This is a genomic window from Flavobacterium tagetis, from assembly GCF_016735615.1.
GTDB classification, from domain to species: domain Bacteria; phylum Bacteroidota; class Bacteroidia; order Flavobacteriales; family Flavobacteriaceae; genus Flavobacterium; species Flavobacterium tagetis.
On the sequence record NZ_JAERSF010000002.1, the window covers coordinates 865,071 to 980,413 of the forward strand.

Consider the following 115,343-nt stretch of genomic DNA (forward strand, 5'->3'; position numbering starts at 1 on the left):
AGCGAAAGACCAATTTTTGCATATTAATTAATATAAGTCTTAAAGTTTTAAAGTCGAAAGTCAAAAGTCTTATTTTGACTTTCGATTTTTGCGTTTATAACTCATAACTTTTAACTCATAACTCATAATTTAAGAAATGGGCGTATTAAGATTACAATTGCCAACCGACCCAAGATGGGTAAATATTGTTGAGAAAAACATCGAAGAAATCTTAACAGATCATGCTTGGTGCGAGCAGAAAGCAGCGACCAATGCCATTACAATTATCACAAACAATCCAGAACATCAGGATTTGGTTCAGGATTTATTAGCTTTAGTAAAAGAAGAAGTTGATCATTTTGAGCAAGTGCATAATATCATTATCAAAAGAGGACTAAAATTAGGACGTGAGCGTAAAGATGAATACGTAAACGAACTATACCAGTATATGAAAAGAAGCGGAGACGGAAGCCGTGTTTCTGGTCTTGTAGAAAGACTTCTTTTCTCAGCTATGATCGAAGCTAGAAGTTGTGAACGTTTTAAAGTGCTTTCTGAAAATATTCAAGATGAAGAATTGGCTGTTTTCTATAGAGAATTAATGGAAAGCGAAGCAGGGCATTACACAACTTTCATTACATATGCTCGTAAATACGGAGTTGGAATCGATGTTGAAAAACGTTGGAGAGAATGGTTAGAATTTGAAGAATCTATCATTACCAATTACGGAAAAAACGAAACTATTCACGGGTAAGTTTTGATTTTGTTTGTTTTTGTTTCAGGTTTCAAGTTTCAAGTTTGTCACGTTGAGCGAAGTCGAAACGCGTTCTTGTTAGAAACTTTGTGAATCATCGTGATATTTTTGTGATTCTCTGCGGAATTTAATTTTGCCTTTGTCAGGTTGAGCGGAGTCGAAGCCTATCCAAAGTAAAGAAAGAAAAAAAATCCGTTTTTATCTGCGTTTTCACGAAGTGAATCCGTTTCATCTGCGTTCAATTTTTTAAGTTTTTATAATCTAAAATCTGAAGTCTACAATCTAAAATTTCCTATATTTGAGAGTAACCAAAATCTCGAACTATGAGAATAGAAATGGACCTGAAATTAGGATTTAAAGATGTAATGTTTAGACCTAAAAGATCAACGCTTAAAAGCAGATCTGAAGTTTCCTTAGAACAAAATTTCAAATTTTTGCATAGCACTTCAAATTGGACAGGAATTCCAATTATGGCGGCAAACATGGATACAGTTGGAACTTTTGAAATAGCAAAGGTTTTGGCCAAAGAAAAGCTTTTTACAGCCATTCATAAACATTACACTTTAGAAGAATGGAATATATTTCTTCAAAATTCAACTCCAGATATTTACGATTATATTGCAGTAAGCACAGGAACTGGCAAAGAAGATTTTGATAAAATTGGAAAAATAATTACTGCAAATCCGTTACTGAAATTTATCTGTATTGATGTTGCCAATGGTTATTCTGAACATTTTGTTCAGTTTTTAAAGAAAACTAGAAAGCAATATCCTGAAAAAATCATTATTGCTGGAAATGTAGTTACGGGAGAAATGACCGAAGAACTTTTATTAGCAGGAGCTGATATTGTAAAAGTTGGAATTGGACCAGGTTCTGTTTGTACTACACGAGTGAAAACAGGAGTAGGGTATCCGCAATTATCTGCAATTATAGAATGTGCCGATGCCGCTCATGGTTTAGGTGGACATATTATAAGCGACGGAGGATGCACAACTCCCGGCGATGTTGCCAAAGCTTTTGGTGCCGGAGCCGATTTTGTTATGCTAGGCGGAATGCTTGCAGGACATACAGAAAGCGGCGGTGAATTAATCGAAGTAAAAGGCGAAAAATTCAAACAGTTTTACGGAATGAGTTCGAAAACTGCAATGGACAAGCATTCTGGAGGCGTTGCAGAATACAGAGCGAGCGAAGGAAAAACGGTTCAAGTTCCGTTTAAAGGTGACGTGATTCACACCGTTTTGGATATTTTAGGAGGAATAAGAAGCACTTGCACTTATGTTGGAGCTTCAAGATTAAAAGAATTGACTAAACGAACGACTTTTATCCGCGTAAGCGAACAAGAAAATCAAGTTTTTACTAAATAAATATGATTAAAATTACAGAAGCATTTGTTGAAGATATTGCTAAAATTCAAGAAATCGCACATATAACATGGCCTATTACTTATGGCGAAATTCTAACTGCGGAACAATTAGAGTACATGTTAAATCTAATTTATTCTAATGAAGCATTATCAAAGCAAATTCAGAATAAAGAACAGTTGTTTTATTTAATTTCAGATTCAGAATCGGTTATTGGTTTTATCGGAATTGAACACAATTATAAAGGAGAAGCTATTACTAAAATCCATAAAATTTATCTTCTGCCAGAAACACAAGGGAAAGGTTATGGGAAAATAGTTTTTGAAGAAATTAAGAAAATGGCTTTGGAAAGTAACTCAACCGAACTTTTATTGAACGTAAATCGCTTTAATACCGCTTTAAATTTCTATAAAAAACTTGGTTTCGAAATTAAAGAAACCGTTGATATCGAAATAGGAAATGGATATTTAATGGAAGATTACGTAATGGGAAAAGGTTTGTAGTTAATTTATATTAACGAATTTTAAAATCACGGCTTTTGTGATTTTTTTTATTTTGAAATAAATAGATAACTCTATCTATTTTTGTTTTATCTTTGGCAAAAAGAAAAAATGAAACAGAAAAGCAGTGTAAAAGAACGAATACTCGATACAGCATCCCGTCTGTTTTACCATCAGGGATTTAATAGCACAGGAATTAATCAGATTATTGCTGAGGCAGATATTGCAATTGGTTCGCTTTACAAACACTATGAGTCTAAAAGTGATTTGTTGTATCATTATCTTGAACAGCAGGAAACAGAATATTTTGCCAATCTCAATGACTATTTAAAAGACGAGAAGCCTCCCTTAAAAAAACTTCTAAAATTAATAGATTACCGTATTAAACTTCAGGAAGAATCAAATTTTTCCGGATGCCATTTCATAAAAATAAATGCTGAAATAGGTAGAGAAGATAAAAAAATAGAACAGTTTGTTCAGGCACATAAAGAGCGCCAGCGTGAGTATATTAATGGATTAGTTGATGAAATTAGTACAGTAAAAACGCTTTTAATAGAAAAAAAAGCACTGCAAAACAGTATTTTTTTGATGATTGAAGGAGCTGTAGTTTCGGCAGGTATAAACGGAAATACGAATGATCTAAAAACCGTAAAAAAAAGTATAAATCAGTTTTTCTGATTTTTTTTAACCAAAAATAGATAGACTGTTCTATATATTATGAAAAATAAAAAATACATTTCGCTCCTTATATTGCTGCTTGCACATTTGCTTACTATTTTGGATATATTTATTGTAAACGTTGCTATTCCATCAATTCAGCGCGGGCTTGGTTCAAGTAATGGAAAAATTCAGTTAGTTGTAGCCATGTATATGGTTGGATTTGCTTCTTTTTTGATAATTGGCGGAAAAATGGGAGATTATTTTGGAAGAAAAAAAATCTTTATTCTAGGACTGTTTTTGTTTATGGTCACTTCTGCGGGATGCGGGTTTGCTGCCACTACAAATCAGCTTATTGCTTTGAGGTTTTTTCAAGGTATAAGTGCAAGCTTAATGGCGCCACAAGTTCTATCTTATATTCAAATTCTCTTTGTCAGTCATAAGGAACGCACTTATGCAATGGGCTGGTACGGAATTGCGATTGGAATTGGCACAATGCTGGGGCAGTTTTTAGGAGGTTTTCTTGTAGAACTCCAACCATTTTTAATCGATCAATCTTGGAGGTATATATTTCTTATCAATATTCCTATTTGTTTAATAGCGATTTTGCTGGCCATCCGTTATCTCAATCAATCTAGAGACAATTCTTCTTTGCAAATGGATTATTGGAGCGCAGTTGTATTATGCATAGGGCTTGCTTTACTGGTTTTTTCGATGGCTGTGGGATTAGAACAAAAAGATTTGGTTGCAATTACGCTGACAATTTCTATAGTATTTCTGATAAGTTTTATATTTAGACAGATCAAAAGAAAATTAAAGAAAAAAGAACCATTATTGAACATGGAACTTTTTACGCACAAGAATTTCAATATTGCGGTTTCGGCTTCGGCTCTTTTTATGTTAATGCTCGATGCTTACTTTTTTGTATTGGCAATTTTTCTGCAAGACGGAATTAGACTTTCTCCTACGCAAGCAGGATATTTTATTGTATTTCAAGGATGCGGTTTTATTTTAGCGTCATTTTTTGCGGCTAGATTAGTGCTTCAGTATGGAAAAAATGTATTAATTTTTGGAGTGTTGCTTCTTATGTTTTCTCTTATTTTTCAGCTGGTTCTTTTTTATTATCAAACAATAGATTACAAGGGATATTTTGTCATGTTTTTGCACGGTATTGGTGTAGCCTTGGTTCTGCCTTCATTTGCTAATATTGCGCTGAAAGATTTACCTCAAAACAGGATCGGAAATGCATCAGGAGTTTATTCTACATTGCAGCAATTGTTTGGTGCATTGGGCATTACCTTAACAGGAGGTGTGTTTTACTATTTTGCAAAAGGAAAAACAAATTATGTAGATTTCTATAATGCTTTTTTCTATGGCACATTAATTCATTTGCTTTGCTTAACAAGTGTACTGCTTATTTTATTCCTGTTGCCCAATTCTGTTCTTCCCGCAAAAACAGAAAAATAATAGTAAAAAAATGATTATTTCTAACTCACAATCACATCATGCGCAAACAATAAGCCTTTCACTTCATTCAAAGAAAAAATAGCTTTCTTCAATTTAGTTTTAGACGGATCGATGGTATAATTATAACTCGTTTTAAAATCAGCTTTATTAGCAATAGCTTTATTGAATTCTGAACGATATAAATCGCAATTGTCAAATAAAACGCTTGTTAAATCTGCTGCCATAAAATCTACAGCTATTAGACTGCAATTGGTAAATGGAGTTCCTTTTAGTTTTAAAGTATAAAACTTAGAAAAATCAAGGATGCAATCATTAAAGTGCACTTCAAAAATGAGTTTGTCGCACATAGCGAAATTTACTTCTTTAATTTCGCATCGATTAAAAGTAACGGTTCTCAATGCCACATAATTAATTTTTGCTTCGCTGAAAATGCAGTCATTAAAAATGCAATCAATAAAAGTAACAGCAAGAAAAGTACAAGCGGAGAAATTACAATTGTTGAAAACGCAAGATTCAAAGTCCTTAAAATTCAAATCGTCTTTGGCGTAAACAATCGTATTGTATTCTTTATCAAGAAAATATTCGCTTTCTTTTTTCAACTCTTTTCTGTAATTATTTGAAGGTGAAAAGGTAATAATTTACCATAAAATAATCGAAACAAATTGTAAATGATTTTGATTTCATTCACATTTTTAATGCATAAAATGCTGTAGCTTTACACTTATTTTTTAAGTCAAAACATATCAATTTTATTATATGGAACCAACAAGAAAAGAACATGATTTTCTGGGAGAATTAGAAATTCCTAATCATTTATACTACGGAATCCAGACTTTTAGAGCGGTAGAAAACTTTAATATCACAGGAATTCCAATTTCAAAAGAACCTTTATTTATCAAAGCTTTAGGATATGTAAAAAAGGCGGCGGCTTTAGCCAATAAAGACTGCGGCGCAATTGATTCTAAAATTGCCGAAGCAATCTGTTACGGAAGCGATCAGGTTATTGCTGGTAAATTTGATCAGGAGTTTGTGAGCGATTTAATTCAAGGTGGAGCAGGAACTTCTGTAAATATGAATGTAAACGAAGTTATTGCTAATATTGGTTTGGAATATTTAGGTCATAAAAAAGGTGAGTATAATTTTCTTCATCCGAACAATCATGTAAACTGTTCTCAATCAACAAATGACGCTTATCCATCAGCTTTTAGAATTGCTTTATATTTGAAAATGGAAAGCTTTATTAAAACTTTTGCTGGTTTAGAAGTGGCTTTCGCCAAAAAAGGCGAGGAGTTTAAAGAAGTCCTGAAAATGGGAAGAACGCAATTGCAAGATGCGGTTCCGATGACTTTAGGACAGGAATTTAAAGCTTATGCAACTACAATTGGTGAGGATATTCAGCGTTTAAAAAATGCTCAGGAATTATTGTTAGAAATTAATATGGGAGCGACTGCAATTGGTACAAAAGTAAACGCGCCAGAAGGATATCCTGAAATTTGTGTATCGTATTTAGCTAAAGAAGTTGGAATTCCATTAACACTTTCGCCAGATTTAATTGAAGCTACTGTAGATACTGGAGCTTACGTTCAGATTATGGGAACTTTAAAACGTTCTGCGGTTAAGATTTCTAAAATCTGTAATGATTTGCGATTATTGAGTTCAGGGCCAAGAACAGGTTTTAACGAAATCAATCTTCCAGCGCGTCAGCCAGGTTCATCTATTATGCCAGGGAAAGTAAATCCGGTAATTCCAGAAGTGGTAAATCAGACTTGTTTTTATGTAATTGGGCAGGATTTAACGGTTACAATGGCGGCAGAAGCAGGTCAATTACAATTGAATGTAATGGAGCCTGTTATCGCCTTTGCAATGTTTACATCGTTGGATTATCTTTCAAATGCAATCCAAACTTTAATAGATAAGTGTATTGTTGGAATCACAGCAAATGTCGATCACTGTTATAATATGGTCATGAACAGCATCGGAATTGTAACGCAATTGAATCCAATTTTAGGTTATGAAGAAAGTGCCAGTATTGCAGGAGAAGCTTTAAAAACAGGTAAAAGTGTACACCAAATTGCCGTTTTAGAAAGAAAACTGATTACTCAGGAAAAATGGGATGAAATATATTCACTTGAAAATCTAATTCATCCAAAGTTTATCACCAAATAGTATTAGCAGTAATATACCAAAGCCGTCAAATATTTTTTGACGGCTTTTTTTGTTAAAATATTTTGCTATTAGTTCTTAAGATGTTGAAAATAAGACTTATATTTACAATGAGATTGTAATCTTATTTCTAAAACAAAACTTTGTAAATGGTGATTTTTTTTGAAAATAAAGCCGTTCAGTACAAGTATAAAGTCCTAGGATTACTATTTTTTATTTCCTTCAATTTATTCGCTCAAGAAGAAATTAAAAATTCTGAAATTGAAAATCCAAAAATTTGTCCACCTAAAACAATATTTGATATTTTTAAAAAAGAAGATGACGCGCTAGTGGTTAAGCCAACAAAAAACAATTTCTTTTTAGTAATTCCCGCAATTGGTTCACAGCCAGCAACTGGTTTCTTTTTTGGTGCCGTGGCGCAATACACTTTCAAAGGAAAAGAAGAAAAAGACAAATATTCTATCGCTAATATCGGAATTACTTACACATTAAAAGACCAATGGCTAGTCAATGTAAAAAACAACATTCTGCTCAAGAACAATAAGATTTTTCTGAGTGGTGACTACAGATTGTATCTGTTTTCACAGCCTAATTACGGATTAGGAACCGATATTATTCCGCCAAGACGTGATCGTCCGCCTGGATTTAGTGTCGATTCGCTAGCTCAGGATATGGATTATAATTATTTCAAATTTCATCAGACGGTTTCTTTTGAAGTTAAGGAAAATTATTATGTTGGAGGAGGAATTAATATTGACTGGTATTCAAGCATTGATGACAAAGAGCTAGATATTGATAACGGAAATTATACTTATCATTACAATTACAGCCAGAAATATGGTTTTGATCATAATGAGTATTTCTTAAATGGAGTAAGTCTGAATTTAGTTCACGATTCGCGAGACAATCAGGTAAATGCATCAAAAGGTTGGTTTGCCAATATAAATTATAGATTTAATCCAGTACTATTTAATAATCAAGAATATAGTAATGTTCTTTTTGCAGAATACCGTCATTTTATTCCCGTATCTCACAAAAATCCGCGTTATATTTTGGCGATTTGGACTTATGGACAATTTGTGACTAGAGGAAAAGTTCCGTACTTAAACCTGCCTGCAATTGGTTGGGATCAGCGAAGTAGAAGTGGAGAAGGCTATACACAGGGATTATTTAGAGGAAATGGATTGGTTTATTTATCCACAGAATTCAGGTTTCCCATTACGTGCAATCAATTGTTGAGCGGTACTGTTTTTACCAATTTTGTAACAACCAGCAATTCTGATAGCGATCTTAAATTATTCAAATCAATTCAGCCCGCCGCGGGTATCGGATTAAGACTTTTAATTGATAAAGCTTCCAAAACCAATCTGATTTTTGATTATTCTTGGGGTAATAATTCTAAAGGATTTTATTTGAACGCAGGAGAGACTTTTTAATTTTCAAGTTTTGGAAATAAGAATTTAGTTTTAAAACGTAAGTCTTTTCTTTTTGAAAAAACTCTACTGTAACATTGGGTTTTATTTTTAAATTAAAAATCAAAAACTTTAGCCCTAAAATAATGTCAAAAAGTAGGCGATAGGGTCTGCTTTTTCTATTCTTCACAATAAAATCATAATTTGTAAAGTTGTTTAAAATTATTTTAAATTGTATTCTTATTTTTGTTGTATATACAAACTTCTTAATATGAAATTACTGATAGTCGAAGACGAGCCAAATCTATTATCGATATTACGAAAAGGTTTTGCAGAAAATAATAATGAAGTAAGCGTAGCTATGGATGGTAAAACTGCCATAGAAATGATTCATAATTATACTTTCGATGTTGTAATTTTAGACGTTATGCTTCCTGATGTTAACGGAATTGAAATCTGCAGAAGACTTCGTGCAGCAAAAAACTTTGTGCCAATTTTACTTTTAACAGCTTTAGGAACTTCAGAAAACATTGTTACAGGACTTAATTCTGGTGCCGATGATTATTTGGTTAAACCTTTTAAATTTGGAGAGTTAGACGCAAGAGTAAATGCTTTGTACAGAAGATCACAGCAGGAAACAGAAAAAATAGATACCATCACAATTGGTGATTTAGAGATAAATGGCCGCGCAAAAACGGTTAAAAGAGACGGTGAAAATATTGTGCTAACAGCCAAAGAATTTAAGCTTTTGTATTATTTGGCAAAAAATACCGGACGCATAGTTTCTCGTGATCAAATTTTAGACAATGTATGGGATATCAATTTTGATATGAATACCAATGTTGTCGATGTGTATATTACGTATTTAAGAAGAAAGATAGACAAGCCTTTTTCAACCAAACTGATTCATACCATGAAAGGTTTGGGTTATGTAATAAAACCATAATATGGATATTAGAAAAAAAATCACTTTCAATTATGTGGCCCTTTCTACCTTTAGCACTTCGCTATTGTGTATAATTGTGTTTTTCTTATTCAGAGAAAACAATCGATACCATTTTTTAAAGCGTTTAGATGACAGGGCAAAAATTGTAGCTTCAATTCATTTTCAAAAAGACCCAGAGAAAATTAAATACTATAAAAATCTTCAAAAAAATGGTCTTGAAGAATTGATCGAAGAAGAAGAGTATGTACTCAAAATCAACAGCCATAATAGTTTTGATTATAACACTAACTTAAACCTGCCTAATACTTTTTACACTAACATTTTAAGTACAGGAAAGGATTCTTATGAAAGAGACAATAAATATTATTTAGGACAGATTTTTGAAGAAAATGGACAGAAATATATTGTAATTGTTGGCGCAAGAGACCGTAAAGGAAAAGACACAACGGTTTATATTGTCAAAATTATGCTTTTTGGCGGAATCGGTTTTGTGATTCTAGCTTTTCTTTTAGGACGATTTTTAGCCAAACGTGTTATCGATCCTGTAGCAAGAATTACGAAAGAAGTAAAAAGAATTAGCGCTTCTAATCTGCATAATCGTCTACCTGAAGTTAAAAATTCTGATGAAATTTCAGATTTGACCAATACCTTTAATAATATGTTAGATCGTTTGGAAACCTCATTCGAAATCCAGGCGAACTTTATTAATAATGCTTCTCACGAATTAAAAACGCCAATAACAACCATTATTGCGGAAGCTGAAATTATGCTGCTCAAAGAAAGAGAACAGCAGGAGTATATAGAATCTCTGCAAAACATTTATAGCCAGGCTTCAAGATTAGGAAACTTAACAGAAAGCTTGCTTAAGTTGACGCAAACTGGTTACGACGGACAAAAACAAGTTTCTGATATTGCCCGAATGGACGAACTATTATTGGATGTAAAATCAGATTTAGATAAAATTTATCCTGATAACCGCGTAAGCATTAAACTGAATTTTGCTCCAGAAGACTCTAATCTATTATTGTTGCCATGTAACAAACCACTTTTAGAATTGGCAATCAATAATATTATAACGAACGGAGTAAAGTATTCGGATAACAACGAAGTCTTTGTAAATCTTACGGCCAATAAAGAAATGATCAAAATTGCGATTAATGATATTGGAATCGGAATTCCGCCAGAAGATATTCCGCATTTGTACGAACCTTTCTTTAGAGGTAAAATCGCTGCCAAATACATTGGATATGGTTTAGGATTGCCTTTGGCTTCTAAAATCATTAGAATGCATGATGGGGAACTTCAAGTGCAATCGGAACAAAACAAAGGAACAATCGTTACCATCATCTTTAAAAAAGGCAACATTAAAAAATCTAATGTTTAATTTTAGAAAATTCTAATTTTAGATTAATAGCGGTCTAATTTTCCGAGAGTTATTTTGTAGGTATAAACTAAAAGAATATACTTATGAAAAATTTTCTTATACCTACAACTTTAAAAGATGATACTATTTCGGCTGTTAAATCTGCGGTAAATCAGTCTAAGAATACGGAATCGGAAATTATTTTAGTATTAGTTTCAGAAGCTCCTGATACGTTTTCATCGTCGGGTTTTTTAAGAGAGATGAGGTCTGGACTTACCAAAAGCCAAGAAGAAGTTCTAGAAACCTGTCGTTATATTATTGAACATACTTCAAATGTTAAGCTAAAAGTTCATAACCAATACGGACTTTCGGCACCCATTTTCAAACGTCTAATTGAAGCTTTTTCGGTTAAGCTGGTTATTCTTACGCACTCTTATAAGCAAGAAAGCAAAAGAATTCATCAGTATTTAGTGCAATTAGCTGGAAATCAAAAATGCCCGATTCTGCATCTTAGTACAGAAGTCAATAAAGAGGTTTTCCATAAAGCTTTATATGTAGAAAATTCTAGCAAAAATATCCATGTAAAAGATGTACAGGAATTTTTAAGCGCCAATTTTTCTTTTGAAATTGTAAGTCAGACAGCCAGTTTTGAAGATAACTACGAAAATGTTGCGCCTTTTTTATCAGAAGCCATTTCAAAACATAACATTGATATGTTAGTGGAAACGCGCAAAGGCGAAAAAATCAAATTTAAAAAAGTCAAAAAAGAAAATGTCAATGAAAAATTAGGCCTTCCGGTTCTTTCATTGTACGAAGAGATGGTTTAAGACTAAGGTTCTTAGATTCTGAGGTTCTAAGGTACTAAGTTTTTTAATTTTTAGCCTTAGGATCTCAGAACCTTAGCCCCTTAGTTCCTTAGAACCTTAAAAATATTAATTTAAAACCGAAAATATGTTATTAAAGAAAAGAATACCAATGAAGTACGTTCTCGGGAAAATTAAAGTAGAAATTGCTCTAGTACTCGCATATACAGTACTATTTGAAATTTTTCATCATTATTTTATCAATCTTCCTGTAGATATACCGATTGCAATTCCAACCATGATTGGAACTATTATTTCCTTATTATTAGCCTTTAAGTCAAACCAAGCTTATGACAGATGGTGGGAAGCACGAATAGTTTGGGGAGCTGTTGTAAACGATTCGAGAACGCTGATACGTCAAGTTTTAACTTTTTATGAAGATCCCGATTATTCGGTTGAAGCAAGTGAATTCAAAGAAAATTTTGCTAAAAGGCAAATTGCTTGGTGTTACAGTTTAGGAGAATCATTAAGAAACAGAAACCCCATAAAACCCCTTGAAGGTTTAATTAGCGAAGAAGAAATCAAATACATCAAAAATCATCAGAATGTTCCGAATGCCATTTTGATGCTGCACGCAAGAGATTTGAGAACTGCTAAAAACGAAAAGAAAATCAACATGTATCAGCAGGTTGAAATCGATAATACTTTGTCAAGATTATGTGATGAAATGGGAAAATGCGAACGTATTAAAAACACGATTTTTCCAACAACATACAGCATGTACATCAGATTGACGTTGTGTTTGTTCATTTTTGTATTGCCTTTCGGATTAACAAGCGTTTTGAGCTGGTTCGCAATTCCGCTGATTACTGCAATCGGCGCTGCTTTCTTTTTGATCGAAAGAATGGCAATTCATCTGCAAGATCCGTTCGAAAACAGACCTACAGATACGCCAGTTACTGCAATTGCAAATACAATTGAAAAAAATATCAAGCAAATGCTGAACGAATATCAAAGCGAATTTGATATCCTAAAAGAATTTGAATTAAATGACGAACCTAAGAAAGTCGAGAAAGACGCTTATTTTGTCTTATAACTATTTAATTTTGGTCTTCTTTTAATTGTTGGCTGGACAGTGTGTAGTTGCGCTGTCCAGTTTTTTGTTTTGTCATTTTAAAAAATGAATATAGACAACAATTATAACACAAACATCTTGAATATAGCCAGCGGTTGAAACCGCGGGCTATGTTAATTTGATGACGCTGACAATATTGTGTTGATTTTCTTAATCTACAATTGAGATTTAGCCAATTGTCCCAACGTCTGAATCGCAGTTCTCACTTCATTAGACCAAGGCAAACCAAAACTCAATCGCATACAGTTAGAAAACTGATCTTGAAATGAAAAAATCCTTCCTGGCGCAATACTAATATTATGTTTTAACGCTAAATGATAAAAAGCGGCGGTATCGATTTTTTCATCCAATTCCAACCATAAGAAAAATCCGCCTTGAGGCTGACTTACCTTTGTTCCCGCTGGAAAAGACTCTAAAACAGTATTGATATAATTGGTACAATTTCGATTCAGAATCTGGCGAATTTTTCTCAGATGGTTCTCATAGCGACCGTTTTTTAGAAAGTCACCAACCACTTCGTGAGTAATAGTTGAATTGGAGATTGTATGGTACAATTTAGTTCTCAGAACTTCTTTTTTAAACTTCCCTGGAGAAACCCAACCCACACGATAGCCTGGTGCCAGACTTTTGGAAACTGAACTGCAACACAAAACAATACCGCTTTCATCATACGTTTTGCAATTCGTAGGACGGCTTGCGCCAAAATACAAATCACCATGAATATCGTCTTCAATTAGCGGAACATTATAAAAATCCATTAAACGGACAATTTCCTTTTTATGTTCGTTTGGCAGCATACTTCCCGACGGATTACTGAAATTGCTCATCAAAACGCAGGCTTTTACTTTCTTTGTAGAAAGTGTTTTTTTAACTGCTTCAATTTCAATTCCTGTTGTCATATTGGTTGGAAGTTCCATTACGTACAAACCCAATGATCTCGCTAATTGCAGAATTCCAAAGTAAACAGGACTTTCTGTAATAATGGTGTCTCCCGGCTTAGTCAGCGTTAATAAACAATCTGAAATGGCCGAAATACAACCTGGCGTAGTTATAATATCATCTTCAGTCAAAGAACCGCCCCAAGTAAAAGACCAGCGCGCAATTTCTTTTCTTAAATGACTATTTCCTTCAATTTCCTCATAACTCGTTCCGCTGTTGGGCAATTGGCGCATGGCTTGAACCATTCCTTTATTCAATTTGGCAATTGGCAACAGTTCATTGGACGGAAAACCAAGCGAAAGCATTGTTATGTCTTTTTTGCGCATATCACCATAAACCAAGTCTACCAAATCTTCTCGTTCGATATTTTCGATGGTTAAAATTGGCGTACTTGCCGATGGTTCTGGAATTGTTCTTGCCGAAATATTACTCACATAATAGCCCGATTGTGGTCTTGATTCGATCAAAGAACGGCTTTCAACTTCGTAATATGCTTTGCTGACTGTGCTCATGCTGTAGCCTGTTTCAGCGCATACTTCTCGTATAGAAGGCAGTTTATCTCCCACATTTAAAAGTCCAGATTTGATCTGTTTTTCGATGAGGTCAGCAAATTGAAGATATAAGTAATTGGAATTTTTCATTATGAAAATAAAAACTGTTATGCTGCAATTTACAAAAACTGTATCTGTATTGCTGTTTAATTTTTTAGAAATTTGCGTTATCAAAAGAAAATAAATTCAAAAGCGAATTTTGTGAAAAAAACAAAGTATTACGTAGCAGCAATTTCAGCCTTTATTACATGGGGGCTTTTTAGCTTAGTTTTAAAACCGATACATGATTATCCGTCATTGGATATTCTGTTTTTCCGTGTTTTTAGCTGTGGTATTTTAATGCTTTTGATTGCTTTTCTATTCAAAAGAAAACAAATAAGAGAAACCATTGATATTTTTAAAGCGTTGCCAAAATCAGAAAAAAGAAAATCAATTCTTTTGAATATTGGCGGAAGCGCATTTTTGATGGCCAATTGGTTTACGTTCATTTATGTAGTAAATCATATCAGCGTAAAAGCCGCTTCTCTGGCTTATCTTGTTTGCCCAATCCTGACTACATTATTAGCTTATTTTATACTAAACGAAAAACTGCTAAAAACACAATGGCTTTCTGTAGGATTAAGCATTTCAGGGTGTTTATTGCTTTCGTACACTGATATTATGGATATGTTTTTCAGTATTATTATAGGTCTGACTTATGCTGCTTATTTAGTAAGCCAGCGCGCCAATAGAGGTTTTGACAAGTTTATTGTTTTGACTTTTCATATCACATTGGCAGCATTGTTTTTATTACCGTTTTATCCGGTTTTTGGGGGACCGGTACCAACGGAATTTAAGTTTTATCTCTGCATTGAAACCATTGCAATTGTATTTACTATAATTCCGTTATTCCTTAATTTATATGCACTTTCCGGAATCAACTCATCCACAGTTGGAATGTTATTAAACATTAATCCGATGATTGCATTTGGTTTGGCAGCCTTCTTTTTCAAAGAAAACATTACGCCTTTGCAGATTACAGCATACGGTATCATTTTTACCGCGGTGTTAGTTTTTAATTCGCATCATATTTTTGCCATAAAGCAAAAAATGACCTCAATATCCAAAGGTTCTTAATTCTTAGTTTTCATATTTTTTATTGGTTTAAAATCGAAAATTGTCAGAATCTTAACAGGATGTTTAAACAGGAATGAGTATATTTCATTCCTGTTTTTTTATGCGATAAAGCGTAAAAAGGATAGCCACGAATTCACGAATTATTTTTTAAAGAAAATAGATTGAAAAAATTCGTGAATTCGTGGCTAAAAAAAAAACTATTTCCAAATCGAATATTATTGATATGAAAGCCGCCAAACTTCAAGCCTTTACTCCGTTATTTTATTTAGTGTGGTCAGATGATTTGCTGACACAGAAAGAATTTATAACCTTAAAAGAATTTATAAATTCACTCACTGTTTTATCTCAAGAAGAAAAAGAATATTTACTTTCTAAAGCAGATATTTCAAATCCGCCTTCGCGAAATGAACTCACACAATGGAAATCGGATATCGAGAAAAGTATTCAAGATACCTCTTCAATCAAGTCAATTTTTGATATTGCAAAAGCACTTTCAGGAACCGATTTAGATTTAACTCCAATCGAATCTGATTTCAAAAAGTTGGAAAATGATTTAGGATTTTTAGGTGAAGAAGCACTTCAAAACTTTAAAACCAAAGCTGGTTCTTTTACAGCCAACTCTCAAACCAATGCGAGTTTTGACATTCAGAAAATAACTCAAATTTTGGACGGAAAGGAAGTCGCGATAATCAAAAGAGTAAAATCGGTTATTTCTAGACCTGAATTTGCCTATGAAACTTCGACCGATATTAATGTTTTTAGGCAAACCGTTTACAAATGGTGTAAAATTCTAGCCGATGAAAATTTAGGAAGCATGGCTTATCCCAAAGAATACGGTGGAGGAGGAAATATCGAAGATTATTTTGCCATTATGGAAACGTTGAGTTATCATGATCTAAGTTTGGTAATTAAATTTGGTGTTCAATTCGGACTTTGGGGAATGAGTGTTCAATCTTTAGGGACAGAAAAACATTATGCTAAATATTTAAAAGACATTGGTTCGCTGAAACTTCCTGGCTGTTTTGCTATGACCGAAACACATCACGGATCGAACGTAAAAGGTTTAGAAACCACAGCAACATACAATCATAGCAATCAGACTTTTACAATTCATACACCAAATAAAAATGCCCAAAAAGAATATATCGGAAACGCAGCCGTTCATGGGCAAATGGCAACTGTTTTTGCCAAATTAATTATCGATGATCATGATTATGGCGTAAATGCTTTTGTGGTTCCTTTGCGCGACCCTAATGGGAATGTAGTAAGTGGAGTAACAATTGGCGATTGCGGTCATAAAATGGGATTAAACGGTGTAGACAACGGAACGATCAGTTTTGATAATGTGGTGATTCCGAAAGACAATATGCTGGATCGTTTTGCTTCTGTAAATGATAAAGGAGAGTTCGAAAGTCCGATTCCGAGTGATAACCGTAGATTTTTTACGATGTTGGGAACTTTGGTTGGAGGAAGAATTGGGATTCCGCGTTCGGCTTTAGCGGCAGCGAAATCTGGATTGACAATTGCCATTCGCTACAGCGATCAAAGAAGACAATTCGGACCAGAAGGCGGTTCTGAAGTTCCGATTTTAAATTATAGAATGCATCAGCGTAGATTGTTACCGCATTTAGCAAAAACTTATGCGGTTCATTTTGCATTACAATATCTAACCAATAGATTTTTGAACAGAACCGAAGCTGAAATGCAAGAAATTGAGGCGTTAGCGGCAGGAATGAAATCATATTCTACTTGGAGCACAAGAGATATTTTGCAGGAATGTCGTGAAGCCTGCGGAGGAAAAGGATATTTATCTGAAAACCGAATCGACGCACTTAAAAACGATACAGAAATCTACACCACTTTTGAAGGCGATAATACGGTTTTAATGCAGTTGGTAGCTAAAAATCGTTTGGCAGAATTCAGAAAATCATTTGGAGAAATGGGTTCGTTGGGAATCATTAATTATGTATATGAAAATGCTAAAACAGCTATTGCCGAGAAAAATCCAATTGCAACTAGAAGAACTGACGACGAGCATTTGTTAGATGGAGAATTCCATCTTCAGGCATTTGTTCACAGAGAAAAGACAATCCTAGCTTCTGCAGCACGACGCATCAAGAAATTAATTGATGGGGGATTAGAGCCTTATGATGCATTTAATGTTGTGCAGCATCAAATGATTGATGTTGCTCAAGCCTATTTAGAGAGATTAGTTCTTGAACAATTTCAGATTGCTATAAAAGCTGTCGAAGATGAAAATTCAAAAGCAATTTTGACCAAACTGAATCAATTGTATGCACTTTCTCAAATTGAAAAAAATAAAGGATGGTATCTTGAAGACGGTTACATGGAAGCAGTTAAAACAAAAGCAGTCCGCAAACTGGTAAATCAGCTTTGCTGGGATATTCGTCCTGATGCTGTAGCTTTAGTAAATGCTTTTGATATTCCAGAAAGCTGTTTAGTGGCGCCAATTGCAGTTTAGTTTTTTTACCATTTAAGTGATATAAGAATTGAAAGCAACTTTGTCAAAGTTTTAAACTTTGACAAAGTTTTTTTATGAATTTATATTTGATGGTATAAATATATTTATATCTTAAATATATTTATACCATCGTTTTATTGAAATAATTTGACTTTTCGAATTCCATTACATTAATAGAGATTACAGGAATTTCAGGAAGCAACGTATTTAATTTTGAAACAATAACTTTTGATAAATTACCTTTTTGTTCGTCATTTCTTCCTTCCATGATGTAGCTGAAAACATGAATAAAATCATCTAAGGTATTTCCGTTGTTATAATATGTAAAAGGGTTAATACGAACTTTAGTTTCAGAAGCGGCAAAAAGATTAGTCGAGAAAGCGGCATCAAAAACCTCCTGCATAATTTCGTCTGCTGCAAGTCGGCGCAGTACATTTTCTGAACAGTCAATTATAAAGTGTGGCATAATTTTTAAGTTTTATCGGGTTTGCTGTAACAAAATTATAAAAAAGGACACTTGTAATATTTTAGAATAGACACTTTATTATATTTGTATATCTTATTTATTTTTTTGTCAGTTTGAAAAATCTATTTCTCTCCCTTTTTATAGTTCTTATCAGCTTTCCTCTTTTTGCATCGGAGAGCACAGATGTTATATTGAAAGAATTAAACGAGGCAATCAAAAATAAACAGCATTACGTAAAGATTAAAGAAGAACGAATTGCGAATTTCAAGAAAATAAAATCTGAAAATCTTACGAAAGAGCAGGAGTACAATTACAACAAAACGCTGTACTTTGAATATCAGAAACTAAATTCAGATTCAGCCATTCAATACGTAAAAAAGAACCTCAAAATTTCAGAAGAACTTCAAAATAAAGAGCTTTTCAATTTGGCTCAATTGGAATTGGTAACGCTTTATTCCTCTTCTGGAAAATACCGTGAATCTGAAGCCATTTTAAAGAGTATTAATAAAAAAAGCCTTCCTGCTTCTTTACTCCCAAATTATTATATTTCGTATCGTGAGTTTTTCGAGCATTATGCTGCAAATAGTTACAGTCCAGAATATAGAAAACAGATAGGAAAATATAGAGATTCATTATTAAGTATTCTAAATCCGAATACATTGGATTTTCAAATTAATAGAATTCAGCAGGATATTTTTATTGATAAAAAATATAATGATCCTAAAAAGCAGTTGTTGGCTTTATTGAATAAAACAAAAGAAGAAAGCCCGCAATATGCGATGATTACTTATTTGTTAGGAAAAATTGGTGAAGCGACACATGATTTGGAAGCCAGAAAAAGATACTACGCACTTTCTGCTACTTCAGATATTAAAAACGCCAATAAAGACAATGCTTCTTTACAGGAACTGGCTTTGGTTTTTTACGAAATCGGAGATGTTGATATGGCCTATAAACTGACACAATCTGCTATTGAAGACGCGCTTTATTGCAATGTTCAGTTCAGGACTTTGCTGATGTCAGAAGTATATTCGATTATCAATACCGTGTATTTAGAGCGTGAAGCGCAAAGAAAAAGCGAATTACAGATTTACTTGCTTTGCATTAGTCTGCTTTCTTTGTTTTTGATTGTTGCGGTTATTTATGTGTATTTGCAGATGAAAAAGGTTTCAAGAATTCGATCAGAACTTTATGAAACGAGCCAGAAATTAGCAGAATTAAACAAAGATATTACCGAGACAAACAGTCAGCTTCAAGAAAGTAACCTGCAATTGTCTGAATCTAATTTGGTTAAAGAAGAATACATTGCACATTTCTTCAATCTTTGTTCGACTTATATCAATAAGCTCGAAAACTACCGTATTATTTTAAACAAAAAAGCAACGGCAAAACAATTTGATGAAATTTATAAAATATTAAAATCAACTACTTTGGTTGATAATGAGTTGGAAGAGTTGTACAAAAACTTTGATATTATCTTTCTGAATTTATACCCAACATTTGTCAAAGATTTCAATGCTTTATTAATACCAGAAGAACAGATTGTTCTCAAGCAAAATGAATTGCTAAATACCGAGCTTCGAATTTTTGCTTTAATCAGATTAGGAATTACTGATAGTGTTAAAATAGCGGCATTTTTACGTTATTCTTTAAGTACAATTTACAACTATCGCACAAGAGCGCGAAATAAGGCTGCAGTTTCGCGAAATGATTTCGAAGAAAAGGTCATGAAAATCGGTTCAAAGACTTTGAAAGTGTAAAAAAATGTTTTAAAACCACTACTTTTTTTAGTGTTTTTAAAATGTTAAGTTTTTGTAGATCAATATTTTAGTTTTTTAATCTACTACTTTTTTCTGTCTAAAAATGTAACATGTACGATAACGTTTTAGTTTTACAATATGATAAAAAAAGTTTTTCGGTAAGAAGACTTTCCTATTATAAACTAATGCTTTAATAAATACTGTTATGTTAAAAAACGTTAAAACAATTGTTGTTTTACTTTTACTAAGTTCTGTTGGAATGAATGCCCAGAACAAAGTGCCAGTTTATCTAGACGATAAAAAACCGATTGAAGAGCGTGTAGAAGATGCGCTTAAACGAATGACTACCGAAGAGAAAATTGCCATGATTCATGCGCAGTCTAAATTTAGTTCTCCAGGTGTAAAACGTCTTGGGATTCCAGAAAACTGGATGACCGATGGACCACACGGAATTCGTGCTGAGGTAAAATGGGACGAATGGGATCAGGCAGGATGGACAAATGACTCTTGTATTGCTTTCCCAGCGCTTACAGCACTTTCATCAACTTGGAACAAAGAATTGGCTTCTTTATATGGTAAATCTATCGGAGAAGAAGCGCGTTACCGTAACAAAAACGTATTATTAGGGCCAGGTGTAAACATTTACAGAAGTCCATTAAACGGGCGTAACTTCGAATATATGGGAGAAGATCCGTTTTTAGCTTCAAAAATGGTTGTTCCTTATATAAAAGGAGTTCAGTCGAATGGAGTTGCGGCTTGCGTTAAGCATTTTGCTTTAAACAATCAGGAAACTAAACGTAATTCTGTTGATGTAATTGTTGACGATCGTGCATTGTACGAAATTTATCTTCCTGCTTTTAAAGCTGCAGTTCAAGAAGGTGATGTTTGGTCAATTATGGGAGCTTACAATAAATACAAAGGTCAGCAATGCTGCCATAACGAATATTTGTTAAACGATATTCTTCGCGGAGAATGGGGCTTCAAAGGAGTTGTAGTTTCTGACTGGGGTGGTGTTAACGATACTAAACAAGCTATCCACAATGGTTTGGATATGGAATTTGGTTCTTGGACAAATGGTTTGTCTTGGGGAACAAGTAATGCTTATGATAACTATTATTTAGCAAAACCATATTCTGAAATGATCAGAAAAGGAGAAGTTGGAACAAAAGAATTAGACGAAAAAGTACGTCGTATTCTTCGTTTATCTTTCTTGACAACAATGGATAGAAATCGTCCTTTCGGATCTTTTGGAACGGAAGAACACGCTATTGCAGGACGTAAAATTGCTGAAGAAGGAATTGTTTTATTGCAAAACAACAACAATATTCTGCCAATCAATCTTTCTAAAACTAAAAAGATTGCTGTAATTGGAGAAAATGCTATTAAAATGATGACTGTTGGTGGAGGAAGTTCTTCACTAAAAGCAAGATACGAAATCACACCATTAGAAGGTTTGAAGAAAAGAATCGGAAATCAAGCTGAAATTGTATACGCAAGAGGTTATGTAGGAGATCCTACAAGTAACTATAACGGAGTTGTGGCTAAAGTAAGCTTAGAAGATAAACGCTCTCCAGCAGAGTTAACTACAGAAGCTTTAAAAGTGGCTAAAGATGCTGATATTGTTCTTTTCATCGGAGGTTTGAACAAAAGCCCAAATCAAGACGACGAAGGACATGATCGTAATGAATTGAATTTATCTTATGGTCAGGATAAATTAATCAGCGATTTAGCGAAAGTAAACAAAAACATTGTTTTCGTAAATATTTCTGGAAATGCAATTGCAATGCCTTGGATTAAAGAAGTTCCGGGAATTGTTCAAGGATGGTTTTTAGGAACTGAAGCTGGAAATGCTTTAGCAAATGTGTTGGTTGGAGATGTGAATCCGTCAGGAAAATTATCTTTCACTTTCCCAGTAAAATTATCTGATAATGGTGCTCACGCTTTAGGGGAATTCCCAGGAGGAGATTCAGTAAAATACAATGAAGGAATTTTTGTAGGTTACCGTTGGGCAGATAAAAACAAAATCAAGCCATTGTTCTCTTTCGGACACGGTTTAAGCTACACGACTTTTGCTTACGGAAAAGTAACAGCAGACAAAAAACAAATGAATGCTGGAGATAAAATCACATTCTCAGTAAACGTAAAAAACACAGGAAGCAGAGAAGGTTCTGAAGTAGTTCAATTGTATATTGCAGATTTAAAATCTTCATTGCCACGTCCGGTAAAAGAATTAAAAGGTTTTGAGAAAGTAGCTCTTAAAGCTGGAGAAGAAAAAACAGTTACGTTTACAGTTGATAAATCTGCTCTAAGTTTCTTCGATGATAAAAAACACGATTGGGTTGCTGAACCTGGTGATTTTGAAGCAATTATTGGTGCTTCTTCAACAGATATTAAATCTAAAGTGATTTTTTCACTTAAATAAGTTTTTATTTCTAAAAATTGGTTGGTTTGTAAAGCTGCAAGTGTAAAAATTTGCAGCTTTGCTTTTAGTTAAAATTTTACCATTAAGACATTAAGAAACATAAAGAATAGCTTTATTGTCTTATATTTTGAGCTAAGTTCATGAAGTAAAAGCTTAATTTTCTTAATACCTTAATGGTTTAAAAAAAAATGGATATGAAAAAAATTACACTCGCAATATTGCCTTTGTTTTTTGCACATAATATGGCAGCGCAAAGCTTGAATAAAATGCAATGGTTTAATGAACCTGAAAAATGGGAAATTAAAAACAATGCTTTAATTATGAATGTTACTGCGAATAGCGATTATTGGAGAATTTCGCATTATGGTTTTACAGTCGATGATGCGCCTTTTTACTATGCAACTTACGGTGGCGAATTTGAAGCAAAAGTAAAATTGACTGGAAACTACATCGCTCGCTTTGATCAGATGGGGTTAATGATTCGTATCGACGAAAAGAATTACATTAAAACAGGAGTAGAATTCGTTGACGGAAAATTCAATATCAGTACCGTTGTAACACACGATAAAAGCGATTGGAGCGTAACAACTTTAGAAAAAGTGCCTCCTTTTATTTGGATTAAAGCCGTGCGACGATTAGATGCTGTCGAAATATTCTATTCTTTTGATGATAAAAACTATATCATGACCAGAAATGCGCCTTTGCAGGATAACACGCCTGTGATGGTTGGTTTAATGGCTGCTTCTCCAGATGGAAAAGGCTTTGAAGCTAAATTTGAAAACTTTTCGGTTAAACACTTGCCAGACCAAAGAAGATTAGAATGGCTTAAAAATCACCAATAGATTAAATTTCAATTTTTAAATTCCAAATTCCAAAAACTTAAACTATAAATCATAACTTAACTTAAACCAAACACAAATGAGTTCAATTTCATCTGATATTAAACCAAAAAAACATTACGAAATACTTGATGGTCTTCGTGGCGTTGCTGCTATTTTAGTAGTTGCGTTTCATATTTTTGAAGCTTTTGCTGGCGGAAACCGTTTCGTTCAAATTATAAACCATGGATATCTTGCTGTTGATTTCTTTTTTCTTCTGTCTGGATTTGTTGTAGCTTATGCATATGACGATCGTTGGAGCAAAATGGGACAATGGGAGTTTTACAAAAGACGCTTGATTCGTTTACAGCCAATGGTAATTCTAGGAATGATCATTGGTGCTATATTTTACTATTTTCAAGCCTCAGATATATTGTTTCCAATGATTGGGGGTATGGAAGTATGGAAAGTCATTTTAACAATGGCCATCGGATTTACATTGCTGCCAATTCCTCCTTCATTAGAAATTAGAGGTTGGGGAGAAATGCATCCTTTAAATGGTCCGGCATGGTCGCTTTTTTTCGAATATATTGCAAACATCTTGTACGCCGTTATCTTCCGTAAATTTTCGAATAAAGTAATGTCAGTTTTTGTATTGATATTTGCCGGACTGTTAATTAACTATACTGTTTTTGGACCAAAAGGCGATGTAATCGGCGGATGGTCATTAAATCTAGAGCAGCTGAATGTTGGTTTTACCCGATTATTGTATCCGTTTTTTGCTGGAGTTTTATTATGCCGTTTAGGAAAATTAATCCATGTGAAAAATGCTTTCTGGATTTGCAGTATTTTGATCACTATTGTTTTGGCTATGCCAAGATTTGGAGACGAAAACAGTCTTTGGATGAATGGTTTGTATGAATCAATCTGTATTATTTTTATTTTCCCAATAATTGTTGCAATTGGAGCAGGAGGAGAAATTAAAAATGAAATTTCATTAAAAATCTGTAAACTATTAGGAGATATCTCTTATCCAATTTACATCACGCATTATCCCTTAATTTACTGGTTTACTGCGTGGGTTGTAGATAATAAAGTTTCAATGGAAAACGGCTATTTAGAAGGAATCGGAGTTTTAATTGTAAGTATACTGCTTGCCTTTGTATGCTTAAAATTATACGATGAACCAGTTAGAAAGTGGCTTGTAAATAAATTTCAAAAAAGAAAAGTTTCTTTACAGTAAAAAGAGGCAAAGGTTTAAAGAGATAAGGTGCAGAGCTGAAAAACTTTGTCCCTTTGCAACTCGAACCTAAAAAATAATGAATTTCTAAATTTTGTTAGTTATAGATATTCAAAAAGGGATAAACTTAATTGTTTATCCCTTTCTTATTTATTTTTGAAACCCGAATATAGAAATGTAAAATTAAATTGCAGAGGTTCGCTCTTTACAAACAATAATGATTCAATTATTGCAATTCATAAAAATTTCTCTTTCCAATTTTGATTTTTGTTTCTTTTTCTAATAAAATCAATTCGTTTGGATTTATAATTTTCTCATTATTGATTTGAACTGCACCACTTTCAATTAATCTTCTATTAGCTGATTTTGTTATATCATTTTTAATGAATGCACAAAGATCAATCAAAGTCATTTTATTGGTTTGATTTTCTAAAGAAGAAATCGAAACAGGAATAAATGATTTTGATGCTGCATTTTTACTTTGAAATTGATTAATGAAAAATTGTTCTGCTTGTTCTGCTTCATTTTGATTATGGTATTGGCTGATGATATTTTTAGCAATTAGTTTTTTAATATCCATCGGATTTTCTTTCTCTAATCTTTTCTTGATTTCTTCTTTTTCTTCGAATGAAAAATTGGTTGTCAATTCTAAAAATTCTAAAATAAGAGCGTCAGGAATTGACATCGTTTTACCAAACATTTCATTTGGTTCATCAATTAAACCAATTGTATTATGAAGCGATTTACTCATTTTTTCCTTTCCATCCAATCCCTTAAGTAAAGGCATGCACATCACAATTTGTCCCGAAAGTTTAAAACTTTCCTGTAACTGTCTTCCCATAGTGCAGTTAAATAATTGGTCAGTTCCGCCCATTTCGATATCAGCATTAATTTTAACCGAATCAAAACCTTGCAAAATTGGGTAAACCAATTCATGCATTGCAATTGGCGTATTCTCACTAAAACGCTTATTAAAGTCATTTCGATGCATCAATTGTGCAACCGTCACATTTGACATAATCTGGATCACTTCAGAAAAAGGAAGTTCGTCAAGCCATTCTGAGTTGAAAACAATTTTGGCCTTTTCAACATCAATAATTTTAGACAATTGCGAAATGTAGGTTTCTGCGTTGTGCTGTACTTCTTCAATACTTAAAGGTTTTCGGCTTTTGTTTTTTCCAGTCGGATCACCGATTCTTGCCGTAAAACTTCCAACAACAATTACAATTTGATGTCCCAAATCTTGAAATTGTTTCAGTTTTTTAAGCACAACAGCATGCCCCAAATGCAAATCTGGAGCAGTTGGATCAAAACCCAGTTTAATAATTAATTTTCTGTTTTCTTTTTTAGCTAGGTTTAGTTTTTCTTCTAAGCCATTTTCGGGAAGAAAGATGGCAGCATTTTCTTTTAATTTTTGAATTGTTTCCATTTTTTTGAAAATAAAAAAGCCCGGACGAAATGCCCGGGCTTTAAGGTTTATATAATTTATCTATTTAATTTATAGTCGTGAATACGTTGAATTATATGCATAGCCTATCCGAGCAGATATTATTGCATAATAATAAGTGCTGAAAAAAGGAAGGCGTAATATGCTGTTCAAGAATTTCATATCGACTGCAAAGATAAATTTTTTAATTACGGTATTCAAAAAAAACTTAGTGCCTAAGAATCTTAGTAGCTTAGTACTTAGTACCTCAAAAAAAATTATTCTAAAACCAATTGACCTAGGGCCTCTTTAGTAAAACCTTTTAATTCGTCAGTTTTTCCAGCTTTGATTTTAGCCACCCAATTTGGATCAGATAAAAGAGGTCTTCCAACGGCAACCAAATCAAAATCGCCCCTGTCAAAACGTCTGTTTAATTCGTCTAAAGAAGTTGGTTGTGAACTTTCTCCAGCAAATGCTCCAAAGAAATCGCCAGAAAGTCCCACAGAACCAACTGTTATAGTTGGCGCTCCTGTTACTTTTTTAGCCCATCCTGCAAAATTCAAATCAGAGCCTTCAAATTCTGGTTCCCAGAAACGACGTTGTGAAGCGTGAATAATATCAACTCCAGCATCAACAAGTGGAGTAAGCCAAGCTTCTAATTCCTGTGGATTTTTTGCCAATTTATAGTTGTAATCAGAAGGTTTAAATTGAGAGAATCGCATGATAACAGCAAAATCATCGCCAACTTGTTTTCTAACTTCTTTTACTACTTCAATAGCAAAACGATTACGTTCTGGCAAAGTTTTTCCGCCGTAAATATCTTCACGTAAATTCGTTTCAGCTCTAAAGAACTGATCAATTAAATAACCGTGTGCACCGTGAATTTCAACAGTATCAAAGCCTAATCTTTTAGCGTCAGCAGCAGCTTTACCAAAAGCAAGAATAGTATCTTCAATATCTTTTTCAGTCATGGCAACGCCATTTCTAAAATCAGGACGGTTTAATCCAGATGGACCTTCAAAAGGAACAGAAGGAACCCATCCAGAATGATGATTGTCCATAATTCCCATATGCCAGATTTGCGGTCCCATTTTTCCACCCGCAGCATGAACTTCATCAATTACTTTTTTCCATCCGTTTAGCGCTAAATCGCCATAAAAATGAGGAACATTAGCATCATTAGAAGAAGATTTTCTGTCAATAACAGTTCCCTCAGATAAAATTAATCCAACTTCGCCTTCAGCTCTTTTTTGGTAATAAGCTGCTACATCATCAGTTGGAACTCCGTTAGGAGAAAAAGAGCGTGTCATTGGCGCCATTACGATTCGGTTTTTCAGATTTAACGATTTTAAGTTAAATTCAGAAAAGAGGTTGTTTGTACTCATAGTAATTTTACAAATTAGATTGAATTAATTTACTAAGTGCTTCAAAGGCACCTTCGTTACGTTTATAATAGGTCCATTGTCCAACACGTTTGGCCTCGATAAAACCAGCGCGTTGTAAAATAGAAAGGTATTCAGATACAGTAGATTGTGTCAAACCAGCTTTGGCTTGAATTTGCCCAACGCAGACTCCATGCTCAAATCCGGCATGCTCCAGTTGGCCCGGAAAGTTAATTTCAGGCTCTTTTAGCCATTCCAACATTTGCAGTCGAGACTTATTAGATAATGCTTTAAAAATTTCTATCGTTTCCATAATGCAAATATATCGACTTTTCCCGATATATGGATTTGAAGAAAAATATTTAGGATAATTTTATGATTAGGATTGCTAAGTAAAGAAGAATTTGATAAAGAAAATTTATATTTGCGAGATTGATTCATTCCTCAAATCAAATTAAACTTAACTATGAAAAAAACTGTACTCATTCTAGCATTCTTATGTTGCGTAATCACCAATTCAAAAGCTCAAGTTGTAGGTGTAGATGTTGGAGATATTGCTCCAGAAATTGATCTTCCAGATACAAAAGGAGAAAAAGTGGCGCTTTCTTCTCTAAGAGGTTCATTGACTTTAGTCGATTTTTGGGCTTCTTGGTGCGGACCTTGCATTAAAGAACAGCCATTATTGCTAAAACTGCACAATGCTTATCCTGATAAATTATCAATCTACGGAGTTTCCATGGATACCAAAAAGCCGTTATGGACAGGAGCAATCGCAAAAGCAAAACTGCCTTGGACAAATGTTAGTGATTTGAAATACTGGCAATCTCCAGTTATTGGAGATTATATGCTGCAATCTATTCCATTAAACTTTTTGATTGATAAAAACGGAATCATTTTGGCTAAAAACATTCACGGACAGGCTTTAGAAGATAAAATTAGAGAGTTTTTAGAGGTTCAATAGATTTTCCTTAACCGCAAAGAGCGCTAAGGTTTACGCAAGGTTCGCAAAGTTTTTAATTTCTTAGCATGCTTAGCGTAAACCTTAGCGCTCTTTGCGGTTAAAAACAAAAAAGCCCAATCGATAATACTGGGCTTTTAATTTCTAAGACTCTTTAATCACTTTCTTTACACCTCCAAAACTTGTTTTCAGCATTTCTCTGATCTGAAACTGTGTTTTGTTTCCCGATGCGTTTTTCCAATCTTTGAGATCAAAAATATGAATCTGATCTGCGTAAGGATTTGTTAAAAATGAAATTCGTGAAATCGTATATTTATAGTATTTCAGTTCATGAGAAACGTGTCGATTTGGAACAACAATTAATATATTTTCCCAATTCAAAAAGTCTTTCGGAACATCTTTTCTTTCTAATAATCCTAAAGATTCAAAAAAAGCGACAATCTTCTGATCATTGATTTTACTAATCTTATGATCTAGGTTTTTAAAAGTACTTTGAAGTCTATTTTCGTTAATAATAGTACTCATAGTATTGCTTTTTATGATTTTAATATAAAATTACATCAAAAGAAAATCATTTTTGAATCTGAAGCCATTAGATTCATTCTAAATTTAAAAACCTGCTTTAAAGCTATTTGTTATGAATGAGTTATCATATTTTGATAAAATACTATTAATGTTTCTTCTCTAAAAGCTTTATTTTTATCGCTATTTGATTTACTAACAACCAAACTCATGAAAACCACTTTTACTCAAAAAACAATTCTCAGTTTTTTTCTCCTATGCTCATTCCATTTATTGGCTCAAAATAAATTGGGGAGAGAACTTATTTTAATTGATAAAGACTGGAGGTTTTCGTTTGGACATTTGTATGATACTAAAAAAGATTTCGGACATGCAGAAGGGTACTTTTCTTATTTGACTAAAACAGGATTTGCTGATGGGCCAGCGGTTTCTGGATTTGATGATCGCGCTTGGAGAAAATTAGATCTTCCGCACGATTGGGCAGTTGAACAGCCTTTTAGCGAAAACGCCAGTTTCAGCCACGGATTTAAAGCAGTAGGCAAAAACTTTCCAGAGAAAAGTATTGGTTGGTACAGAAAAAAAATAACAATTCCGAATGAAGATTTAGGAAGAGTAATTTCTTTGAAATTTGACGGTGTTTTTAGAAACTCAAAAGTATTTTTTAACGGATTTTATTTAGGAACGCAAGAAAGCGGTTACAATGGTTTTGAATATGATGTAACGGCTTACGTTAATTATGGGGGCGAAAATACAATTGTGGTACGTGTAGATGCTTCGATGGAAGAAGGCTGGTTTTATGAAGGCGCAGGGATTTACAGACATGTTTATCTTCAGAAAACAAATCTGATTCATGTGGCGCTCAACGGGACTTATGTAACTTCAGAAATTGAAAATAATAATGCTGTAATTACTGCTGAGGTAAAATTGGAAAATAAAGGGCATTATGAAGGTAATGTCGAAATAAGCCAGACTGTTTTGGATGCTTCTGGAAAACAAGTGGCATCAAATACTGAAAGTATTTCTGCTCCAGAATTCTACAAAACAAATGTTTGTTCATCAAAATTAAATGTAAAAAATCCGCTTTTGTGGGATATTGATTCTCCTAATTTATATCAGTTAATAACAGAAATAAAAAGCGAAGGAAAAGTAATTGATCAGTATAAAACTTCGTTCGGAATCAGAACTATAAAATTTGATCCAGAAAATGGTTTTTTCCTAAACGGAAAACATGTAAAACTGAAAGGAACGAATAATCATCAAGATCACGCAGGAATTGGAACGGCGCTTCCAGATGAAATTCAGTATTACAGAATTAAAAAACTGAAAGAAATGGGTTCTAATGCTTATCGCTGTTCACATCATCCGCCGACTCCTGAGTTATTGAAAGCTTGTGACGAATTGGGAATGCTGGTTATTGACGAAACTCGTTTAATGGGAATTAATGATTATCATCTAAATGATTTAAAACGAATGATGGAACGTGACCGAAACCATCCGAGTATTTTCTGTTGGTCAGTTGGAAATGAAGAATGGCAGATTGAGGGTGGAATTACTGGTGAAAGAATTACCAATATCATGCAGGATTTTAGTAAAAGTATTGATCCGACAAGACCTGTAACAGTAGGAATCAGCAGCGGATTTAAAAGCGGGATTTCTTCTGTAGTTGAAATTATGGGATATAATTATCTTGGAAATGGAGATATAGACGCGCATAGAAATCAGTTTAAAAATCAGCCCGGAATGGGAACCGAAGAAGGTTCAACTTTTGCCACTCGAGGCATTTATTTTACAGATGATGCCAAACATTATCAAAGCGCTTACGATAAAAAACCTCGTCCAACTTTTTACAGTATCGAAGAAGGCTGGAAATTTTATGCTGAGCGACCTTATTTGGCAGGAATGTTTATCTGGACAGGTTTTGATTATCGTGGCGAACCAACGCCGTATGGTTGGCCATCTGTGACTTCTTATTTCGGAATGATGGATGTCTGTGGTTTCCCGAAAGACAATGTTTTCTATTTAAAATCATGGTGGGGAAAAGAACCAGTTTTACACGTTTTGCCACATTGGAATTGGAGCGGAATGGAAGGAAAAGAAATTGAGGTTTGGACCTATTCGAATTGCGATGAAGTAGAGCTTTTTCTAAACAAAAAGAGCTTAGGCAAAAAGAAAATGGAACAAAACGGACATTTAGAATGGAAAGTGAATTATGTTCCCGGAACTTTGGAAGCTGTTGGATATAAAGATGGTAAAAAAGTACTTTCAGATGTTCAAAAAACAACGGGAAAAGCAGAAAACATCAAATTGTCATTAGATAAACAAAATGTTTTAAAAGGAAATGTTTCTGTTGTAACGGTTGAAACTACTGATAAAAATGGTTTACATGTTCCAACAGCAAATGACGAAATTACATTTTCTATAAAAGGCGGAAAAATTTTAGGAGTTGGCAACGGAGATCCAACTTCGTTAGAAAGCGATCAATTTATTGATGACATAACACTTGTTGCCATAAATAATTTTAAAGAACAAAAAGAAACAAATGCCTCTTTGCCTCTGCAATTGCTAAACTATGCTGAAAACCAATGGACAGAAGCTTTTAAAGACCGTGATTACAAAAAGCAAGCGCCATCGTATATTTATAAAGGAGAATTTGATTTAAAAAGCAATTCGGCTTCTAACATGGTGAGCTTCTTTTATAAAAAAATAGGAGTTGAAACAGTGGTTTTTATAAATCGAAATAAAGTAGAACCAAGTAAAGAAGATACTCAGAAATATATTTTGAATACATCTATTTTAAAAGAAGGTAAAAATACAATTCACATTGCAGCAACGCCATTGCAAAAAATAAAAGATTGGGATGTTATGAATACAGATCCTGGAATCATTCAAGTTATCACGCCTGCAGAGCCTTGGAAAAGAAAGCTTTTTAATGGTTATGCTCAAATTATTATTCAGAAAGATGAAAATGTAGGAGAAGTGGTTTTATCTGCTTCCGCGAAAGGATTGCGTGCTGCCATTTTAAAAAATTAAATTAACCGCAAAGTTCGCAAAGATTTACGCAAAGCACGCAAAGAGAAATAAAACTTTGCGTCTCTGCGACTTTGCGAGCATTTTCTTTAGTTAAAAAACTTTGCTCCCGATAGCTATCGGGATTGCGTAAATTATTAGCGAACTCTGCGGTTAAACCAACAAACTAGAAACTTTAAACCTGAAACAAAAAATATTGTTTGATTTTCATAACTTTGCAAAATGAATAATCAGACAGAAACTCAGAATTGCGATTTTACTTCAGATTTAAAAATGAAGGGTTTTAAAGTATATCCTATAAATGGAGATTTTAGTAAAGTTCCCGTTTATAGTAGAAGAGACTTTTATAAAATCTGCATCAATACCAGTAAAAGTATTATTCAATATGCTGACCGCGGAATAGAAACCGACGGAACGATTCTGTTTTTCGGGAATCCGATTATTCCGTATTCTTGGGAAACGGTTTCTGAGAAATTTGAAGGATATGCTTGCGTTTTTACCGAAGAGTTTTTTAAAACAAAGGACCGTTCAGAAACCCTTCAGGAATCTCCTTTGTTTAAAATAGGAGGAACGCCAATTTTTACTTTAACTGCTGATCAAAAGGTATTTATCGATTCGTTATTCCGAAAAATGATTCAAGAATACGAAACCGATTATGCTTTTAAAGACGATTTAATGCGCAGTTATGTCAATTTGATTATTCATGAATCGATGAAAATGCAACCTTCAGAGAACTTCTTTAAACATAAAAACGCTTCTTCGAGAATTACTTCTTTGTTTTTAGAATTATTAGAAAGACAATTTCCAATAGAAACCAAAGATCAGCCTTTAGCTTTAAAAACGCCTCAGGATTATGCGCAAAGCCTTTCTGTGCATGTGAATCACTTAAATCGTTCTGTAAAAGAAGTTACGGGAAAACCAACAACAGCACACATTACAGAAAGAGTTGTTAATGAAGCAAAAGCTTTATTGCAGCACACAGACTGGAGTATTTCGGATATTGGGTATTCGCTTGGATTTGAGTATCCGAGTTATTTTAATAATTATTTTAAAAGACTTACAGGAACGGTTCCCAAATCGCTTCGAATGTAAATTGTTTCAATTTCTTAATTTTTTGTTTGAATATTGTTATTTCGGCATTGCAGTATTGCACTACATTTGCCCTGAAATAAACAACGAATCTTTGTATCAGTTTTTTTAATAGCTAAATAACACTTCACAAAAGCATGCTCCGCTTTGCATTTAGTTTTAAATTCTGGTGATAGAAAAATATAAATTTTTTAAAGTATTAATTAAAATCAAAATCTCCTTCTAGAAGAGATTCGATGTACTGATTATTTCATTCAAATAAGCTTGTAAGAATTTTAAAATTAATTATTAACCTAAAAACAACGAAATTATGTCGACACATTTCACTGCCGTAACCGAAGAAGGTAAAATTCCAAATACTTATATGACAGGCGAAGTGTCATATAAAAAGCAGACAAGCGAGATTCACCCTGAAAATACTGTTATCAAAGATATTTCTTTTGAACCCGGAGCAAGAAGTAATTGGCACAGTAACGCAAGCCTGCAGTTGATCATTGTAACAGATGGAATTGGCTATTACCAAGAAAGAGGCGGACAAATTAATCTTATCGAAAAAGGAAAAGTAATCACAGTTTTACCCGGAATAGAGCATTGGTACGGAGCAACACCAAACAGCAAATATTCGCATATTACCATTGTCACAGAAGTAGACAAAGGATCTGGAGTATGGATGGATAGTGTTACTGATGAAGAGTATTATTCTTTTTAAGACGCTAAGGTGCTGAGATTCTAAGTTACTAAGATTTTTTTACAAAATTATCGGGACTGATTTTTTACGCAGATTTTACTGATTTATAACAGATTATATTTTTTGATTAGCTAAAAATAATCGAAATTTATATAACTAATTGTAAATCAGTACAAGTCAGCCGGATCTTTATTGCAATTTTTCAATGGTTTACAACTTGAAACCTGAAACTTGAAACAAAAAACTAAAAACAACAATAAAATTATGGAAACAAAAAACATTAAAGCCTTTGGTACAGAAGCTGCCGAAGCACCGTTAAAAACTTTAGATATACAAAGAAGAGCTGTACAAGCTCATGACGTAGAAATCGAAATTTTATATTGTGGAATCTGCCATTCCGATTTGCACTCAGCTAGAAATGAGTGGCACGGAACAATGTATCCAATTGTTCCTGGACACGAAATTGTGGGTAGAGTGGTAAAAGTTGGTGATCATGTAAAAAAATTTAAAGTTGGTCAATTAGCAGGAGTAGGCTGTATGGTTGATTCTTGTAGAGAATGTGATCATTGCAAAAATGATTTGGAGCAATATTGTGATGAAGGAAGCATTCTAACATTTAATTCACCAGACAAACATTTAGGCGGACATACTTTTGGAGGATATTCTCAAAGTATTGTTGTTGATGAAAATTATGTATTGCACATTTCAGATAAATTGGATCTTGCAGGAGTTGCGCCTTTATTATGCGCAGGAATTACAACTTATTCTCCGTTAAAACATTGGAAAGTTGGACCTGGTCAAAAAGTTGGTATTGTCGGTATTGGAGGTTTAGGACATATGGGAATTAAATTAGCGAAAGCTATGGGGGCTCATGTTGTTGTTTTTACGACATCTCCGTCAAAATTTGACGCTGCAAAAGAACTTGGAGCTGACGAAGTAGTTTTGTCTACTGATCCGGAACAAATGGCAAAACATGCTAAAAGCTTGAACTTTATTTTAGATTGCGTTTCAGCAGAACACAGTATCGATTCTTACTTAAATTTATTAAAAGTAGACGGAACTTTAACGCTAGTTGGCGCACCAATGGATCCACTTCCTGTAACTTCTTTCAGTCTGATTTTAGGAAGAAGAAGCTTCGCTGGTTCAGCAATCGGCGGAATTGCAGAAACTCAAGAAATGCTTGATTTCTGCGCAGAACACAACATTACGGCAGATATCGAAATCATTGGTGTAAATGATGTAAATAATGCCTACGAAAGATTATTAAAAGGAGATATCAAATATCGTTTTGTGATTGATATGGCTTCGCTTAAATAAGATTCTAAGTTGCTAAGATTCTGAGATACTAAGTTTTTCTTTTGTGATTAGAATCTTGGCGAATTTAGAAATTAATAAAACAGGATGCTGAGATTTTAGCTCAAAGGAAAGAAAACTTAGAATCTTAGTATCTCAGAACCTTAGAAACTTTAAAAAGAAATGCAAACACGTAAACTAGGAAATAGCAGTCTTGAAGTCTCTGCATTGGGGCTTGGCTGTATGGGAATGAGTTTTGGTTATGGACCGGCTCATGATAAAAATGAAATGATCAGTCTGCTTCGTTCGGCTTATGAAAAAGGAATTACTTTTTTTGATACAGCAGAATGTTATGGACCATTTTTGAATGAAGAACTTTTGGGTGAAGCTTTAGCGCCTTTTCGCGATAAAGTGGTCATTGCAACAAAATTCGGTTTTTTGGAAGGCGATTCTAAAAAAGGATTAGACAGTCGTCCAGAATGGATTAGAAAAAGCATTGAAGGTTCGCTAAAAAGATTAAATACAGATGTTATCGATTTGTATTATCAGCATCGCGTAGATCCGAATGTGCCTATGGAAGACGTTGCAGGAACGATAAAAGACTTGATTCAGGAAGGGAAAGTAAAACACTTTGGACTTTCAGAAGCTGGAGCAGAAAGCATTCGACGCGCGCACGCTGTTCAGCCTGTAACAGCATTGCAAAGCGAATATTCGCTTTGGTGGAGAACTCCAGAGGAAGAAATTTTTCCTGTATTAGAAGAATTGGGAATTGGTTTTGTGCCTTTTAGCCCTTTGGGAAGAGGTTTTCTAACCGCCAAAATTGATGAAAACACACAGTTTGACAGCACCGATTTTAGAAATACGCTGCCTCGTTTTACACCAGAAGCGAGAAAAGTGAATCAAGCTTTAGTTGAATTGCTTTCTAAAATTGCGGCAGAAAAAGGAGCAACAAATGCTCAAATTGCCCTAGCATGGATTTTAGCCCAAAAACCTTGGATCGCACCAATTCCAGGAACTACAAAATTGCATCGCTTAGAAGAAAACCTTGGAGCAACAGATTTAGTTCTTTCTGCGCAAGACCTAGCAGAAATCGAAAGCGCAGCTTCAAAAATCACAATTGAAGGCTCAAGATATCCAGAGCATCTGCAGAAGATAGCTGGGAAGTAAGATGCTAAGGTTCTGAGATTCTAAGTTTCTAAGATTTTTATGCAAAGAGTAAAACTCATAACCTTAGTAACTTAGCATCTTAAAAAAACAAACCCCTCAAGCAATTCAACTCTTGAGGGGTTTTTTGGCAAAGATTTGAGGTTCTTAGGTACTCCATTTCTTAGAACCTTAGAATCTCAGTATCTTAGCGCCTATAAAATAAATAATAACCAATTAAATTTATTTTACTTTTTGTCTAGGTTTTGTTTAAGCAGTTTAGCGTGTTCCAAATGTGCTGTTAAACCTGCAATATTGTTTGATGCCCAAGTTTTTACATCTGGGTCAACGGCGTCTTTTGTTGCATCTTGAAGTTTTTTGATCGCTTTTTCATGACCGTCAATCATCATGTCAGCGAATTTTTTATCAAAATCAACACCCGATTTTTCGTTTAATTTATTGTATTCTTCTTGCCCTTCTTCAGTTAAAGAAGTTGGAAGAGTAAAGTTTTTTGCTTTTGCTAATGCACTTACTTCAGAAGCCGATTTAGTGTGCTCATCAACAAGCATTTTACCAAATTTTTTCACTTCAGGGTTGGTACTTTTTGTTTGCGCCAGTTTACCAATTTCGATTTCAGCTAAATTAATTTCGGCTTGATCTACTAAAAATTCAGAGTCATCTTCTTTGCTGTCAATAGAATCAAATTTTGCTTCGTTTGCATCTTCAGCAACTTCTTTTGGATCTTCTTGTTTCGTCTCGTTTTTACAAGATTGAAGGAATATGATAATAAGTCCTGCTCCTAAAATGGCTTTCCCGGCTAATAATAACTTTTTCATGATTTTAATAGTTTAAATGTTATAATGTAAAATTATTGAGAACTTAAAGAAATGGCTTACAGGATTTTTAGAGATTGTTATAGGATTTGGATGCTTTTTTATAATTAGAAATGTATGTTTGTATATTATTACTGAGTAAATACTTAGATTCATGAGACAAAAAATTACAATCTTATTTCTTTTAGCAACAACTTTTGTATCAGCTCAAATTAGTTATAAAGGTTTTATTGATAAATATCCAATCGAGTTTGTAACCGATATCTATTCTGATGGACAAGGAATGGCAATTTATGCTTATTCCAATTTTGATACTCCGATTGTTTTAAATGCTAAATTGAATGGCAAAACGTTAGTATTTATAGAAAAAGATAAAAATGACAAAGAAACCGCGAAATTGAGTTTCAAAAATTATAGTGCTGAGAGCGATCAATTAAACGGAATTTGGAAAGATTTAAATTTAGGAAAGGAACTTAAAATTAGTTTAACAAAAGAATTTGATCTTAATTATAATGCAGGAGAAGAATGGACGGAAAGAGAAATTCTACAGTCCGTTTCTATGAAAGGAAAGTATATTAAATTGGTTATTTCGAAAGATAAAGACGGCTCTTTTGGAGTTTCGGGAATAAAAGTAATCGAAAAAAAGACCGATAAATTAATTCAGAAAATTGACATAGGATCTCCAAATTTGGGATTATTTAATGTGAGTGTTGGAGATTACAATTTTGATGGATTTGAAGAGTTTTCTGTTTTCGAATCTAGTTATGCAGGTCCAAATACTTCAAGAATATATTTTCTGTATAATCCAAAAACAGGAAAATATTTTGAAAGCGGTTTTAGTGGAACTTCTTTAGAATTTGACAGCAAAACAAAAAGAATTTACGAGCATAATCAGTGTTGCGCTGGAAGAAGCGTAGAAAGAACTGAATATAAAGTGGTCAATAATAAAATGGTTTTGATTAAAAAGACCTGTATGGAATATGATGATAAAACACAGGATTACAAAAAGATTAAATGTGATTAATTAAGCAAAATAACAAAATCCCAACTCCAAAAGAGTTGGGATTTTTTTTTTTGCATTTAACATTTCACATTTTACAGAAAACACAAATTTATATTTTCACTTTCACAATTCCCATCCTACAAAAATGAAATTTGAGACAAAAATTGTATAACAAAAATTTCTTAGTTAATGATGAATTTTGACATAACAGATTTTGACATAAATAAAATGTCAAAATGTTAACCCTTAAAAATTTAAAGTCATGCCAGATCCAAGAATTAAGAATGAAGAGCAATATGAAGCATTGGTAAAAAAAGGATACAGCAAAGAGAAATCGGCTCGTATTGCCAACACGCCAGACGCAGGAAAGAAAGGCGGAAAAGCAAAGCCTTATGATGAATGGACAAAAGAAGAACTTCTAAAGCAAGCCAGTAAAGTAGGTATAAAAGGAAGATCTTACATGAATAAAAAAGACTTAATAGATTCTTTAAGGAATAATTAAAATGAAAGCAAAACTATTTTTGTGATAAAAAAATAAATACCATGAATGCGGCGAGAAAAGAAAATTTAATGAATCAGCTGATTAAAGCGCCACATCTAGTAATTGAAAAACTAGATTTAGAATACATTAATGACAATCAATTGACAATTGTACGCTGCCGCGAAGGAGAAAATTTCGTTTATAAAAAAAACGGAAAAAATGTAAAAAGTAAGCACGAAATTAAACGAATAAATAGTTTAGTTCTTCCGCCTGCATGGGAAAATGTTCGTATCACAGATATTACGAATGGTCATTTACAAGCCGTTGGAACAGATCTTAAAAATAGAAAGCAATATCGTTATCATCCGAGATGGAATTTGATTCGAAACCAAACCAAGTTTTATAAAATTGCTGAATTTGGAATTAAACTTCCAGCAATAAGAAAACAAGTAGATCTTGATTTGGAAAAGAAAGAATGGTCTAAAGAAAAAGTAACTGCTTTGGTCATTCGGTTGATGGAAGAGACTCACATTAGGATTGGAAATGAGAAATATGCAAAGGATAACAAATCGTATGGACTTTCGACTTTAAGAAAACGCCATATCAATATCAATAGAAATTCGCTTCGATTTGAATTTGTTGGCAAAAAAGGAAAGCAGCATACCATTACGACCCGAAATAAGCAATTGGTAAAACTAGTAAGCCGATGCGAAGAAATTCCAGGATACGAAGTTTTTAAATATTACGATAAAAATGGCGAAAGAAAAGTTTTAGATAGCCATGCCGTAAACGAATATCTGCACAATATTTCAGGCGAATATTTTAGTGCAAAAGATTTCAGAACTTGGGCGGCGTCGATTATTTTCTTTGAAAGTTTAATGGAAATGGGAGTTACTTCAGACGAGAAAGAGATCAAGCAGAATATGATCACAGCTTTTGATTTAACAGCAGAAGCACTTGGAAACACGAGAAAAGTCTGTAAAGATTATTACGTTCATCCTCTTCTTATTTCGACTTACGAAGATGGTTCCATTCAGAAATATTTCGATTTGGCTCAAAAAAGTCGAAGCACTAGAAAATATTTTACAAAATCAGAAATAGCATTTTCCGAATTGATTCAGAATTATGAAATCAATTTAGAAACGCCTTGTTCATAAAAGAGTTACTGCATCTCTCCAAAAGCTTAAAAAATTGAAATACAAACAGAATCATTATTAACTAAAAAACTATTATTATGTTACGTTGGACAGTCACTTTTATTATTCTAGCCATAGTGGCGGGAATATTTGGTTTCGGTGGAATTGCCGCTGGAGCTGCTAGTATAGCTAAAATTTTATTCTTTATATTTTTAGTTCTTTTCGTTATTTCTTTAATAAGCGGAAGATCAACAAGAGTATAAAAGAAGTATCAGTAAATACAAACAAATCAAAACGGCACATCTCATTTAGAAGATGTGTCGTTTGTGGTTTCATTAAAAAAAGCAAGTCATGGGAACAAAAAGCGGTGCTTATCAGGATGTTTATATTAAAAGAGAAGATGAAATGGTAAGCCTTAAAAATGATGTGACAGATTTTTGTAAAAAGTATATAAAACCTGTTCATCCTAAAGATTGGGATTGGTCGATACGTGATTTTGAAAATCCTAAAAACGACCCAACAGCTGCAGAAGCAAGGGCTATTGCAAATGTAGTTTTTAAAGATTTAAATGATAAAAAACACACTGATGTTGATCTTTCTACAATGAATAATGTTCATGCAATAAAAGCTTATCTGGATCCGAAAAGTAAACATGAAGCTTTTAATATGGAAGAATTCGCTTTTGCATTAAAAGTAGAGTTGGAACACGGTCGTATAAAAGAAGTAAATGTGACCAACAACCATCCGTTTTTGACCGCTATGATTGCGCTTGCTCACATGACAGAAAGTTTGACTTATTATAAAAGGCTAAAAGTAATGGAAGCAGAAGGTGAGATTTATGAAATTATCAGAAAAATAGAATCATCGCCAGTCGGTAAAGAAAAATGGTATAAAGAATTGGGCAAAGCCGAACAAGAACTTAACGAAGCCAGAGCAGGATTGGCCGAGCGTTTAGCACGAATGGACGATATTCCAGTATTGAAAATTATTGGAGATTAAGTAGTTAAATTTTTAAACTCAAAAAAACCGTCCCGTTATTTAACGGGACGGTTTTTTATTTGTTACTGATAAGAAAATATTAGAATTTGCGAGGATCATTTTCTGGATATTCTTCGTCATCGTTATCCTCTTGAACATCGTCTTCGATATAATCATTCTCGTTGTCATCAATATCTTCTTCAATGAAATCATCATCATCATCGTCGTACTCGTCTTCATCTTCATCGTCAATATCTTCTAAAACGTCTTCAGTTTCATTGAAATCAAATTCATCTTCTTTTAAGTCTGACGGATTGTCGAATTCGTCATTTTCATCTTCCAATTCAACTTCATAAATATCATCGTTGTCATCTTCGAGGTCTCTGTCATTATGAAAATCGTCGTTTAAATCGTCCAAATCATCATCATTAACAAAATCTTCCTGATCTGGATTTGGCCTGTTTGGATTGTAGCCGTTTCTTACCGTATAACCTCGCTCTGCAATTTCACGATTATCGTTGTCGGGTTTTTTCACGTCATCGTTAAGATCTTCTGCCAGATTTCGGTCGTTTGAGAAATGATTTTTAAAATCTTTATTCGGACTGTTGTTTTTATCTATAGTATTCATGATAGCTGTTTTTATGATTATATATACAAAGCTAACAGTAAGATGGGTGAATATCTTATAATATTGTTGTGTGTAATTGTATAATTAACAGATGTTTAGAATGGAATTTAATTTTAAAATGATATAACCTCCCTCAAAACGTAGACAGTAATTTTACCATCATATTAATCATAAAAACTATTACCATGAAAACTACAGATAGTAAAAATGCATCTACTGCAAAAGAAACTACACCGAGAGGAGTTACAAAGCCGAAGTCTAACGCTGCTTCAGGATTAACCGAATTATTTGAAGACGGATTAAAAGATATTTATTGGGCAGAAAAAGCGCTAACAAAAGCTTTGCCTGTAATGGTAAAAAATGCTTCTTCTGTTGAATTGAAAGATGCGATTGACAATCATTTAACTGAAACTGAAGAACAAATTGTCCGTTTGGAAGAAGTGTTTAAAATTATTGGCAAAAAAGCAACGGCCAAAAAATGCGATGCCATGGAAGGTTTGATCGAAGAAGCAAAAGGAATGTTAGAAGAAACCGAGTTTGGAGTAGTGCGTGATGCAGGAATTATTGCCGCAAGTCAGAAAATCGAGCATTATGAAATTGCCACATATGGTACTCTAAGACAATTTGCAGAAACTCTTGGTCTGCCAGAAGCTGCAACTTTATTGGAGCAAACACTCGATGAAGAAAAAGGCGCCGACAAAACACTTACAGAAGTCGCTGTAAATGCAGTAAATCTTGAAGCTGCCGAAATTGAATAAAATACTGAGAAAAGAATAAAAGTGCAGTTCGAAAACTGCACTTTTAGTTATTTAAAAATTTAATATATGCCCGAAGGTCCGTCTATAGTAATCTTAAAAGAAGAAGCGCAACAGTTTACTGGACAGAAAATAATTTCTGTATCCGGAAATACGCATATTGATGTTTCTCGTCTAAAGGATAAAACCATTCTTGCTTTTAAAACCTGGGGAAAGCATTTTTTAATCTGTTTTGATTCTTTTGCCGTAAAAATTCACATGCTAATGTTTGGAACTTATCGCGTAAATGAGCGCAAAACAGCTAAACCGAGATTAAGTTTGGTTTTTGAAAACGGAGAACTTAATTTTTATACCTGTTCTGTAAAAATTCTAGAAGGCGATGTCAATTCACATTACGATTGGAGTGTTGATGTTATGAATGATAATTGGAATCCGAAAAAAGCACAACTTAGCATAGAAAAATTGCCTGAGAAAATGATTTGCGATGTGATTCTTGATCAAGATATCTTTTCAGGAGTAGGGAATATTATAAAAAATGAAGTTTTGTACCGATGTTATATTCATCCAGAATCGATCGTGGCTAAAATCCCGCCTCATGTAAAAAGTCAGCTAATTGCCGAATGCTCGATTTACAGCTTCGAATTTTTATATTGGAAAAAGAAGTTTGAACTTAAGCAGCATTGGGAAGCCTACACAAAAAGCGTCTGTTTAAGATGCAATCTTCCATTTCAGAAAAAACAGACTGGAGAAAGAAAACGCAGAAGCTTTTTCTGTACTAACTGCCAACAATTATATATATGAAAAACCAAGTAAACATAGGTTGTTCTAGCTTTTACAACAGTTTTTGGAAGACTATTTTTTATCCTCAAAATCTTCCTTCCAAAAAATGGTTTGATTTTTATTGCCAGCATTTTGATACTTATGAGTTTAATGGCAGTTTTTATAAATTTCCTACCGTTCGTATTTTTCAGAATTGGTACAACAAAACGCCAGAATCTTTTATGTTTTCAGTCAAAGTGCCAAAAGAAATTACTCACATCAAAAAACTGATAGATTGCGAAAGTCTTTTGAATGACTTTTATAACATTTGTAAAGATGGGATGAAGGATAAACTCGGAGCCATTTTATTTCAATTTCCGCCGAGTTATGATTTTAGTAAGGATAAATTAGGAGCCATAATAGGAATTCTAAACTACGATTTTAAAAACGTAGTGGAATTTCGCCATGAAAGCTGGTGGAATGATGAGGTTTGGAAAGTATTTAAAGAAAACAATATTACATTTTGCAGTGTGAGTCATCCAAATTTGCCTCAGACTATTTTCAAAGATTTTCCAATACTTTATATGCGTTTTCATGGAATTCCGAGATTATTTCATTCCAGTTATTCTACAGAAGAGTTAAAACACGTAAATCAGAAGATTCATTCTCAGAAAGGATTTGTCTATTTTAACAATACCGCAAGCGAAGCTGGGATTCTAAATGCGTTGGAGCTGAAAAGAATGGCTATTTAATTTTATTTTTATATCTAATAAAAAATAACCGCAAAGAACAAAAATTTAACGCGAAGCAAGTAAGAAAATCTCTTTGCGAACTTTGCGTAACCTTTGCATCTTTACGGTTAAAAAACTACAATTTTAGACTTCCTTCAATTCCGTCATCCATTGTTTTTCCTGTTATTAGAGCTGCTGTCATCTTAGCGATGGCAACCATTTTTCCGTTTTTGTTGTTCCAATAATAACCATCTTCAGGAACAAATTTAATGACACTTAAATTAGGATCATCTACGCCTCCTGGCATCCAGATTTTTACTGCAGGATCCCATAATTTTTCGATAGTTTCTCGATCGTAGGAAACGCTTGCCGTTCCATGTAAGGTTAAAAATTTATCGTGCGGTTCGGCAAAGAATATTTCAACCATTGGGTTTAATGTGATTTCTGCATTTTGACCGCTGTTTCGATCAGATAAAAACCATAGATTTCCCAAATCATCAATTTTCTGAACAGACATTGGTCGAGATTGTATTCTGTATTCGTTATATGTACAAAACATACATGTTTTAATATGCGCAGCAAGATCTTTTATTTTGTCTACTGCAAATTCATCTGTAAGGTCTTTATGATCGCCCATAACATTATATTTTAAGTTAGATTTTATAATTAATTGCTTGACAAATAATGTTTTACTTTTTATTTGAATAGCTAAAAGTAAAGTTGCCTCTTTTTGTCCTTTTTCAAATTATATAATTAAACTTATAAATTATGAGATTTCAATTTGGTGTATTTTGTAAGGGATTAGTTCAAAATCTGTTTGTTACATAAAATTGCATTATCTTTGAAAGATTATAATTCTAAGCCGAAAGTACAATGAAAGATTTTACTATATTCTATGCCGATGACGACGAAGACGATTTGTGTATTTTTGCTGATGCAGTAGAATCTATACCTCAGAATATTAAACTTCAAACATATTCTGGAGGACAAAATTTCTTAAATGCAATTTTGGACACACCTGCAACACCTTACGTAGTTTTTTTAGATTTAAATATGCCCGGAAAAAATGGATTTGATGTTTTAGAAGAACTGCGAAATTCAGATTATCAAAAAGATATTCCTGTAGTAATTTATTCTACTTCAAGCGAACCAGGAATTATCGAAAAATGCCGTAATCTTGGAGCTAATTGTTTTATTACAAAGCCAGTTTTAATGAATGACATTATAAAATCTATAGAACACGCAATGCAAATTGATTGGAAAAAATTTATTCCAACTCAATCCAATTTTGTGTTTAAATACTGATTTCAGATAAATCGGGAATGTAAATATTAAAAGTAGAACCTTTGCCTTTTTCGCTTGTGACTGTTATAAAACCTTTATGATTTTCAACAATTTTTTTCACAATAGCAAGGCCAATTCCAGTTCCTTTGTATTCGCTTTCAGTATTTAAGCGCTGAAAGACTTCAAAGATTTTTTCTTTATAAATTAATTCAAAACCAATTCCGTTATCCGAAACTTGAAGATGATGGTACATTTTGTCTTTAAATTCAGCATTAGGCAACGTTTTTCCATCAACTTGTGTAACCGAAATTTTTACTATTGGAGCAACGCCAGGCAGAGAAAACTTCAAAGCATTTTCTACTAAATTATGAAGCAACTGTCTAAACTGAAACTGAATGAGAATAGCTTCTCCTAAATCGTGATATTCGACAATGGCATTTTTTTCCTCAATTCGATCCGAAAAATCGCTAATTACTTCTTCTGCAATTTCGTTTATTTTAACGGTTGTAAAAACACGATCGGCAGAATTGGTGCGAGAATATGTCAGTAAATCTTGAATTAGGTTCTGCATTTTTTTTGCCGAAAACTCAATTCTAGCTAAATAAGATTTGGCATTTGCCGAAATATTCTGCTCATCTAAATCGGCTAGTCGGCTGGCAAAAGTTTGGATTTTTCGCAGTGGTTCCTGCAAATCATGACTTGAGATATAAGCAAACGATTGCAATTCTATATTCATGTTAACCAAATCTCTGTTTTTTAGTTCCAGTTGCGTTGTACGTTCAATAATTTGTTCTTCGAGCTTATTGGTAATGTTCTTTTGTTCTTCTATATCGGTGCTCGTTCCAACCCACATTTGGACTTTTCCAAATTCGTCCAATTGCGGAATAGCACGGCTGAGTTGCCATCTGTATTCGCCATCATATCGCTTAAAACGATGCACAAAAAGAAATTCGTGACCAGTTTTGACAGATTCCATCCAAAGTTTTACATTTTCCTCTCGGTCATCTGGATGTACGACCTGAAGCCAGCCATTTTTGTCGATCTCTTCTTTTCTGAATCCAGAATAGGTGTAAAAAGTTTCATTAAAATAATTCAGATTACCCAAAGTGTCACTTGTCCAAATTAGCTGAGGAATAGAGTCGGCAAGGAGCCTGAATTTTTTCTCACTTTTAGACAAAACCTGCTGACTTTCTTTTTCTACAGTAACATCCATAACGGTTCCCACCATTTTTGAAGGCTTATTATTTTCATCAAAAAATATTTTGCCATGCACTTTAATCCAAGATATGGAGTTATCTAGTTTAAAGACACGGGCTTCGTATTTGTAAATACTCGTTTGTAAAGCTTTTTCAAATGCATCTTCAACAATATGTTCATCTTCAGGAAGAATACGGCTTCTAATGTCCTGATGTAGTATTTTTGTATTTTTCTCAAAACCGAAAATGTCTAGGATATTATCACTGTAAATTAATTTTTTGTTTTTTAAATTCAGATCCCACATTGCAATTTCACCAATTTCGGCGGCTTGTCTCGCTCTTTCTTCGGCAGTTTCAATTTTTTTTCGGGCTTTAACTTTAGCAGTTACATCATAAACGGTACACATAATACCAGAGGCTGTTCCATTCTTTTCGTAAAGTGTAGTATATTCATAATCGAGATAGAATTTTTTTAGTTTCCCATCAATATCGACATAAGCAACGGCTTCATTTTCTCTGATTGTTTTTCCATTAATCAAAACTTCAAGCAGCAATTCGGGATATTTTTGGTTTTTCAGCTCAGGGAAAACTTCTAGTAGCGGTATGCCAATACAGTCTTTTTCTTCTTTTTGCCAGATATTATGCATCATGGCTTTATTGGCCATTTCGATAATAAAATCTTTTCCTCTAAATATCGCCATTGCAATAGGAGAGTCCATTACAATTTCTCTAAATGCTTTTTCGCTTTCAGTTAAAAGATGTCTTCCTTTTACTTCTTCAGTTACTTCGTAAGACACAACAGTGACACCTTCAATAACATCATTTTCATCTTTTAACGGATAAAAAACAAGATTGAAATAGCCCAATTCTTCTTTGTTATAGCGATTTAAAGTTACTGGAAGTTCATCGGTAAAATAGGCAATTCCAGTTTCGAAAACATTTTTCAGCAACGGAAAAACTTTTTCTTTTGCCTCTGGAACCGAATCAAAAATGGGTTTATGGAGAATGTCTTTTTCTTCTTTGTCAATAATATGAAGATAAGTAGAATTAACCATCTCAGCGATCAGGTCTGGGCCTTTTAAAAGACAGATTCCCAATGGCAATTGTTTTACTGTATTTCTAAATCGCTTTTCGCTTTCTTCAAGTTTTTTACGAGTCAGTACTTGCTCTGTTGTTTCGTTACAGATAACCAAAACACCATTAGTTTTTCCGTTTTCATCATTTACGGGACTGTAGCTAAATGTCCAGTATACATCTTCCATTTTGCCATTTCTGAAAATCGGCAACAATTGGTCTTCATGCCATGTAGCTTCGCCCTTGTCTAAAACCTGATCAATTAATGGTTTTATAAAATCCCAGATTTCTGGCCAGTAATCAGCGCCTTTTTCACCAAGAATAGAAGGATGTTTTCCATTGTTTCCTAAACTTGGACGATACGCGTCATTGTAAAAACAAATATGATCTTGTCCCCAAAATAAAAACATTGGGAATTTAGAATTTAGAAGAATTCCTAAAGTGGTACGAAGACTTTGAGGCCATGATTCCAAGGGGCCAACTGCTGTTTTACCCCAATTTTTGGCGCGGGTAAGTTCTCCCATTTCTCCTCCGTTTGCTAAAAAGTCATAATTGTTGTTATTCATTAAAATCTTATTTTATCTCTTGATAATGAGCTAATTTTCATTACTATTAAGTTAGTAATTCTTGTTTTGAATTAAGCTTTATTAAAATTAATAAAAAATAAATTTTCTTAGAAATGCGATTTTTGAATGAGGCAAGATTAAAATCGTTAGAGTTAATTTTATCTTTTTTCTATGCGGAAATTTGAATAACAGTTAAAAATAAAAAACAATGAAAAGGGAAGATTCAAAACACGAAACCGACAATATAAAGAGATATCAGGAGGAAGGTTATACGGTAAATTATTTATTCGAAAAAGACCATTTGATAGATTCTGAAAGCAAAGTAGCCTATAAGCCAGAAGATGTTTTCATTGTGGCGCATCATCGTTATGAAGGCATGAGTGATCCCGACGATATGTCCATTTTATATATAATAGAAACTAAAGACGGCGGAAAAGGAACTCATTTGTTAGGATATGGTCCAATGGCAGATTTGGAAGAAGCCGAATTTTTTAAAGATATTCCGAAAGCCAATTATTCTAAAAATGCTGACATAAACGAATTAACATAAAAGAATAAAAATAGATTGGTATTTTTATTTTGCTGATGAGCAGTTGTTTCAAATTTATTTGAGGCAGCTGCTTTTTTTTGTTAGGTGCAAAGGTACAAAGGTGCAAAGCTTTATAATCTTAGTGCTAAACGTTTAGACAAAACAAGCTTCAAAGAAAACCTATGAACCTTTGTTCCTCTAAACCTATGCACCTCAAAATAAAAATTATGAAATATCTCCCCAAAATTGTATAAAGAATTGACTGATAATATGAACGAAATTTGGATTATAGAAATTTAGCAACCAAGGTTAGTTTTTATTCGTAAATAAATTACTGGCCATTTCAATAAACCAAAACCATCATAATGAAAAAACTTTACATAAATACTGGAAGCTTTGATGCTGTTTTTAATAATCTGAAAGAAAGTTTTGGCGGAAACTTAAAAGTGAATGCCAATGAATACAAATTGACAATTAAATCAAAATGGGCAAAAGGGAGTATTTCTGGCGTTCGTTTTGAAAAAGAGATGTCGTACCTAAGTTTTGATTTGACTTTCAATCAAGAGATTAGTTTAAGCATCGAATCTAATCCCTTTTCACCTGTGTTTTTTGCGTATTGCGAGAAAGGAAATGTTTTGCATAGTTTTGGTGCCTATGGTGCAACTAATTGTCTTAAAAAACAACAATCGGGTATTCTGAGCAATTCTTCTGCGATTAATAGTGTATTGTATTTTCAAAGTCATCAGCAGATTCAATTCTCAATAATTGGGATGCCAACAACAATCGAAAATCAAGCAACTGATTTTGTCTCCCAAGTAAAAAAAATATTTACGAGCAATTCTGGAAATTACATTTACATAGGAGATAAAAATCACAAAATCGAAGAGAAATTTCAGGAACTTAAAAAAATTACAAACCAAAGAGCACTTCGTTATGTGTTAATGAAAAGTATTCTTCGTGAAGTTTTAGAACTAGAGATTGCGCAACATAGTTATAATTATTTAACTCCTTTTGTGCCTATTCTAAATTTTGCTCTCAAACAGTTAACTGAAATCAAGAAACTGTCAGATATCGGTTTTGGGCACATTATAGCGCCAGCTCTATATCTTAAAAGAAATTTGCAAGCAAGAACACTAAAGGGAAAATACCATTTAGAATTAGAGCCTTACAACCAAAAATTAGCTAGCTAGTAAGCATACCATATTCTTCATTTTCAAAAAAACAGCTTCGATCGAGCTGTTTTTTTATTGGCTATTCTTTTTCGAAATAAAGAATAAAGTAAACCATTATAAGATTTAAAATCAGAGAAATACTGTTGGTGATAATAATAGGAAGATCATTTTTCAGAATACCATAGACAACCCAAACCGCAATTCCGAAAGTAAGCGTACCAAACATTCTAAGCGAAATCTGCTTCACTTTTTTGGTTTTCCAAACCTTTAGAATTTGTGGAACCGTAGATATGGTCACACATGCTCCCGCAAAAAGTCCTATTGCATCAATAAAATTCATTTTTTTATTTTTTGAGGTTCTGAGTTTCTAAGACGCTATGGTTTTTCTTTTGTATGCATTATAAGTTTCATATATCATTCCGAGGAACGAGGAATCATACTAGAAGCTCGGCAAAGTAAATTCTCCAATCTGTGTTGAATCCCGAGTGAGATTTCTCGTTCCTCGAAATTACTTGAAAAAGAAAAAAACTTAGGATCTTAGAAACTTTTTACCCAACCAATTCTCCACCATTTATATGAATAAACTGCCCGGTAATATAGCTGCTATCTTCTGAAGCAAGAAAAACATAAGCAGGCGCAACTTCAGAAGGTTGACCTGCTCTTTCCATCGGATTATCTTTTCCGAAATCAGATAATTTGTCAAAACTAGCCACGATCAAAGGCGTCCAGATTGGGCCTGGAGCAACGCCATTTACACGTATTTTCTTCTTTGCTAACATGGTAGAAAGAGATCGAGTAAAGCTTACAATTGCACCCTTTGTACTGGCATAATCTGCTAAGTGTTCGCTTCCGCGGAAAGCGGTTACAGAAGTTGTATTGATAATAGTATCGCCTTCTTTTAAGAAAGCAAGTGCAGCTTTAGTAATATAAAAGAAGGGATAAATATTGGTTTCAAAGGTTTTATGAAGCTGAGCAACGGTTATTTTTTCTAACTCGCTTTGCGGAAACTGAGTTGCGGCATTATTTACTATGATATTGAGGCTTTTAAAAGTGGTGTGGCATTTTTTAATGGCACTTTTGCAAAACTTTTCATCTTTAAGATCTCCACTTAACAAAAGGCATTGCTGACCTTCTTTCTCGATCATTGCTTTTGTTTCCTGTGCATCTTTATCTTCTTTTAAATAAACAATAGCAATATTGGCGCCTTCTCGGGCAAAATGTACTGCAACACTTCGGCCGATACCGCTGTCACCACCTGTAATAAAAGCCGTTTTTCCTAATAATTTACCACTTCCAACATAGTTTTCTCGTATAATTTCAGGCTCCGGATTCATCATGTGTTCATTGCCAGGAAGATTTTGTTTTTGTTCGGGAAATGTTTGTTTCTTTTTCATGATTTCTCTCTTTTTAGCTTTTGTATGTTATCTAAATTAACTGATAACTAAAATTTTACTTGTCTTAAAAGAAATTTTGTTTGCCTCAATCAAAGTAAAAAAGACGAATCGTGTATGAAAATACATTCATTTTCTAAAAACTTCAAAAATATAAGAAATTTCTAATAAGCTAGCAATCATACAATAGGTCTTAATTGACAGCAAAAGATGGGAATTTTGTAACTATTTACGGTTTAAATAAAAAAGGTCACCGTTAATTTTTTTATACATTTGAGAATTTCCGCATCATTTTTTAACAGCTCATTTTGCAATTCATTAAAAAAATAGGAAAATTTTTATATTTTATTTTAAATTAATTATTTTGATTTACAACCGATTTAGCTTCCCGACATGGTATTAATTGTAGACGATATAAGGGCCAATATTATTGCCCTGAAGAAAACATTAGAACTGCATAATATCGATGTTGATAGTGCCGAATCTGGTGAAGAGGCACTAAAGAAAATTCTAAAAACAGATTATTGCCTCATTATAATGGATGTGCAAATGCCAGGACTTGATGGCTTTGAAGTGGTAAAAATCCTTTCTGGAAATCAGCGGACAAAAGATATTCCTGTAATTTTTCTTTCGGCACTCAATACCGAGAAAAAATACATCTTTAAAGGATACGAAACGGGCGCAGTTGAATATATTACGAAACCTGTAGACAGCGATTTACTGATTTTAAAAGTAAAAACCTTCATTAAAATCTACGAACAGCAAAACGAACTTAAAGCGATAAAAGACCTGCTTTCTAAAGAAATAAAAATTAGAAAAGAAGCACAAGATAATCTAGAAATCAAAATTGCTGAAAGAACAAAAGAACTGGTTCAGAAAAATGAAGAACTCGAACTTCGAAATCACGAATTACAGCAATTTTCTTGGGTTGTTTCCCACGATTTGAATGAGCCTATCCGTAAAATCCAAATCTTCATTAAAATTATAAAAGACCTTTACTTAAAAGCAGACGACAAAGCAATAGATTATGTAGACCGAACTATAAAATCGGCAGAAAGAATGCAAACTTTGATTACCGATCTTTTGGCTTATTCAAGGCTTTCTGCTCAGGTAAAACCCGAAAAAACAGATTTAAATGTTGTTTTGCAGGAAGTGTTGGGTGATTTTGATTATCTCATAGAACGCAAAAATGCCACAATAAAAACCAACGAACTTCCAACAATAGATAGTATACCAAGCCAGATGCGTCAGGTTTTTCAAAATCTAATTGGAAACGCTTTGAAGTTTTCTGGAAATGAAGAAAAAGCGGTAATTGAAATTACTTCGGAAACTATTTTAGAAAAATCAATCGAAAGTCCGACTTCACCAGAAGGAAAATTTTGCAGGATTACTGTAAAAGATAACGGAATTGGTTTTGATGAGATTTATCTTGATCGCATTTTTATTATCTTTCAAAGTTTAAACGATCGTCAATCTTATGAAGGAACAGGAATTGGACTGGCAATTGCTAAGAAAATAATTGAAAAACATAACGGATTAATTACGGCTAAAAGTAAAGTGGGAGAAGGTGCAAGCTTTATCATTGTTCTTCCTTTAAAATACGAATAAAAATAATTTATAATATATGAATGGTAATTTTAAAAGAAATTTATTAATCAGTTCACTAGTATCACTGCTTGTACTTACGATTAGTTCTGTTGCCTCTTTTATCAGTATTAAAAGTTTACTAAACAGTAACTTTTGGGTAAACCATACTCAGGACGTAATTTATAACCTAAACGAAGGTTCATCAATTATTACAGAAGCCCAGACCAGTATGAGAGGTTATCTGCTTACAGGCGATGAGCAGTTTGTGGACCGTTTTAATGATGCTGAAGCGAAATCAAATACTTATTTTGATAAGTTAGATGAACTTACATCTGACAATCCTTCACAGAAAAAATTACTAGAAGAACTACGCACCAAACGTTCCAGTTTCTTTAAATATTTAAATAATCAGATTGTAAAAAAACGTTTAAGTAAAGAAACACTGATTTTCGATTTGAATGAAGGTCGAAAAATGATGAACGAAATTAAGTCGATCGTTAGAAAAGTTGAAAATACAGAACAAAAACTTTTAGAGGAGCGCAATTCAAATTCAGAACGTTACGGTAATTATAGTTTGGCTTTAATTGCTGTTGCTTTCTTTATTGCCTTTCTTATTTCTATTGTTTTCTTAATCAGAATTCTTAAAGATTATAACGAAAGAACTTTATTGCAGCTGGAATTAGAGAGAAAGGATAAAGAAACAGCTGAAAGACTTGAAGTAATAAGCGGTATCGCAACACAAATTTCTAAAGGAAATTATGATGTTCAGATAGACGATAGAAAAGCAGATACTTTAGGAGCTTTGGGTGCATCTATTCATAATATGAAAGATTCATTAAAAGATTCTTTCGAATTATTATCTCAAAAAGAGTGGCTTCAATCGGGTGTTGCAACTTTAAATGATAAAATGCTGGGAGAAAAAACAATCCAGAAATTATCTAAAGATGTAATCGAGTTTTTATGCCAATATACCAACAGCAGTGCCGGCGTTTTGTATGTGATTGATGGAGAGGAATTGACAGTTACAGGAGGTTACAGTTATATACCGAGCAAAAACAGAGAAAGAATCAAGAAAGGCGAGGGGTTAATTGGCCAGTCTATTGTTTCTGGAAAAATGCTGGAATTAAAAACTCTTTCTCCAGATGATATTCAGATCAATTATGCATTGGGAGAAATAAAACCTACGCATATTGTAGCATTGCCATTAATGGATTTCAAGATTGAAGGAGCAGTAGAACTGGCTAGCATTTACGGATTTTCTGTTTTGCAACTTGAATTCTTAAATAGTGTGGCAAATAATATCGGAATTGCGATTAAAGCAACCCAGAACCGTAAAAGGGTAATGGAACTTTTGGAAGAGACCAAATCGCAGTCGGAAGAATTACAGATTCAGCACAGCGAATTGGAAGCAATAAATGCCGAATTAGAAGCGCAAACCGAAAAATTGCAGGCTTCGGAAGAAGAACTTCGCGTGCAGCAGGAAGAATTAGAACAAACGAATGAAGAATTGTCTGAAAGAAGTGTTTTATTGGAAGAAAAAAACACCGAAATCCAAAAGAAATCAGAAGCTTTAGAATTGACTACGCGTTACAAATCGGAGTTTTTGGCCAATATGTCGCATGAGTTAAGAACACCGTTGAATTCGATTTTATTGTTGAGCCGTTTATTGTCTGAAAATAACAATAAAACGATGAACAATGAAGAAATCGAATTTGCAAAAGTAATTCAGAGTTCAGGAAATAGTTTGTTAGGATTAATTGATGAAATTCTAGATTTATCTAAAATTGAAGCAGGAAAAATGGATCTGGAATTCTTGGATGTTTCGACTAAAGAAATTACAGATAACCTGTATAACTTGTTTTATCTAGTTGCGAAAGAAAAGGGAATTAATTTTGAAATTATTGCCAAAGATGCGCCAATTGTCATTAAAACAGATAAAATGCGTTTGGAACAGATTCTGAAAAACCTGATTTCGAATGCGATTAAATTTACCGAAAAAGGAATCGTTTCTCTTGAAATAAAAGTAGACACAGACGATGATAAAATTATCTGTTTTATTGTAAAAGATACTGGAATAGGAATTCCGTTAGAAAAGCAACCATTGATTTTTGAAGCATTTCAGCAAGCCGATGGTTCGACAAAACGTAAATATGGCGGAACTGGTTTAGGATTATCAATTAGCCGCGAATTGGCTAAATTATTGCGAGGAGAAATTATTCTTCATAGTAAAGTAAATGAAGGAAGTACGTTTACGTTATGTCTTCCAGTGTTAGGATTTGCCATCAACAAAGTTTCGGTAAACAAAATTCCGCATGCCGAAGAAATCGAAGTAACAACCGAAAGTGATCAGGAAAAACCAAAATACATCAGCGAAGTTATTCCGCAAGAAATTGAAGATGACAGAGATTCTATTGTAGAAGGCGATAAAGTCATTTTGATTGTAGAAGACGACATTAATTTTGCAAAATCGTTATTGGCTTTCACTCAGAAAAAAGGGTATAAAGGAGTAGTGGCAGTACGAGGCGATTATGCTTTAAATTTTGCTTTAATCTATAGACCAATCGGAATTTTATTGGATATCGAACTTCCAATAAAAAGCGGATGGCAGGTTCTGGAAGAACTGAAAAATCATTCTCATACCAAACATATTTCGGTACATATTATGTCATCGCATAAACTGAAACAAGAAAGTTTGTTAAAAGGAGCTGTAGATTTCTTAGATAAACCGGTTGCTTTTGACCGAATTCCAGATGTTTTTAAACGTATCGAGCATATTATAAACAAAGAATCGCAGAAAGTTTTAATTATTGAAGATAATCCGAAACATGCAAAAGCACTGGCATATTTCTTAGAGACTTACAACATTAACTCAGAAATAAAAAGCGAAGTTTCAGCAGGTTTGTCAGCTTTAGGGAAACAAGAAGTAGATTGCGTAATTCTGGATATGGGAATTCCAGACAAGCAGGCGTACGAAATTCTAGACGGCGTTAAGAAAAGTCCAGGTTTAGAAAATCTACCGGTAATTGTATTTACGGGAAAAAGCCTTTCTATAAAAGAAGAACTGAAAATTAAGAAATATGCCGATTCTATTATCGTGAAAACGGCACATTCGTATCAGAGAATGCTCGATGAGGTTTCGCTTTTCCTTCACTTAGTAGAAAATAAGAAAGAGGGAAATGCAGGAAAAGAAAGCAGTAAAAAACTGAATTCGTTAAACAATATTTTGTTTGAGAAAAAAGTATTAATAGTTGATGATGATGTGCGAAACATCTATTCGCTTTCTAAAGCTTTAGAAGCCTTTAAAATGACTGTAATTACAGCTTTTGATGGAAAAGAAGCGATTAAAATTTTAGATGAAAATCCAGATACAGATGTCGTATTGTTAGATATGATGATGCCTAATATGGACGGTTACGAAACAGCAGAAAAAATTAGGAGCAATCCTAAATTTATTAACTTAGCAGTAATCGCGGTAACAGCCAAAGCTATGACAGGCGATAGAGAGAAATGTATTAAGGCGGGAGCTTCAGATTATATCACAAAACCGGTCGATGTCGATCAGTTGTTATCGCTGCTTCGAGTTTGGTTATACGATAAAATCTAATCTTAAAAATACTGTACATGGAAAAGAAAAAAGTATTGATTGTAGATGACGATTCTAGAAATATTTTTGCTTTAGTAAATACCTTAAAAGCAAAATCTTATGAATGTTTGTCTTGTCTAAGTGCCGAAGAAGCCTTAAATATATTAGCAAAAGATAATTCAATAGATGCCGTTTTGATAGATATGATGATGCCCGAAATGGACGGTTATGAGGCCATTCCGCTTATTAAAACCATTCCGTTGCAAGAGAATACTTTCGTAGTTGCCGTAACAGCGCAAGCTATGTCAGGAGATAAAGAAAAATGTTTAAAAGCCGGAGCAGATGCATACATCTCCAAACCTGTAGATGTAGATAAATTACTTCAGATCTTGGGAGAAATTTAAATGAATTATGATTGAAGATATTGAACTAGAAACCCTCATAAATGATGTTTACGAATATTACGGTTTTGATTTTGGGAGCTATTCCAGAGCATCACTAAAAAGACGTGTAAGTAGGGTATTTACTTTGGATGGATTCAAACATTTTCATGAATTTCTGTCTAAAGTTCGTACCGATCCAGAATATTGTAAAAGAATGATTGACGAAATCACGGTAAATGTGACCGAGATGTTTCGTGATCCGTCTTTTTATCTAACGCTTAGAAAAGAAATCCTTCCTTTACTAGGAACCAAACCTTTTATCCGAATCTGGCATGCCGGCTGTTCTACGGGAGAAGAAGTATATTCGATGGCCATTATGCTCAAAGAAGAAGGTTTACTTCATAAATCATTATTGTATGCAACAGACATCAACGCATCGGTTCTGGAAACAGCCAAAAGTGGTATTTTTCCACTAAGAATGATAAAAGATTATGCCGATAATTATCGTGATGCTGGTGGACAGGAAGATTTTTCGGATTATTACATTGCCAATTACGGCTATGCAAAGTTTAATGAAAATCTATCTGAAAAAATGGTTTTCTCACAGCATAATCTGGTTTCAGACACTTCATTTAATGAGTTTGACCTTATTTTGTGCCGTAACGTTTTAATTTATTTTGATAATAATCTGCAGAAACGAGTTGTTAATTTATTTGATGACAGTCTCGCCGTTTTGGGCTTTTTGGCACTCGGAACAAAAGAAACGATAAAATATTCTATATCTCAAACCAAATACAAACCATTTGCTAAAGAGAAAATATGGAGAAAAATAAAAGAATAACAAATTGTAAAGTAGTTATAATAGGCGGTTCGGCAGGAAGTTTACAGGCATTATTACAAATTTTGCCTTTTATAGAAAAACCAGTTTCATTTGCTGTTGTGATCGTTGTACACAGAAAAAACTCAGACGAACAGACCTTAGAAGACTTAATCGCTTTAAAATCTCAGATAATAGTAAAAGAAGTAGAAGATAAAGTAAAACTTGAAACAGGATTTATTTATATCGCGCCTTCCAATTATCATTTATTATTTGAGAAGAATGAAACGCTTTCATTAGACACTTCAGAAAAAATAAATTACAGCAGACCGAGCATAGATGTTTCTTTTGAGTCTGCTGCAGAAATATATGGCGAGCATTTGGTTGGAATTTTGCTTTCTGGCTCCAATTCAGACGGGACAGTTGGGCTTCGTGCAATTCAGACTGCCGGAGGCATTAGTGTAGTGCAAAATCCGCTTTCTGCAGAAATGCCTTTTATGCCCAATAATGCCATTTTGCATACGGCTCCAGACTTTGTTTTAAGTACCGAAGAAATTCTTGAGTTTATAAAAGGAATTAATCAAGAACCTGCAGCTGATTGAAATGTCATCCCTCTGGGGCTTTCCAAATACAGGTAAAATTATGCTATAAATATTTAGCTTCTCCGAAGCTTTTAGTGAGTGTATTTGGTTTGTAATTAAAGTTTTAAGGTTTAGGGTGATTTAGAATAAATCCCAGAGGGACGAAATATTTATAGCAAATAATTAGAAGCACAATCAAAAGCTCCAGAGGAGCGAAATATATTTTCGGTTAAAAAAAACATATTATTTCTCATCTTCTGGGAGAACCACTTTATTAAGTTCAGCCTCTTTTTCTGCCCTTTTTTGTGCCGCTTTACCTTTTCCGATAGGTATTCCTGCCGTAACATATAAAGATCTGTTGTATTGGTTGTTTGGACCGTCACCTTTCATTACAGTAACGAGACCATAATAATACTGAACGGTAATATTTAAACCATGACCAACATTCATATGATAGCCGGCACCAAATGCTAGTCCGGCATCTATAACATGAATTTGGTCTCTAATGTTTTTCTTGTAAACCACATCGTCTTTGTTGATTTCGTTTTTAAACTCATCAAACGCTTTGGCAAGCAGACCAAATTGAGGTCCGCCCTTTAAATAGATATTATTTTTGAATTGGTATTTAATTAATATCGGAACGTTAAAATAGCGAATTTCACGATTTACACTTCCGCCAGCAAAAGTATTATCCAAGTTTTCATCGTTTAAAGAATACACAGGTATATCCTTGGCTCCCATAGGCGATTTTACAATTACGCCAGTATTGATCATCCAAGCAGGATTTTTTCTAGACCTTAAATCGAAATAAAAACCAAGATTAAAACCTGGATTTAAAGCAGAAGATCCCATATTTGAAATGGTAGAAAAATTAGCACCGCCTTCCAAACCAAATTCCAAAAACTCCGAATTGAGTTTGTCTCCAAATATTAAGGAAATTAAAACTTGGGATTGGGCTGAACTAATACAAGAGAAAGTAAAAACGATTAGTAAAATCTTTTTCATAAAAATGGATAATTACAGTCCAAAACGGTATTGTAAACTTCCTAATACTTGAGTACGACTTCCTAAGAAACCGCATTCGGCACGAAACATAATATGTTTACTGAATTGATATTGAGACCCGATGATAAAGTTCCACATATCTTTAGGTCTTTTTTGAAGCGAATATTGAACAGATGAGTCTCCTACAGTACTTAAAGCTCCATCAAGAGTTGCCAAGAAAGTTCCCGCTCTATCTAAAGCACGATCAGCAGTGTTATGTTTGGCAATATTTACAGGATTTTTTTGTTCAGCAGGTGTTAAACCGTCCCACCAGGCATCTACTTTTGTCTGGTTTTCTGATACTTTTTGAAGACCACTATCTACTTTAGCTTGTGCAGTAGATATGTCAATAAAATCAGATAATGGCAAATCTCCATTAGTGTCTCCAGAAATATGAACTCTAAAAGCTCCAACCCAAACCGCTATATTTGTATCCGGTTTATTAAATTTAAATGTTTTTCCTAATCTCGGACCAAAAATATAGGAAAAAGCAGGTTTATCCAGCGAACTAATATCAGTCCAAGCCATGTTCATATCCAGAGCGAGCCAGCCACCTCCAATACCAATCGTTGGCGTCATACCTATACCAAATGTAGTAGCATCAAAATTGGCTTTGGTGCTAAAATTTGCAATTTCAGACCAATTGCTATCCGCGTCTGGTACCCAAATACCAGCATTAATTTTAGTTGCCGTTTTGGCTTTTCCAAAAATTCCATAAATATTTAAAAAAGGAAGCAGCCATATGTCAGGTCTTATAGTAAGCGCGCCAGCTTCAACGGTTGATTTATCAAATCGTACAATTTCATCTAAGTTATATTGAGGCCCATGGTTAAAGCCAATATTTAAATCATTAATAACAATTTCAGATTCCTGCCAAAAATAATTAACAGAAACTCCTGCAGAATAAGGAAGTTTATATCCTTTTTGAGCTACTTTTTCTCCCCAAATAGGAAGTGCGTAAGGATATTTTTCTGTTTTAAGGCTATCTTTTAACGTTTGGTTTTTTTCTCCTACAATTTTATCGGTATAAACCTGTCCGAAAATTTGCATGCTGAAAAATAATAAAGAGGCTGATATTAGTGTATTACATTTCATTGATTAGAATATTTAAAATTAATTAATAGACTGCGAAAAATAAATTGTACTAATGTTTGTTATGGGAATCTTTTATCTGTATGCTAAATAGGTTTTCTTGTAAATTAAAGATTAAGGCTTAAGAATGTGTTAATTAGTGTTAAAGTTAACGAAATTTTCTTACCTCCGACAAAAATTAAATGAGAAAATGATAAATGCTTTAAAAATAATTTTAGTGCTATTTTTCAGTATTTTTCTTTTAGGAATTGCTATCATCAATTACCAATTAAAAAAATAGTTGTATTTTTACAGCTGTGAAATGGATAACAATCATATTATCAATTTACCTGTTGGCATTGTCTAATATGCCATGCGCAGATATGGAAGTAAACAGTGCTATGCATAAAACAGCTCAGTTTGCCTCAGAAGACAATCATTCCCATGATAAAACAAATGATTTATGTTCTCCCTTTTGTGCCTGCAATTGTTGCGGTGCACAGGTTTTAAGTTACCATTCTGCTGTAAGTTTTGAGTTTCCTAAAACTTACAATCAAATTTCAATTGCTTTACCAAGTTATAATTCTGTTTTTATTTCCAATTTCTACGGAAGTATTTGGCAGCCCCCTCAGATAGCATAATGATTGTGCCTGTTCGATAAAGATCGAAAACGGGCGAGAGAGTTGTGGACTTTCCACATGTTTACAGGCAATTTACTTGTCTAATTTCTCACGTCATTATATATCCAAATGTTAGATAAAATCATTCAGTTTAGTATACGAAACAAATTCGTGATACTATTATTTACCCTTGCGCTTATAGCGTGGGGAAGCTATTCGCTTAAAAAATTACCGCTCGATGCGTTACCAGATGTAACCAACAATCAAGTTCAAATTATTACAACGGCGCCAACATTGGCTAGTCAGGAAGTTGAACAATTAATAACTTATCCATTAGAAAGAGCAGTAAAAACAGTTCCAGACGTGATAGAGCTCCGCAGTATTTCCCGTTTCGGATTATCAGTTGTAACTGTTGTTTTTGAAGAAGATGTTGATATTTATTGGGCTCGAGAGCAAATATTTCAACGCTTAAAAGAAGCCGAAGAAAATATTCCAGATTATGTAAATTCTCCAGAATTAGCACCAATTTCTACGGGACTGGGAGAAATTTACCAATATGATGTTTACGCCAAGAAAGGTTATGAAAACAAGTACAGCGCTATAGAATTGCGTACGATTCAAGATTGGATTATCATTCCGCAACTGCAAGGAATTAAAGGTGTTGCAGAAGTAAGTACTTGGGGAGGAAAACTCAAACAGTTCGAAATAGCTGTAAATCCAAATATGCTTAATAGTCTTGGTGTTACGATTACCGAAATTTTTGATGCTTTAGAAAAAAACAATCAAAACACGGGAGGAGCTTATATTGAAAAAGATCAATATACTTATTTTATTCGTGGAGTAGGAATGGCAAAAGGGATAAAAGACCTTGAAAATGTAGTGGTGAAAAACAGAAACGGTTCGCCAGTTTTGGTTCGCAATGTAGCGCAGGTGCGCGAGGGTGTTGCTTTACGTTACGGAGCATCAACAAAAGACGGAAAAGGAGAAATTGTTTCGGGAATGGTGCTGATGCTCAAAGGAGAAAACTCCAGTGCAGTCGTTAATCGTGTGCACGAAAAAATGGAGCAGATAAACAAAAGCCTTCCAGAAGGAGTTGTTGCAGAAGCTTTTATTGATAGAGGAAAACTCGTTGACAATTCTATTAGAACTATTACAAAGAACTTATTAGAAGGAGCGTTAATCGTAATTTTTGTTCTGATATTGTTTTTAGGAAATCTCCGTGCAGGATTGATTGTCGCTTCTGTTATTCCGCTGGCAATGCTGTTTGCCGTTATTTTAATGAATGCCTTTGGCGTAAGCGGAAACTTAATGAGTCTCGGTGCCATAGATTTCGGAATTATTGTCGACGGTGCCGTAATTATTGTGGAAGCCACGATGCACCATCTCCAGAAATTCAAAAATAAAAAAGAATTGACACAGGAAGAAATGGACGATGAGGTTTACAATTCGGCTTCAAAAATTAGAAATAGTGCTGCTTTTGGTGAAATTATAATTCTGATTGTGTATTTGCCAATTCTGGCTTTGATTGGAACCGAAGGAAAAATGTTCAAACCAATGGCCATGACAGTTGGTTTTGCAATTATAGGGGCATTTATTCTTTCGTTGACTTATATTCCCATGATGAGTGCTTTGTTTCTTTCGAAAAAAACAGAGCATAAAGAAAATTTCAGTGACCGTATGATTGCGTGGTTAGAAAGCCGTTATACGCCATTATTGAAAAAAGCGCTAGAATTTAAAAAAGTAGTGCTTTCTGTTGCTGTCGGACTATTTGCTTTTGCTTTTATTGTTTTTCAAAATATGGGAGGCGAATTTATTCCAACAATCGAAGAAGGCGATTTGGCGATTAATGCAACCATTATGACAGGAAGTTCGCTTACGCAGATGGTTGAAACTACTACAAAGTACGAACAGATTCTAAAAGCAAAATTCCCTGAAATTAAAACCATTGTAACCAAAATTGGAAGCGGTGAAATCCCAACCGATCCGATGCCTATTGAAAGTGGGGATTTGATTATTGTTTTAAAAGACAAAAAAGAGTGGAGAGGCAAATATCGTAATTGGGAAGAACTGGCCAATGCCATGAAAGAAGAAATGGAAATTATTCCGGGAGCGAATATCGAAATCTCTCAGCCGATTCAGATGCGTTTTAACGAATTAATGACGGGAAGCCGATCTGATATTGCCATCAAGATTTTTGGTGACGATTTGGAGATTCTAGATGCAAAAGCCACAGAATTGATTTCGAAAATAAAAGGAATCGAAGGAATCGGCGATTTAAAAGCCGATAAAGTAACAGGATTACCGCAAATTACCATCAAATACGATTACGATAAAATTGCCCTTTACGGATTGAATATTTCTGATATCAATCAAATTATCCGTTCGTCTTTTGCGGGAGAAGTGGCTGGAAAGATTTATGACGAAAGCAAAAGATTTGATGTTGTGGTGAGAATGGACGAAAACAATCGCGGTGATATTACTGATGTGAGTAATTTGTTTATTCCGCTTCCAAGCGGACAGCAGGTACCGCTTTCTCAGGTGGCTTCTGTTGAATACGAACAAGGCCCTGTACAAGTCATCCGCGAAGACGGAAAACGAAGAATTACCGTTGGATTAAACGTTCGCGGAAGAGATATTAAAAGTGTCGTAGAAGAAATTCAAGCAAAATTGGATAAAAGCTTTAGACTTCCTGCGGGTTATTATGTGACTTACGGCGGACAATTTGAAAATCTGATTGAAGCATCGAAAAGGCTTTCTGTAGCACTTCCAATTGCTTTGGGGCTTATTTTGGTTTTGCTATATTTTACTTTTAAAAGTGCCAAACAAGCATTGCTGATTTTTAGTGCAATTCCGTTATCGGCTATTGGAGGTGTTTTTGCGCTTTCGCTGAGAGGAATGCCATTTAGTATTTCTGCCGGAATTGGTTTTATCGCTTTATTCGGAATTGCGGTTCTAAACGGAATCGTACTGATTTCGTATTTCAATCAATTAAAAACAGAAGGCATTTCAGACCCGTTTCAGAGAATCCTTATCGGAACAAAAACACGTTTGCGTCCTGTTTTAATGACCGCAGCCGTAGCTTCATTAGGATTTCTGCCAATGGCATTGTCCACAAGCGGAGGTGCAGAAGTACAGAAACCTTTAGCAACGGTAGTAATCGGCGGATTAATCTCTGCAACTTTGTTAACCTTAATCGTTTTACCGATTTTGTATTTATTGCTGGAGAGATTTAACCGCAAAGAGCGCTAAGATTTACGCAAAGCACACAAAGAAAAAAATTAAAAGAAAATGAAAAAGTTACTATATAATCTAAGAAAAATAACCTTTGCGAACTTCGCGCTTCCTTTGCGAACTTTGCGGTTAAGCGCGTTCCTATTGGCAAGTACAGCAACATTTGCACAGCAAACTATCAGTTTAGAAAAAGCAGTAGAACTCGCCAAATCAAACAACATCGACTTAAAAATAGCCGATAAAGAAATCGAAAAACAAACCGTTCTCAAAAAGGCAGCATTTCAACCAGATCCGCTTCAGGTGCAGTATCAAGGAGGTCAGTTCAATAGTGCAGATTACGATCATAATGTTTCGGTACAGCAGTTTTTTCCATTAGGAAATATTACAAAAGCCAACAGGCAATTGCAGGAAGAACTCGCAAAACTGGCCGAAAAACAAAAGGCGCTGTCTTCTTATGAAATCGAAAAAGCGGTTACATTGGCTTATTATCAATATTTGTACGGCGTTTCAATTCAGAAACTCAATACAGAATTGAATGATATTTATACCAAATTTCTAAAGAACGCCGAATTGCGTTTTAAAACAGGAGAAAGCGGAAACATCGAAGTTATCAGTGCAAAAGCGAAAGTAAAAGAAATTGAAACGCAGAAAGCGCAGTTAGAATACGATTTGGCTATTTATCAGAAACAATTGCAGTTTTTCATCCAGACAAATGAAAATATTGTTCCAGATTCAAATACAACTTTACAGTATACTTTTATAGAAAATCAGGAAAACACAAAAGCAGAAGCTCTGATGACAGATTTTTATCAACAGCAGATTTCGGTTTATCAAAAAGAAGTGGGAACATTTAAAGCTTTGCGAACGCCAAAAGTTGGTTTAGGATATTTTGCTCAGACAATAGATAAAGAGTCTTTGTTTCAGGGTTTTACAGCAGGGTTGCAGATTCCGTTGTTTGGAGGTGTTAACACTACTAAAGCAAAAGCGGCCGAAATCAGTATTTCGCAGTCACAATTGGCTTTAGATAAAAATAAAATGATGCTAAATCTTCAACGAGAAGAATTACAAAATAACTTCAAAAAACAGCAGAAAAACTTAGCGTATTTCCAAAATGAAGGCTTGCATTATGCCGATCAGATTATTGAAACAGCACAAAAAAGTTATGCTAATGGCGATATGAGTTATTGGTCTTATATCAGCTTCCTAAATCAGGCGATTGATATTAAAAAACAATTTGCCGAGGCAACGCACAGCTATAATCAAAGTGCCATAGAACTTCAATTCCCAAACATCAAAAACAATTAATCATGAAAAATATATTTAAAAGTGTGACCGAAGATTTAACCGCAAAGTTCGCAAAGAAAAAACGCGGAGTTCGCAAGGAAATTAAACTTAGCGTTCTTTGCGGAACCTTTGCGCTCTTTGCGGTTACCCTAATTAGTTGTAACGAAAAGAAAGCCGAAGAACCACAGGAAGAAGAAAAGTCAACTACAGAAGTAGCTTTAACAGAATCACAATATAAAACTGTCGGAATTGAAACAGGTTCTGTGGAAGATAGAAACCTTAATAAAGTCATCAAAGCCAATGGTTACACGACAGTGCCTCCGCAAAACTCAGCTGAGGTTTCGACTTTAATTGGTGGAACAGTAAAAGACATTTTTGTTTTGGAAGGAACATATGTAAACAAAGGGAAAGTTTTAGCAACGATTCAGAATCTTGAAGTTATCGGGATGCAGGAAGATTACCAGTCGGCTGTTGCTAATGTGGAATATTTGCAGTTAGAATATAACCGTCAGAAGACTTTGAGCGACGAAAATGTCAACCCGAGAAAAACTTTTCAGGAAGTAAAAGCCAAATTAGCTGCCGAAAGAGCTCGTGCTCAAGCAGCAAAAAACAAACTAGATGCTTTGCATGTCAATACAAAAGGAACAACATCGGTCGTGCCAATTGTTTCGCCTATAAATGGTTTTGTTGGGAAAATCAATATTGCCAAAGGCGCTTTTGCCAACACTGGAGTTTCGCTTTTTGAAGTCGTTGACAACAGTCAGATGCATTTGGATTTAAATGTGTATGAGAAAGATTTAGGTTCCATTTCGATTGGTCAGGTAATTGATTTTGTCTTAACCAATCAATCCAATAAATCGATTAAAGGAAAGATTTTCGGAATAAATAAATCTTTTTCTAACGAAAGTAAAACTGTTGCAGTCCACGCTAAAATTGATCCTGCAGATGCAAAAGGCCTGATTCCGGGAATGTATGTTTCAGCGAATATCAATATTGTAAATGCAACTGTTCCGGCGCTTCCAAAAGATGCTGTGGTTAAAAATGCTGATAAGTATTTTGTATTTGTACAGGAGGAAGGGCATGCAGAAGAAAAACACGAACACAAAGAAGGTGAAAAGGAGGAAGCTCACGAAGAAGAAGTGCATTTTAAAGCCATAGAAGTAATACCAGGAACAACTGATTTAGGTTTTACTGAAGTGAAGTTTGTAAATGATATTCCAACCAATGCTAAAATTGTAACAAAAGGCGCATTTTATTTGCTTTCTGCAATGAAGGGCGGAGGAGAGCATACGCATTAAGAAGTGGTTTTGCTACGAAAGTGCAGAGTCGCAAAGTTTTTTTATGCTGAAATGAAATTTGCTCGCAAAGTCGCAAAGTCGCAAAGTTTTTTTTAGATTTAATGAATTTAATTTGAGTTGCCTCCAGCTAAAGCTGGCAGAAATTGAAAAATAAGTTTTGCCACAGATTTTAAGGATTAACATGATTTTTATTTAGCAAAGATTTAGCGTATTTTTTTAATCCTTTAAATCTGTGGCAAAAAAAACTTTGCGTCTTTGCGACTTTGCGAGATTAATTCGCCAGAGTTAAATAAAAACTTAGTGCCTTTGTGGCAATAAACTTTACCACAAAATGCTTAAATTTAGGACATTCTTTAAACAGAGTTTCAGAACAGGAAAAACATGAAACTTGAAACATGAAACTTAAAAAAATGATACATCAAGATAAAGAAATAAAAAGTGTAAAAAATAAAGCCAAACCTTCTTGCTGTTGTTCGCATGACGAACCCGTCCATTCTGATAATGACGGACACGATCACGGAGGTCATGACCATGAACACAATGCAAGCGGTAATCTATTTAAACTGTTTTTGCCGTCAATCATATCTTTTGTTTTACTGATTATCGGAATTGGTTTAGATAATTATTTCCCGCAAGATTGGTTTACAGGATATGTTAGAATTGTTTGGTATGCGATCGCATATCTTCCAGTGGGACTTCCCGTTTTAAGAGAAGCTTACGAAAGCATTGTAAAAGGAGATATTTTCTCTGAGTTTTTCCTCATGTGTATTGCCACAATTGGTGCTTTTGCCATTGGAGAATATCCAGAAGGTGTTGCTGTTATGCTGTTTTATACAATTGGAGAAACCTTTCAGGGAATGGCAGTTAGTAGAGCAAAATCGAGTATTAAAAGCCTATTGGATCAGCGTCCCGATGAGGTTCATGTTTTAGAAAACAATGTAGCGGTAAAAGTCAAAGCCAAAGATGTTCAGATTGGAGCTATTATTCAGCTTAAAGCTGGAGAAAAATTAGGTTTGGATGGCGAATTATTATCAGATTCTGCTTCGTTTAATACAGCAGCTTTAACAGGAGAAAGCAAACCCGATACTAAGAAGAAAGGCGAAACTGTTTTGGCAGGAATGATAAATGGCAATACCATTGCCGAAGTAAAAGTAACAACCGCTTACAGCGACAGTAAATTGTCTAAAATTTTGGAGTTGGTGCAAAACGCCACAACCAAAAAAGCGCCAGCGGAATTGTTTATCAGAAAGTTTGCTAAAATCTATACGCCAATTGTAGTGTTTTTGGCAATTGGAATTTGTTTGATTCCGATGCTTTTTGTTGATGATTATGTTTTTACTGATTGGTTGTATAGAGCTTTGGTTTTCTTAGTTATTTCCTGTCCTTGTGCTTTGGTTATTAGTATTCCGCTTGGTTATTTTGGGGGAATTGGAGCTGCAAGTAGAAACGGAATCCTATTTAAAGGCAGTAATTTCCTTGACAGTATTTCAACCATTCAGAATGTTGTGGTAGACAAAACAGGAACGATGACCGAAGGTGTTTTTAAAGTTCAAGAAGTCATTGTAAATCCCGAATTTGATAAAGACGAAATCTTAAAACTGATTAATGTTTTAGAGAATAAAAGTTCGCATCCTGTGGCAACAGCGATTCATAATCACGTTGGGCCGATTGATTCTTCTGTAGAATTAAAAGAAATCGAAGAAATTTCCGGGCACGGATTAAAAGCAACACACAACGGAAAAGAATTATTTGTTGGTAATTTTAAGCTTTTGGACAAATACTCAATTTCGTATGATATTGATCCGTCCTCAATCGTTTATACTACAATTTCCATTGCTTTTGATAGAAAATTTGTAGGCTATTTGACTATTGCAGATGAAATTAAAGCAGATGCAAAAGAAACCGTTTCTAAACTAAAATCTTTAGGCGTTAAATTGACTATGTTAAGTGGAGATAAAGCGAATGTGGTTCAGTTTGTAGCTGATAAATTGGGAATCATAAAAGCTTTTGGTGATTTGCTTCCAGAAGATAAAGTGGATAAAGTCAACGAAATTAAAGCAAAAAACGAAACGATTGCCTTTGTAGGCGATGGAGTAAATGATGCTCCTGTAATTGCGTTAAGTACGGTTGGAATTGCGATGGGAGGTTTAGGAAGCGATGCAGCAATAGAAACCGCAGATGTTGTAATTCAGGATGATAAGCCTAGCAAAATTGCAATGGCAATCAATATTGGCAAACAAACCAAAAAGATTGTGTGGCAGAATATTACATTGGCATTCGTAGTCAAAGCTTTTGTCTTAATTCTTGGTGCGGGTGGACTTGCCACGATGTGGGAAGCTGTTTTTGCCGACGTCGGTGTGGCTTTATTGGCTATTTTAAATGCCGTTCGAATTCAAAAAATGAAGTTTTAAGCCAATCTTAAAATGCCTTTTATTGTTCATTTAAAAACTTTTATGAGCCATTAGAAAGACAAAGCTGGTGCATTTTTGCATTTTTTATTAAATGCGATTATTATGCTTAGAACTTTACGCCAGCTTTTTAGAATTTTATTATTAGTTTTATTTTTTGCACATTCTATTGCAGGAATAGCCCAGCTTAAGATTAATGAGGTTATGATCAGTAATACAATGAATTATGATCCAACAGTATATAATTTTTCTGATTGGATCGAATTGTATAATCCATCAAATTCAACAATTAACTTTCGTAATTATTATTTTTCCGATGATGTGAATCAGCCTGCAAAATGGCAGATTAAAACATCTAGAGCAACAATTTCCAAATTGGGTTTTTTTCTCATTTATTTTGATGAAGCAGACAATGCTTTTAATGCTAATTTTAGGCTGGAGCCTAAAGGAGGAACAATCTTTATGTTCGATGCTAATAAAAATCTCGTTGATAAAATTACATATCCCGCTCTAAACAATGGGAATGTGTCTTATGCACGAACTGTTGATGGCGGTAATGATTGGAGTCTTATGACGTATCCAACACCTAAAAATGCAAATGCGAAGGGAATACCTGCTTCAAAGCAAGCTGAGCAAATCGTTTTTAGTGAACCAGGTGGTTTTATAAATGGAACAAAACAAATTACATTATCTACTAAAACTCCTGGAGCAGTAATTTATTATACTTTGAATGGAGATGAACCATTTGATCTAACGACTCAGATTACCGATGCTTCAAAAATGCTTACCGGAAAATCATTAGTTTATAATGGACCAATAAGCGTTACCAATGTAGTAATCAGGGCAAAAGTATACGCAACAGGTTATTTGCCAAGTACGGTAACAACACAATCCTATCTTCAAAATAAAAGAGGTATAAATTTGCCTGTTTTTTCTGTTGCTGTTAATGAAAAATACAGAAAAGACGGAACATTAGGTATTTGGAAAAATTATAAAAATAAGATTATGAAACGACCGTCAAATGTTGAGTTTTTTTCAACACAAACAGGTCAATCAGATTTTAATTATCAGATGAATGTTGAGATTTTTGCCGCAAGCCAACGCGCTAAAGAGCATAAACAATTTAATATCATTGCTGACAAAAGATTCCAAGGCAATAACCGAATGAAATATGATTTTTTTAATGAAAAGAAAGGTCAAAAGAGAAAATCGGTAACCTTAAGAACGTCAGGGCAGGATGGAAGAAAAACCATGATGCAGGATGCCTTAGTTCATGTTTTAATTAAAGACCAGATGGACATTGACCGAAGAGCTTACCAGCCCGCTGTAGTTTACATCAACGGAAATTACAATGGTTTGATGAACATTCGTGAAAGAACCCAAAAAGATTATTTAGAGTCTAATTATGGTTTGGAGCAGGATGAATATGATTTATTAGGAAAACATAACGATTATGCTTCTATTCGTGCTTCTCAAGGAAATATGAATCAATGGAATGAGATGATTGCTTTTTTGAAAGCAAATAGCCTTAAAGAAGACGCAAATTATTTAAAATATTCTGATAAATATATTGATGAACAAGAGGTATTAAATTATTTTTTAGTTCAAACCTATATTAATAATCGAGATCAACCAGATAATAATATAAAAGCATGGCGACCCTACAAAAACAAAACAAAATGGCGTTACATCTTGCATGACGCCGATTTGGCTTTGATAGCATACTCTTCTGCTGATAATAATATTGACAGAACTCAAAAGAGCTCAACAAGTTCTATGGGCTACGTTTTTTATAGTCTTTGTAAAAATGATAAATTTAAACAGAAGTTTGCGGGTCGGTACATAACACATGCATATCAAACATTTGATCCTGTTAGGACAACACCTGTTATTGACAGCTTAGCTCGTAATATCGAAAATGAAATTTCATATACTCATGATATACATTCTTCGGTGCCAACTTTGGCAAATTGGAAAAAACACATCCAATCTATGAGAGAATATTGGGGAAAAAGACAATCTTATGCTGTTAAGCATGTAAAATCTTCATTTGGATTAAGTGGAAATGAAATGACTTTTACTGTAAATAACGAGTTTAACAAAGGAGAAGTCATTCTAAATACTGTAAAGCTTTTAAGAGACTTTAACGGTAAATATTTGCAAAATCTTTCTTATAGCTTAGAAGCAAAACCAAAAGCAGGTCATCAATTCAGTTATTGGAATATAGCCGTAGATGGAGTTAGTACAAAAGAATACAATGCTAATTATTCAGGAGTAATTCCTGCGAAAGCTTTAAATGTAGTCATTACAGCAATTTATGATAATGATGACCGTATTTTAGAAAGTACAAAAAAATCAATCGAAGAAATTACTTTGGAAGATAATATTCAATTGGCAACTAAAACTACGATAGATGAAATAGCATTAATAGACACAAAATATGAAGTTATGATTTATCCGGTTCCTATTACTGAAAATGAATTGAGTATAAATGCAATAAATAGCATCATTAATGAAGTAGAATTTTATTCGATTAATGGCAGTTTAATTAAAAGAGTTAAAGCTGAAAATATGCCTTTGGATGTTTCGTTTTTGGATAAAGGCGTTTACATAATAAAAATATATACCGATAAAGGAACAGTAGTTAAAAAAGTGGTTAAATAGAAAACAGCCAGCTTAAAGATGAAGTTTTTTGTCTTTCAAAAAAGCCTATTTATTTGAAGAAATAGGCTTTTTTGGGTTAATTGCTAAAACTCCAATTCAATTATGTTGTCATTATTTTCCAAAGTTATTTTTACTGGATTACTTTCAGAAGGAATTTGGGTAGGATACCAATTTCTTGTTGGCTGCACCAGAATCAATAAACCTTCATGATCGCCAATGGCAGCAAATTTTTCGGTATTGGTGTTTTGAGTGAAGAAATGAAGTCCGTGTTCTTCGATTAATTGATTTCCTAATTTTAATGGACTTTCTGTAACAATTCCGATTTCGCTTATATTTAAAATCGAAGCAGCATTAAAATTGCCAACTTGTTCGTTATTAAGATCATGTCTAGCAATGAATTCAAGTAAATTTCCGTTGTGATCAAAGAAATAGATAGAATGCGCATTCCAGTTTTCGAAATTAGTAACTACACTTTTATCTTCTAAAACAATTAAATCAACCTTGTCTTTACACCATTGTATGGCTTCTTCAAGCTGATTTTCAGGAATATTGAAAGCAAAATGATATATGGAATTAAAATCTGGATCTTCAACAAATTTTAAAATAGAAGTTCCAGTTTGAAATGTTATCGATTTTTGGTCATTTTCTAGAATGAAAAGTCCAAAAACGTTCTGATAAAATGCTTTCGTTTTTTGAATATCTTTTGTTTTGATTTGTATCTGATCTATTCTCATGGCAGTAAATTTTTATAAAAGAAAAAAGCTTCTTTTGAGTTATAGTCAAATTTAAGAAATGCCAATAATTTCAAGATTGAAGAGGTATTTTATGTATCAATAAAAAGATAGTAAATAATTATTGATTGGCGCTAAATGGCATCTTTAAATAATATATAAAGCTACAAAAAGAGAAATAGTATTTATTGTAAGATTATCGCAAAAACTTTCATTTTGAAGTCATCGTGTTGGAATAAAAAAGCCCATTTCATAAAGAAATGGGCTTGGAAGATTTGCAAATTTTGGGGCAAATACAAATCATCAACTAACTTATTTTGGCATTTCGGGAATTATAATTCTTCTTGTTGGAGTGCTTAGAGTTTCAATAAAAGCGAGTAAATCACCAATTTCTTCTTTGCTTAAATCTAATTTTCTAAGCATCGGGTCTGATTTTGGAATCAGTGAATCTCTCGCTGTTCCCAGATATTTTTTCTGAACTGGAGATGGATTTCCTAAATTGTATAACTCTACAACATCGAGTAAAGTTGGAAAATGTCCGTGATGCATCCACGGTTTTGTGTTTACCACTTCGCGTAGCGTTGGCGTTCTGAATTTGCCAATATCTTTCATGTCTTTTGTTACGTTATAACGTCCGAAATCTTCATTTTTTGTTCCGAATAAAGTCTGGCCATCATTATGAAACTGATTATCACTAAAGTAAGGTGTGTTATGACAATTGATGCATTGCGCTTTGGTTCTAAATAAATGCAATCCTTTTACCTGCTGATCGGTATAAATATCTGATTTTCCACTTACAAACTGATCAAATTTGCTTTTCGGACTATTAATAGATCTTTCGAAAGTGGCAATGGCATATTGAATTCGCTCTAAAGTCACTTTTTTATCGCCATAAGCTGCTGTAAACAAGGAATTATAGCCTTTTATTTTAGCAATTTTATCAACCGCAATCGTCAGTTTTTCATTCATTTCTAAAGGATCTTGAACAGGAAACTGCGCTTGATCTTCAAGACTTGATGCGCGTCCATCCCAAAATAGAGAAGTAGCATACGCCGAATTTAAAATCGTCATCGAATTGCGTTTTCCTGTCTGGCGATCATGTCCAAACGAACGTGTTAAATTATCTGTCCAGCCCAATTCCGGATTATGGCAAGAAGCGCACGCAATTTGTCCGCTTCGGGATAATCTCGGATCAAAAAACAATATCTTTCCCAAACTTTCTTTTTCCTTCGAATACGGATTATAAGCAGGATACGGAACAGCCGGCAAAACGCCAATATCCTGAAATTTAGATTTATCTACGCTTTCATGTAATTCCGCAGCAGGCCATTTTGATGAATCTCCGCTGGAATACAATTTTCGTAATTTCTGAATATCAATGTAATCAGGATTTTCCATGCTTTTGTATGCCGTTAAGCAAAGCAGGAATAAGAGAGGGAAGATTAGTTTTTTCAATTCTTTTTGTTTTTTGTTTCAAGTTTCAGGTTGCAAATTCACTTTACAAAACATTCACAATTCATAATTCATAATTATAAAGTAACTTCTTTAGGACACGGAATGCTCAAAGCCACTGGTTTTGGATATGTTCTATTATTGTACATTCTGTATTGTGTCGAGACTGTTCCTCCAAAAAGTTTATCATTTGTCAGTTTTAATTCAAATGAAATTTCATATAAACCATTGCTAATTTCCTTGTATGTTCCTTCACCAGAAATAGCAATTTGATATGTGTTGTCTTTATCTTTTCCGATAGTTAAATCTTGCGGAATTACTAAAACAGTTCCCTCGGTTTTGCTGTTTCCATTTGCTGGGAAAAATTCTAAAGCAGAGGTAATATTGAATCCAGGCGATACTGACGCAGAGTTATTTTCGTTAGAAAACCATCTTTTTAGACCAAAAGAATTGACTGTATTGGTTCCGCTGGCAACGTTAAATCCGATTTTGAAAGCGTCGTGATATATGTCGTCGTTCGGATTTGTTGTTCCTTTATCACTGTATAAAATGGCGTTTGGATCATCTTTTGTAACTACAACTGGAAAAGTCAGAGCGTTGAAAGTTTGCCAAGCACAAGTGGCTCCGTTGCTAAACCAATGTTCTCCATACGTTAAATAAAAGGCATTTGTAGGATCGGTAAATTTTGATGCCGGATTTGCTTGAATATCTCTTGGAGATTTTATTGGTTTTGCAATTGTTAGGTTTATCTTTCCTGTAGCGGTGTAATTAGGAATATTTATTAAAGTAATCTTCGATTCGTAACGGGCATCATCATTTTGTAAATCTTCTAAAAGCGTTAAATGATACGTCACAAAACCTCTGTTATCGCCAAAATCATCATGCGTTAAAGAATATTCAAAACCATTTTGGAATTTGAAAATATTTGCATTTTTGATTTCTTCAGGGAAAAAGCCATTTGGAAAATTCACTATAAAATCAATTGTTTCGCCTACTTCGCCTTTCACATTATATTGCGTTACAGGAAAAGTGTAGTTGGTTGCAATTGTTCCTAAATCAATTTTGAAAGTATTATTTGGATATGCTGTGTTTAAATTCCCGATATGAATATCAGGATCAGAAACCGTTTCTAGTTTTAGATTAATGCTTTGGTTTGCAGCCCATCTTTTATCAAAAGAAACATAAATGGTATCGGTTAATTTGCTGCCTTGAAATGAAAGCTGATTTACCGGATTTACACTAAAACTATCAGCAACTCCAGATGTTTCAGCGCTGAAATTAGCCGTTATTGTTTCTTTTAATTCACGTGTGGTTAAGGCTACAGGAACTTTTAATGTTTTTACAGACTTGTTTTCATAAGTAGATTGTGGAACTAAACTTCCGTTTACAGCAGGATACTCCAAAGGAGTATTATCGGCTTTAACCAAAAAGTTAAATCTTATGTATGGATCTATATCAGAACCTAATTTATAATCGTCTTTAGAACAAGAAATGTATAATAATGCTGTAAATAGTAGGCTGAATATCTTAATACGAGTCATTTTGCTGCAAGTTTGGGTTAAGATTGGTGTTGAATGTTGGTATTGGCAGTACGTATTTTAAAGACGGATACGTCAAACTGCACACATTTGCCAGACAGCCGTCGGTTCTTGAAACGTTTTTATGGTTTCTGGCAATATCAAAGAATAAAAAGCCTTCGAAGCATAATTCTTTTCTTCTTTCTAAAAAGATATTCTCTTTTAGATTTGCTGTATTGGTTAATAATGAAGCATTTGCGCGGGCGCGAATCGTATTGATGTCTGCCATTGCCAAATCTGCTCTGTTGGTTTCTAAAGCAGCTTCGGCACGAATTAAATACATTTCGCTAAGTCTGAAAGCTACATAACCAGCATTATCCTGATATTTTTTTGTAAAACTGTAATCCACGTAAGTTTGTACGCCTTCTACCAATGTAAAAAGCGGTTTTACCAAGAAAAGCTGCTTTCTTAAATCGGTGCTTTCATATAAATTAATCAAATCATTTGAAGCCGTATATTTTTCAAAACTTAAATCTGTATTATAGCCAAAAACTTTTGACATTGATCCTGAAACATTGTTTTCGCTATCTTTAGGAATAGCAAATTCAAGCAAGATTTCTGAAATAGGAAGGTCTGGTTTTTCCCATTCTGCAATTAAAGTTTCTTTGCTGGCTAATACTGCTCCAGAATTGGTAATAACATCATTTGCAGTTTCGTAAGCATTTGCCCAATCTCCTTTTTGAAGATAAACTCTCGCCAATAAAGCTTTTGTGTTTTTTTGATTAAAGAAAGAATACGCAGCGCCAGTAAGCAAAGAACTGTCCGAATAATTGGCTATAGAGGTTTGTAAATCATTAATAATTAAAGCATACGTTTCTGCTGCAGTTTTTCTCGCTGGGTATTGTATGCCACCTTTTATAGATGATGTGCTGTAAACGATTCCTAAATGCGATGCATCGGCAGTATATTTATAATCCTGACTGTAAACCAACGATACAAGAAAATGCGTATAAGCTCTTATGGCTAATGCTTCTGCTTTTATCTGATTTTTCTCTGCATCAGTAGCGTCGTTTAGGGAAGGAGTATATTCTAAAATTAGATTTGCCTGATTTATGATATCGTAGCTCTCGTCGTAAAACATTTTGAAATTGCTTGTTAGCGCCTGATCATCGAAAGAATAAACCTGTTCAACATTTGATGGCGTCGAAACTTGTCCTCTAAGACTTCCTGTTGCGGTTGGTGTAAATTTTATATTTCCGCCCTGTAAATCAGCATAAACTGCGTAACGTTCTGGTCGAACATTGGCTTCTAACGAAGAATAAAGCCCTCTAAGTGCTTGTAAAACGCCTGTTTTATTCTGCAAAAGTTCGTCAATAGAAGTTTGTGTTCCAGGTTCTTGTTCTAAAAAGTCACTGCAGCTTTGCAATGAAAGTAGCAGAAAAAATATGGATAGGTATTTTGAATATTTCATTTTCTTAAAATTTAGCATTAACTCCCAGCGAAATTGTTCTTGCCTGAGGATAGATATAACTATACTCTCGTACGCCGTTCATTCCTTTCGGACTTTTTTCTTTGTACCAATACGCCACGTTTGTAGCATCGGCAAATACAGAAAACGTATCTAGAAAAGTATTTTTTAATGGCACATTATAGCTCAAATTAATATTGCTGATTCTGATGTAAGTCGCATCATAAACATATTTGCTTAAGTTGGTTATAATTGGAGAAAGTGTTACGGCAGATTGTGTAACATTGTCACCCGGATTTCTCCAATAATCATAAGCATTTACAGAAAGATTTCTATTTATTGTTACGTTATATTGATCAATAAGCTCACTTGAAGCTAAAAAGTCACCGCCAATTTGATAATCACCTCTAATCGATAAAGTCAGATTGTTGTAGAAAGTGAAATTATTGTAGAAACCTCCGTAAGCATCTGCTTGTTTGTCTCCAATAGGTTCCCAGTCGGCAATTGTGTATAATTCGCCATAAGTTTTAGCATCGTAAACCTGCCCATTTTTTTGAATAAGATCTCTTCCTGTAGCTGGATCTACGCCAACCCATTTAACTCCCCATAATGTAGTAGTGCTATAACCTATTTTTTGAGCCAACGCGAGATTTGCTACAGAATAGTCGCTTCCTAAACCTTTTAAATCGGTTACTTTACTGTCAACGGTTGAAATATTGAATGCTGTTGTCCATTTAAAAGCGTTGCTTTTTATCCATTTAATTCTGGTAGTAAGTTCAAAACCTTTGTTGTACATGCTTGCAGCGTTTAATTGTACAGAACTATAACCCGTTTCAGTAGGAATATCTCTAGCCGTAATCAAATTACTTTTATTGTCATAATAATATTCTAAAGTCAGTTCGACTCTTTTGAAAACGTTGAAATCAAATCCAGCATTGAATTTTGTGTTTTTTTCCCAGCTTAATCTTCCGTTCGGAGCTGCTCCAGGCGTTGCTTCTATACCGCCATTGTATCCGTTTTGACCAATATTATATAATCCTTTAGATCTATAAGAACCAATTTTAGAATTCCCTGTTGTACCATAACTTGCTTTTAATTTCAAGAAATCGATCCAAGAATTAGAATTCAGAAAATTTTCATTGCTAATAATCCATCCAGCGCCTAAACCGCCATTATGAGCCACATCGGTATCATCTCCAAAAACAGAACTCTGATCGCGACGGTAATTGGCTAACAAGAAATAACGCTTTTTATAATTATAATTAAGTTGCGAAAACAAAGAAACCCTAGAGTTATAGCTTATTTCATTTCTGTAACTCTGTCCATCTGTAGATTCATCTTTAGGTGTGTCTGGATTGTCATCTCTTATTGCTTCAGACACTTTGTGAATATATTCTGGGTTTAAAAAACCAACTCCAGATTTGTAGTTAAAATCGGTTTTATCTTCAGCAAGTTCAAAACCAACTATACCATCAATTTCATGAGTTTCGTTCCATTGTTTATTGAATAAAGCTTGTCCTTGCCAGTTCCATTTCGTAGAATTTCTCTGATTGATAACACGGCGTCCCCAAGCTGGGCGTGAAATTCCATCCAAAATAAAAGTTCCGTTAGACTGTCCGCTTTCATTTGCTGCAGAAAAGTAGCGATCTTGTTCTTTATCGGTATAATCCATACCGAAAAGAGTAGAAAATCTGATGTTTTTGTTGAGTTTATAAGACAAATTCAAACTTCCTAAAAGGCCAAAAGTCTGCGCTTCATTTTTATTTTGCTCAATCGCCGCCAGAGGATTTCCTCTCGTTGTACCGCTTACGCCTAAATCGGCATAAGAACCATCAGCATTATAAACGGCAAGGGTTGGAAGGTAGGCAAAACTATAAAAGATGTTTGGCGCATCTTTTTGCACAAAACTTGGATTCAGCATCAAATTGATATCCCATTTGCCAGAATTGTAGCCTAAATTGATTCCTGCATTTAATTGTTTGGTTTCATTTCCAACCTGTGGTTCGTCAATTTTTGTATAGCTTACGTTTGTACGATAAGAAAATTTAGAAGTTGAACCCGAAACATTAAAATTATACTTATTATATATTCCTGCTCGATTTAATATATTGAACCAATTTGTGTTAATGCCGTTGTATGAAACAGGAACATATCCAGGCGTAGTGTTTTTCATGAACTCATTTCGCAGTTCTGTGTATTGTTCTCCGTTTAAATATTTAATTTGATTAATAGCAGAAGAAACCCCAAGCTGATTTGAAAAACCAAATTGTGTTTTTCCTTTTTTCCCTTTTTTGGTTGTAATCAAAATTACCCCATTCGCTCCATCAGCACCGTAAATACCAACTGCTGCAGCGTCTTTTAAAACAGAAATAGTTTCAATATTCTCTGGCGCAATTTTCATTAACGGATTTGCCAAATTTTCAGCGTAATCACCGCTTCCGTTAAAATTGGTGCTGTCAATAGCATATTCTTCGCTCATTACAACACCGTCAACAATAAAAAGAGGCTGAGACGAAGTTCCTGAAATTGCACCGCTTAAAGAAGATAAAGTTCCCTGTCCGCGAATATTGATTTTAACTGGCCCGCCAACGCCAGAAGTATTTTCAACCATAACACCAGCAATCTGACCTGTAATCATTTTGTCAAAACTTTCAGAAGCCTGTTCAACCGCAATATCTTTTGCCTGTAAAGTTGAGATACTTCCAACAATTTCTTCTTTTAATTTAGTTGTGCCGTAAGACGAAGTAATCACAACAGGATTCAGCTCATCGGTAGTTTCCTGAAGATAAAAAACAAATGTCTTTTTATCATCTGCTTTCTGAGATTGTGTTTCCATTCCTAGAAATCCTGCTTCAAGAACCAGATTCGGAATACTATTTCCTTTTAACTGATAAACAAATTTTCCGTTAAAATCAGTTATAGCGCCCATTCCAGTTCCTTTTATGCGTATTGAAGCACCAGGAAGAGGCTGTCTGTCTTTTGCGCTATAAACCGTTCCGCTAATCATTCTTTGTGATTCCTGAGCGGGATCATTTTGAGAATCAGGAGCGGAGTTCGTTAACAGAACCTGTTTTTTCTGAATGTAAAATGCAATGTTTTTATCCTTTAATAATTGTGTTAAAGCTGTTTCTAAAGTGGCATTATTGATATCTAAATCGGCTAATTGATCGGCATCGATTTTTCTTGCATTATAAATGATTCTAAAATCGGTTTGCTCTTCAATAGATTTGATAATTAGGCTTATAGGTTTGCTTTTTACGTGTAATGTTATGAGTTTATTCTGAGAAAATCCTTTAAATCCAGATATGAGAATGGCTAAGAAAAACAGAATTTTTCTTAAAACGGGCTGTATCGTAAATGTCATGTTTATTTTTTTATCGCGGATTGGTAATTGTAATGGTTTTTTGTTGAATAGAATAATTAAAAGGCGTGTCACGTTTTAGCAGGTCTAAAATGTTTTCGACACTAGATTCGCTAATTTTAATTGTACCCGTAAAATTCTGTCTGGCCAAATCAGAATTTTCGTTGATAATTTCAACATCATAAGTACGCTGAATAATTTTAGCGATTGTAGAAAATGGGGTGTCTTTAAAAGCAAGTTCACCTTTTGTCCAGGCAGCATAAAAGGCTGGATCAACTTCTTTTAAGACCAATTTTTTTGAATTATTCTGCCATGTCGCCATTTGGTTTGGCTCGAGCAAAATAGCGTTAGAAGGATTAGCAGCTTCAGACATTTGAATACTGCCTTCAATTAATGTACTATTAACCGTAGGGTTTTCAGGATACGCGCTCACATTAAAAGTAGTCCCGAGAACCTCAATATCTGCCTGATTTGCATGAACAATAAACGGATGCTCTTTGTCTTTGGCAACTTCAAAAAATGCTTCACCGGTTAAGTAAACATTTCTGTTTCCGTTAAGTCCAAATTGCTCCGGATAGCGTAAAGTGGTTCCCGAATTTAAACTCACAACAGTACCATCTGAGAGTTTAAGCTTGAAGCGTTTTCCGTACGGAACAGAAAGAGAATTATAGATCACTTTATGATCCTGAACTTTGCCAAAGTAAATAATTTGAGTCGGAAATTTTTTGGCAATCAAATCACCTTTGTCATTCAACAATGCAGTTTCTTTTTTTCCAGATATATATTCCAGACGGCCGTCGCCCAATTCTAGAACAATTTCTTTTGAAGTTTCAGCTTTGTTGCTAAATAAGTAAACAGTTGTTCCTAAACCCAGAAATACTAAAAACACTGCAGCATATTGTAAATACTGTCTGATTTTGTTTTTTGGTTTCATCTGGATTACCGGAACAGTCTCAATAGATAAATCTGAACAAAGAGTGGTTAGTGCCCAAATCTTCTTCGCCTTTATAAATTGATTCTTGTTTTCTTCTGATACTTCGATCCAATCAAAAAGTGCCTGAACTTCTTGTTCTGAAGCTTCGTTAGAAAGGTATTTGTTTATTATTTCCGATGTCATATTTGCGTTTTAAAACTTCTCGCCATTATAAGTACACCTCAGAATTAAAATACCCTACCTTTTATTCTTAATTATTATAAATAAGGATAAAAATTAAGAACAAATAATCAGATAATCGGGTTTTTAAAATCTTCAAAGCCTTTGTCATATGGGCTTCAACAGCTTTTAAAGAAACTCCCATTTCCTCTGCGATTTCTGCATTTTTTTTATTTTCGAAACGTTTTTTTATAAAAACTTCTCGGGTTTTTGGTGGCAGATCGCTGATGGATTCCTGAATAATTCGTTCTAATTCGGTTAATTCTAAAGGGTCAAACTGAATCGAATTTAAAACTTCAATATTCAGTTCTCTTTCTTTATGGTTTAAGAGGTCATTTTTGAATTTGTCCTTCACTTTATTGTGGCGAATCAAATTCAAACATTTTGATTTAGCATACGTAAACAGAAAGGCTTGGATTCCGTTAATAGATTCCACATTTTCTCTATTTTGCCAGAGATGTAGTAAGGCTTCTTGAGCAAGGTTTTCAGCCTCATCCTGATCGTAAATGAACTGAACGCTGAAAGATTGGATTCTTCTAAAATATTTATCGTAAAAAAACTTGAATGCAGTTTCATCGCCTTCTTTAAAAGAATGGAAAAGATCTAATTCGAAACTGGCATATTTATTCATTAAACGAAATTTACTTTGAAAAAAGCAATATTAAGTAAATTTTAAAAACAACTCAATTTTGCTCAGAAAACGGCAAATATAAAAGTTTATTTATATTAATTCTAAATAAAATAAAATTATTAAATGTTTGAACAAATTTTATTCAGAATAAGTGTAATTCTTAACCGCAAAGCACGCAAAATTTTAAATATTTGGATTTTATAAAAACGCAAAGTCCGCAAGGCTTTGTCTAAAAAACTTTGCGAACTTTGTGTAAACCTTAGCGTCTTTGCGTTTAAATAAGCGGTTTTAAAAAAAACATTAAAGATTGCTATACAATAATTGAAGTGTATGAAAATCGGATGAACCGTCAAAATGTTTATGAAGCACTTCCTGAAAAATAGGCTCTGTATTTTGAACGCTGGCAAACAAGGTCATGCAAGATTGAAGATTTTCTAGATCAATGCTTTCAAAAATATCAGAAACATTTTCTTCCTTTTTGATGAGTTCGGAAGTGATTTCGACAAGATGTTTTCCTAAAATTGGGTGTTCCAGAAAAGCAATTGCTTCATCGGCATTTTTGATTTCGTAAAATTTAGATGTATCGTTTGAACCCATTCCTTTTATCTGCGGAAATATAAACCACATCCAAGGAGATTCTTTTTTACCTTTCTTAATTTCGTTTAGAGCTGTCAAATACAATTTATTCTGAGCATCTAAAAAACGGAGCAGTCCATTATTGTTGTAGGCCATTACTTACTGATATTTATTTGGGGTATCAGGCCATAAATCTAGTCAAAATATGTTTACTTGTACATTCCTCAATTCATTTTTTAATGCCATTTTTTAACATTTTAAATTGAATAATTTAGAAATGCGATTATAGGTAGAATTTGATAACCTGATTTTGTATTAACAGATAAAATCGTACTAATAAATAATTTTTATGTTATAAAATGAAGTTTTAGTTGGTGATTCTGTTATGATTTTTCTATTTTTATGAACAGGCGGTTTCTAAAACGGTCTGAATTCTTTAAAATTAGGATTGATATTGAACATCTTACAATATCAATATTTTCAACCGGGCAAGCTTCGCCCATAAACAAATAAATGCTTATGAAAATAGGATTAATCGGATTCGGAAAAACTGGAAAATCAGTAGCTTCAATATTATTAGAAAATAAAAAATTCTGTCTAGAATGGGTTTTACGCCAAAGTACGGTTTTAGAACACAGATCTGTTCCAGAATTTTTTGGAGTGCAGTCAGAAGAACCCGGCTTAATCTATTCTAGTTCTAAAACTTCTATTGAAGAGTTATTAGAAAAGCATCCTGTTGATGTCATTATAGATTTTTCGTCACATCAAGGAATTTACACCTATGGAGAAGTGGCAGCGAAGAAAAATATAAAAATCATTTCGGCCATTTCTCATTATAAAGATAAAGAACTGGATTTCCTGAAAAAGCTCTCGAAAAAAACCACAGTATTTTGGTCGCCAAATATCACTTTGGGAGTTAATTATTTATTATTTGCCGCAAAATTTTTAAAGAAAATTGCACCTTGGGTTGATATCGAAGTAAACGAAGAGCACTTTAAAACCAAACAAGGAACGTCTGGAACAGCAGTGAAAATAGCAGAAGCGCTTGATGTGGATAAAGAGAATATCAATTCGGTTAGGGCAGGAGGAATTGTCGGAAAACATGAAGTCATTTTTGGTTTTCCTTTTCAAACCGTGCGTTTAATTCACGAATCGATTTCGAGGGAAGCTTTTGGGAACGGAGTTATTTTTGTGGCCGAAAATCTAAAAGAGAAAGAAAAAGGATTGTACAATTTTGAAGATATTTTGACGCCTTATTTTACGGTTTAATTTTTTTTGCCGCTAAGACACAAAGACACAAAGCTTTTTTAGTCTCGCAATCCCGATAGCTATCGGGAGCAGAGTCGCAAATTTTTTTTGAAAAATGGTTAGTACTGTTTGTCTTCCTGAGCGAAGTCGAAGGATAAGCGTAAAGTATTAAAAGTATATTTAATCTCGCAAAGACGCTAAGGCGCAAAGCTTTTCCTTTTTTTAAGTTTAAAACTTTGCGCCTTAGCGTCTTTGTGGCAAAAATAACTTACTTCCTAAAAGTCAAAGCTTTCATATATTCTAAATTCATCTTAGCAATAGAAAGAACCGAAATTCCTTGCGGGCATTCGATTTCGCAGGCTCTTGTATCAGAACAGGCTCCAAAACCTTCTTGATCCATTTGTTTGACCATAGAAATAGCACGTTTAGGCGCTTCTAATTTCCCTTGCGGTAATAATGCGAGATGTGTTATTTTGGCACCAACAAACAAAGCTGCGCTGGCATTTTTGCACGAAGCGACACAGGCTCCGCATCCAATGCAGGCTGCAGCATCAAAAGCAGCTTCGGCGGTTTCATACGAGATCGGAATGCTATTTGCTTCTGGCGCCTGACCTGTTGAAGCACCAATGAATCCTCCTGAAGCGATAATAGAATCAAATGCTTTTCGATCAATTTTTAAATCACGTAAAACAGGAAAAGCTTTTGCACGAAAAGGTTCAATATAAATAGTGTCTCCATCTTTAAAACTCCTCATATGAAGCTGGCAAGTTGTGGTATTTTTTAAAGGCCCGTGAGCGCGTCCATTTATCATTACGCCGCATTGTCCGCAGATTCCTTCACGGCAGTCATGGTCAAATTCTATTACGCGTTCGCCGTTTTGAATAAGAGATTCGTTCAAAAGATCCAGCATTTCTAGAAAGGACATATGTTCTGACACTCCATCAATTTCATAATCTGTCATTTCTCCTTTTGAAGAAGAATTAAACTGTCGCCATATTTTTAGATAAAGTTTCATGCTTTTTGTTTTTTTAGTTTCATGTTTCAGGTTTCAAGTTTTTGATATTGTTTGTCAGGCTGAGCGAAGTCGAAGCTTCTCGCTTTGTGCCCTTCGACTTCGCTCAGGGAGACAACTTTTTAGAAGTTTCAAGTTCACTTCATATCTTTTATCTTGCTTCTTGTATCTTCATTAACAATTCACCATTTTATTTATAGCTTCTCACTGCAAGTTCCACCGATTCAAAGGTTAAAGGTTCTTTATGAAGTTCGGGTTCATTATTTAATCCTTTCCATTCCCAAGCCGATACATAACAGAATTCAGCGTCGTTGCGGACAGCTTCTCCGTCGGCCGTTTGGTATTCTTCTCTAAAGTGTGCACCGCAGGATTCTTCGCGTTGTAAAGCATCGTAACACATTAATTCGGCCAATTCGATATAATCGGCAATTCGTCCGGCTTTTTCAAGTTCACTGTTTAAAGTATTATCTCCTGTAATTCTGAGATCTTTTTCAAATGAAGCTTTCAGTTCACGGATTTCTATTAAAGCTTCTTCCAGTTTTTGTCTGCTTCGCGAAAGACCGCATTTTTCATATAAAAGACGTCCGATTTTTTTATGGAAATAATCTGCTGAAAGGGTTCCGTTGGTATGCAGAAAACGATCCAGCTGTCTTCTCACTGTTTTCTCAGCTTCTTCAAATGCAGGATGCGAGATATCAGGTTTAGTCGAATTTAATTCATCAGCGAGATAGTTTGGAATGGTGTAAGGAGCAATAAAATAACCATCGACACAGGCTTGAAGCAGCGAATTTGCCCCAAGACGATTCGCACCATGATCGGCAAAATTAGCTTCTCCTAGAGCAAATAAACCTGGAATGGTAGTCATCAATTCATAATCGACCCAAAGTCCGCCCATAGTAAAATGCGCTGAAGGTGAAATCAGCATAGGTTCTTTGTAAGCGTTTATGCCCGTAATCTTTTCATACATGGCAAAAAGGTTGCTGTATTTGGCTTCTATTTTATCTTTTCCCTGCGCTTTAATAGCATCCGAGAAATCGAGATAAATAGCATTTTTCATTGGTCCAACACCATGACCGGCATCAATTCTTTCTTTTGCTGCTCTTGAGGAAATATCTCTAGGAGCAAGATTTCCAAATGAAGGATAACGGCGTTCTAAGTAATAATCGCGTTCTTCTTCAGGAATAGCATTTGCATTTCGCTCATCGGCTGCTTTTTTAGGAACCCAAATTCGTCCGTCATTTCGAAGCGATTCCGACATTAAAGTCAGCTTTGATTGGTTTTCTCCATGTTGTGGCAATGAAGTAGGATGAAACTGAATCCAGCTCACGCCAGCCATAAAAGCACCTTTTTTGTGCGCTCTCCAAATGGCAGAACTATTGCAACCCATTGCCAAAGTAGACAGATAATATACTTTTCCGTAACCGCCCGAAGCCAGTACAACGGCATCTGCAGCGTGACGTTCTAAAATTCCAGTTTCAAGATTTCGTGCAATTATTCCTTTGGCTTTGCCATCAATAACAACGAGTTCAAGCATTTCGTGACGCGTATACAAATCCACTTTTCCTAAAGATGCTTGACGTTCCAAAGCTTGATAAGCTCCTAACAAAAGCTGCTGTCCGGTTTGACCTCTCGCATAAAAAGTTCGAGAAACCTGAACGCCTCCAAAAGATCTATTGTTTAAATATCCTGCATATTCTCTTGCAAAGGGCACACCTTGTGCAACGGCGTGATCAATAAGATGTGCAGAACATTCCGCTAAACGATAAACATTGGCTTCACGAGATCTAAAATCGCCACCTTTTATAGTGTCATAAAACATTCTAAAAGTGCTATCGCCGTCATTTTTGTAATTTTTTGCAGCATTTACTCCGCCTTGAGCGGCAACAGAATGCGCACGTCTAGGAGAATCCTGAAAACAGAAAGACTTTATGTTATAGCCTTGTTCGGCAAGAGATGCCGCACACGAAGCGCCCGCCAGACCGGTTCCGACGACTATAATATTTAGCTTTTTTCGGTTTGCGGGATTTACTAGTTTGGCTTTAGACTTGTAAAGACTCCATTTATCAGCAAGAGGACCTTCGGGTATTTTTGATTCCATCATTTTTAGTGGTTTAAAATGAATTGACGCAAAATTTTTTAAAGACGCTCTAATTTAGTATAAATAATTAATTTACAGGTTATTTCTGTAATATTTTATGCTTTTTGAAATGAAATTATTTGCTATATCTGTCGTCAAAATGTGCATTTATATCAAATTGTTTATTTTCAATTTGTTCTAAAATTTCTAAAAATGTTATTTTCATTTTAGAAGCCATAGGTTTTGCATCATGAATTAACGAATAAACATTTTGTTTTTTATCGACAGCTAAATAATTTCCATCTTCTAAATCATAAAATGCATAAAAAATTCTGCCATTAAAATCAATGTCAAACAATTCATTATAATTTAGTCTTTCTTTGATATTACTATCAAGATTATCGTAAAAAAGATCAATTCCATTTGGTGGAAAATCAAAATTTAGAATTTCAAAATTTTGATTGTCAATAGAAGATAATTTGAATTCATCTAGTTGATAATTTGAATTGGTTATTTTTAGTCCAATAAGTAAATTATCTTGAATTAGAAGTTCTATATTTTCAAAGCTATTATTTTTATCTGAAAATATTTTTAACCCGGATAGTTTAAAATTTTTTCCTCTTTTTTTACATTTAAGATAGGTTTCTCCAGCATACCACATAATAGTATTTTTAAAATCTGGATACAATTTCCAATTTGCCAAGTCAAAAAGAGAACCGCTTTTAGTTTGAATCTTTATTTCAGTCAGCTCTTCAGGTAATGCATCAATTATAGCATTAAAAAGAATGCCTTGTTCTTTTCTAATTATATTGTATTTGTATGGAGGAAAAATTGCTCCTAAAGTTTTTTGTAAAATATTCATTTATTTCTCAATTATCATAGTAACTCCTTGACCGCCTGCAGCACAGATCGAGATTAATCCTTTTCCTGAGCCTTTTTCGTTTAATAATTTTGCCATTACGCCAATAATTCTTCCTCCAGTTGCAGCAAAAGGGTGAGCGGCTGCTAAACTGCTTCCTTTTACATTCAGTTTATTTCGATCTATTGCGCCTAATGGTTTCTTTAAGCCAATTTCGGCACTCAATTCTGGACTTTCCCAGATTTTTAGAGTGGCCAAAGTTTGTGCAGCAAAAGCTTCGTGAATTTCATAATAATCGAAATCCTGAAGGTTTAATTCTGCTTTTTCTAGCATTCTTGAAGCAGCAAACAAAGGCGCTAATAAAAGATTCTGCTGATTTTTAACGTATTCAATTGCAGCAATTTCTGCGAAACTAATATAAGCCAAAATAGGTAATCCTTGTTCTTTTGCCCATTCTTCACTAGCTAAAAGAATACAAGAGGCACCATCTGTTAAAGGAGTTGAATTTCCTGCAGTCAATGTTCCATTAACTTTATCAAAAGCGGGTTTTAATTTGGCTAATTTTTCAATTGTGCTGTCTCTTCTTAGATTGTTATCTTTTTCTAATCCGTTAAAAGGTGTAATCATATCATTAAAAAAACCTTCATCATAGGCTTTTGCCATGTTTAAATGACTTTTCAAAGCAAACTCATCTTGTTCTTCTCTTGATATTTTATAATATTTCGCCGTGATTTCGGTATGTCCGCCCATAGAAAGTCCAGTCTGAGATTCTTCATTTCTAGGAACTAAAGGAGACAAATCTTTTGGACGAAGTTTTAGAAATGTCTTGATTTTTCCGCCCAATGATTTTGCTTGTCTAGCTTCTAATAATATTTTTCGAAGTTTTTCGCTAATTGCAATTGGCATATCGCTGATAGAATCAACCCCTCCAGCAATTCCAGAATCAATTTGCCCGAGTGCAATTTTGTTAGCAATGTAAATAGCACTTTCAATTCCGGTATCACAGGCTTGCTGTAAATCGCATGCAGGAGTTGCAGGATCAAGACTGGTTTGCATAACAGATTCACGAATCAAATTGTTGTCGTAAGTATGTTTAATTACAGCGCCTCCAGCAACTTCGCCCAATAATTTCCCTTTTAGATTATATTTATCAATAAGACCATTGAGTGCTGCGATCATCATTTCTTTGTTTCCCACATTAGAATAGGCCGTATTGGCTCTTGCAAAAGGGATTCTGTTATACCCCACAATGGCTACTTTTCTTATTGTATTCGATTTCATATCAGGAAGTTATTTGTTTTTGGTCATTGAGATTTTTCAAATATAAAGATAGAAATAGATTTTGGTTTCAAACTTAATGTAGATTAATATTATCAGGAAATAACTTAGAATTGGCAATTTCTCAAATTTATTCCTACTGATTTAGTCTAATTTGTTTTATTTATTTAGAATGAATTAAAATAATTTGGAAAAGTTGAGATTAGCACATACTTTTGTCGCTCAATTTAAAATCAAAACCAATGAAAATAATTAGTAATGCAAAAGTTTATCTTTTCGTGCTGTTTTTGAGCTCATTAAATATAATGGCGCAACAGCTTGGAACTGTAAACGGAAAAGTTTCTTTGAGTGGCAATAAACCAGCAGAAAATATAGCTGTAGCGTTAAAAGGAACAAAATATTCAGATATTACAACTGTTTCAGGACATTATGAAATTAAAAATGTAAAACCTGGAACGTATACCATCGTATTAAATGGAGTAGGAATTCAACCTGTCGAGGATAAGATTGTAGTCAATTCAAAGCAAACGACAACTAAGAATTTTTCTCTTTCTGAAAGTCAAGAAGATCTTGAAGAAGTGGTAATTACAAAGAATAAATACAAGCAAGATAACCCTTCATTGTCATTGCGTCTTCAAACTCCGGTTTTAGAAATTCCTCAAAATATACAAATTGTAAGTGGTCAGACTTTAAAAGATCAGCAAATTACAAGTATGAGCGATGGGGTAATTCGTAACGTGAGTGGAGCTGTCCGTTTGGAGCACTGGGGAGATTTGTATACGAATATTACCATGAGAGGTTCTCAAATTCAGGCTTTTAGAAACGGATTTAACGTAGTTTCTTCTTTCTGGGGACCATTAACAGAAGATATGAGTTTTGTAGATCATATTGAGTTTGTAAAAGGACCAGCAGGATTCATGCTTTCAAGCGGAGATCCAAGCGGATTGTATAATGTGGTAACTAAAAAACCAACGGGAGTTACAAAAGGTGAGGTGAGTGTACTTGGCGGAAGCTACGATTTTTATAGAGTAAGCGTTGATTTTGACGGGAAATTAGATAAAAAAGGAAAATTGCTTTATAGATTTAACGGAGCAGCTCAAAACAAAGGATCACACCGTCCGTTTGAGCGCAATAACCGCTATGTAATTGCTCCAGTGATTTCATATCAGATTGATGATAAAACAAAAATCACGGCCGAATATAATTTCCAATATGCAAACATGACCGAAGTGGGATCATATTATGTTTTTGGACCTCAAGCAGGTGGTTATGCAACTTTACCTGTAGGTTTTACCATGACGCAGCCAGGATTGCCTGATACCAATATTCAGGATCATAGCGGTTACTTACAGTTTGAACATAAGTTTGACGAAAATTGGAAACTTACTGCACAGACTTCTTATTTTAAATATATTCAGCAAGGATATAGTTCATGGCCGGGAGTTGTAGGGCCAGGACCTGCAGATCGAGATTTTGATGGTGTTCCTGAAGGAAATCTTGCTTATGGAGAAATCATTAGAAACGTTGGTATATGGGATGCTGAAAGCAATATGTATTTAGGACAGATTTTCGTAAATGGAAAATTCAATACAGGAAATGTTTCTCATAAAGTATTAGGAGGAGTAGATTTAGGAAGCAAAGATTATATGGCAGATTGGGGACAATCGCATGATTTAGATACGGTTGATAATCCGTTTAATGTTTATAATCCAAATTATGGTACGCCTTCAAATGGTTTTCCACAGTTCGACCATGAAACTCCTTTAAGCCAGAGAGCTGGCGGGCTTTACGGTTCGAAATATGCTGCTGGTTATGTTCAAGATGAGCTTGGCTTTTTAGAAAATAGATTAAGATTGACTCTTGCTGCGAGATATACTTGGATTAGCCAAACTAGTAGCTATGAGGCAGAACCAATTGAGGATAGCCATATTACGCCTCGTGCTGGTTTAAGTTATTCTATTACTGATGATTTTGCGGTTTACGGTTTGTATGATCAAGCTTTTACACCTCAATCTGGAGTAGTGAGAAGTGGTGATGTAAAACCTCTTACTGGAAATAATGTTGAATTTGGACTTAAAAAAGATTGGTTTGAAGGGTCTTGGAATACAAGTTTATCGGTTTACAATATCTTAAAGAAGAATGAGTTAACAGCCGATCCTAATAATCAGCCAAATGAACAGTATAAAATAGTTTTGGGTGAAAAAAGAGCTCGTGGTGTTGAATTTGATTTGAGAGGAAAAATCTTTGACGGTCTAAATCTTATTGCAAATTATGCGTTTACAGAGTCAACTGTAACTAAAGTTGATCCAGATGTTTCTGAAGCTAATGGCATTAACGTGGGGGATATTGTTCCAGGTTATGCGAAACACACAGCAAATGCATGGTTAAATTATACGCTTCAAAATGGTAAACTAAAAGGTTTTGGTGCTTCTATTGGAGGAACTTTCCTTGACGGACGCCAAACAGATACTTGGAGTGCAGGTCTTCAAAAATTGCCTTCTTATTTTAAATTGGATGGAGGTTTATCTTATGAAACAGGTAAATTTAAAGTTACTGCAAACGTATTCAATATCTTAGATAAATATTTATATAGCGGTTCATACTACAGCTGGCTAAATGCTTATTACTGGCAGACTGAAGCGCCAAGAAACTTTAGAGTTGGTGTTACCTACAAATTCTAAACCGATTTGTTTTCGTTGAAAAATTACAAATCATACAAAAAAGCATCTGACTTCATTGTTGGGTGCTTTTTTTTAGACACTAAGGTTCTGAGATTCTAAGGTTAAGGTTAGGAGAATGGTAATTCTTTTGAATTGCCTTCAGTTTTAACTGGAGATAACAAATTAAGATTGAAAAAAGGCTTTAGCCAAACTAGTGATGTTTGGCTAAAGCCTTTAATTTTTGTTTATATTTTCATCAAGCTAAAGCTGGACGCTATTCAATTTCTAAAAAAAAATCCTTTTAATCTGTGCATCCCGATAGCTATCGGGATTGCGGGATTAATAATCTATCCTTTCTTAATTAAAGGAATCAATTTTGTCCCAATCAATTCAATAGCATTCATTAACTGTTTGTGTGTCAATCCAGCATTATCCATTTGGAATGTAAAACGGTCTACGCCTCCAAGCGCTTCGCTATGTCTAATGATTTTCTCCGCTGCTCTTTCTGGACCTCCAACAATAAGAACACCTAAGTCATCAATTAAACCATCAAATTTGCCTTTGGTTACAGGAGGCCAGCCTCTTTCATATCCTAATTTGGTCCATAATTCGGCGTAACCTGGATAATATTCTTCAATTGCTTTTTCTGTTGAAGTTCCAACATATCCAGGCGAATGCAAACCAACTTTTAATTCGTTAGATTTAAAGCCTGCAGCTTTTCCAGCTTCTCTATACAAATCAACTAAAGGTTTAAAACGATGCGTTTGTCCACCGATAACAGCAACCATTAATGGAAGTCCCAACGAGCCTGCTCTGATAAAAGATTCCGGAGTTCCGCCAACACCAAGCCAAATGGGTAATTTTTCTTGTAAAGCTCTTGGGTAAACGGGTAAATTATTTAAAGCAGGACGAAATTTTCCTTCCCAAGAAACAAATTCATTATCTCTAATTTGAAGAAGAAGTTCAAGTTTTTCTTTAAAAAGAGCATCATAATCTCTCAAATCATATCCAAAAAGCGGATAAGCTTCAATGGCAGATCCTCTCCCTACAACAATTTCAGTCCTTCCTTTAGAAATCAAATCTAAAGTGGCAAAGCTTTGATAAACTCTCACAGGATCTGCAGCGCTTAAAACAGTCACGGCACTTGTAAGTCGGATATTTTTTGTTCTTGCCGCCGCCGCACTCAAAATAACAGCTGTAGCAGAATCTAAAAACTCTTTTTTATGATGTTCTCCAATCCCGAAAACATCAAGACCAGCCTGATCTGCAAATTCAATTCTCTGCAATAGCTGTTCCATGGCATCAACGCTGCTCAGAGTATTGTTGTCGCCATACATTGCCGAAGCAAAACTGTCTATTCCTATTTCCATAAAATAAAGCTAAATTCCAATAATTAAATTCCAAATTCCAAAATCTACAATCTACAGTCTAAAATTTTCTTAATGTGAGAAACCAAACGAAATACTGATAATTATAATTATGATTACTATCAACGTAATCCCAACGTACAAGTAATCTTTTTCCAATAAAAATGAAAATAACGAAAGCAATACGCGCAAAACAGGTGTCATAAATAAGAAAATGATTCCTGTAAATATTAATGATTCACCATTTCCTTGAATTGCACCATTGTAAATTGCCGCAATTACTTCAAATATATTTCGGTCATTTTCTTTAAAAACAGAATAATCCTCAATCTGATTTCCGTTGTGGATCAAATAAACAATTCCGCCAATAAAGGCTACTGATAACGAAATCCAAACTCCATAACGAAGCAAGTTCCCTATGATAGTTTGAAAATCTTTTTCTCCAAATTTTTCTTCCTGTACCATATTAGATTTTTCCATTTAGTCCGTTATAAATCATGTTTATTGCCAGAACAAAAATCAGGCAGGCAAAAAATATTCTCAATTTCTTCGGATTTGTTCGCACTAAGATTTTGGCTCCAGCCATAGCTCCAAACAAAACTCCAATTACAACTGGCATACAGATTCCTGGCTCGATATATCCTTTTTGAATATAAATTACAGAACTTGCCATTGCTGTAACGCCCATCATAAAATTACTGGTTGTAGTTGAAACTTTAAAAGGAACACGCATAATGTTATCCATCGCGATTACTTTAAAAGCTCCAGAGCCAATTCCGAGAAGACCCGACATCATTCCAGCAACTCCCATCATACTGAAACCGCCAATTACATTTTTAGTTCCGTATTTTATGACTTCGCCGTCGTGAGAAGGATAAGTTCCGTCTAATTTTAGCTTTTTAGCCAGCGGACTAGATTCTAAAACAATATGTTCTTCTTTTTTTCGAAGCGAATTAATGGCAGAGAAAATCAGCGTTAAACCGAACAAAACGGCGATAAAAGAAGTCGGTGCAATGGTAGAAAGCAATGCTCCGCAAACCGCTCCAATAGTAGTGGCGATTTCGAGAAAAATTCCCATTCGCATGTTGGTGATTCCTTCTTTTACATAAGCAGCGGCAGAACCAGAAGAAGTGGCGATAACAGAGACTAAAGCAGCTCCAATGGCATAATGAATATCGACACCGAGAATAATCGTAAGAAGCGGAATAATAATGATACCGCCTCCTAAGCCTGATAATGAACCGATGAAACCTGCTAAAAAAGCCCCCAGAATCATTATAAGCGTAAAGGTAAGTATTGTCATTTAAGATATGTTTTTGTAATTGCTAATTTACGAATACAAATTTGTTCATGAACTTAAATATACCTTAAAAATGTTTTTGGAGTTTAGTCGCAGTCTCAATCAAAAACGGCTACTAAAAAGTGCTTATATTTGAAAAATACAATGATTATCAAAAAGAGCAGTATTGAAGAATAAAATCCTCACTTATTCCTTAACGCATCATAAGAGTTTGTTTTCTCATGCAGATCAGGAAGAATATTTCTATATCCAGACTAGCAACCATCCTTATGTCAGTGAGCCTTATCGCGCAGAAAGTTATGCAATTGAGTTTCTAAGAAAAGGAAGCATAATCATGCAGAGTGGACTCGAGAGAAAAGTAGTTCATGCTCCAGCCATTATTACTTTGGGACCATCTGTGATTAGGAGTTTTTCTAAAAATGATGATGAAATTTTAATCGATATTATATTCTTTAAACCGCATTTCTTTCTCGAAAATCAGGCAAATGTATTTTTTCTTGCGCAATATGATTTCTTTGAAAACAGTCATAATCACTTATCTCAGCTTGCAAAAACAGATGAAGATAAGTTTGAACGTATTTTTAATTTGATTAAAGAAGCGTCAGAAGACAAGTCTAAGCATCAGGCTTCTATTTTAAGGAGTTATCTGTATATTTTGATTTATGAGATTGATGCCATTCAGATAGAAAAAAGCTCTACAGAAGTACAGAATATTTTATTCGAAAAATTTAAAGAACTTCTTTTTAAAGATTTTTTGAATTTTAGAACGGTTCAGCATTATGCTGATGAATTGAATGTAAGTCGAAAATATTTGTCTGAAGTCATTAAAAAGTACAGCGGTAAAACGGCAAGTGACTGGATTAACGAAATTGTAATTTTGGAAGCCAAAGTTTTATTGCAGAATAAAAAAATGTCAATCAATCAGATCAGTGATTTGCTGCATTTTTCTGATCAATCTGTTTTTGGACGATTCTTTAAAAATTATGAAGGAATTTCACCTTTAGAATATCGAAAAAAGCAGAACAATTAAAATCGGTTTTCCGACATTTTGCACAAATTTGAAGCCGTATCGCTCTTTTTTCAGACCTATAATCGATAGAATTTTGCTCTTTTATTAAAAGGAAAAGAAATGAGTAAAATTGCAAAATTTGTTGTTATAATTAATGATAATGTCTCTTGGATGGAAGACAAGGCCGTTCGGTTTTATACCAATTTATTTAAGGAAAAAGACTTAGGAGAAAAATATGCAGAACAGTATCTTTCTCAAAAAGAATTGTTTAGAATTCAGAATGATTTTTCGATAGAAATTCTCATGGCATATCTTGGCGAAATTCCTCAATCTTATTTAAAACTAGATTCGTCAAGAATATTAAACGAAAATCTAGGAGCGTCAAAAGCAATTAATCTAAGCGAGATTATTTATTTTGATGAAGAAGATTTAACAGCGCTTATTAAACGAGCAGAAGAAATTGCTTACCAGCGAAAACACGATTTAATTTGGGTGAAAACTTTTGCCGTAGATACTGCTTTGATCGATATATTACGATCATTAAATTATGAAGAATTTGGTTTAGAAGAAAGCATGGAAGATCAATTTCCAAAACGAATTTATTTTCGAAAAAAAACTGAAAAGATTAAATAAAAAACGGGAGCGTCTAATTGCGCTCCCGTTTTTTATATTCTATTATCAACCGCAAAAGATGTTTTACCAATATTCGCCAATAGTAAAGCCGCCGCACAACTTGTCCAAACCGAATAATCTAGAGGTGCTTTTACAGAAACAGAAACCGACATGGCAAAAGCAAAAAAGAACATTAAAATAGTAGTTCCTAAGGCTGCAAGTCTAGTTTTGAAACCAAATAATAGTAGAAGACTTAGTAAAACTTCAAAGAAAGTGGCAATTGCTGCCAGAATTTCTGCTGTTGCTTTGTTAGCAAATGAATTTAGGGTTTGTGTGTAGATAACAAAGTTTTCCCAATTTCCCCAGGCAACTTGGTGAGATCCCGGTGCGCCCCATACTCCAAATCGGTCTGCTACGGCCGAAAGCATTGTGATTCCTAAAACTATTCTTAAAATTAAACCTGCTTCTAATATTGTGATGTTTTTCATTCTATAATTAATTTTTGATTTGAAGATGTTCCAGGTTCTTCTTAACCAAAGTTTTGTTTCCAACTACTTTAAAACCAAGCTTTAAATACAGTTTTTTAGCACTCGGATTGTCCTCTTCAACGAGCAGACCTAAAACCTCTTTATTTTTATGAACGTATTTATCAATCAAAAATTGCAATAATTGAGAACCAATTCCTTTTCCCTGATATTTAGGATTCACACCTAAAGAATCAATATAATATTCTCCAGCGCGGGTTTCAAACTCTGGATCAAATTCAGGATTATGGTGTTTCCTCACATATTCAACTATAGGATTTCTTAATTTTTCAATATCAGCACCATTATAAATGTTTACCGCGCCAATGATTTCGTTATTTTCCTCGGCTACAAAACAGTTTTGATACGAATATTGATTATTTTCACTTTCGACGAAATGCTGTAGAAAGTCTTTCGCAGAAGCGTAATCTTCTTTCGCAATAAACTTGTAGATAATATCTTCCATTGCTAACAATAATATAGGTGCAATATATTTTGAGTCTGATTTTTCGGCTTTTCTTATATTCATAGTGTAGTATTTTTAGCAAATTTAGTCTTTAAAATTATTTCACGCAGATTTTAAAGGATTTGAGCAGATCCTAGCAAATTTTAAATAAAAAATCTGCAGAATCAGCTATAATCTGTAAAATCTGCGTGAAACAAAAAACACATTGTGCTTAATATATACAAATATACGCTCAAAATATACCAATTAAGAGATTTCAACTCGTGTTATATTTGTAGTATAGTTTTAATTTAAACATTAAAAGAAATGAAAGCAATAGGATTTAAAACATCATTACCTATAGAAAACCCAGATAGTTTTATCGAATTTGAAGCTATAAAACCAATTCCGGGACCACACGATTTATTAGTTAAAATTGATGCGATTTCGGTAAATCCGGTCGATTTTAAGATTCGCCAGAATAGCGCTAAAGATACTGTTTTAGAAATTCCAAAAATCATTGGTTGGGATGCTGTCGGAATTGTTCAGGCTGTCGGACAAGATGTTACTTTGTTTGAAATTGGAGATCCTGTATATTATGCAGGAGATATTACCAAACAAGGAAGCAATGCTGAATATCAGATTATTGACGAAAGAATTGTGGGCCGAAAGCCTAAATCGTTAAGTATCGAAGAAGCTGCTGTAATTCCGTTAACGGCTTTAACGGCTTGGGAAATTCTATTTGACAGAATCAGAATTACGGCAGATAAAGACAAAGGAAAATCTATTTTAATAATTGGAGGTGCTGGCGGAGTCGGTTCGATCGCCATTCAATTGGCCAAGAAAATTGCAGGTTTAACCGTTATTGCAACAGCATCGCGCCCTGAAACTATTGAATGGTGCAAAAAGCAGGGAGCTGATTTTGTGGTAGATCATAAAGATTTGGTTTCATCTGTTCGAGATGCTGGTTTTGAGTATGTTGATTTTATTTTAGACTTTGTAGACACCAATGCTTATTGGGATACAATGGTCGAATTAATTAAACCTCAAGGACATATTGCCTCTATTACCGGAAGCAGCGATCCTGTTGCATTAACCAAATTAAAGAGCAAAAGCGTGTCTTTTTCTTGGGAATTAATGTACACACGATCTATGTATCAAACAGAAGATATGATTGAACAGCATAATATCTTGAATATTGTAGCAGATTTGTTGGACGATGGCATTCTGAAAACAACTTTAAACATGACACTGAATGGGCTTACAGCTGAAAATCTAAAAAAAGCACATGAACTTTTGGAGTCAGGCCGAACAATTGGAAAGATTGCCATTAGGTTTTAAAGCATAAAATCGGCCTTGTGATAGCTTAAAAGGGTTATTTGGAACTGTTTTAAATAATATTGTTTTTAAATAAGAAAATTTTGTATTTTCGTCGGCTTACAAACCCAATTTGGATATAAATTTTTAACCTAAAACAAAATTATTTATGATTTCAAAAAACACAGACCTTGGATTATTGCTATTACGTTTAAGTACTGGTGGACTAATGCTTTTTCACGGTGTTTCTAAACTGATTCACGGAATTTCGTTCCTTGTAGAAAACATGGGTGCATTTGGATATGCAGTTTACATCGGCGAAGTTTTAGCTCCAATTGCCATTTTATTAGGATTCAGAACTAGAATTGCAGCAGTTCTTTTGGCAATAACTTGTGTTGTAGCAGTTGCAACGGCGCATGCTCAGGAGATTTTCTCAATTAGCGAGCACGGCGGTTATGCTTTAGAATTATTAATGTTGTATTTTTTAGGCGCTCTTGCATTGTTCTTTACTGGAGCGGGGAAATTTGCTGTTTCCAAAAACAATCAGTGGGATTAATTTAAAAGCATTATATAAATTAAAGAAGCTCTAAATTTCGATTTAGAGCTTTTTTATTTGAATCCCTTTCATTTTGAAAATCATCGTATCATTTTGATAAGTTTTGACAAATTAACTAAAACTGACTTTTTATTATTTGTTTTATAATGAGTGGTTTATTGCGGGTTGCGTTGCTGTGGCATGCCTTTTGTTTTTATATTGTGGATTATTAAACCAGCCCTTAATTGTAAAACACTTAAAGAATATGAAAACAAGTAACAAAAGAAATAAAGAAATCACAAAAACGTATTTTTCAAATAAATCTAGACGAAACAAAGATCGATTCGTCAACTTAATGGTATTTACGGTAGTTCTTTTTATCACGGTTATGCTGATTGCTAAAATAGTTTAGTGCCATAGTATGAAAACCATTGAGGATAGGAGAGATACAGCTGTTTTTTCTTCTGATGAAAAAGTTAGTGAATCGTATGATTTTATTATCGAAGAGGCAACGGCTAGGCATATTTTGCATATAAATGAGATTTGTAAAGAAACACTATTATCTGCCAAAGCACGCGGAACTGGTATTTCAGGACGACCACCAGAGTTACTCGAGAAAAAGATGAAAGAAGGTGAAGCTATTATTGCGTTTGCACCAGACGGAAAATGGGCAGGTTTTGCTTTTATATCTTTGTGGGAAAACGGAAAATATGTTTCTAATTCTGGATTAATTGTCGCGCCTGAGTTTAGACATACAGGTTTAGCCAAAAAAATTAAAAGAAAAATCTTTGAACTCTGCCGTAAAAAACATCCAGAAGCGCTTATTTTCAGTCTTACGACAGGTCTTGCCGTTATGAAAATGAATCACGAACTCGGTTTTGAACCCGTAACTTATTCTGAATTAACGAACGATGAACTTTTTTGGGAAAACTGCAAAAGCTGTATCAATTGTCCAATATTATTAAGCAAGGAAAGAAAAAACTGTTTGTGTACTGCTATGCTTTATGACCCTAAGAGAAAGAATATTTCAGATTCACTAGAATAAAGCTGAAAAATGCTTTTTTATGCTATTTTTGCGCTCAAATTATTCCAATAAGTTACCAAAATAGCAATGAAATCTTTATCAGCACTTGTCTTTTTTATTCTCTCTTTTTCTATTAATGCACAATCTTTAAGCGGTATTGTAAATGATTCTGACGGAAAAGCATCATCAGAAGTTTTAATTCGAAATCTAAATTCTAAAACACATGCTCACACCGATGCAAACGGAAAATTTACTTTAGAAGGTGTACAGGTAAATGATAGTTTGGTTATTACTAAAAAAGGATTTTCAACTCAAAAAATAAAACTAGCTTCTTTAGATTTTCTGACTATTTCATTACAAGAAAAGCCATTTTTACTGGAAGAAGTTAAGATTGGCAATAATCTAAAATATCTGAATACCATTTCTAAAATCGATTTTGAAATTCAGCCTATTTCAAATTCTCAGGACTTATTGCGAAAAGTTCCAGGGCTTTTCATAGGTCAGCATGCGGGAGGAGGAAAAGCAGAGCAAATCTTTTTAAGAGGTTTTGACTGCGATCACGGAACCGATATTAATATCACTGTAGACGGAATGCCGGTAAATATGGTTTCACACGCACACGGACAAGGCTATTCTGATTTGCATTTTGTGATTCCAGAAACAGTCGATAATATTGATTTTGATAAAGGTGCTTATTTTGTAGATAAAGGCGATTTTACAACTGCAGGATATGTTGGTTTTAATACCAAAAATGCTTTGCAAAATAGCTCTATTTCTTTTGAAGGCGGACAGTTTGATACTTTTCGTACTGTGGCAATGTTTAATTTATTGAACAAAGAAAACCAGTCGGCTTATTTTGCGGGAGAATATATGATGACCGATGGCTATTTTGATGCACCTCAGAATTTTAACCGAATTAATTTGTTTGGAAAATACAATGCTAAAATGGAAAACGGAGATCGTCTGGCTATTTCGGTTTCGCATTTTAAAAGCCAATGGGATGCGAGTGGACAAATCCCAGATCGTGCGGTAAACGACGGAACAATTTCGCATTTCGGAGCGATCGATTCAAATGAAGGAGGAAATACCGATAGAACCAATTTCAATCTGCAGTATGATGCAAAAATTGATGAAAATACACATATCAAAAGCAGTGCTTATTTAAGCAAATATGATTTTGAATTGTATTCTAATTTTACATTTTTCTTGAATGATCCTGTAAACGGCGATCAAATCAAACAGAAAGAAAACAGAACTATTGTAGGCTTTCAGTCTGAATACGATCAGAAATTAAACAATCAATGGCGTTTTAAATTAGGCGCTGGACTTCGAAACGATAATAATAAAGATGTAGAATTATCTCATACATTAAACAGAAAGACAGTTTTAGAATATTTGAGTTTAGGAACGGTAAACCAGACCAATTTATTTACGTATTCAAGTCTTGATTTTACATCGGGAAAATGGCTAGTAAATGGAGGTTTGCGTTTAGATTATTTCAAATTTGGGTACGAAGATCAATTGGCGTCAACTTACAGCAATCAGACGCAGACCAAAGCAATTGTAAGCCCGAAACTGAACTTTTTGTATACTCAGAATGACAAATTGAATTATTTCTTGAAATTAGGAAAAGGATTTCACAGTAATGATACGCGAGTGGTAGTGGCTCAAAAAGGCGAAAAAATTCTTCCAGAAACATACGGTACAGATTTAGGTTTAAACTGGAAACCATTTCCAAGAATGATTGTCAATTCGGCTCTTTGGTATTTATATCTAGCTCAGGAATTTGTGTACGTAGGAGACGAAGCTGTTGTTGAACCAAGCGGAAAAACAGAACGTAAAGGGTTTGATTTTGGAATTAGATATCAATTGACCAATTGGTTGTTCTGGAATGCAGATTATACCTATACACACGCAAGAGCAATAGACGAACCTAAAGGAAACGATTATTTGCCTCTTGCTCCAAAAAACACTTTGATGAGCGGACTTTCGGTAAAGGATTTAAAAGGTTTTTCAGGAAGTATAAGAACTCGTTTCTTAGGCGACAGACCAGCAAACGAAGACAACTCGGTTGTAGCAAAAGGGTACTGCATAACTGATTTTTCTGTGAATTATCAGATTAAGAAAGTTTCGATTGGCGTAAACATCGATAACATTTTTGATACCAAATGGAAAGAAACGCAATTCTTGACAGAGTCAAGATTGGCAAATGAAACCGATCCTGTTGAGGAAATTCATTTTACCGCAGGAACGCCGTTTAATGCACGTTTGATATTGAAATACACGTGGTAGAAAATAATTATTGTGTCAATTAGAAAATGTGCCAATTAGATAATGAGAGTAATTATCTAATTGGCACATTTTCTATTTATCCAATTCTATTATCGAGTAAAACAATATTTTCACCGAGCGGATGCTGTGTTCTACCGATCATAATTTTAATTGATATACTCTCGATATACTTTTGATTCAAATTAAAACCTTAAAAATCAAAATTATGTCACTATTTACGCCACTTCTTTGGATTTTGTTAATTGCTCCGCTTATTATTATTGCGTGCTTTAAAACGGAAAAAATAAACTGGAAATATTTAGTTTTTTTCATTTTATATTTCCTTGCCGATGTTTTTTTACAGGCTTCGGGAAAACAATTGATTGATCTTGATTTAAAGTTCAATTGGTCAGGAAAAATTCTAAGTCTAATTTTAGGATTGATTATTATTTTCTCGGTTTCAAAAGAGGAAAGAATTAAAATCGGATTTACTTCTAAAACCAATTCGTCAGCAAGCTTGAAATTTGGATTACTGGTTTTCTTCGGATTTACTTTCTTCGACATTATTTTCAAACTGATTTTATTTCCAAAAGGAAATCCTTTCGATTTAGAAACTTTTCTTTTTCAAGCTACAATGCCTGGATTAACAGAAGAAATTCTTTTTAGAGGAATCTCTTTATGGCTTTTAGACAAAGCTTTTGAACCAGCATGGAGCTTTCGAGGCATCAAATTTGGCTGGGCATTTGTTATTGTAACGGTTTTATTTGGAGTTTCTCACGGAGCGGTTTTGGATCAAGATTTACATTTGAAATTTGATATTATTACAATGGTGTACTTAACCTTGATTTCGTCTCTAAGCGTTGGAATTTTAAGACAGTTTTCTGGAAACCTCATTTATTCTATTCTAGGGCATAATACGATTAATTTGATCAATGCGGTAATTAGAATTTTATAAAACCTGCCAAATTAAAGTTATATTTGAAACTGCTTTACAACCGTATTACATGCCAAATACCACATCGACTTCGGGATATTTTTTAGATAAAATCGCTTCGCTGAATTTTGACGGCTTTTTCACCAAAAGAAATCGAATTCTACTGCATGTTTTCATGTGGTTCGGCTTCTCTGTTTTATTGTTTTTAAGCTATGTAATTGGCTATCATTTGGTTTATTTTGATGCTGTTTTACTGACTATCAGAATGGCTTTGGTCAATATTATTGTCTTTTATATGCTGTTTTATTTGTTGCTTCCAAAGATTTTCTCAGGAAGCAAAACTCGAATTATAGTACTGTTAGTATTGGTTTTTCCTCTTTCGATTTTTGTTTGGATGGCTTCAACGTACTTTATTTCGCTTTTGTATTATGCTTTAGGTCTTGAAGTTGATTTCGGAGAATTAAAAGGCGTGATCAAAATGAGCGCAGAACAACGTTTTTTTGAAGCAGTTTCGCTAAAAAGAATGCTTTCGCAGACTATAATTATCATTTCGTTGCTTTCGCCTTTTTGCTTTGCTAAAATTTTGGTCGAAATCACGAAATTGTATAATAAGAAATTTCAAATAGAAAGAGAAAAAACAGCTTTAGAAATTCAGAATATTCAAATTGAAAAAGACTTTCTAAAAGCGCAGTTAAACCCGCATTTTTTATTTAATACCTTGAATAATCTATACGGATTGACGGTTAGAAAAGACAATCTGGCTCCAGAAGTAATCTTGAATCTTTCAGATATTATGAGTTATACGCTCTATGAATCGAATACCGAAATTGTCCGTTTGGAAAAAGAATTGGATTTCATTAAAAATTATATCGCTTTAGAAAAAATGCGTTATGCTGATGAAACGGATATTCAGGTGGTTATTGAAGGACAAACCGCAGGACTTTTTGTTGCACCGCTTCTGACATTTACTTTTATAGAAAATGCTTTTAAATACGGTTTAAAGAGCCAAAATGCCTTTATAAAACTAAATGTTAAGATTGAAAACAATACTTTTTGGTTTAGTTTAGAAAATGATTTGGAAGAAACGGCAAACGATTCTGATTTTGGCGGAATAGGAGTGGAGAACGCCCGTAAACGCTTAGAATTGCTGTATCCCGATCAATATGAATTAGAAATTAAAAGACTGGAAAATTCGTTTAAAGTCGATTTAAAAATAGTTTTAAGAAAATAATGGAAAAGTTGAAATGCATTGTTGTTGACGACGAGCCAATTGCAAGAGATATTATCGAATCGTTTATTGCTGAAATTCCGTTTTTGGAACTGAAGGCTTCGTTTGGAGAAGCGTCTAAAGCGTTATTGTTTCTACAGGAAAACGAAATTGATATTGTTTTCAGCGATATCGAAATGCCTAAATTTAATGGTTTAGAATTGGCGCAATCGCTTACCAACGCTCCAGTTATTATTTTTATAACGGCACACCGCAATTTTGCTCTAGAAGGTTTTGAAACTGGCGCAGCCGATTATCTCTTGAAACCCGTTCGTTTTGATCGTTTTCTGAAAGCCGTAAATCGTGCCAAAGAATATCTTTCGTTAAAGAAAACTACTTCAGTTCATCAAATTAATTCTGATCGCATTTTTATCAAATCGGAAGGAAAACTGATTAAGATTCTTTTAAATGAAATCCTTTATGTAGAAGCGCAAGGCGATTATCTGAAATTCGTTATCAATGACGGATCTTATACAACTCTCGGAACTTTAAAGTCTATGGAAGAAGTGCTGAAATTGCCTATGTTCTTTCGCGTTCAGCGTTCTTTTATCTTGAATTTGGAAGCGGTCAGAAGCCTCAATGGAAATATGATCGAATTGATTGATGGGAAAAATATTTCTGTGGCTTTGAATAAAAAGGATGAACTGTATTTGTTGCTTGGAATTAAATAGTTTTTTAACCGCAAAGTTCGCAAAGAGTTTACGCAAAGAAACGCAAAGTTTAGTTATTGCATTTTATTTTAAGCTCACAAAGTTTTTCAGGTTCAGCCTTTGTGGACTTAAAATAAAATGAATTAGCTTAGAAATACTTCGCGAGCTTTGCGTAAACTCTTTGCGAACTTTGCGGTTAAATAATCAACGATTCGTCTGAATATAATCCGTTGGAGACATATTAAAATGCTTCTGGAAATTTCGCCCAAAACTCGTTTGCGATTTATAACCCACCATTTCTGCGATTTCGTACATTTTATAGTTTTCGTTTAACAGCAATTCGGCTGCTCTTTTGAGACGTACGATATTAATTAATTCGTTCGGACTCAGATTCGTAATATCTTTAATTTTTCGGTATAAAGTCGAACGGCTCATATTCATGATTTCGGCAAGCGATTCTACGCTTAAATCCTGATCGGTGATGTTTTTAAGAATTTCGTCATCCAGTTTTTTCAAGAATTTTTCGTCAGTTTTATTGTGAGCAATGCTTTTTATGTGCGAAAGCGGCGAACTCGCATAATAGTTCATGATTTGTCTGCGGTTTTCAATCAAGTTATTGGCTTGCACTTTCAGGTAATCCATTGAAAAAGGTTTTGCCACATAAGCATCTGCACCAACTTCAAGTCCGTCGATTTGCGATTTTAGTGAGTTTTTGGCTGTCAATAAAATAACCGGAATATGACTCGTTTCAAGATTGGTTTTGATCTTTTTACACATCGTAAATCCGTCCATAACGGGCATAGTCACATCAGAAATGACCAGCTGAATGTTTTCGTTATGAATGATTTTGATGGCTTCTTCGCCATTTTCGGCTTTTAAAACACTATACGTTCCAGCCAATTCGGTAGTAATAAAACTCAAAAGATCTTTATTATCTTCTACTACCAAAACCTGTGCTTTTTCGTTTTTAATTTCAACAGCTTCTTTTGGCGTTTCGCTTTCCGTCTGTTCTTTTTCAGCATCGGCGTAAAGCATAAATTCTTCTTCTTGATGTAGCGGAACAACCAACTCGAAGATATTGTAATTCGCATCTTCAATCAATTCTAAGCTTCCGTTATGCAATTGCGCTAGAGAATGTGCTAATGAAAGTCCGATACCAGTTCCTGAAGCTGTACTGCTGTCATCAACCCTGAAAAATGGTTCGAAAATCTTATCTTTTAAATGAATTGGGATTACATTTCCATCATTTTTTACAATCAAATGCAATTTCTTTTCATCTCTAAATAAAGAAATGGAGACTTTTTTGTTCGAATATTTAATAGCATTGTTGATCAAATTGCTGAGAATCTTTTTAAAAGCTTCCTTATCAACAAAAGCATGAATGTCTTTTTCGCCCAATTCCAAGTCAAATTCCAATTCACGTTCTTCAATTAATTGACTAAATCTTAAATGGAAATTTCGAACCATTGAAGAAATATTCGCTTCGACAAAAGTCAATTTCAAACCGCCAATTTCCGATTTTCTAAAATCAAGCAATTCATTAACCAATTTCAGCAAACGCGAAGTATTTTTCTTCATAATCGAAAGATGCTGAGGCACTTCTTCTGACTCGTATTTCATGCCTAAAAGCTTTTCCAGGGGACCTTTAATCAAAGTCAGAGGCGTTCTAATTTCATGCGCTACATTCGTAAAAAAATCAATTTTTGCCTGATAGATTTCTTTCTCTTTTTCGTCGTTTAGATGCTTTATCTTGCGGTTATTTTTAATCTGAGTCAGATTTTGCGAATATCGGATAATGTAATAAAGCCCGGCGCAGAACAATAGAAAATACAAGACATAGGCATAATTGCTGGCATAAAACGGAGGAAGAATGGTAATTTTAAGTTTTACTTCTTTACTCCAAACCCCAAAACTGTTCAATGATTTTACTTTAAAAACATAATCGCCAGGCGCGAGTTCGGTAAAGAAAACTTTGTTGTTTCTTCCTAAATAAACCCAATCATTATTGACGTTTTCGAGCTGAAACCAATATTCTGTCAATTCTGGCGCGGTATAGTTTAAAGAGGCAAATTCCAGATTAAAAGTTGACTGATTGTTGTTGAGTTCCAATTCGTCCAAAAACGAAATAGATTGCGAAATAGGCGAGTCGGGACTATTTACCTCAATATCCTTATTATTAATTTGTAGATTGGTAATATAAATAAAAGGCGTGTATTTGTTTTTACTAAAGTGCTTCGGATTAAAACTGATCATTCCGTTTAGGTTTCCAAAATACATATCGCCGTTTGCATCTTTAAAAGCCGAATTGTAATTGAACTGATCGCTCAATAATCCGTTTGCGGTGGTAAAAATCTTGATAGTTTTATGATCTGGGCCAAATTTCACCAAACCTTTAGATGTTGTCAGCCAGAGATTTCTAGAATCGTCTTCCAAAATAGAATAGAAAACATTGCTCGGCATTCCGTTTTTGGTTGTGAATTTGGTAAAAGTGTGATTCTGTCTGTTTACGAGATTCAAACCATTTTCGGTGGCAATCCATAAATTTTTAAAACTGTCTTCAAAAATGGCATTTATGGTATTATTGCTTATTCCATTCGGATTTTTATAATCGTAGGTAAAAACCTCTTTTTTCTTGGTTTTCGGATTATAAAACAACAATCCATCACGATAACTTCCTGCCCAGAGATTGCCGTCGCTGTCTTCTTTCATATTCGTATAATGATACGTTTCTGGGAAGAATTTTAGTATTTCAAAATTATCGGCTTGTTCGTTATAACGGTAAAGTCCCGATGTTGTTACAACAATCAGGTCATTGTTTTTCATTTCGTAGAAAGAAAAAATAAAATTGCTATGAAGTCCGCTTCGTCCGTCATTTGCGCTGTAATGTTTGATAACCGCGCCAGAATTTCTGTCCAAAACATCCAAACCATGCTCAAAAGTTCCCACCCAGATTTTGTCTTTTCGAGGCATTAAAGCATGAATATTATAATAGGAAACAGGATAAGACGTAAATTTTTGTGTTTTCGGATTAAAACGATTCACGCCGGCATCTTCAGTTCCAATCCATAAGTCGCCATGATCGTCCTTATGAATTTCTCTAACAGCGCTTCCGCTAATAGAGTTCTGATTGTTCTGCGGAAAGTACTTTTTAAACTGCGTATATTGTTTCTGATGGTAATTTACACCGCCAAAATAGGTTCCAATCCAGATTCCGTTTTCTTTGTCAATTGTGATCGAGTAGGCCGCATTGTCTGAAATCGCATACGGATCGTTGTAATTTTTCTTAAGATTTACAGCCGTTTTGGTTTTCAGATTATAAACATAAACGCCAGATTCGCTTGCAATCCAAAGTTCGTCGTTTCCTTTTTTTCTGAATTGACGTACGAAGACCGGTTCTTTGATTCCGAATTTAAGTTCGCTTGTCATTTTGTCTTTTCTATTATATAGGAGTACGCCGTGATCTTGCGTGCCGATTACAATATTTTCTGAATCGACCGCATAAATCACTGTAATTCTAAAATTGGCTTTATTCGCTGGCGGATTTAACGGAATATTTTCAAAAGAAAGATTTTCTTCAGAGTAATGATAGATTTTATTTAAAGAAGAAGCCCAAATTTCTCCTTTATAATCCTTCGTAATTGAAGTTGTAATGAAATATTTGTTCGGGTTAAAAGTGGTCGTTTCCTTCTTTTTTGGTGCATACTTATACAAAATGTTGCCCGAAACAAACCAAATGTTGTCTTTTCGGTCGTGATTGATGTCATTAATACGATCATTTATAGCTTCATTCAAAATCGTAAAACGATCCAGCTTTTTATCATAATGATACAAACCTTTGTCCGTTCCAACCCAAATCGTGCCGTTGTGTTCATGCAGCGATTGTATATAATTGCTTCCTAAACTATGTATTGGGTCTCCGTTGCTTCTGTAGGTTTTAAAACGATAGCCATCAAAACGATTCAAACCATCTTTGGTTCCAAACCACATAAAACCATCATTGTCTTGAATGGAGGTTAAAACGGTATTGTTAGAAAGTCCTTCTTCAACCTGAAAATGTTTAAAATAATAATCTTGCGCATTCGAAAAATTTATCGAAAAAAGGCTGAAACATAAAAAAAGAAAGAATTTACGCATAGGTCTATTTTTAAGGCTAAAATCAATATTTCTCCATATCGTCTCAATATTCTACAAAATGTTGCATCTGAATGAAAATGGACTGTTTTTAATACAATTTGAATCATTTGAGAGAGATATTGACACAAATGAAGCATTTTATTTTGAATAAAAAGCGTCTACTTTGAATTTTCAAATAAACGATATTGATAATTTTTTAAGGTTAAAAATATACTATCAATAAAATAAAGTTTAAAAAATCTAACCATTACTAATTTTGAAACAAAATGAACAATTTATTACAACTAAAGAATATTAGTTCTTTTTTTGTCCGAATTCCGGATGATTAAAAAAAGTCAATATTTCATTAAACCAAACCACAAAAAGAAATAAAACTATCTAAAATGCAAAAATCAATGAAAACAAAGTTCACTCACTTTTTAACGAAGAGATATTACCTCTTAGTTTTCTTTAGTTTATTACTGCAGTCCGCTTTTGCCCAGCAAATAAATGTTACGGGAAAAGTGACTACCGCAGACGGACAAGCGATTCCTTTTGCGAATGTTTTGATAAAAGGAACTCAAAATGGTGCCGTTACTGATTTTGACGGAAGCTTTAAAATTTCGGCTAACGGAAATCAGACATTAGTTTTTAGTTCGCAAGGCTATAAAACAGTAGAAATTGCCATCAATAACAAAACTTCTATAAACGTAACAATGGCAGAAGATGCCATGAAACTCGATGAGATAGTGGTTGTAGGTTACGGATCGCAACAGAAAAAAGATCTTACAGGAGCTGTTGCGTTAGTGAAACCAGACGAAATTCAGAAAAGACAGGTTACGACAGTAGCAGACGGACTTCAGGGCTTGGTTACGGGAGTTAAAGTTCGCGGTGGCGGACGCCCAGGACAAGAAGCCAATGTGGAGATTCGTGGTCTTAAAAATCTTCAAAACACCAATCCGTTATACGTAATTGACGGTTTAGTAACTTCTGCCAACAGAGACTTTAACCCAAATGATATCGAATCTATTCAGGTTTTAAAAGATGCCTCTGCAGCAGCTATTTATGGTTCTAGAGCGGCAAATGGTGTAATTATTATTACCACTAAAAAAGGAAAAAAAGGACCATTACAGGTTGAAGTTTCTGCAAAAAGCAGTTTTCAAATCATGCCTCGTTATGATTTGATGGGAACTGAGGAGTTTGCCAAATACAATAATATGGCGTATGACAATGCTGGACTTCCGAGACAAAACTTGAATATGGCTGTAAATACAGATTGGCAAGATGCCACTTTCCAAACGGGAATGATTCAGGATTACAATGCTAGCTTTTCTGGCGGAAACGAGAATTCAAGCTTTTTTATGTCTGGAAATTATTTTGGAAATGAAGGAACAGTTATCGGAACTGATTTTGACAGAATTTCATTCCGTGTAAATTCAAGCGGTACAAAAGGAATTTTCAGTATTGGAGAAAATTTAGCGATCAGTAATGCTAAAACAGATGAAATGTCTGGAAATCCAATTATCGATGTGTATAGAATGACGCCGACAATTCCGCTTTACGATCCATCAAATCCGGGTGGATATGGTTACGGAAAACAAGGCGTTGCCGACACTTTTGGTACAAACCCTTTGGCATTGGCTGATTTTTCTAATGTAACGAATCAAAATTTTAGAATTAGAGGAAACATTTGGTCAGAATTAAAGTTCGTGCCTTGGTTGAAATACCGTTTCAATTTTGGATATGAAACGAGTTTTGATTCTTATAAATACATGAGAAAAAAAGGAAGCTGGACATTAAACCAGCCGCAAGATCCTTCTCAAACAGACCAAAACAAAGGAAGATCAGAAACTTTGTTGTTTGAAAACACACTGACTTTCAAAAAAGAATTTGGTAAACATGACATCACACTTTTAGTTGGTCAGACGTATCAAAAAGACAATTATGACCAGATTTACGGAACAAAAAGAAATCTTCCGATGAATTCTGGAACTGGAGAATATTATGAAGTTTTAAATCAAGGAGATTCGCCAGTTGTTGGAGGTTTTATTAATGAAGCTGCTTTAACTTCATATTTAGGAAGGTTAGAATATAACTACGATAATCGCTATTTGTTTAATGCGGTAATCAGACGTGATGGTTCTTCTAGATTTAGCGACGGCAATAAATGGGGTAATTTCCCTTCTATTTCTGCGGGATGGAGAATAAGCAACGAATCTTTCTTTAAATCGGAATTTATTAAAGATTTAAAATTAAGAGCAAGTTATGGTGAATTAGGTTCTGGAAATATCAGAGAATATGAATCTAAAAGCTTCATTAATAATTTCGGACAGGTTGTTTTAGGAAAAGATCAAGTTTTATATCCTTCTGCAACTCAGGTAAAATTATCGAACTCGCAATTGCGTTGGGAAAAATTAAAACAAACTAACCTCGGATTGGATTTAGGAGTTTTGAATAACGATTTACGCTTAACGGCAGATTATTTTATTGCGCGTACAGAAGATGTATTATTTGGTTTCCCAATTTTATTGACTACAGGAAACGACGGAGGAAACCCGATTTCTAATGCGGCAACGGTAGAAAATAAAGGTTTTGAGTTGGAATTGGCTTACAGCAAAAAAATCAATGAGTTTTCTTTTAATGCTTCTGTAAACTTTACCAAAGTGAATAACAAGTTGGTTTCTTTAGGAAATGGACAAAACGAAAACATTATTGGAAACACGATGACTAGAAGCGGAAGCCCAGTAGGAATGTGGTATGTTTTACAAACAGATGGATTATTCCAAAATCAACAAGAAATTGACAATTACAAAAATGCTGAAGGGAAAGTGATCATGCCAAATGCAGTGCCTGGAGATATTCGTTTTAAAGATAATAACGGAGACGGACAAATTACAAACGAAGACAAAGCGATTGTGGGAAGTCCGTGGCCAGAATTTGAAATGGGTTTAAACGCGGGAGCTGAATATAAAAACTTTGATTTTTCTATGAACTGGATTGCTTCAAACGGTGCTACAGTTTACAACGGATTTAGAAGTGTTGTTGATCGTTTTGATGATAATAGTAACTACAGAAAAGGTATTCAGCCTTGGACACCTGAGAATCCAAATACTGATTTTCCTAGAGTGACAAAAGGTTCAACTTTAAATTCAAGAGGAGATAGTGATCGTTTCTTAGAAAGCGGCAATTTCATCAGACTAAAATACATTGGTTTTGGATACAATTTACCAAGCAGTGTTTTAGAAAAATCAGGAATTACAAGAGCAAGACTGACTTTATCTGCACAAAACATTTTAACAATCACGAAATACAAAGGTTTGGACCCTGAGTTTAGCAATACGGGTGATAATAGAATTTTTGAAAGAGGTGTTGATAACGGTTCTTTTCCGAATCTTCAGACTTATTCTTTTGGTGTAGAATTTAGCTTTTAATTAAAAAAATAGCGTAATGAAAAAAATAATCATACTAACAGCAGCTTTTTTAGGTCTTGTTTTTACCGCTTGTGAAAACGAATTGGATTTAAACAGCCCAAATGATATTACAGTTGACCAATATTGGAAAACTGAAAGTGATGCACAAGCCGGTGTAAACTCTATTTATGCCATGTTTTATAAAGATGGATTATGGGCAAGATGGATTTATTTCCGTCTGGATTTAACTTCTGACGAGGGGTATAGCGTAAGTCCATGGACAGAATTGGCAGATTGGACTAGATTTAATTACATCAATTATAATTTTTGGGAAGGAAATGCCGTAACGTGGAGAGATACTTATAAAGCGATTTTTAGATGCAATCAGGTTTTGGCGAATGTTCCGAATATTACTTTTCAAAATGAAAATGATAAAAAACAAATTATCGCGCAGGCTAAATTCTTTAGAGCATTACATTATTACTATGCCGGAGTAATTTGGGAAGATGTTCCGTTGGTTTTAGATCCGTCTACACCAGCAGATTTGCCAAAACAAGTAAAGGTAGACGAAATCTGGGCTCAAGTTGAAAAAGATTTGAACGAAGCCTTTGAAGATTTGCCAAGAGATTGGGCTGCTGACCAATTAGGAAGACCAGACAAAGGCGCTGCAAAAGCGTTTCTTGCTAAAGTATATATGCAGCAGCACAAATGGAATGAAGCAAAAGGAGCTCTTGAGTTTTTAATTTCTGGAGCAGGAGCGAAGTACAGTTTGGTATCTAACTACAGAGATAATTTTACTGATACAAATGAGAATAATGCTGAATCTGTTTTTGAAATTCAGTTTGGAGATCAAAGAAAAGGAGGAACTGATGAAGCGCAAAACGCGGCAGTTTCTAGTAACCGTTCTCAGTTTTTTGCGCCAAGAGGAATTGGATGGTCTGACGGACAAGCGCGTATTTGGTTAGTGGATGCTTTTAAGCAAGAAAGCAATAAAGGCGGAAAACTAGATGAAAGATTAAGATGGACTTTATTCTATCCTCAATTATTAGCTGATTTTGGAGATAAAACCTACGGAAGAAACTGGGAATGGAACAATAATGAAGCTTGGTTTAGAAAAGGAAGCCGTGATTATTACAGAAATAATGAGGATTACTACAGCCAAGTAAACTACAGATTGGTTCGTTATGCGGATATTTTATTGCGTTATGCAGAAGTTTTAAATGAATTGGGAAGTACTTCTCAGGCTTATCAATATGTTGATTTGGTAAGAGCTCGTGCCAACATGAATACATTAGCAACAGCACATCCTGAAATTGGAAACGATCATGATAAATTCTTAGAGCGTTTGAAAATGGAAAGAGTTTTAGAATTATGCGGAGAAAGTGTTCGTTGGGAAGACTTAAAACGTTGGGGAGATCTAAATAATCAAGCTTCTGTAGATAAAATTGCGCTTCGTGATTCAGATTTTAAAAACTTCACAGTAGGTAAAAATCATAGAATGCCAATTCCGCAAAGCGATGTAGACAATAATCCAAATCTAGAACAGAACTCTGGATATTAAAACTGATTTTTTAAGGGAATCAGACTGAAAGAGCTGATTCCCTTTCATAAAGAACAATCGTTCAGAAAAAACAAAATTAAAATGAAGAAAGTAAAATTGTGTCTGACATTTATGTTAGCAGGACTCGTATTGCTTAGCTGCAACAATAAAAAAAGTAATCTTGAAGAAAAGAAAAGCGAAGTCGCCTCAATAGAAAAAAGAGAAATCTGGACAAAAGATCAGGCCAATAAATGGTACGCAGAACAGCCTTGGTTGGTTGGCGCAAATTATTCTCCTAGCACAGCTATAAATCAGTTAGAGATGTGGCAGGAAGATACTTTTGATCCAAAACGAATTGATCAGGAATTGGGCTGGGCCGAAGGTCTTGGTATGAATGTAATGCGCGTGTATCTGCATGATTTATTGCATCAGCAAGATGCAGAAGGACTTTACAAACGCATGGATCAATTTTTAGAAATTGCAGATAAACACCACATAAAAACCCTTTTTGTTTTGTTTGATTCTTGTTGGGATCCGTTTCCAGATTTAGGCAAACAGCGTGCTCCAAAGCCGCATACGCATAATTCAGGTTGGGTACAGGCTCCGGGACAAAAGGCACTTCAGGATAAAACACAATATCCGCGTTTGGAAAAATATGTAAAAGAAACTGTAGCCCATTTCAAAGATGACAAACGAATTCTAGGATGGGATGTTTGGAATGAACCAGATAACATGACAGGACCATCATACGAAAAAGTGGAAATTAAAAACAAAGTCGATTTGATTTTGCCGCTTTTAAAAGATGTTTTTGTTTGGGCGAGAGAAAGTAATCCTTCTCAGCCACTGACTTCTGGAGTTTGGGTAGGAGATTGGAGCGACGAAGCTAAAATGAAACCAATGCACAAAATGCAGATCGAGCAGTCTGATATTGTTTCTTTCCACAATTACAACACACCTCAGGATTTCGAAAAAGTAATCAAACAATTACAGCGTTACGGAAAACCATTAATCTGTACAGAATATATGGCAAGACCAAATGGAAGTACTTTCGAAGGGTTTTTACCGCTTGCCAGAAAACACAATGTCGGTATGATCAACTGGGGATTTGTAGACGGAAAAACACAAACCAAATACGCTTGGGACAGCTGGACAAAAATGTACAATGCAGAGCCAAAAGTATGGTTTCACGAAGTATTGCACACAGATGGAACGCCATATATTAAAGCCGAAACAGATTTAATCAAGAAAATGACTGCTGAGGCAAATAAGAAATAGTTTTTAAGCCACAGATTTTACAGATTAAAAGGATTTTTAAACACATAGAAACATAGTTTTTGATTGTCTATAAAAAAGGCATTTCATTGCAAATAAAGCACATAGTTCTATGTGTGAAAGCTAGCTTTTTTGCCAATCTTGAACAAAAAGAATAAAATCTATGTTTCTATGTGTTTAAATTTTCAGCACAAAGATTAAATCATTTTAATCCTTTAATCTGTGGCAAAAAAAAAACAATTAGTGAAAATTAGTGGAATTAGTGGCAACAAATAATTCTTAGCAACATGAAAAAATATACAATAAAACAGCTCTTTTTTCTAGCAGTAATTTTGGCTGGATTTTCCGCGAAAGCGCAACAGCCAGATCCTCCTGGACAGGTAAAAGGAAACGAAAAAGCAAAAAATGAAGTCTATCTGTTTGCGCACATGACGCATAACGATTACGGCAGATTGTATTATTCTGTAAGTCTAGACGGACTTCATTGGGAAAATCTGAATAACGGAAAGCGCGTTTTTGAAGAATACAAAGGACATCCAGATATCTGTAAAGGGCCAGACGGAAAATATTATATCGCAGGAAACACAGGAGACGATGCGACAGCCATCAATATTTGGGTTTCGGATGATTTAATCACTTGGAAAAAACATGCTGATTATACGCCCGATTTAAAAAGTACGCCAGATTATTCAAATGCTTTACAGCGAATTGGTGCTCCAAAATTGTATTACGATAATGATTCTCAGAAGTTCATCATGACTTGGCATACGCCACATTTAGAAGG

The 115,343-nt window shown here is 34.3% G+C and carries 95 protein-coding genes (2 of these 95 cut by a window edge); 62 read left to right on the forward strand and 33 right to left on the reverse strand.

The features are described 5' to 3' along the window. From glyA to JI750_RS11290, 6 genes are all read left to right on the forward strand, one after another. Positions 1-27: the final stretch of a serine hydroxymethyltransferase gene (gene glyA / locus JI750_RS11265; RefSeq protein ID WP_202001598.1), read on the forward strand. Its footprint begins 1,248 nt before the window's first position; only the last 27 of its 1,275 coding nucleotides appear in the window; the start codon falls outside the window, past its left edge; its stop codon occupies positions 25-27. A 109-nt stretch (positions 28-136) separates the two neighbouring features. Then, the gene (locus tag JI750_RS11270; RefSeq protein WP_111376884.1) at positions 137-730 is read left to right on the forward strand and encodes a MiaE family protein; all 594 of its coding nucleotides are present in this window, start codon (positions 137-139) and stop codon (positions 728-730) included. 323 nt (positions 731-1,053) lie between these two features. Further along, positions 1,054-2,094: a GMP reductase gene (locus JI750_RS11275; protein WP_202001601.1), complete on the forward strand. Its 1,041-nt coding sequence runs from the start codon at positions 1,054-1,056 to the stop codon at positions 2,092-2,094. Positions 2,095-2,096: 2 nt separating this feature from the next. After that, entirely contained in the window at positions 2,097-2,594 is a 498-nt protein-coding gene (locus JI750_RS11280; protein ID WP_202001603.1) for a GNAT family N-acetyltransferase, read from the forward strand. A 108-nt stretch (positions 2,595-2,702) separates the two neighbouring features. Further along, on the forward strand, positions 2,703-3,269 hold the full coding sequence (locus tag JI750_RS11285) for a TetR/AcrR family transcriptional regulator (RefSeq protein WP_198856047.1): 567 nt from the start codon (positions 2,703-2,705) through the stop codon (positions 3,267-3,269). A 39-nt stretch (positions 3,270-3,308) separates the two neighbouring features. Further along, positions 3,309-4,715: an MFS transporter gene (locus JI750_RS11290; protein WP_202001605.1), complete on the forward strand. Its 1,407-nt coding sequence runs from the start codon at positions 3,309-3,311 to the stop codon at positions 4,713-4,715. A 20-nt stretch (positions 4,716-4,735) separates the two neighbouring features. Here the strand turns inward: JI750_RS11290 and JI750_RS11295 are convergent, their stop codons facing one another. Further along, positions 4,736-5,314, reverse strand: coding sequence for a pentapeptide repeat-containing protein (locus tag JI750_RS11295; RefSeq protein ID WP_202001608.1), 579 nt, complete (start codon positions 5,312-5,314; stop codon positions 4,736-4,738). 157 nt (positions 5,315-5,471) lie between these two features. Between JI750_RS11295 and aspA the strand changes: the two genes are divergently transcribed. The 6 genes from aspA to JI750_RS11325 all read left to right on the forward strand — a co-directional run bounded on the left by aspA (position 5,472) and on the right by JI750_RS11325 (position 12,498). Then, positions 5,472-6,881, forward strand: coding sequence for an aspartate ammonia-lyase (aspA, locus tag JI750_RS11300; RefSeq protein WP_202001611.1), 1,410 nt, complete (start codon positions 5,472-5,474; stop codon positions 6,879-6,881). Between the two features lie 146 nt (positions 6,882-7,027). Then, entirely contained in the window at positions 7,028-8,314 is a 1,287-nt protein-coding gene (locus JI750_RS11305; RefSeq protein ID WP_202001613.1) for a BamA/TamA family outer membrane protein, read from the forward strand. A gap of 247 nt (positions 8,315-8,561) precedes the next feature. Further along, positions 8,562-9,236 (forward strand): response regulator transcription factor, encoded by a 675-nt coding sequence (locus tag JI750_RS11310; RefSeq protein WP_202001614.1) that lies wholly within the window; start codon positions 8,562-8,564, stop codon positions 9,234-9,236. 1 nt (position 9,237) lies between these two features. After that, on the forward strand, positions 9,238-10,620 hold the full coding sequence (locus JI750_RS11315) for a HAMP domain-containing sensor histidine kinase (RefSeq protein ID WP_202001616.1): 1,383 nt from the start codon (positions 9,238-9,240) through the stop codon (positions 10,618-10,620). An 83-nt stretch (positions 10,621-10,703) separates the two neighbouring features. Next, positions 10,704-11,426: a hypothetical protein gene (locus JI750_RS11320; RefSeq protein WP_202001618.1), complete on the forward strand. Its 723-nt coding sequence runs from the start codon at positions 10,704-10,706 to the stop codon at positions 11,424-11,426. A gap of 124 nt (positions 11,427-11,550) precedes the next feature. After that, on the forward strand, positions 11,551-12,498 hold the full coding sequence (locus tag JI750_RS11325; protein ID WP_202001620.1) for a bestrophin family protein: 948 nt from the start codon (positions 11,551-11,553) through the stop codon (positions 12,496-12,498). A 194-nt stretch (positions 12,499-12,692) separates the two neighbouring features. Here JI750_RS11325 and JI750_RS11330 read toward each other — a convergent pair whose 3' ends face one another. Beyond that, positions 12,693-14,117 carry an aminotransferase-like domain-containing protein gene (locus JI750_RS11330; protein ID WP_202001622.1) on the reverse strand — a complete coding sequence of 475 codons (1,425 nt, stop codon included), beginning with the start codon at positions 14,115-14,117 and terminating at the stop codon, positions 12,693-12,695. Between the two features lie 111 nt (positions 14,118-14,228). On the opposite strand from JI750_RS11330, the gene JI750_RS11335 reads away from it, so the two are divergent. Together JI750_RS11335 and JI750_RS11340 are read left to right on the forward strand one after the other, a co-directional pair. After that, positions 14,229-15,143, forward strand: a complete 915-nt coding sequence (locus JI750_RS11335; RefSeq protein WP_202001625.1) for an EamA family transporter — start codon at positions 14,229-14,231, stop codon at positions 15,141-15,143. Between the two features lie 223 nt (positions 15,144-15,366). Then, positions 15,367-17,625, forward strand: a complete 2,259-nt coding sequence (locus JI750_RS11340) for an acyl-CoA dehydrogenase family protein (protein WP_202001627.1) — start codon at positions 15,367-15,369, stop codon at positions 17,623-17,625. A 121-nt stretch (positions 17,626-17,746) separates the two neighbouring features. Here JI750_RS11340 and JI750_RS11345 read toward each other — a convergent pair whose 3' ends face one another. Then, a complete protein-coding gene (locus tag JI750_RS11345; protein WP_202001630.1) occupies positions 17,747-18,091 on the reverse strand; it encodes a 5-carboxymethyl-2-hydroxymuconate Delta-isomerase in 345 nt (114 codons plus the stop codon). A gap of 191 nt (positions 18,092-18,282) precedes the next feature. Between JI750_RS11345 and susR the strand changes: the two genes are divergently transcribed. From susR to JI750_RS11365, 4 genes are all read left to right on the forward strand, one after another. Continuing rightward, positions 18,283-19,851 carry a SusR family glycan utilization regulator gene (gene susR, locus JI750_RS11350; RefSeq protein ID WP_236673018.1) on the forward strand — a complete coding sequence of 523 codons (1,569 nt, stop codon included), beginning with the start codon at positions 18,283-18,285 and terminating at the stop codon, positions 19,849-19,851. Between the two features lie 205 nt (positions 19,852-20,056). After that, positions 20,057-22,273 carry a glycoside hydrolase family 3 C-terminal domain-containing protein gene (locus JI750_RS11355; protein ID WP_202001632.1) on the forward strand — a complete coding sequence of 739 codons (2,217 nt, stop codon included), beginning with the start codon at positions 20,057-20,059 and terminating at the stop codon, positions 22,271-22,273. A gap of 194 nt (positions 22,274-22,467) precedes the next feature. Further along, positions 22,468-23,115 carry a DUF1349 domain-containing protein gene (locus tag JI750_RS11360; RefSeq protein ID WP_202001634.1) on the forward strand — a complete coding sequence of 216 codons (648 nt, stop codon included), beginning with the start codon at positions 22,468-22,470 and terminating at the stop codon, positions 23,113-23,115. 76 nt (positions 23,116-23,191) lie between these two features. Next, positions 23,192-24,334 carry an acyltransferase family protein gene (locus JI750_RS11365; protein ID WP_202001636.1) on the forward strand — a complete coding sequence of 381 codons (1,143 nt, stop codon included), beginning with the start codon at positions 23,192-23,194 and terminating at the stop codon, positions 24,332-24,334. A gap of 223 nt (positions 24,335-24,557) precedes the next feature. Here the strand turns inward: JI750_RS11365 and tyrS are convergent, their stop codons facing one another. The 3 genes from tyrS to JI750_RS11380 form a co-directional block, all read right to left on the reverse strand. Beyond that, positions 24,558-25,760, reverse strand: a complete 1,203-nt coding sequence (tyrS, locus tag JI750_RS11370) for a tyrosine--tRNA ligase (protein ID WP_202001638.1) — start codon at positions 25,758-25,760, stop codon at positions 24,558-24,560. Between the two features lie 275 nt (positions 25,761-26,035). Next, entirely contained in the window at positions 26,036-27,142 is a 1,107-nt protein-coding gene (locus JI750_RS11375) for an NADH:flavin oxidoreductase (protein ID WP_202001640.1), read from the reverse strand. A 7-nt stretch (positions 27,143-27,149) separates the two neighbouring features. Then, positions 27,150-27,452 (reverse strand): ArsR/SmtB family transcription factor, encoded by a 303-nt coding sequence (locus tag JI750_RS11380; RefSeq protein ID WP_091496855.1) that lies wholly within the window; start codon positions 27,450-27,452, stop codon positions 27,150-27,152. A 153-nt stretch (positions 27,453-27,605) separates the two neighbouring features. On the opposite strand from JI750_RS11380, the gene JI750_RS11385 reads away from it, so the two are divergent. Further along, positions 27,606-28,100 carry a TlpA family protein disulfide reductase gene (locus JI750_RS11385; protein ID WP_202001644.1) on the forward strand — a complete coding sequence of 165 codons (495 nt, stop codon included), beginning with the start codon at positions 27,606-27,608 and terminating at the stop codon, positions 28,098-28,100. 141 nt (positions 28,101-28,241) lie between these two features. On the opposite strand, the gene JI750_RS11390 is transcribed toward JI750_RS11385, so the two are convergent. Continuing rightward, on the reverse strand, positions 28,242-28,622 hold the full coding sequence (locus tag JI750_RS11390) for a hypothetical protein (protein ID WP_202001645.1): 381 nt from the start codon (positions 28,620-28,622) through the stop codon (positions 28,242-28,244). Positions 28,623-28,907: 285 nt separating this feature from the next. Between JI750_RS11390 and galA the strand changes: the two genes are divergently transcribed. The 5 genes from galA to JI750_RS11415 all read left to right on the forward strand — a co-directional run bounded on the left by galA (position 28,908) and on the right by JI750_RS11415 (position 35,883). Next, complete coding sequence (gene galA, locus JI750_RS11395; protein ID WP_236673019.1) at positions 28,908-31,649, forward strand: beta-galactosidase GalA; 2,742 nt, start codon at positions 28,908-28,910, stop codon at positions 31,647-31,649. A 219-nt stretch (positions 31,650-31,868) separates the two neighbouring features. Next, entirely contained in the window at positions 31,869-32,738 is an 870-nt protein-coding gene (locus JI750_RS11400) for a helix-turn-helix domain-containing protein (RefSeq protein ID WP_202001651.1), read from the forward strand. A gap of 307 nt (positions 32,739-33,045) precedes the next feature. Further along, complete coding sequence (locus tag JI750_RS11405; protein WP_111369646.1) at positions 33,046-33,444, forward strand: cupin domain-containing protein; 399 nt, start codon at positions 33,046-33,048, stop codon at positions 33,442-33,444. A gap of 243 nt (positions 33,445-33,687) precedes the next feature. Next, positions 33,688-34,740 carry an NAD(P)-dependent alcohol dehydrogenase gene (locus JI750_RS11410; RefSeq protein ID WP_202001654.1) on the forward strand — a complete coding sequence of 351 codons (1,053 nt, stop codon included), beginning with the start codon at positions 33,688-33,690 and terminating at the stop codon, positions 34,738-34,740. Between the two features lie 159 nt (positions 34,741-34,899). Beyond that, positions 34,900-35,883: an aldo/keto reductase gene (locus JI750_RS11415; protein WP_202001657.1), complete on the forward strand. Its 984-nt coding sequence runs from the start codon at positions 34,900-34,902 to the stop codon at positions 35,881-35,883. Between the two features lie 224 nt (positions 35,884-36,107). Here JI750_RS11415 and JI750_RS11420 read toward each other — a convergent pair whose 3' ends face one another. Then, positions 36,108-36,695, reverse strand: a complete 588-nt coding sequence (locus tag JI750_RS11420; protein ID WP_202001659.1) for a DUF4142 domain-containing protein — start codon at positions 36,693-36,695, stop codon at positions 36,108-36,110. A gap of 151 nt (positions 36,696-36,846) precedes the next feature. On the opposite strand from JI750_RS11420, the gene JI750_RS11425 reads away from it, so the two are divergent. The 5 genes from JI750_RS11425 to JI750_RS11445 all read left to right on the forward strand — a co-directional run bounded on the left by JI750_RS11425 (position 36,847) and on the right by JI750_RS11445 (position 40,311). Continuing rightward, positions 36,847-37,716, forward strand: coding sequence for an XAC2610-related protein (locus JI750_RS11425; RefSeq protein ID WP_202001663.1), 870 nt, complete (start codon positions 36,847-36,849; stop codon positions 37,714-37,716). A 241-nt stretch (positions 37,717-37,957) separates the two neighbouring features. After that, entirely contained in the window at positions 37,958-38,197 is a 240-nt protein-coding gene (locus JI750_RS11430; protein ID WP_202001665.1) for a DUF7218 family protein, read from the forward strand. A gap of 41 nt (positions 38,198-38,238) precedes the next feature. Then, the gene (locus JI750_RS11435) at positions 38,239-39,333 is read left to right on the forward strand and encodes a DNA topoisomerase IB (RefSeq protein ID WP_202001667.1); all 1,095 of its coding nucleotides are present in this window, start codon (positions 38,239-38,241) and stop codon (positions 39,331-39,333) included. A gap of 77 nt (positions 39,334-39,410) precedes the next feature. After that, the gene (locus tag JI750_RS11440; protein ID WP_008463190.1) at positions 39,411-39,575 is read left to right on the forward strand and encodes a DUF1328 domain-containing protein; all 165 of its coding nucleotides are present in this window, start codon (positions 39,411-39,413) and stop codon (positions 39,573-39,575) included. A gap of 88 nt (positions 39,576-39,663) precedes the next feature. Next, entirely contained in the window at positions 39,664-40,311 is a 648-nt protein-coding gene (locus JI750_RS11445) for a DUF5661 family protein (RefSeq protein ID WP_202001669.1), read from the forward strand. Between the two features lie 79 nt (positions 40,312-40,390). Here JI750_RS11445 and JI750_RS11450 read toward each other — a convergent pair whose 3' ends face one another. Then, complete coding sequence (locus tag JI750_RS11450; protein WP_202001671.1) at positions 40,391-40,918, reverse strand: hypothetical protein; 528 nt, start codon at positions 40,916-40,918, stop codon at positions 40,391-40,393. 185 nt (positions 40,919-41,103) lie between these two features. On the opposite strand from JI750_RS11450, the gene JI750_RS11455 reads away from it, so the two are divergent. From JI750_RS11455 to JI750_RS11465, 3 genes are all read left to right on the forward strand, one after another. Next, a complete protein-coding gene (locus tag JI750_RS11455) occupies positions 41,104-41,676 on the forward strand; it encodes a YciE/YciF ferroxidase family protein (protein WP_202001673.1) in 573 nt (190 codons plus the stop codon). Positions 41,677-41,742: 66 nt separating this feature from the next. Beyond that, complete coding sequence (locus tag JI750_RS11460; RefSeq protein ID WP_202001676.1) at positions 41,743-42,474, forward strand: DNA-formamidopyrimidine glycosylase family protein; 732 nt, start codon at positions 41,743-41,745, stop codon at positions 42,472-42,474. Further along, complete coding sequence (locus JI750_RS11465; RefSeq protein ID WP_202001678.1) at positions 42,471-43,184, forward strand: DUF72 domain-containing protein; 714 nt, start codon at positions 42,471-42,473, stop codon at positions 43,182-43,184. The genes JI750_RS11460 and JI750_RS11465 overlap by 4 nt, the downstream gene beginning before the upstream one ends. 115 nt (positions 43,185-43,299) lie before the next feature. Here the strand turns inward: JI750_RS11465 and JI750_RS11470 are convergent, their stop codons facing one another. Further along, positions 43,300-43,800, reverse strand: coding sequence for a pyridoxamine 5'-phosphate oxidase family protein (locus tag JI750_RS11470; RefSeq protein WP_202001680.1), 501 nt, complete (start codon positions 43,798-43,800; stop codon positions 43,300-43,302). Between the two features lie 236 nt (positions 43,801-44,036). On the opposite strand from JI750_RS11470, the gene JI750_RS11475 reads away from it, so the two are divergent. Continuing rightward, the gene (locus tag JI750_RS11475; protein WP_202001682.1) at positions 44,037-44,468 is read left to right on the forward strand and encodes a response regulator; all 432 of its coding nucleotides are present in this window, start codon (positions 44,037-44,039) and stop codon (positions 44,466-44,468) included. On the opposite strand, the gene JI750_RS11480 is transcribed toward JI750_RS11475, so the two are convergent. Beyond that, positions 44,458-47,283 carry a PAS domain-containing sensor histidine kinase gene (locus tag JI750_RS11480; protein ID WP_202001684.1) on the reverse strand — a complete coding sequence of 942 codons (2,826 nt, stop codon included), beginning with the start codon at positions 47,281-47,283 and terminating at the stop codon, positions 44,458-44,460. The two genes, JI750_RS11475 and JI750_RS11480, sit on opposite strands and share 11 nt — an antisense overlap. Positions 47,284-47,491: 208 nt before the next feature. Here JI750_RS11480 and JI750_RS11485 point away from each other — a divergent pair, with 208 nt between their 5' ends. Both JI750_RS11485 and JI750_RS11490 read left to right on the forward strand, forming a co-directional pair. Then, entirely contained in the window at positions 47,492-47,833 is a 342-nt protein-coding gene (locus JI750_RS11485) for a hypothetical protein (protein ID WP_202001686.1), read from the forward strand. 344 nt (positions 47,834-48,177) lie between these two features. Then, the gene (locus JI750_RS11490; RefSeq protein ID WP_202001689.1) at positions 48,178-49,002 is read left to right on the forward strand and encodes a hypothetical protein; all 825 of its coding nucleotides are present in this window, start codon (positions 48,178-48,180) and stop codon (positions 49,000-49,002) included. A 61-nt stretch (positions 49,003-49,063) separates the two neighbouring features. Here the strand turns inward: JI750_RS11490 and JI750_RS11495 are convergent, their stop codons facing one another. Then, positions 49,064-49,324 carry a SemiSWEET family sugar transporter gene (locus tag JI750_RS11495; RefSeq protein ID WP_202001691.1) on the reverse strand — a complete coding sequence of 87 codons (261 nt, stop codon included), beginning with the start codon at positions 49,322-49,324 and terminating at the stop codon, positions 49,064-49,066. A gap of 208 nt (positions 49,325-49,532) precedes the next feature. Next, entirely contained in the window at positions 49,533-50,378 is an 846-nt protein-coding gene (locus JI750_RS11500; RefSeq protein ID WP_202001693.1) for an SDR family oxidoreductase, read from the reverse strand. A 390-nt stretch (positions 50,379-50,768) separates the two neighbouring features. On the opposite strand from JI750_RS11500, the gene JI750_RS11505 reads away from it, so the two are divergent. From JI750_RS11505 to JI750_RS11525, 5 genes are read left to right on the forward strand one after another with little or no spacing between them, the layout of a single operon-like run. Beyond that, the gene (locus JI750_RS11505) at positions 50,769-51,983 is read left to right on the forward strand and encodes a hybrid sensor histidine kinase/response regulator (RefSeq protein WP_202001695.1); all 1,215 of its coding nucleotides are present in this window, start codon (positions 50,769-50,771) and stop codon (positions 51,981-51,983) included. A gap of 16 nt (positions 51,984-51,999) precedes the next feature. Further along, positions 52,000-55,566, forward strand: coding sequence for a response regulator (locus tag JI750_RS11510; protein WP_202001697.1), 3,567 nt, complete (start codon positions 52,000-52,002; stop codon positions 55,564-55,566). 17 nt (positions 55,567-55,583) lie between these two features. Beyond that, positions 55,584-55,949 (forward strand): response regulator, encoded by a 366-nt coding sequence (locus JI750_RS11515; protein ID WP_202001699.1) that lies wholly within the window; start codon positions 55,584-55,586, stop codon positions 55,947-55,949. 7 nt (positions 55,950-55,956) lie between these two features. After that, positions 55,957-56,769: a CheR family methyltransferase gene (locus JI750_RS11520; protein WP_202001701.1), complete on the forward strand. Its 813-nt coding sequence runs from the start codon at positions 55,957-55,959 to the stop codon at positions 56,767-56,769. Next, a complete protein-coding gene (locus JI750_RS11525) occupies positions 56,748-57,347 on the forward strand; it encodes a chemotaxis protein CheB (RefSeq protein ID WP_202001704.1) in 600 nt (199 codons plus the stop codon). The genes JI750_RS11520 and JI750_RS11525 overlap by 22 nt, the downstream gene beginning before the upstream one ends. 222 nt (positions 57,348-57,569) lie before the next feature. On the opposite strand, the gene JI750_RS11530 is transcribed toward JI750_RS11525, so the two are convergent. Together JI750_RS11530 and JI750_RS11535 are read right to left on the reverse strand one after the other, a co-directional pair. After that, on the reverse strand, positions 57,570-58,331 hold the full coding sequence (locus tag JI750_RS11530; RefSeq protein WP_202001707.1) for a porin family protein: 762 nt from the start codon (positions 58,329-58,331) through the stop codon (positions 57,570-57,572). Positions 58,332-58,343: 12 nt separating this feature from the next. After that, positions 58,344-59,465, reverse strand: a complete 1,122-nt coding sequence (locus tag JI750_RS11535; protein WP_202001710.1) for a hypothetical protein — start codon at positions 59,463-59,465, stop codon at positions 58,344-58,346. A 293-nt stretch (positions 59,466-59,758) separates the two neighbouring features. Here JI750_RS11535 and JI750_RS11540 point away from each other — a divergent pair, with 293 nt between their 5' ends. The 6 genes from JI750_RS11540 to JI750_RS11565 all read left to right on the forward strand — a co-directional run bounded on the left by JI750_RS11540 (position 59,759) and on the right by JI750_RS11565 (position 70,946). Continuing rightward, the gene (locus JI750_RS11540) at positions 59,759-60,082 is read left to right on the forward strand and encodes a DUF6660 family protein (RefSeq protein WP_111369621.1); all 324 of its coding nucleotides are present in this window, start codon (positions 59,759-59,761) and stop codon (positions 60,080-60,082) included. 108 nt (positions 60,083-60,190) lie between these two features. Then, a complete protein-coding gene (locus JI750_RS11545; RefSeq protein WP_202001713.1) occupies positions 60,191-63,310 on the forward strand; it encodes an efflux RND transporter permease subunit in 3,120 nt (1,039 codons plus the stop codon). Positions 63,311-63,349: 39 nt separating this feature from the next. Next, positions 63,350-64,597 carry a TolC family protein gene (locus JI750_RS22245; protein ID WP_202001715.1) on the forward strand — a complete coding sequence of 416 codons (1,248 nt, stop codon included), beginning with the start codon at positions 63,350-63,352 and terminating at the stop codon, positions 64,595-64,597. Between the two features lie 2 nt (positions 64,598-64,599). Beyond that, a complete protein-coding gene (locus JI750_RS11555) occupies positions 64,600-65,874 on the forward strand; it encodes an efflux RND transporter periplasmic adaptor subunit (protein WP_202001717.1) in 1,275 nt (424 codons plus the stop codon). A gap of 410 nt (positions 65,875-66,284) precedes the next feature. Further along, the gene (locus JI750_RS11560; protein ID WP_202001719.1) at positions 66,285-68,285 is read left to right on the forward strand and encodes a heavy metal translocating P-type ATPase; all 2,001 of its coding nucleotides are present in this window, start codon (positions 66,285-66,287) and stop codon (positions 68,283-68,285) included. A gap of 102 nt (positions 68,286-68,387) precedes the next feature. Next, entirely contained in the window at positions 68,388-70,946 is a 2,559-nt protein-coding gene (locus tag JI750_RS11565) for a CotH kinase family protein (RefSeq protein ID WP_202001732.1), read from the forward strand. 83 nt (positions 70,947-71,029) lie between these two features. On the opposite strand, the gene JI750_RS11570 is transcribed toward JI750_RS11565, so the two are convergent. The 8 genes from JI750_RS11570 to JI750_RS11605 all read right to left on the reverse strand — a co-directional run bounded on the left by JI750_RS11570 (position 71,030) and on the right by JI750_RS11605 (position 81,991). Beyond that, positions 71,030-71,680 carry a VOC family protein gene (locus tag JI750_RS11570; RefSeq protein ID WP_202001735.1) on the reverse strand — a complete coding sequence of 217 codons (651 nt, stop codon included), beginning with the start codon at positions 71,678-71,680 and terminating at the stop codon, positions 71,030-71,032. Between the two features lie 309 nt (positions 71,681-71,989). Further along, positions 71,990-73,132: a cytochrome-c peroxidase gene (locus JI750_RS11575; RefSeq protein ID WP_236673021.1), complete on the reverse strand. Its 1,143-nt coding sequence runs from the start codon at positions 73,130-73,132 to the stop codon at positions 71,990-71,992. A gap of 74 nt (positions 73,133-73,206) precedes the next feature. Next, positions 73,207-74,670 carry a hypothetical protein gene (locus JI750_RS11580; protein WP_202001738.1) on the reverse strand — a complete coding sequence of 488 codons (1,464 nt, stop codon included), beginning with the start codon at positions 74,668-74,670 and terminating at the stop codon, positions 73,207-73,209. Further along, on the reverse strand, positions 74,657-76,117 hold the full coding sequence (locus tag JI750_RS11585; protein WP_236673022.1) for a RagB/SusD family nutrient uptake outer membrane protein: 1,461 nt from the start codon (positions 76,115-76,117) through the stop codon (positions 74,657-74,659). Before JI750_RS11585 ends, JI750_RS11580 begins: the two co-directional genes overlap by 14 nt. Positions 76,118-76,121: 4 nt before the next feature. Beyond that, on the reverse strand, positions 76,122-79,478 hold the full coding sequence (locus JI750_RS11590; protein ID WP_202001747.1) for a SusC/RagA family TonB-linked outer membrane protein: 3,357 nt from the start codon (positions 79,476-79,478) through the stop codon (positions 76,122-76,124). 10 nt (positions 79,479-79,488) lie between these two features. Beyond that, positions 79,489-80,592: a FecR family protein gene (locus tag JI750_RS11595; protein WP_202001750.1), complete on the reverse strand. Its 1,104-nt coding sequence runs from the start codon at positions 80,590-80,592 to the stop codon at positions 79,489-79,491. Between the two features lie 67 nt (positions 80,593-80,659). Then, a complete protein-coding gene (locus tag JI750_RS11600; protein WP_202001753.1) occupies positions 80,660-81,259 on the reverse strand; it encodes an RNA polymerase sigma-70 factor in 600 nt (199 codons plus the stop codon). A 300-nt stretch (positions 81,260-81,559) separates the two neighbouring features. Next, positions 81,560-81,991, reverse strand: coding sequence for a DUF1810 domain-containing protein (locus tag JI750_RS11605; RefSeq protein ID WP_202001756.1), 432 nt, complete (start codon positions 81,989-81,991; stop codon positions 81,560-81,562). Positions 81,992-82,354: 363 nt separating this feature from the next. On the opposite strand from JI750_RS11605, the gene JI750_RS11610 reads away from it, so the two are divergent. After that, complete coding sequence (locus tag JI750_RS11610) at positions 82,355-83,104, forward strand: 4-hydroxy-tetrahydrodipicolinate reductase (RefSeq protein WP_202001760.1); 750 nt, start codon at positions 82,355-82,357, stop codon at positions 83,102-83,104. A gap of 247 nt (positions 83,105-83,351) precedes the next feature. Here the strand turns inward: JI750_RS11610 and JI750_RS11615 are convergent, their stop codons facing one another. The 4 genes from JI750_RS11615 to JI750_RS11630 form a co-directional block, all read right to left on the reverse strand. Next, positions 83,352-84,098 (reverse strand): succinate dehydrogenase/fumarate reductase iron-sulfur subunit, encoded by a 747-nt coding sequence (locus JI750_RS11615; RefSeq protein ID WP_202001762.1) that lies wholly within the window; start codon positions 84,096-84,098, stop codon positions 83,352-83,354. 187 nt (positions 84,099-84,285) lie between these two features. After that, on the reverse strand, positions 84,286-86,196 hold the full coding sequence (locus JI750_RS11620; RefSeq protein ID WP_202001764.1) for a fumarate reductase/succinate dehydrogenase flavoprotein subunit: 1,911 nt from the start codon (positions 86,194-86,196) through the stop codon (positions 84,286-84,288). Between the two features lie 112 nt (positions 86,197-86,308). Beyond that, positions 86,309-87,034 (reverse strand): hypothetical protein, encoded by a 726-nt coding sequence (locus JI750_RS11625; protein WP_202001766.1) that lies wholly within the window; start codon positions 87,032-87,034, stop codon positions 86,309-86,311. After that, positions 87,035-88,312 carry an acetyl-CoA C-acetyltransferase gene (locus tag JI750_RS11630; RefSeq protein WP_202001768.1) on the reverse strand — a complete coding sequence of 426 codons (1,278 nt, stop codon included), beginning with the start codon at positions 88,310-88,312 and terminating at the stop codon, positions 87,035-87,037. Positions 88,313-88,551: 239 nt separating this feature from the next. Here JI750_RS11630 and JI750_RS11635 point away from each other — a divergent pair, with 239 nt between their 5' ends. After that, complete coding sequence (locus JI750_RS11635; protein WP_202001771.1) at positions 88,552-90,990, forward strand: TonB-dependent receptor; 2,439 nt, start codon at positions 88,552-88,554, stop codon at positions 90,988-90,990. Positions 90,991-91,316: 326 nt separating this feature from the next. On the opposite strand, the gene JI750_RS11640 is transcribed toward JI750_RS11635, so the two are convergent. The 3 genes from JI750_RS11640 to JI750_RS11650 form a co-directional block, all read right to left on the reverse strand. Then, positions 91,317-92,339, reverse strand: a complete 1,023-nt coding sequence (locus tag JI750_RS11640; protein ID WP_202001774.1) for an LLM class flavin-dependent oxidoreductase — start codon at positions 92,337-92,339, stop codon at positions 91,317-91,319. A gap of 69 nt (positions 92,340-92,408) precedes the next feature. Then, positions 92,409-92,816 carry a DUF1634 domain-containing protein gene (locus JI750_RS11645; RefSeq protein WP_202001777.1) on the reverse strand — a complete coding sequence of 136 codons (408 nt, stop codon included), beginning with the start codon at positions 92,814-92,816 and terminating at the stop codon, positions 92,409-92,411. Then, positions 92,803-93,639: a sulfite exporter TauE/SafE family protein gene (locus tag JI750_RS11650; protein ID WP_202001780.1), complete on the reverse strand. Its 837-nt coding sequence runs from the start codon at positions 93,637-93,639 to the stop codon at positions 92,803-92,805. The genes JI750_RS11645 and JI750_RS11650 overlap by 14 nt, the downstream gene beginning before the upstream one ends. A gap of 163 nt (positions 93,640-93,802) precedes the next feature. On the opposite strand from JI750_RS11650, the gene JI750_RS11655 reads away from it, so the two are divergent. Both JI750_RS11655 and JI750_RS11660 read left to right on the forward strand, forming a co-directional pair. Then, positions 93,803-94,666 carry a helix-turn-helix domain-containing protein gene (locus tag JI750_RS11655; protein ID WP_202001783.1) on the forward strand — a complete coding sequence of 288 codons (864 nt, stop codon included), beginning with the start codon at positions 93,803-93,805 and terminating at the stop codon, positions 94,664-94,666. A gap of 99 nt (positions 94,667-94,765) precedes the next feature. Next, complete coding sequence (locus JI750_RS11660) at positions 94,766-95,278, forward strand: hypothetical protein (RefSeq protein WP_202001786.1); 513 nt, start codon at positions 94,766-94,768, stop codon at positions 95,276-95,278. Between the two features lie 32 nt (positions 95,279-95,310). On the opposite strand, the gene JI750_RS11665 is transcribed toward JI750_RS11660, so the two are convergent. Then, positions 95,311-95,745 (reverse strand): DoxX family membrane protein, encoded by a 435-nt coding sequence (locus JI750_RS11665; protein WP_202001788.1) that lies wholly within the window; start codon positions 95,743-95,745, stop codon positions 95,311-95,313. Positions 95,746-95,752: 7 nt separating this feature from the next. Next, positions 95,753-96,310 (reverse strand): GNAT family N-acetyltransferase, encoded by a 558-nt coding sequence (locus tag JI750_RS11670; protein ID WP_202001791.1) that lies wholly within the window; start codon positions 96,308-96,310, stop codon positions 95,753-95,755. Between the two features lie 243 nt (positions 96,311-96,553). On the opposite strand from JI750_RS11670, the gene JI750_RS11675 reads away from it, so the two are divergent. The 8 genes from JI750_RS11675 to JI750_RS11710 all read left to right on the forward strand — a co-directional run bounded on the left by JI750_RS11675 (position 96,554) and on the right by JI750_RS11710 (position 104,245). Then, on the forward strand, positions 96,554-97,567 hold the full coding sequence (locus JI750_RS11675) for a zinc-binding alcohol dehydrogenase family protein (RefSeq protein WP_202001794.1): 1,014 nt from the start codon (positions 96,554-96,556) through the stop codon (positions 97,565-97,567). 145 nt (positions 97,568-97,712) lie between these two features. Further along, entirely contained in the window at positions 97,713-98,099 is a 387-nt protein-coding gene (locus JI750_RS11680) for a DoxX family protein (protein ID WP_202001797.1), read from the forward strand. 244 nt (positions 98,100-98,343) lie between these two features. Further along, positions 98,344-98,490 (forward strand): hypothetical protein, encoded by a 147-nt coding sequence (locus JI750_RS11685; protein ID WP_202001802.1) that lies wholly within the window; start codon positions 98,344-98,346, stop codon positions 98,488-98,490. A 9-nt stretch (positions 98,491-98,499) separates the two neighbouring features. Beyond that, positions 98,500-99,123 (forward strand): GNAT family N-acetyltransferase, encoded by a 624-nt coding sequence (locus tag JI750_RS11690; RefSeq protein WP_202001805.1) that lies wholly within the window; start codon positions 98,500-98,502, stop codon positions 99,121-99,123. 66 nt (positions 99,124-99,189) lie between these two features. Continuing rightward, the gene (locus JI750_RS11695) at positions 99,190-101,394 is read left to right on the forward strand and encodes a TonB-dependent receptor (protein WP_202001808.1); all 2,205 of its coding nucleotides are present in this window, start codon (positions 99,190-99,192) and stop codon (positions 101,392-101,394) included. A 205-nt stretch (positions 101,395-101,599) separates the two neighbouring features. Next, positions 101,600-102,328 (forward strand): CPBP family intramembrane glutamic endopeptidase, encoded by a 729-nt coding sequence (locus JI750_RS11700; protein ID WP_202001812.1) that lies wholly within the window; start codon positions 101,600-101,602, stop codon positions 102,326-102,328. A 49-nt stretch (positions 102,329-102,377) separates the two neighbouring features. Then, on the forward strand, positions 102,378-103,538 hold the full coding sequence (locus JI750_RS11705; protein WP_202001815.1) for a sensor histidine kinase: 1,161 nt from the start codon (positions 102,378-102,380) through the stop codon (positions 103,536-103,538). After that, positions 103,538-104,245 (forward strand): LytR/AlgR family response regulator transcription factor, encoded by a 708-nt coding sequence (locus JI750_RS11710; RefSeq protein ID WP_202001818.1) that lies wholly within the window; start codon positions 103,538-103,540, stop codon positions 104,243-104,245. Before JI750_RS11705 ends, JI750_RS11710 begins: the two co-directional genes overlap by 1 nt. Before the next feature lie 183 nt (positions 104,246-104,428). Here JI750_RS11710 and JI750_RS11715 read toward each other — a convergent pair whose 3' ends face one another. Beyond that, positions 104,429-108,358: a hybrid sensor histidine kinase/response regulator transcription factor gene (locus JI750_RS11715; RefSeq protein WP_202001821.1), complete on the reverse strand. Its 3,930-nt coding sequence runs from the start codon at positions 108,356-108,358 to the stop codon at positions 104,429-104,431. Between the two features lie 395 nt (positions 108,359-108,753). Here JI750_RS11715 and JI750_RS11720 point away from each other — a divergent pair, with 395 nt between their 5' ends. From JI750_RS11720 to JI750_RS11735, 4 genes are all read left to right on the forward strand, one after another. Then, entirely contained in the window at positions 108,754-111,768 is a 3,015-nt protein-coding gene (locus JI750_RS11720; protein WP_236673024.1) for a SusC/RagA family TonB-linked outer membrane protein, read from the forward strand. A 16-nt stretch (positions 111,769-111,784) separates the two neighbouring features. Continuing rightward, positions 111,785-113,308, forward strand: a complete 1,524-nt coding sequence (locus JI750_RS11725; protein WP_202001828.1) for a RagB/SusD family nutrient uptake outer membrane protein — start codon at positions 111,785-111,787, stop codon at positions 113,306-113,308. An 81-nt stretch (positions 113,309-113,389) separates the two neighbouring features. Next, positions 113,390-114,562, forward strand: a complete 1,173-nt coding sequence (locus tag JI750_RS11730; protein ID WP_202001831.1) for a cellulase family glycosylhydrolase — start codon at positions 113,390-113,392, stop codon at positions 114,560-114,562. 284 nt (positions 114,563-114,846) lie between these two features. Continuing rightward, on the forward strand, positions 114,847-115,343 hold the 5' portion of the coding sequence (locus JI750_RS11735) for a glycoside hydrolase family 43 protein (RefSeq protein WP_202001834.1). Its footprint extends 544 nt past the window's final position; only the first 497 of its 1,041 coding nucleotides appear in the window; it begins with the start codon at positions 114,847-114,849; its stop codon lies off the right edge, out of view.

Coding starts and splice junctions, on each gene's coding strand:
- JI750_RS11270 (WP_111376884.1), top strand. CDS start 137: ATGGGCGTATTAAGATTACAATTGCCAACCGACCCAAGATGGGTAAAT.
- JI750_RS11275 (WP_202001601.1), top strand. CDS start 1,054: ATGAGAATAGAAATGGACCTGAAATTAGGATTTAAAGATGTAATGTTT.
- JI750_RS11280 (WP_202001603.1), top strand. CDS start 2,097: ATGATTAAAATTACAGAAGCATTTGTTGAAGATATTGCTAAAATTCAA.
- JI750_RS11285 (WP_198856047.1), top strand. CDS start 2,703: ATGAAACAGAAAAGCAGTGTAAAAGAACGAATACTCGATACAGCATCC.
- JI750_RS11290 (WP_202001605.1), top strand. CDS start 3,309: ATGAAAAATAAAAAATACATTTCGCTCCTTATATTGCTGCTTGCACAT.
- aspA (WP_202001611.1), top strand. CDS start 5,472: ATGGAACCAACAAGAAAAGAACATGATTTTCTGGGAGAATTAGAAATT.
- JI750_RS11305 (WP_202001613.1), top strand. CDS start 7,028: ATGGTGATTTTTTTTGAAAATAAAGCCGTTCAGTACAAGTATAAAGTC.
- JI750_RS11310 (WP_202001614.1), top strand. CDS start 8,562: ATGAAATTACTGATAGTCGAAGACGAGCCAAATCTATTATCGATATTA.
- JI750_RS11315 (WP_202001616.1), top strand. CDS start 9,238: ATGGATATTAGAAAAAAAATCACTTTCAATTATGTGGCCCTTTCTACC.
- JI750_RS11320 (WP_202001618.1), top strand. CDS start 10,704: ATGAAAAATTTTCTTATACCTACAACTTTAAAAGATGATACTATTTCG.
- JI750_RS11325 (WP_202001620.1), top strand. CDS start 11,551: ATGTTATTAAAGAAAAGAATACCAATGAAGTACGTTCTCGGGAAAATT.
- JI750_RS11330 (WP_202001622.1), bottom strand. CDS start 14,117: ATGAAAAATTCCAATTACTTATATCTTCAATTTGCTGACCTCATCGAA.
- JI750_RS11340 (WP_202001627.1), top strand. CDS start 15,367: ATGAAAGCCGCCAAACTTCAAGCCTTTACTCCGTTATTTTATTTAGTG.
- JI750_RS11345 (WP_202001630.1), bottom strand. CDS start 18,091: ATGCCACACTTTATAATTGACTGTTCAGAAAATGTACTGCGCCGACTT.
- JI750_RS11355 (WP_202001632.1), top strand. CDS start 20,057: ATGTTAAAAAACGTTAAAACAATTGTTGTTTTACTTTTACTAAGTTCT.
- JI750_RS11360 (WP_202001634.1), top strand. CDS start 22,468: ATGAAAAAAATTACACTCGCAATATTGCCTTTGTTTTTTGCACATAAT.
- JI750_RS11365 (WP_202001636.1), top strand. CDS start 23,192: ATGAGTTCAATTTCATCTGATATTAAACCAAAAAAACATTACGAAATA.
- tyrS (WP_202001638.1), bottom strand. CDS start 25,760: ATGGAAACAATTCAAAAATTAAAAGAAAATGCTGCCATCTTTCTTCCC.
- JI750_RS11375 (WP_202001640.1), bottom strand. CDS start 27,142: ATGAGTACAAACAACCTCTTTTCTGAATTTAACTTAAAATCGTTAAAT.
- JI750_RS11380 (WP_091496855.1), bottom strand. CDS start 27,452: ATGGAAACGATAGAAATTTTTAAAGCATTATCTAATAAGTCTCGACTG.
- JI750_RS11385 (WP_202001644.1), top strand. CDS start 27,606: ATGAAAAAAACTGTACTCATTCTAGCATTCTTATGTTGCGTAATCACC.
- JI750_RS11390 (WP_202001645.1), bottom strand. CDS start 28,622: ATGAGTACTATTATTAACGAAAATAGACTTCAAAGTACTTTTAAAAAC.
- JI750_RS11400 (WP_202001651.1), top strand. CDS start 31,869: ATGAATAATCAGACAGAAACTCAGAATTGCGATTTTACTTCAGATTTA.
- JI750_RS11405 (WP_111369646.1), top strand. CDS start 33,046: ATGTCGACACATTTCACTGCCGTAACCGAAGAAGGTAAAATTCCAAAT.
- JI750_RS11410 (WP_202001654.1), top strand. CDS start 33,688: ATGGAAACAAAAAACATTAAAGCCTTTGGTACAGAAGCTGCCGAAGCA.
- JI750_RS11415 (WP_202001657.1), top strand. CDS start 34,900: ATGCAAACACGTAAACTAGGAAATAGCAGTCTTGAAGTCTCTGCATTG.
- JI750_RS11420 (WP_202001659.1), bottom strand. CDS start 36,695: ATGAAAAAGTTATTATTAGCCGGGAAAGCCATTTTAGGAGCAGGACTT.
- JI750_RS11425 (WP_202001663.1), top strand. CDS start 36,847: ATGAGACAAAAAATTACAATCTTATTTCTTTTAGCAACAACTTTTGTA.
- JI750_RS11430 (WP_202001665.1), top strand. CDS start 37,958: ATGCCAGATCCAAGAATTAAGAATGAAGAGCAATATGAAGCATTGGTA.
- JI750_RS11435 (WP_202001667.1), top strand. CDS start 38,239: ATGAATGCGGCGAGAAAAGAAAATTTAATGAATCAGCTGATTAAAGCG.
- JI750_RS11440 (WP_008463190.1), top strand. CDS start 39,411: ATGTTACGTTGGACAGTCACTTTTATTATTCTAGCCATAGTGGCGGGA.
- JI750_RS11445 (WP_202001669.1), top strand. CDS start 39,664: ATGGGAACAAAAAGCGGTGCTTATCAGGATGTTTATATTAAAAGAGAA.
- JI750_RS11450 (WP_202001671.1), bottom strand. CDS start 40,918: ATGAATACTATAGATAAAAACAACAGTCCGAATAAAGATTTTAAAAAT.
- JI750_RS11455 (WP_202001673.1), top strand. CDS start 41,104: ATGAAAACTACAGATAGTAAAAATGCATCTACTGCAAAAGAAACTACA.
- JI750_RS11460 (WP_202001676.1), top strand. CDS start 41,743: ATGCCCGAAGGTCCGTCTATAGTAATCTTAAAAGAAGAAGCGCAACAG.
- JI750_RS11465 (WP_202001678.1), top strand. CDS start 42,471: ATGAAAAACCAAGTAAACATAGGTTGTTCTAGCTTTTACAACAGTTTT.
- JI750_RS11470 (WP_202001680.1), bottom strand. CDS start 43,800: ATGGGCGATCATAAAGACCTTACAGATGAATTTGCAGTAGACAAAATA.
- JI750_RS11475 (WP_202001682.1), top strand. CDS start 44,037: ATGAAAGATTTTACTATATTCTATGCCGATGACGACGAAGACGATTTG.
- JI750_RS11480 (WP_202001684.1), bottom strand. CDS start 47,283: ATGAATAACAACAATTATGACTTTTTAGCAAACGGAGGAGAAATGGGA.
- JI750_RS11485 (WP_202001686.1), top strand. CDS start 47,492: ATGAAAAGGGAAGATTCAAAACACGAAACCGACAATATAAAGAGATAT.
- JI750_RS11490 (WP_202001689.1), top strand. CDS start 48,178: ATGAAAAAACTTTACATAAATACTGGAAGCTTTGATGCTGTTTTTAAT.
- JI750_RS11495 (WP_202001691.1), bottom strand. CDS start 49,324: ATGAATTTTATTGATGCAATAGGACTTTTTGCGGGAGCATGTGTGACC.
- JI750_RS11500 (WP_202001693.1), bottom strand. CDS start 50,378: ATGAAAAAGAAACAAACATTTCCCGAACAAAAACAAAATCTTCCTGGC.
- JI750_RS11505 (WP_202001695.1), top strand. CDS start 50,769: ATGGTATTAATTGTAGACGATATAAGGGCCAATATTATTGCCCTGAAG.
- JI750_RS11510 (WP_202001697.1), top strand. CDS start 52,000: ATGAATGGTAATTTTAAAAGAAATTTATTAATCAGTTCACTAGTATCA.
- JI750_RS11515 (WP_202001699.1), top strand. CDS start 55,584: ATGGAAAAGAAAAAAGTATTGATTGTAGATGACGATTCTAGAAATATT.
- JI750_RS11520 (WP_202001701.1), top strand. CDS start 55,957: ATGATTGAAGATATTGAACTAGAAACCCTCATAAATGATGTTTACGAA.
- JI750_RS11525 (WP_202001704.1), top strand. CDS start 56,748: ATGGAGAAAAATAAAAGAATAACAAATTGTAAAGTAGTTATAATAGGC.
- JI750_RS11530 (WP_202001707.1), bottom strand. CDS start 58,331: ATGAAAAAGATTTTACTAATCGTTTTTACTTTCTCTTGTATTAGTTCA.
- JI750_RS11535 (WP_202001710.1), bottom strand. CDS start 59,465: ATGAAATGTAATACACTAATATCAGCCTCTTTATTATTTTTCAGCATG.
- JI750_RS11545 (WP_202001713.1), top strand. CDS start 60,191: ATGTTAGATAAAATCATTCAGTTTAGTATACGAAACAAATTCGTGATA.
- JI750_RS22245 (WP_202001715.1), top strand. CDS start 63,350: ATGAAAAAGTTACTATATAATCTAAGAAAAATAACCTTTGCGAACTTC.
- JI750_RS11555 (WP_202001717.1), top strand. CDS start 64,600: ATGAAAAATATATTTAAAAGTGTGACCGAAGATTTAACCGCAAAGTTC.
- JI750_RS11560 (WP_202001719.1), top strand. CDS start 66,285: ATGATACATCAAGATAAAGAAATAAAAAGTGTAAAAAATAAAGCCAAA.
- JI750_RS11565 (WP_202001732.1), top strand. CDS start 68,388: ATGCTTAGAACTTTACGCCAGCTTTTTAGAATTTTATTATTAGTTTTA.
- JI750_RS11570 (WP_202001735.1), bottom strand. CDS start 71,680: ATGAGAATAGATCAGATACAAATCAAAACAAAAGATATTCAAAAAACG.
- JI750_RS11580 (WP_202001738.1), bottom strand. CDS start 74,670: ATGACTCGTATTAAGATATTCAGCCTACTATTTACAGCATTATTATAC.
- JI750_RS11585 (WP_236673022.1), bottom strand. CDS start 76,117: ATGAAATATTCAAAATACCTATCCATATTTTTTCTGCTACTTTCATTG.
- JI750_RS11590 (WP_202001747.1), bottom strand. CDS start 79,478: ATGACATTTACGATACAGCCCGTTTTAAGAAAAATTCTGTTTTTCTTA.
- JI750_RS11595 (WP_202001750.1), bottom strand. CDS start 80,592: ATGACATCGGAAATAATAAACAAATACCTTTCTAACGAAGCTTCAGAA.
- JI750_RS11600 (WP_202001753.1), bottom strand. CDS start 81,259: ATGAATAAATATGCCAGTTTCGAATTAGATCTTTTCCATTCTTTTAAA.
- JI750_RS11605 (WP_202001756.1), bottom strand. CDS start 81,991: ATGGCCTACAACAATAATGGACTGCTCCGTTTTTTAGATGCTCAGAAT.
- JI750_RS11610 (WP_202001760.1), top strand. CDS start 82,355: ATGAAAATAGGATTAATCGGATTCGGAAAAACTGGAAAATCAGTAGCT.
- JI750_RS11615 (WP_202001762.1), bottom strand. CDS start 84,098: ATGAAACTTTATCTAAAAATATGGCGACAGTTTAATTCTTCTTCAAAA.
- JI750_RS11620 (WP_202001764.1), bottom strand. CDS start 86,196: ATGATGGAATCAAAAATACCCGAAGGTCCTCTTGCTGATAAATGGAGT.
- JI750_RS11625 (WP_202001766.1), bottom strand. CDS start 87,034: ATGAATATTTTACAAAAAACTTTAGGAGCAATTTTTCCTCCATACAAA.
- JI750_RS11630 (WP_202001768.1), bottom strand. CDS start 88,312: ATGAAATCGAATACAATAAGAAAAGTAGCCATTGTGGGGTATAACAGA.
- JI750_RS11635 (WP_202001771.1), top strand. CDS start 88,552: ATGAAAATAATTAGTAATGCAAAAGTTTATCTTTTCGTGCTGTTTTTG.
- JI750_RS11640 (WP_202001774.1), bottom strand. CDS start 92,339: ATGGAAATAGGAATAGACAGTTTTGCTTCGGCAATGTATGGCGACAAC.
- JI750_RS11645 (WP_202001777.1), bottom strand. CDS start 92,816: ATGGAAAAATCTAATATGGTACAGGAAGAAAAATTTGGAGAAAAAGAT.
- JI750_RS11650 (WP_202001780.1), bottom strand. CDS start 93,639: ATGACAATACTTACCTTTACGCTTATAATGATTCTGGGGGCTTTTTTA.
- JI750_RS11660 (WP_202001786.1), top strand. CDS start 94,766: ATGAGTAAAATTGCAAAATTTGTTGTTATAATTAATGATAATGTCTCT.
- JI750_RS11665 (WP_202001788.1), bottom strand. CDS start 95,745: ATGAAAAACATCACAATATTAGAAGCAGGTTTAATTTTAAGAATAGTT.
- JI750_RS11670 (WP_202001791.1), bottom strand. CDS start 96,310: ATGAATATAAGAAAAGCCGAAAAATCAGACTCAAAATATATTGCACCT.
- JI750_RS11675 (WP_202001794.1), top strand. CDS start 96,554: ATGAAAGCAATAGGATTTAAAACATCATTACCTATAGAAAACCCAGAT.
- JI750_RS11680 (WP_202001797.1), top strand. CDS start 97,713: ATGATTTCAAAAAACACAGACCTTGGATTATTGCTATTACGTTTAAGT.
- JI750_RS11685 (WP_202001802.1), top strand. CDS start 98,344: ATGAAAACAAGTAACAAAAGAAATAAAGAAATCACAAAAACGTATTTT.
- JI750_RS11690 (WP_202001805.1), top strand. CDS start 98,500: ATGAAAACCATTGAGGATAGGAGAGATACAGCTGTTTTTTCTTCTGAT.
- JI750_RS11695 (WP_202001808.1), top strand. CDS start 99,190: ATGAAATCTTTATCAGCACTTGTCTTTTTTATTCTCTCTTTTTCTATT.
- JI750_RS11700 (WP_202001812.1), top strand. CDS start 101,600: ATGTCACTATTTACGCCACTTCTTTGGATTTTGTTAATTGCTCCGCTT.
- JI750_RS11705 (WP_202001815.1), top strand. CDS start 102,378: ATGCCAAATACCACATCGACTTCGGGATATTTTTTAGATAAAATCGCT.
- JI750_RS11710 (WP_202001818.1), top strand. CDS start 103,538: ATGGAAAAGTTGAAATGCATTGTTGTTGACGACGAGCCAATTGCAAGA.
- JI750_RS11715 (WP_202001821.1), bottom strand. CDS start 108,358: ATGCGTAAATTCTTTCTTTTTTTATGTTTCAGCCTTTTTTCGATAAAT.
- JI750_RS11720 (WP_236673024.1), top strand. CDS start 108,754: ATGAAAACAAAGTTCACTCACTTTTTAACGAAGAGATATTACCTCTTA.
- JI750_RS11725 (WP_202001828.1), top strand. CDS start 111,785: ATGAAAAAAATAATCATACTAACAGCAGCTTTTTTAGGTCTTGTTTTT.
- JI750_RS11730 (WP_202001831.1), top strand. CDS start 113,390: ATGAAGAAAGTAAAATTGTGTCTGACATTTATGTTAGCAGGACTCGTA.